Here is a 114,516-nt window from a genome sequence, read left to right on the forward strand (position 1 = left end):
CAGGCGGCATCGTCACGCTCGACGACAGCAACGGCCCGCTCAGTGCCGTCGGGCTGCAATTCGCCGGTGGCGGCTACACGCTGACCGGGGACAGTCTCGACCTGCACGGCTACAACAATGGCGGCGTCGTCATCACGACGCCGGAAATCCGGGTGCTCGACGACGAGACGGCGCGGATCAATGCCACGATCACCGGCACGGCCGGGCTGGAGAAGACCGGCGACGGCCTGCTGATCCTGGGCGGCACGAACAACTATAGCGGCGGCACGATCATTTCGGGCGGGACCTTGCAGGTCTCGGCCGACGCCAATCTCGGCGCGGGCAGCGGCAATCTCACCCTCGACAGCGGCGCGCTTCACACCACCGCGAACATGGTGACCGGTCGGACTGTCCTGCTGCGCGGCACCGGCGCCATCGAGACGAGTTCCGGCACGACATTGACGCTGACCGGCCCGGTGAGCGGCGTTGGCGGCCTGATCAAATGGGGCGACGGCACGCTTCTCCTCACCGGCAACAACAGCTGGGCCGGCGGGACGCTGATCACCGCCGGCACCGTGCAGGCCGGCGCCGGCACGGCCTTGCCCGTGATGACCGACTGGCTATTGACCGGCGGCAAGCTCGATCTCAACGGCCATGACCTGTCGATGCGCCTGATCGCCGGCATCGGCGGCGAGATCGCGCTCGGCAGCGCCGACCTGACCGTCCGCCAGGCGGATGACAGCCTCTATGCCGGATCCATCACGGGAACCGGCCGCCTGCTGAAGGAAGGCACCGGAGCGCTGCTCCTGACCGGCGCGAACTCCTATTCCGGCGGCACGGTGATCCGCGACGGCACGCTTGCCGTCATCGCCGACACCAATCTCGGCCATGCCGGTTCGACACTCGCCTTCGACGGCGGCGGCCGGCTGGCCACGGTCGCCGACATCGCCAGCAACCGCTCGGTGACGGTTTCCGGCACGGGCACGATCGAGACCGCCGCGGGCACCGGCTTTACCCTCGGAGGCTCGATCGGCGGCAACGGCGGCCTGGTCAAGGAAGGGCGGGGAACGCTGACCCTGACCGGCAACAGCTCCGGCTTCGCCGGGTCCACCACCGTGTCCGCAGGCACGCTCGTGGTCAACGGCGCGCTCGGCGGCGGCCTCGACGTTCTGGCTGGCGGGCGGCTGCAAGGCAGCGGCACCGTGGGCCCGACCATCATCCAGGCCGGCGGGGCGATCGCCCCGGGCGACTCGATCGGCACGCTCTCCGTCACCGGCGATATCCGCTTCGAGCGGGGCGCGACCTATGAGGTCGAGGTCAGCCCGGGCGGCGCATCGAGCGACCTGATCCATGCCAGCGGCAAGGCGCGCCTCTTCGGCGGCTCGGTTGTGCATGTCGGCGAAGACGGACTGTACCGGCCGAACCAGCGCTACACCATCCTCTCCGCCGATCAGGGCGTCGAGGGCCGCTTCGACGGGGTGAGCTCCCGCTATCTCTTCCTCGATCCGCGGCTCGACTATGACGCGAACACCGTCAGCCTGACCTTGCTGCGCAACGACCTGTCCTTCGTCGCGATCGCGCAGACGCGCAACCAGGCCCAGACGGCGCTCGGCCTGCAAAGCCTCGGCGATACGCATCCGCTCTGGCTGAGCTTCACGCAGCTGCGCGACGCGGCGGAAGCGCGGCGCGCCTATGACAGCCTATCCGGGGAGATTCACGCCACGGCCAAGACCGTCCTGATCGAGGGTAGCCAGGCCGCGCGGGGCGCCGTCTCGGACCGTATCCGCGCCGTCTTCGACGGTATCGGGGCCCCGCGCATCGCGACGCTGGCCTATGCCTCCGGCCAAGGCGCCGTCGCCGCGCCGGCTCCCGAGAGCTTTGCCCTGTGGGCCCGCGGCTTCGGCTCCTGGGGACAGGCACGCAGCGATGGCAATGCCGCCTCCGTCACGCGATCGAGCGGCGGGCTTTTCGCCGGCTTCGACGTTCCCTTGGCATCGGGAGCGCGGATCGGCGCGCTGGCCGGCTATTCGCGCTCGACATTCGAGGTCGCGGGCCGCGGATCGCAGGGCACGGCGGACAATTACCATGTCGGCCTCTACGGCGGTGCGGAACTCGGCGGCTTCCGCCTGAGCGGCGCAGTCACCTATGCCTGGCATGAACTGGTGACGCGGCGCACCGCTGCCTTTTCCGGCTTCGGCGAGGCGCTGCGTTCGGACTATGACGCCCGCAGCTTTCAGGCCTTCGGCGAGATCGCCCATCGCTTCGACCTCGGCCGGGTCGCCTTCGAGCCCTTCGCCAATCTCGCCTATATCAATCTCCGCAGCGGAGACTTCGCCGAGACGGGCGGCGTCGCCGTGCTCTCCGCCAGGGCACAGAGCACGGCGGTCACCTTCGCCACGCTCGGCCTGCGCGCCGAGACGCGCTTCGATCTCGGCAACACGGTCATGCGGCTGGGCGGCACGCTCGGCTGGCGGCATGCGACGGGCGACGTGACGCCCCTGTCGCAGCATGCCTTCTCCGGCGGCGCGCCCTTTTCGATCGCGGGCACGCCGATCGCGCGCAATGCGCTGACCCTCGGAGCCAGCCTGGCGGCGAACCTGACATCCAATGCGGAGATTTCGATGGCCTATGACGGCCAGCTCGCGCAGCGAGCGAGCGATCACGCCTTCAATGCCAGGCTTGCCGTCAGGTTCTGAGCCGCAGCTTCAGCGCCCGCCTCGCGGCACCGGGCCGGCTCGCCGGTCCTTGGCGGCGCCTATGCGGACGACCCTGGCCGCCATTCGACGACCAGCGGCTCGCGGAAGGCAAAGCGCACGAGGTGGCTTGCAACCACGTCCTGCAACTGAAGCAGCGCCTCGGCATCGGGCGCGTCGAGCGCGAGGCGCAACACCTCGCCTTCCGCGAGGAGCCGGCAATCGCCGATCGAGAACCGGACGATCCCCGCCTTCTCGTCGAAACTGGCCTCGACCTTGTGGCCGAAATGCTTGCAGAGCTGCTGGAGATAGCGCGAGGCGGAGGCGGTCGCGACCTCCGCATGGCTGTGCTGCCGGCTCGATGTCTCAGTCATGAGGTTCACCTCAGCGCAGGCTCGTCCAGTAGGTGCCGTCCAGCGGCACGGGCTGGAAGCGCTGCTGCATCGTCGCCAGCAGCGCCTTCGGGTCAAGATCGGCGAAGAGCTGCGGATGCAGCCATTGCGCGAAGGCCTGCACGGCGACCACGTTGAAGGGCGAGTTGTAGAAATGGTGCCAGACGGCATGGGCGCGTCCCTGCCGGACGGGGTCGAGCCCGGCAATGCCGGTGCGCGTCAGCGAGCGGGCGAGCAGTTCGCGCGCCCGCGCCGCATCGACCCCGGGGCCGAGCGCGAGCCAGGGCGCGTCGGCGGGCTGCAAGCCGCTGCCGATCGCCGTGCCGATATAGATTTCGGGCGGATTCGAGATCAGCCATTCCAGATTGACCACGCCGGCCTCGCCCGGAATGAGATCGTCGGCGATGTTGACACCGCCGGCCGCCGTGACGAAGCGCCCCATCATGCCGCGCGTCATGGTTTCGCAGCAGCCGGTGCCGAGCCCGACCCGGCTCTCGACGAAGACGCGCGCGGGCTTGGGCTTGGCCGCAGCGAGCCGGTCCGTGACGGTGGCCAGCGCCGCCCGCCAGGCCGCGATGAACTCGGCGGCCTCGGCCTCGCGGCCGAGCAGCGCGCCGAGCAGCTCCATGGATTTCGGCGTGTTGACCAGCGGATCGCTGCGGAAATCGATGAAGACGATGGCGACGCCGGCCGCCTCCAGCGCACGGATGACCTCACCGGAGCGGGTATCCGGGCCATGGCCGTACAGGCCGAAGACCGCGACCTGCGGCGCGGCCGAGATCGCCTGCTCGATGCTGAAGGTGTCGCGCGTATTGCGCCCGATCCGCTTGACCGCGTCGAGCGCCGGGAAGCGCTCGCGATAGCGCTGGTAGCTGATCGGATCGACCGCCTCGTAATCGCCCATCATGCCGACGAGCCGCGCGACGGGATCGGCCCGGTCGAGGATGGCGAGGGCCGGCAGATGGCGCCCCTCGCCGATGATGATGCGCTCGACCTTGTCGGGCACGGCGACCGTGCGGCCGGCGAGATCGACGAGCTCCCGCCCGCTCGCCAGCGACGGCAGCAGCAGGGCCAGCAGGGCCAGCAGGGCGAGGATGCCGGCCAGGCGCATCAGAAGCGGGCCGAGGCGCTGAGCACGACTGCCCGGCCGGGCTGGTAGAGTGGCGTCACCGTGCCGAATTCCTGGCCGTAGGTGGCCCGGTCGGCATAGGTCTGGTCGAGCAGGTTCTTGACCTCGGCGCGGAAGGTCAGGTTCGGCATCTGCAGCGGCTTGTACTCGGCGAAGAGGTTGACGACCTCGTAGCCCTTGAGCGGCAGGTTGCCCGGAGCGACCTTCTTGTAGTCGCGCACGATCTCGACATCGGCGCCGACGGTCACGCCCCATTGCTTGAAGGTATGGGCCGCCGTCAAGGTGAAGACGTCGCCGATCGGGGTGGCGAGATAGGTGCCGGTATCGGAATCCGCGCGCTGGCCGTCGATCCGGACATCGACGCTGGCATATTTGCCGCGGATATAGCCGTCCTCCCAGGCATAGCCGAGGCCGATCTCGTAGCCCTGCGACTCGATCTCACGCGCCAGCGTGGCGCTGGCGACGGCGAAGCGGGCGGCGCGGGCATTCTCGAGCTCGGTGCGGAAGACCGAGCCTTCCAGGGTGAAGCCGTTCCAGCGCCCGACGAGGCCGGCGATCACGTTGTCCGAATGGACCGGCCGGACGCCGCGGCCATAGCGCCAGGCGGTGTTCATGATGAAGTTCTCGGCCAGCTGCACGCCGCCCCAGACATGGGAATAGCCGGCGCGAACGGTCAGGTGCTCGGGGATGAGGTCGAACTCGGCCGAGATGTTGCGCGACAGGCCGGAATTGTCGAATTCCTCCCCGGTCGTGCCGGTGAACCATTGCCGGTCGCCACGCAGGCCGAAGGACAGGCGCATGCGCTCGAACGGCTTCAATCGCGCCTGCGCGTAGATGCCGAGATTGCTGGCCTTCTCGCTGGCGCGGAAGTTGCGGTCCTTGTAGAGCGCCTTGTCCTTGTAGAAGTCGACGCCGGCGACGACGTTGCCGAACTCGCCGAAGCCGAAGCGGTTCTCGAACTTGCCGTTGAAGCTGTCGGTGACGCCGGTGCCGGGATAGGTAACGGGCAGCGGATTGCTGCCCACAGGCCGCTCGAAGATCGGCGTGTCCACGTCGGTGCGGCTATAGGCGATGACGGCCTTGGGGTCCCACAGGCCGATCGGCGAGGTGCGGCTATAGGTGAAGACCGTGTTCTGCCGGTCGATCTCGTAGCGGCGGACGCGCGGCTCCCAGGCCGGGCGGCCGGTGATGAAGCCGATATTGCCGCGGAAGGGCCGGATCGCGTCGTCGCGGACGCGCTCATGGCTGATCTGGAAACGGTCGCCGGTGGGAGCTTCCCAGCCGAGCTTGAAGAGCCCGCTCAGCAGGTCCGTCTTGGTGCCGAGCACCTCGCGGCCGTCGCCGGCCTTGTAGTTGTCGCCCTTGCCGATCGTGCCATAGGCCAGAAAGTCGAAGCCCTCGTAGCGGCCATAGCCGGACAGGCTGTTGGTGAAGACCGAGCCGTTGGTGTTGAACTGCGTCTTGGCGAAGGCGCCGACGCCGTTGCCACTGAGAAAGTCGCGCGCGTCCTTGGTCTCGTAGGCGATGGCGCCGGCCAGTGCGCCGGGGCCGGCATCGGCCGGGGCCACGCCGGCATCGATCCGTGCCGCCTTGAGGAAGGAGGGATCGATCAGCGTCGTGCCGTTATGGTGGAAGACCTTGTTGTTCTGCCGGCTGCCGTCGATGGTGACGGCGAGATTGGTCTCCTCGACGCCGTTGACATAGACCTTCTGCGACATCGGCGTGGAGCCGCCGACCTTCACGCGCGGCTCGCCGCCGAAGACGTCGCGGATGTCGGTCGGGTTCCGTCGCTCGAGATCGCGCGGGCCGATCAGGATCTCGGCGACGCCGCCGCGCGCCAGCGGGTTGCCGGCGACGTCGATCGTGTCGAGCGCGATGGCGCCTTCCGGAACCGCTCCGCCGGCAGCGCCGGCAGATCCCGCGGCACTGACCGTCACGCTGGTCGCGCTGGTGAAGCGGAAATTGAGGCCGGTTCCGGCCAGCAGCCGGGACAGGGCCGCTTCCGACGAGAGGGCACCATTGACCGCGGCGGAGCGCTTGCCGGCGGTAGCGGAGGCCGGAGCGACGACCGCGACGCCGGTCTGGCGCGAAAAGGCGATCAATGCGGAGGAGACGGGCTGGGCGGGGATGTCGAGCGTCCGGGCGGATTGCGCCATCGCCGGCATGGTAACGATTCCCGCCGCCAGAGCGGTTCCGCACAGCGCCGCAGCCAGTCTCGCCTGGCGGACAAGCCGCGCTCCGACCCGAATACCCATTGTCGATCCCCAGAACATTGCGAGGGTCGAGACGATTCCGGCCCTCGCAAGGGTAAGACGCCGGCGGCGGCCGGACTCATTAGTGCACTGCGGAAAAATTTTCAGACGGGAAGAAGCAGCGTCAGCCAGGCGAAGGGACGGACCACGCGCAAACCCAGGCCGCCGGCGAGCATATCCAGCCCGCCTGACGGGTCGCTCGCATCGAGCACGGCCGTCACGCGGCGCTGGCCCGCTTCCCGTGACAGGATGCCGATGCGCCCGCCGCCATAGCGCTCGAGATCGGCGACAGCCTCCGCCAGCCGGACATCGTGGAAGACCAGCCGGCCCCGGCGCCAGTCACCGATCTCGCCGGGATCGAGCGGCCCCGGCGGCGAGATGGTCTCGCCCTCGTAGCCGACGCCCTGCCCCTGGCCGACGACGACACCGGCCGCGCCGGGCACCTCGACCTTGACCCGGCTTTCATCGACCGCGACCGCGACCGCCGCGCCCAGCCCAAGCTTGACGTCGAAGGCCGTGCCGAGTGCCGTCACGGTGCCGCCCCGCGCCGCCACCGAGAACGGCCGGGCCGGATCTTTCGCGACGGTGAAGAAGGCCTGGCCGGAGACGAGCCTGATCATCCGGCGCGAGCCGGTCAGGTCGACATCGATCGCAGAAGCCGGTGCGAGCTCGACCTGCGAGCCGTCGGCGAGCGCGATGATACGGCGCTCGCCGGCCAACGTCCGAAAATCCGCGAACCGGCCGGATTGGGCGAAGATGCCCAGGATGCCCGCGGCCAGCACCAGCGATGCCGCGAGGGCGAAAGCAACCTGCCGCCAGCGCCTTGGCCTCGCCGGAACGGCCGCGTGAACGGGGCGCGCGGCCTCAGCCGCCTTCAGGGGCCTGAGATGGTCGAGATCGGACCAGAGCATTTCGAGCTCCGTCCAGGCCCGCGCATGATCGGGGCTCGCCGTCAGCCAGGCATCGAAACCCCGGCGCACGGCCGCATCGGCCTCGCCATCGCGGAGCCGCACGAACCACTGCAAGGCCTGCTCGTCCGGTGTTTCCTCAGCCTGATCTGCCATCGCCCTATCCCGAGCCGAATCCACCCTTGCGGCCGAGGGCCGCTCTGGCAACCGGACGAAGCCTTTCTCAATAGACGATCCGCGCCGCCGGATGCATTAGTCGGAATTGCGGAGCGCGGCGCGCAGGCTTCGCATGGCATTCGCGAGATGGACCATGACGGTGTTGCGGGCAATGCCGAGCCGCAGGCCGATCTCGACATAGCTCAGCCCCTCATACTTGTGCAGCAGCAGGACTTCGCGGCTTCGGGGCGGCAACTCCTCGATCGCCCGGCGCAAGCGCCTGTCGCGCTCGCCTGCAAGCAGCTGTCCTTCGAGGGAGGTCGTATCGTCGCTCACCGCCGGAGCCTCGGGCGGCAATGGCTCGAACAGGGCGGTATGGCGCTGCTGGCGGCGCCAGTGATCGACCGCCATCGTGTCGGCCGAGCGGCGCAGATAGGCGCCGGGATCGCGCAATTCGGCGGGCGGCGACCGGAGCAGGCGCAGGAAAATGTCCTGCACAGCGTCGGAAGCCTGCTGCGCATCGAGCCCGCGCCGGATCAGCCGTAGCTGCAGCTTGTGCTGCTCGGCGGCATAGATCGCAGCGATTCCGGCTGTCTTGTCGCTCATACCCGCGCGGCTCGTGGCTGGAGCCGCGCTTATGCTGGCAAGAGCAACAGAATAACAAGCAAAAATGCTGCAAGATCAATAGATTAGATCGATCCTAATTTAAGACTGAGAACCTTCGGGGCTTCATACACCACCGCGACTACTCGCCGTGATCGTGAGCGTCGGCATGGCCGCGGCGCCAATAGGCGGCGACGAGATGCCGGTCCTTCGGCAGCTTCCATGCGCTGCGCAGATGCTTGCGGATCGCCCGTGCCGCGGCCTGCTCGCAACCGACGAAGACGAAGGGATTGCCGCCTTCCGGCGGAGTGACGTCCATCACGGCTTGCGGCAGCAGGTCAGTGGTCCCGGCCGGCGCTTCGCCGCGATGGAGCCAGGTGACGTCGAGCGCGGCGTGCGAGGACAACTCCTGCTGCTCGGCGCGATCGGCGACCTCGATGACGATGCTGGCGCGGGCCGTGGCGGGCAATTCGGCAGCGATCCGGGCGATCGCCGGCAATGCGGTTTCGTCGCCGCAGAGCAGATACCAGTCGGCCGCAACGACATCGCCGCCGCCCGGCCCGAGCAGGCCGACCCGATCGCCGGGCATCGCATTGCGGGCCCAGGTCGATCCCGGCGATGAATCGTGCAGCACCACGTCGATGGCGAGTTCCTGGCGCCGATGATCGATGAAGCGGATCGTGTAGATGCGCCTGATCAGCTCGTCCGCGCCTGACGGCCAGATGACGCGATTGTCCGGCCCGACGCCCGGCCAGATCGGCTCGCGCCCCGACGGCGGAATCAGCACGCTGACATGCAGGCCGCCGCTCTCGAAATGGGCGGTGTCCTCGCAGGCCAGGATAACGCGCCGCATCGCCGGTGTGATGTCATAGGCACCGCGCACCACCGCCTCGCGAAAATACGGAATCCGCGGCTGCTCGGGCAAGCTGCCGCGCCAGCCGACTTGAAGGGCCTCGCCCTCGGCGAATTCATGCAAGTGCTCGGCGACCGAGGAGGTGACGACGAAGAGATAGGTCTCGTTCGGGCTCAACACGGCGATGTCGAGGGCACCATCGGCGGCGCAGAGCTCCACGGCACCGAAGCGGCCTTCGAGGCGGGCACCGCTGTCGCGACGCGTCACCGTGCCGTGCTCGACGAAATGCGCGCAAAGCCGCTCCAGCATCGCTCCGGAATCGCGCAACGCGACGCGCGCATCGGCGCGCAGTTCGGGCTCAGCCATGGCGGCTGCCTCCACGGTTCAAGAGCCAGATCAGGTAAGGCCCGCCGATCAGCGCGGCGAAGAGCCCGACCGGGACCTGGTAGGGAAAGACGACGAGCCGCGCGAGCCAATCGGCGAGGATCATCACGCCGCAGCCGATCAGCATGGCGGCGAGCAACTGGTCGCGGCTGCGGGCGAAGCCGGCGAGGCGGGCGAGATGCGGCGCGATCAATCCGATCAGGCTGAGCGGACCGACCAGAAGCGAAGCCACCGCCGTTGCCAGCGCGGCCATGGCGGCAAGGCAGACACGGCTGCGCTCGACCGCAAGCCCGAGGCTGCGGCTCGTCGCTTCGCCGAGCGGCAGCAGGTCGAGCCAGCGGATCGCGAGCAGGAGCGGCAGGATCAGGGCGATGCAGGCGATCAGGCCGGTCCAGGCCTCGAACGGACCGGCCCTATTGGTCGAGCCGGAGAGCCAGACCAGCAGCATATAGGCGCGCAGGTCGCCCTGGGCCATCGCCGTCGAGACCACGGCCATACAGAGCGCCCCCATGGCGATGCCGGCGAGCAGCAGGCGTTGCGGGCCGATGCCGGGGCGCGCGGCGAAGAGCAGCATGACGACGAGCACCGTAAGCGAGCCACCGGCGATACCGGCGAGAATCGCGAAGGGGCTGGCCGGCATCAATGTGAGTGCAAGCAGCAACCCGACGCCGCCGCCGGCGCTGACGCCGAGCACCTCGGGGCCAGCGAGCGGATTGGCGGTCAGGCGCTGCATCAGGCAGCCGGCCGCGCCGAGGAGCGCGCCGGCTGCGCCCGCAGCAGCAAGGCGAGGCCCACGAAACGGCAGCAGGTCCCAGAACAGCGTACCTGTCGCCCAGCCCCAGCCCTGGGGTCCACGTCCGAGCACGAGGCCAAGCGTTGCCACCATCGCAATCAGGACGGCGAGCGGAACGAGGGAGTGAAGCGATCGCGCCTGCCGATCCGATCGCCACGGGACATCACTGGCCTGTGGCGGCTGGGTGGGCGGGACCCGCCGCATCAGCCAGAGCAGGAGCGGCCCACCGAACAGGGCCGTCGCCGCGCCCGTCGGCGCGAGATCGTTGAAGCCCGAGCCGAGGAGCTGCACAGCGCTATCGGTGATCGAGAGCAGCAGGGCGCCGAGCGCCGGTGCCGCCAGCAGCACCTGGCGCGGGGTGCGGGCGCCGAGCTCACGCGCGAGCGCCGGAGCGGCAAGGCCGACGAAACCGAGCACCCCGACCTCGGCGGTGACGCTCGCCGCCAGCCAGATCGCGATGCCGAGCACGGCGAGCCGCGCCGCGTGCAAGGTCAGCCCCAAGCCGCGCGCGACATCCTCGTCGAGGCCGAGCAGGGCGAGCGGGCGCAGCAGCAGCGCCGCTGCGATGGCGCTCAGGGCCAGGCGCGGTGCCAGCGCGAGGACGGCGTCCCAGCTCTGCTGGTTCAGCGATCCGGCGCCCCAGATGAAGAGCGACAGCACATATTCGCCCTTGGCGAGAATGACCGTCGCGCTCGCGGCCGCCGCGACGAGCGAGACGACCATGCCGGACAGGACCACGGTCATCGGATCGAGCCCGCGCCGCCAGCTCAGGCCGAGCACGAGCGCGACCGCTGCAAGAGCGCCGGCCAGCGCCACGCCCTCACGCGAGAAGGCGATCAGCGCGGGCGCATAGGCCGAGGCGATGGTGAGCGCGAGCTGCGCGCCCGACGCGATGCCGAGCGTCGAGGCATCCGCGATCGGATTGCGCAGCACGCGCTGCAGCAGCATGCCCGCGAGCCCGAGCGCCGCGCCTGATATCAGCGCGGTCACAGCCCGCGGCATCAGGCTGTGCCAGAGCAGGATGCTGTCGAGCGTTCGCGCCAGCTCCGGCGAAGCCGGCAGCGACGGTCGCGTCGCAACCACCGCCGCGAGCAATACGGCTGCCGTCAGTGCAGCGAGAGCCCAGATGCCGGGTCGCCCGCCCAACTGGCGGCGCATGGGAGCGGCAGCCTCAGCCACGCGCCGCCTCCGCCGCGATCAGGGCCTCGGTCAGGAGCCGCGCGAAGCGCCGCGCCGCCGGCAGGCCGCCATAGGGATTGATCGAGCCGATCTTCAGGAGCCGGCCTTCGCGCAGATTGGGCAGCGCATTCCAGAAGGCGCTGCGCGCGAGGGTCTCCATGGCACCGGGCGGCACCGGCGGGATCAGGGCGATATGCGCTTCCGGCACGCGGGCCAGCGCTTCCAGCCCGATCGGCGCCATCGCGGAATAGCTGGTGTGGTCCGCCCAGGCATTGGCGAGGCCGAGCCGTTTCAGCACCTCGCCGAACATACTGTCGTCTCCGAAGACGCGGAAATGCCTGGCGTCGCCGAGATTGACGGGAATGACGGAGCGCGTCGCCAAGGGCTTCAGTCTGTCGCGCAAGCCGGCGAACTCAGCCTCGGTCTCGGCAATGTAGCGTTCGGCAACCGCAACGACGCCAAGGCGCTCGCCGATGGCCCGCGTCATCGCGACCGCCGGCTCATAGGGCGGACGGCCCGGCGCGTAGACCGAGAAGCTTTCGACCGGCGCGATCCGGCGCAGGCGCGGCTCGGAGCCGATATAGAAGCTCGATGACAGGATCAGGTCCGGCCGCGACAGCAGAAGCAGCTCGAAATTGACCGTGCCGCGCAGGCCGAGATCGGCGACAGTTTCGGGCACCGCAGGCTCGACGGCGATCTCGCGGAACTGGCGCAATTCCGGCGCGGCGACGGGCGGAAGGCCGAGCGCGAGCAGGGTCTCCAGCACCGACCAATCGACGGTCGCGACGCGCACCCCAGCCGCGCGGGCCGATCGGGATGCTCCCGCTGCCGCGATCAGCGCCAGCGCGGCGCGGCGCGTCGGATATGCCGAGAAACCGGTCATGCGTGCGGACCTACCACAACGGAAAGCCGCAGCGCAGGGCTGCGGCCTCCAATGCGTCGCCAGCGAGCCTCACCAGCGATAGTTCGCGGAGACGGTGACGGTGCGGGCATCGCCATAGCTGCAGCTCGAAAAGTCCTGGCAGCTCTTCACATAGGCCTTGTCGAAGAGGTTGGTGACGTTGACCGCCAGCCCCCAGTTGCCAAGCTTGTAGCGGATCGCGGCATCGACCAGCGTCGCGCCGGGTACTTTCAGGGTGTTGGCGTTGTCGGCCCAGGACTTGCCGACATAGCGGACGCCGGCGCCGAGGCTCAGCCCCTTAAACGCGCCTTCGGTGAAGGTGTAGTCGGCCCAGCCGGATGCGGTGATCTCCGGCACGATGAAGGGCGTCTTGCCGACCAGCGACGGGTCGGTGTGCTTGCTGATCTCCAGGTTGAACGCCGTCAGCGCGGCCAGCACCTTCAGGTTCTCGGTGAGATTGGCCTTTGCCTCGAACTCGACGCCGCTCGAGGTGACCTGGCCGAGCTGCTGCTGGGCGAAGGCGTTGAAGAAGGTCGGCGCGGGAACGAGGACATTGTCCTTGACGATATGGAAGACCGAGGCGGTGAAGAGCGCATCGGCGAAGGTCGGCTTGTACTTGACGCCGGCCTCAACCTGCCAGCCCTTCTCGGGCTTGAAGGGCAGGAAGACGCCGGGCGTCCCGGTCGAGGTGCCGTCGAAGACCGGATTGAAGAAACTCGCGACGCTGGCATAGGGCGTCATGCCGTTCGCGAACTCGTAAGCGAGGCCGGCGCGCCCGCTGAAGGCGCCTTCCCGATCGTCATAGCTCGGCGAGAAGGCGAGCGTGGCCGGGCTCACCGACTTCTTCTCGGCATAATCGTAGCGCCCGTTGAAGGTCGCCAGCCAGCCGCCGCCGAAGCGGATCTGGTCCTGCAGGTAGACGCCGACCTGGTGGTGCTTCAGCTTCTGGTCGAGATAGACGAAGCTCGCCCCCTGCGGCGCGCCATAGACCGGGTTGGTGACGCTGATCGTCGTCGCGCCGCCCGACGCCTGGACATGGTCGATCTCGAAATACTTGTAGTCGAGCCCGACCATCCAGGAATGCTGCAGCGGCCCGGTATCGAACTTGCCTTCGAGGCGGTTGTCGATGGTGAAGGTGTTGACCTTCGTGTTTTCCTGGAAGCCGATGCGATAGAGCCGGTAGTCCGGCGCCAGCGGCTGGAAGCGGTTGCCGAAGGGCGCGTCGGGCCCGGCATAGCCATAGCCGTAGGGGCCGAGCTGGGAGCCGCGCATCTGGCCGTAGCGGGCGTTCTGCGAGAAGGTCACGCCGCCGAAATCATGCTGGAACTCGTAGCCCAGCATGGTCGTGACGCGCTTCTGGCTGTCGATCGAGGGCTCGCCGAAGAAGGCGTCGCGCCGGATCTTGCCGAAGGGCGCGTTCACCACCGTGCCGACATAGGGCAGGAAGCCGCCGCCGGAATGGACCTGGTCGAGATAGCTATAGGCGCCATAAGCGGTGATGCGGGTGGCGCCGTTCGGCTGATAGGTGATCTGCGGCATGATCGTGCCGCGGAAATCCTTGGAATAGTCGGTGTACTGGTCGCCGCCCGAGAGCTTGCCGGTGAGGCGCGTGCTCCAGACGCCCTGCTTGTCGCTCATGCCGACATCGATGCCGAGATAGGCATTGCCGAAATTGTTGATGCCGGTCTCGACATAGCCGAAATTCCGGCCGTTCGGCCGCTTGCTGACGAGGCTGACGATGCCGCCGGGATTGGAGCCGCCATAGAGCACCGAGGCCGGGCCTTTGAGCACCTCGACCCGCTCCAGCATGAACGGGTCGATCTGGAAGCCGCCGAAGCCGTAGGAAAAAAGCTGCAAGCCGTCGAGATAGACGCCGGTCTGGGTCGCCTGGAAACCGCGCACGAAGAACCAGTCCGTGTCGGGATCGGAGCCGAAGGGCTGCGCCTGGACGCCGGCGGTGTAACGCAGCGCCTCGTCGACCTTGAGCGCCTTGCGATCGTCGAGTTCCTCGCGGCCGATGACCGAGACCGATTGCGGGATCGCGGTGATCGGCGTGTTGCTCTTCGAGCCGGTGGCCGAGCGCGTCGCGACATAGCCGGTGACGGGGCCCGCCGCCTTTTCGCCCTGGCCTTCGACGGTGATCGTATCGAGCTGGACGGTCGGGCCGGGCGCTGACTGCGCGAAGGCGACCGCCCCGTATAGCATCGCACCCAAAGAAACAGTCGAACGAAGAACAAAGTTCTTATTCATGTCTCGCTTATAGCACATGGCCAGACCAAGCCCCAATATTGTGTGCCTTATGAGAATTGCTCAAACTTAGAACCATTCAAAATATGGGCACTGCTTTGCATGGCGACGTATCACTGCTAAGTAATAGGGGATTGATCGTTCCTGTCATCCATTGAACGTTCCTGGGCAGGCAGGCCAATTGCGCTCTTTGCGTTGCATTTTGAACACGCGCATCGGCGCGATGATCCGGCCGCAGGAGGGTCAGGATGGGTTTCCAGCCAGGCATGCGATCCGTCCGCGAAGGCATCAGCGTGATCGGCTCGCTCAAATGCCGCAGCTGGAACGGCGTCATCGCGGATCTCTGGCAGGCCGAGTGCCAGGCCGGTGCCACCGGCGAGTACGTCTCGGATCATCCGCGGCTGTTCATCGTGCTCGACAAGGTCGGCGGCAGTTTCGAGACGCGGCTCGACCCGTCGGAGCCGGGCGTCTCGCCACGAGGCGGCGCCCATTCGATCAGCTTCATGCCTGCCGGCGTGCCGGTCTGGGGGCGCACGCAGCAGCGCATGCGCATCCGCCATCTTGACCTGCATTTCGATCCGGCCAGCGTCAGCGAGCGCCTCGGCGAAGCCCTGTCGCCCGAGTTGCTGCGGCAGCCGCGCATCATGTTCTCGAACGAGCGCATCCAGACGCTGGCGCGGCTGATAGCCGGCGAATGCGCCGAGCCCGATGCCCGGCACGACCTCTATGGTGACGGGCTCGTCATGGCCGTGCTGATCGACCTGTTCGGCGTCAGGCGCGAGGCGCCGCGCCGCCGGACGCCCTTGACCAGCCGACAGCTCAGGACTGTCACGGACTATATCGCCGAGCATGCGGCCGGCACGATCCGCCTGCAGGATCTCGCCGGGCTCGTCGGCCTGTCGCAATCCCATTTCAGCCACGCCTTCAAGGCCTCGACCGGACTGCCTCCGCATCAATGGCAGCTGAAGGCCCGCATCGAGCAGGGCCAGCGACTGCTCGCGGCCGGCGACCGGTCGCTGACCGAGGTCGCGGTCGAGGCCGGGTTCTCGGACCAGGCGCATTTCACCCGCGTCTTCCGGCGCATGGTCGGCGAGACGCCGGCTGCCTGGCGGCGCGGCACGCTGGAAAAAGCGCTGATGTTGGATTGAAGCGCGCAAGCGCCCAAAGCTTCCTGCAGAGCCTCGATGCCTGCGCCCATCTTTCGCCGTCGACGGCTGCGGTGTAGGGCAAGGCGACTTCCAGCAGCCGAATGTCTTCCCAAGGCGAACCGGACCATGGACAACATGCTTTCCACACCCGCCCGGGCCGATGGCCTGCTGGCTGAAAGGGCCTTGTCGATGGCCGCCGGTACCCCGCTTGGCGACGGCAACCTGTTCGATCTCGACAGCGTCTCCTTCGCCGTGCCCGGCCGCGTGCTGCTGGAGCCGCTGACACTCTCGCTCCCCACGCGACAGGTCATCGGCCTGATCGGCCATAACGGCTCGGGCAAGTCGACGCTGCTCAAGCTCCTCGCCCGCCAGCAGGCCCCGACGGCCGGAACGCTCCGTTTCGAGGGCACGACGCTCGATGAGTGGAGCAGCCGCGGCTTCGCCCGCAAGGTCGCCTACCTGCCGCAGCAGACGCCGGCCTCCTCCGGCATGCTGGTCAAGGAGCTCGTCGCGCTCGGCCGCTATCCCTGGCATGGCGCGCTCGGCCGCTTTGGCACCAAGGACCGCGAAAAGGTGGCCGAAGCCATGGCGCTGACCGGCGTCGAGGCCTTCGCCGACCGGCTGGTCGATACACTCTCGGGCGGCGAGCGCCAGCGCGTCTGGATCGCAATGTTGATCGCGCAGGACGCCGAATGCCTGCTGCTGGACGAGCCGACCTCGGCGCTCGACATTGCCCACCAGATCGAGGTGCTCTCGCTGGTGCACGATCTCTCGGCGAAAAAGGGGCTCGGTATCATCGTCGTGCTGCACGACGTGAATATGGCGGCACGGTTCTGCGACGAGATCATCGCGCTGCATTCCGGCAAGCTGATCGTCAGGGGAACGCCGGACGCGGTGATGACGCCGCAGCAGCTTGCCCGTATCTACGGCGTCGAGATGAGCGTCATCGCCCATCCGCAGACACAGCGGCCGATCGCCCTCCCTGCCTGAGAGCGATCCCGCGGAGACCGACATGGACCTGATCAAGCGGTTCGCCGCCTATTACCGGCCGCATCGCGGCCTCTTCCTGCTGGATTTCTGCAGCGCGGTCGCGGCCGGCCTGCTCGAACTCGCCTTCCCCGTCGCGGTGACGCTGTTCATCGACCGATTGCTGCCGACCGGCGAGCTCGGGATGATCGGGCTCGCGGCCGCCGGCCTCTTCGTCGCCTATCTGATTAGCGCGGGCCTGCAGGTCATCGTGACCTATTGGGGCCATATGCTCGGTATCGGCATCGAGACCGAGATGCGCGCAAAAGCCTTCGACCATCTCCAGAAGCTCTCCTTCGGCTTCTTCGACAACCAGAAGACCGGCCATCTCGTGGCGCGCCTGACCAAGGACCTCGAGGAGATCGGCGAGGTCGCCCATCACGGCCCGGAGGACCTGTTCATCGCGGTCATGACCCTGATCGGCGCCTTCATGCTGATGCTCTGGGTCCATCCGCAGCTTGCGATCATCACCGCGCTGGTCGTGCCGCTCACCGCCTTCGTCACCATCCGCTACGGCAGCCGCATGACCACCAACTGGCATGCGCTCTATGGCCGGGTCGGCGATTTCAATGCCCGGATCGAGGAGAATGTCGGCGGCATCCGCGTCGTCCAGGCCTTCGCCAACGAGGATCACGAGCGCCGGCTCTTCGCCGAGAGCAACCGGCATTACCGCGACACCAAGCTCGCCGCCTACAAGCTGATGGCCGCCTCGACCTCGCTGTCCTATCTGTCGATGCGCTTCGTGCAGGTCGTCGTGATGCTGGCCGGCGGCTGGTTCGTCGTGCGTGGCGAATTGTCGGCCGGCGGCTTCGTCGGCTTCCTGCTGCTGGTCGGTGTCTTCTTCCGGCCTGTCGACAAGATCAACGCCGTGATCGAGAGCTACCCGAAGGGCATCGCCGGCTTCCAGCGCTATCTCGCCTTCCTGGCGACGCGCCCCGATGTGGCCGACCGGCCCGGCGCCCGCGAGGTAGAGCGCCTGCGCGGCGACATCGCCTATCGCGACATGCATTTCGGCTACAGCGCGGGCCGGCCGATCTTCGACGGGCTGAACCTGGAGATCAGCGCGGGCGAGACGATCGCCTTCGTCGGCCCCTCCGGCGCCGGCAAGACGACGATCTGTTCGCTGCTGCCGCGCTTCTACGAGGTCACCGGCGGCGCGATCACCATCGACGGCATCGATATCCGCGACATGACGCTGAGATCACTGCGCTCCAATATCGGCATCGTGCAGCAGGACGTGTTCCTGTTCGCCGGCACGATCCGCGACAACATCGCCTATGGCCGCCTCGGCGCAACCGAAGACGAGATCGTCGAGGCGGCACGGCAGGCCAGGCTCGACGCCGTCATCGCCGCCCTGCCCGATGGGCTCGACACGGTGATCGGCGAGCGCGGTGTGAAGCTCTCCGGTGGTCAGAAGCAGCGCCTCGCCATCGCCCGCATCTTCCTGAAGAACCCACCGATCCTGATCCTCGACGAGGCGACCTCGGCGCTCGACACCGAGACCGAGAAGGCGATCCAGCTCTCGCTGGCGGAACTGTCGCGCGGGCGCACGACGCTCGTCATCGCGCACAGGCTCGCGACCATCGCCAATGCCGACCGGATCGTGGTCGTCGAGAATGGCGATGTCGTCGAGCAGGGCAGCCATGTCCAATTGCTGGCCCGGCAGGGCGGGCGCTATCGCAGCCTCCATGCGGCGCAGTCCGGCCTGACCGGGGCGGCTTCTGGCAACGCCGTCGCCTGAGCGGGCGACGGCAGCGGAATCGCTTCAAGGGGCTTGAGCGCGGAGGCGACAGGCTTTATCCAAGGTGCAGGCGGAACGAGACGCCTCCGGACCCGCGGAAAAGGTCTAACCTGCTCGCTTAACGACTGATTGTCCTGTCTGCCCTCCGTGCAGCCGATTGCGGGTTCTCGGCCTGATGCACAGGAGGATTCATGTCCAGACTTCCCGCATCCCCCGATCTCGACCATCTGCGCAAGCAGGCCAAGCGGCTCCTGCGCGCCTTCCGCGCCGGTGACGGCGAGGCGATAGCCCGCTTCCGGAGCAGCCTGCCGGCTGCGCAGGACCGCCCCACAGCCCTCGTCGCCGCCCAGCCCTATCGCTTGCACGACGCCCAGTCCGTGATCGCCCGCGAGCACGGCTTCCGCTCCTGGCTGGAGCTCAAGCGCCATGTCGACTGGTGCCGCAGCTCCGAGGCCGAACGGCGCACGCGCTGGCTCGAACTCGTGTTCTCGGAACGGGCGCGCGAGCGGGCGCTCTCGCGGCGCATGCTGGAGGCGGAACCGGGGCTCGCCCTCGGCGCCCCCTGGCTCGCCTGCCTGACCGGCGATACCGGCAGGCTGGAAGCCGCGCTCGACGCCGACGCCGATTTCGCCAACCGGCCGGTCGGGCCCTACACGATGCCGCCGCTCGCCCTCGTCGCTAATTCCCAGTTGATCTGGGAGCCGGCCTTCGCGCCCGGCCTGCTCGCAAGCGCGCGCCTGCTCATCAGCCGCGGCGCCGATGTCAACGGCCGCTGGACCGATCCGCGCTATCCGGGCGATCCGCTCTCGGTGCTCTATTGCGCCGCCGGGCGCACCCATCACCCCGGCATGACACAGCTCCTGCTCGAAGCCGGAGCCGACCCCGACGACAACGAGTCGCTCTATCATGCGATGGAGAGCCCCGATCCGACCTGCGCGCGCCTGCTGCTCGACGCCGGTGCGAAGGTCGCCGGGACGAACGCGATCGGGCGCGCGCTCGACTACGACCGGATCGACGTCTTGCAACTGCTGCTCACGCACGGCTCCGACAGCGAAAAAGAGCATTGGCTCCATCATGCGATCCGGCGCGGACGGTCGAAGGCGCATATCGCGGCGCTGATCGCGGCCGGCGTCGACGACGGAAACGCCGACCGGCGCGGCCGCAGCGCCCACAAGCTCGCCCGTCTTTTCGGGCGGGACGATATCGCCGAGCTGCTGGCGCAGGCCGGAGCCGAAGAGCCGCTGTCGACGGCGGAAGCTTTCGTCGCGGCCTGCAGCCGAGCGGATGAGGCCGCCGCGCGCGCCTTCCTGCTGGACGATCCCGGCCTGATCGCCGGATTGGACGAGAGCCTGCTGACGATCATGCCGCAGCTCGCCGCCATCGGCCGGACGGAAGCCGTGCGAACGATGCTCGCGCTCGGCTGGCCCCGCGAGGTCAAGACGGCCTGGCAGGCGACGGCGCTCAACCTCGCCATCTTCGCCGGCGACGCCGTCATGACACGCCTGCTGCTCGAACACGGGGCCGACTGGCAGACGCGCCATGGCTATGGCGACAATGCGCTGGGCACGCTGTCCTTCGCGTCGCAGGCTGACGATCTCGGCGAGCCCGCGCCGGGCGACCATGCCGGCTGCGCGCGGGCCCTGCTCGACCACGGCGTCCCGCTGGAGCGGTTCAAGCCTTACGGCTTCTCCGACGATGTTCAGGACCTGCTGGATGGGGAGGCGGCGGAAGACGAGGCATAGCCGCGACCTCCTGCCTGACCTAGAGTGGGGGCGCCCTGCAGCGGCCGGTCGCCGCGCATGCAGGGCGCCCCCTCGCCTGCGAGTGCTTCTCAAGCCGTGAGCTTGCTCCTACGGTCGCCGTCCGACACCGACGCGAACCCGGCTCAGGAAGGCTTCCATGGCGCGCCACAATTTCGTTCCGACCCGCTATTCGAACGTGCTCGCCACCTTGCCGCCGGTGCTGGAGATCGCCAGCGGCGACAGCGTCGTCACCACCACGCTCGATGCGGCCGGTTTCGGCGGCGATGGTGCGCAGCATGCCCCGCGCGGCAACCCGATGACCGGCCCGTTCTTCGTCACCGGCGCCGAGCCCGGCGACGCATTGCTGGTCACGATCGAGCGGATGACGCCGAACCGGAAGACCGGCTGGACCTACTCGCCCCTGGCGCCCGGCGTGCTCGATCCTTCGGTCCTGGCCGACCTGCCGAAGCGCGAACGCCATGAATGGGCAATCGATGCGCAGGCCGGCACAGTGAAGCTGCTGGAGCCTTCCGCTCGCATCAAGGACTGGAGCTTCCCGCTCGCGCCGATGATGGGCTGCTTCGGCGTCGCACCCGAGCGCGGCCAGGCGATCTCGACCGCGACCAGCGGCGCCAATGGCGGCAATATGGACTACCGGCTGTTCGGCCCGGGCGCGACCATCGCCTTCCCGGTCTTCGTCGACGGCGCATTGTTCTTCCTCGGCGACGGCCATGCCTGCCAGGGCGATGGCGAGATTGCCGGCACCGGCGTCGAGACCTCGTTCGAGGTCGAATTCACCGTGAAGCTCCTCAAGAAGCAGAGCCTGCGCTGGCCGCGCTGCGAGACCGAGACCGACCTGCTGGTGATCGCGAGCGGGCGTCCGCTCGACCAGCCCCTGCAATTCGCCACGACGGAACTGCTGCGCTGGGTCGGCGAAGACCTGGGTGTCGACCCGATCGAGGCGAGCCACCTGCTCGGGCAGGCGGTGCGCTACGACATCGCCAATGTCTTCAACCCCGCCTATTGCGTCGCCGCGCGGCTGGAGAAGACCGAGCTGACGCGCGCGATGTCATTCCGCACCCGCGGCTGAGCGCCGTTCATCCCCTTCGAAACGCCGACCAAGAAGACCGACCATGTCCACGGATAAAGCCGCCCTGAAAGCCGAGCTGCTTCAGGCGATTGATCAGCGCCGCGACGAGATCGTCGAGCTGCTGCGCCGCTTCCTACGCATCAGGAGCGTCAATCCGCCGGGCGATACGCGCGAGGCCGCGGCCTTCGTGCGCGAATTGCTCGATGCGGCGGGCGTATCGCATCGCACCGAGGCCTTCGTGCCGGAGATGCCGAACATCATCAGCCGCTGGGAGGCCGGCAAGCCCGGCCGCCACCTCATGCTCAACGGCCATATGGATATCTTCCCGGTCACCAACGAGAAGCTCTGGGACGCCGAGATCGTCGACGGCAGGATCATGGGCCGCGGCGCTTCCGACATGAAGACCGGGACGCTGGCCTCGATCCTCGCCTTCTGCCAGCTCTATCCGCATCGCGAGAAGCTTCATGGCGCGCTGTCGCTGACGGTGGTCTCGGACGAGCAGTCCGGCGGGCGCTACGGCACCAAGTTCCTGTTCGATGCGTTCGGCGAGGAGATGGAGGCCGATTGCTGCCTCAATGGCGAGCCGAGCGGCCTCGCCAACCTGCGCTTCACCGAGAAGGGCACCTTGCGCTTCTCGCTCTCGGCCAAGAGCATCGGCGGCCATGGCGGCTATGCCCACCGCGCGCGCAACCCGATCGCGGATGTGAGCCGGCTCGTGACCGCGATCTATGACCGCTACCATCTCAAGCTCGCGGAGCTGCCGCCCGAGATCGACGCGGTATTGACCTCGCCCGAGACGATCGCGGCGGCCGACCTCAACCTCGGCAAGGGCGCGGGCGATGTCGCAAGGCGCATCACTGTCAATGTCGGCATCCTGCAGGGCGGGCAGAAGGCGACGCAGATCCCGACGCATTGCATCGCCCATCTGGACATGCGCATCCCGATCGGCTCCGACCGCGACGCGATCCGCGCCGATCTCGAAGCGCTCGCCCGCGAGGCCGGTTGCGAGATGGTCGTCAACGAGGACCACAGCTACCCGGCGAGCCTGACCGATCCTTTCAGCGAGATGGCCAATATCCTGCGCGGCAATATCCGCGAGCTGCTCGGCCATGACGCACCGCCGGTGTCGAGCCTCGGTGGCACCGATACGCGCTACTGGCGCTGGCGTGGCGTTCCCGCGCTGATCTGCGGGCCATCGCCGATCAGCATGGGCACCGACGAGGAGCATGTCACCATCGACGAGGCGATCGCGGTGATGAAGCTGCATGTCGCCTGTGCGGTGGATTATCTCGGCTCGACCGGTCCGGCGGCCCAGTAAGGCTCAGGCCTCGGGGACCGGCGCCGCTTCGGCGAGCAGTCCCTCGCGCTTGAGATCAGGCCAGAGCGCGGCCGGAACCGGCCGCGCGACGAGGTCGAGATTGCGCGAGACCTCCTGTGGCGTCACCGCGCCGAGCACGATCGTCGCGACCGCCGGATGGGCGGCACAGAAGGCAAGCGCCGCTTGCGGTAAGGCGACGCCATGGCTGGCGCAAACCGCCTCGATCCGGGCGACGCGGGCCAGCACCTCGGGCGGGGCCGGTTTGTAGTTGTAGAAGGCACCGGGCTTGGCCCCAGTGGCGAGAATGCCGGAGTTGAAGACGCCGGCGAGCATGACCGCGATCTTCTTCTCCAGCGCGAGCGGCAGGAACTCCGTCAGCGCGCCCTGCTCCAGCAGCGAGTAGCGACCGGCCAGCATCATCACGTCGAAATCGCCCGCACGGGCGAAGCGGATGCACATCTCGGCTTCGTTGACGCCGACGCCGATCGCCTTGACCGCGCCGGATGCGCGCAGCTTTTCCAGCGCGCGATAGGCGCCGTCCATGGCCTCGGAGAAGCGCTGCTCCATCCGCTCGCCATGGGTCCAGACATCGACATCGTGGATCAGCAGGATGTCGATATGGTCGGTGCCGAGCCGGAGCAGCGACTGCTCGAACGAACGCATCGCTCCGTCATAGGAGTAGTCGATCACCGCCGGATGCGGCAGGCCGCCGGCATAGCCCGAGCCGTCACGCTTCGGCTCGCCGACCCGCATCCAGCGTCCGACCTTGGTGGAGATGATGACGCTGTCGCGTGGCACGCTGCGCAAGGCGGCGCCGATGCGATGCTCGGAGAGGCCGTGGCCATAGAGCGGCGAGGTATCGACAAGGTTGATGCCGGCCGCGAGCGCGGCGCGAACCGTGTCCTGCGCGGTCACCTCGTCGAGATGCCCATAGAGATCGCCGAGCGGCGCGCCGCCGAAGCCGATCAGGCTGGGGACAAGCCCCGCGAAGGGGCGGCCACGCGGAACGGGACCCGGGTTCACCCCGGATCGGGGGAGTTCAGCAGCGTTCGTCATCGCGCGTCCGCAAGGCAGGAGGGAGCGGCAGAGTTGCGGATCGCCCGAGGACGCGCAAGCCCGCCCTCGCCTCAGGCCCCGACCTTGGCGAGCACATCGGCCCGCAGGAAGCGCTCGATGAACAGCATGAACAGCACGGAGGGCACGAGCAGGATCAGCGCCGTGATCGAGGCGACCTGGTAGTTGCCGCCCATCGCCGCGTTGTAGAGCAGGAGCGGCAGTGTCGTGACCTGCGGCACGCCGACGAAGAAGGTGCCGGTGAACTCGTCGAGCGATTCCAGGAAGACGAAGATGCCGCTGGCGATGATGCCGGGCGCGGCCAAGGGCAGCGTCACCGTGAAGAAGGTCTTGAGCGGCGAGGCCCCGATATTGCGCGCCGCGAGCTCCAGGTCCTTGTCGACGGCGGCGAAGGCAGCCGCCGCGATCCAGACGGAGTAGACGAGGCCATGCGCGGCATGGACGAGGACGACGGCGAAGACCGTACCGTTGATGCCGATATTGTAGAAGACGCGGGCGACATTGATGTAGATCGCGACCGACGGGAAAGCCTGCGGCAGCAGGAAGAGCACCATGAAGAACGCGCGCGCCGGCAACTTGAGCCGCGCCAGTGCGTAGCCGGCGGGAATCGAGAGCGCGAGGGCGACGAGAACCGTCAGCACCGCGATCCAGACCGAGGTCGCGAGCGAGGCCATGGCGTCGCCGGTCGGGCGGAAGACCTGCTCCCAGTAGCGCGTGCCGTAGACGACCGGCAGCTTGTAGGGCGTGTACCAGCGCTCGGCGACGGACCAGAGCGCGAGGTTGACCAGCGGGCCGATCAGGAAGAAGGCGAAGGCCGCAAGCGCAAAGGCCGCAAGGACCATGCGCAGGCCGGAGGCGACCCGGATCATGGCGTGCCCTCCTTCGCCATGCCGCGCTTGAGGTAGATGATCGCCGCGCCGGCCGAGATCAGATAGGTGATGACGCCGAGCGCATTGGCCGTGGCGTAGTCGCCATAGGCGTTGATGCGGAAGGCCATGTCGACGGTCAGCATGGTCGGCTGCGAGCCCGCCACCATCATCGGCACCGAGAGCACCGAGAGCATCGTCACGAAGGAGAGGACGAGCGCGACGAGGAGCTGCGGCATAACCTGCGGCAGGGCAAGCTCGACGAGGACGCGCATCCGCGACGCCCCGAGATTGCGGCCGGCCTCAAGCGTGGCGCGATCGAGCGCGGCGAGCGCGCCGGCCAGCAGCAGCGCGACGAAGGGCGTCTGCTTCCAGACGAAGGTCGCGATGATGCCGCGCCAGTCGAGGAAGCTCACCGCCTGCAATGGCTCCATCAGGCCCATCGAGACGAAGGTGTTGTTCATCAGCCCGTTCTTGGCGAGGAAGGTGCGCATGCACTGCGCCGCGACGATGAAGGGGATGAAGAGCGGCCAGCGATAGAGCGCCTTCAGCGTGCCGACGATGTAGCGGTTCTCGCCGAGCGTCAGCGTGCCGGCGATGATGATGGCGGCGAGCCCGGTGAAGAAGCAGGAGGCGAGCACGATGACGACGGTGAAGACGACGTCGCCGGAATAGAGCTCCCAGGCCTTGCCGAAGGCCTGCAGCGAGAAGCCGCCCTGCGGGCCGGTGAAGGCCGAGATCAGCGAGAAGCAGAGCGGGTAGAGGAACAGTGCCGCGACGAGCGCGAGGCCGGGCGCGATCAGCAGCAATGCGAGGTTGCGTTGGGACAGGGACATTCTCGGTTCCGGCTAACCAATCACGACAGGCGGGGAAGGCCGTCATCCTCGGGCTTGACCCGAGGATCTCATGACCAGCTCGCACTGGTCGAAGAGATGGTCGGGTCAAGCCCGACCATGACGACCCTGGCCCAGGGCGAACCTCAGTTCGCGACCTTCTTCTCGTAGCCCTCAAGGATGTCGTTGAAGTAGGGCGCGATCGGGAAGGGCTTGCCGTTCTTGGCGAGCTCGGCCGGCGTGACGTCGGTGAAGAGCTTGTCCCAGGCGGCCTTGTCGAGCTTGCCTTCGAGATTCTTGGCGTCGATGCCCGGATACCAGTTGAACTTCTTGACGATGCCGTCGGCCTGCACCTGCGGCGAGGTCGCGAGCGCGATGAAGGCCTCGGCCAGCTTCTTCTGGGCCGATTTCTCCGGCACGGCGTAGTACATCGGCTGGCCGGGCATGCCGGGCGAGACGAGCTTCAGCTTCATGTTCGGCGGCAGCTTGCCGTCGGCCTGCCAGGAATAGAACATGTCGACCCAGACCGGGCCGATCGCGATCTCGCCGCGGTTCAGCATGTCGAGCGTGCCGGCATTGCCGGGGGTGATCACGGCGTTCTTGTTGAACTCCTTCAGGTCGGCGAAGGCCTTGTCCCAGCTGGTCTTGGTGGCCGCGTCATAGGGGCCCTTGATCAGCTTGTCGGCGTCGCCGCCGAAGGCATAGACCCAGCCGGCGACGAAGGAGACGCCGGACATGCCGCCCTTGATGCCGTTATAGCCGAACTGCTTGGGGTTCTTCTTGGCCCAGTCAGCCAGCTCGGCGAAGGTCGCCGGCGGCGCCTTGACCATGTCGGCATTGTAGGCGAGCGCGGTCTGCGACTGGAACATCGGGATGACGAAGCCGCCGACATCGGTGCCGAGCGCGTTCTTCGCGGCATCACCGGTGGCGAGCTTGGCCGTCTCGACATTGCCCGTGTACTTGTTCAGCAGGCCTTCCTTGACCATCTGGCCGGCGGCCTTCTGGTGGATGACGACCACGTCGAAATCGGTGGTGGCGGCGCCCTTCTGGGCGTCGAGCTTCTCGTAGATCTTCTGCGAGCCGGAATCGCCCGGCCCAGTGCCGACCGAGACGACCTTGACGCCCGGATTGGCCTTCTCGAACATCGGCCCGAGATAGTCCTTGACGTAGTCGACCATGTTCTGGTCGCCGGCAGAGGCGACGTTGAGGGTCTGCGCGGATAGCGGCGATGCCACGATCAGCGCGGCGAGCGAGCAGGCAAGCGTGAGGATGCGCATGTGTCTGACTCCTTGTCAGGCGGCGATCCCGGCCTCGGTCGCCGGGAAGATGTGAAGGCGCTGCAGCGGAATGCGCAGTCCAACCTTCGTTCCGAGTTCGTGACGGGCGACATCGTCGACCGTGATCTGGCGGCCGGCGGCCTCGACCTTGTAGCGGTAGATGCCACCGGGATAGGCGCGCGCGGCGATGGTGCCGGGGACGACGAGATCGCCGTCCGCGGTCGCCGCATCATGCGCGTCGAGGCTCGCGACGTCGTCGCGGAAATAGGCGAGCGCCTCGCCGGGCGGCAGGGCTGCCGTCGCAGCGCCTGCGAGCGTGGCACGGGCCGCGCCGGCCACGACAAGAGCCTGCCCCTCGCCCTTGGCGATATTCAGCGGCAGCACGTTCTCGGCACCCATGAAATTGGCGACGAAGGCGCTGGCCGGGCGGTCATAGACCTCCTCGGGCGTGCCGACCTGCGCGACGCGACCGGCCTGCATGATGACCAGCCGGTCGGCCATGGTCATGGCCTCTTCGCGGTCATGGGTGACATGGACGGCGGTGAGGCCGAGCCGCTGCTGGATGGCGCGGATCTCGTGGCGCATCACCATGCGGATCTTGGCGTCGAGATTGGAGAGCGGCTCGTCGAGCAGGAGAATGCCGGGATCGATGGCGAGCGCGCGGCCAAGCGCGACGCGCTGGCGCTGGCCGCCGGAGAGCGCCGTGACCTTGCGGTCCTCATAGCCGGCAAGCCCGAGGAAATTCAGCATCTCGCCGACCTTGGTGGCGATCTCGGCCTTCGACTTGCCGCGCAGCTTGAGGCCGTAGCCGATGTTCTGCAGCACGGTCATATGCGGCCAGAGCGCATAGGACTGGAAGACCATCGCCATGCCGCGCTTTTCCGGCGGCAGGCCGGCGACATCGCGACCGCCGACGACGATCGAACCGTCCTCGACCGGGACGAAACCGGAAAGCGAACGCAGCAGCGTGGTCTTGCCGCAGCCGGACGAGCCGAGAAGCGCGGTGAAGCTGCCGGGCGTGAAGTCCAGATCGATGCCATGCAGCACGCGCGTACCGCCATAGGCGACCTTGAGGCCGCGCACGCCGATGGCCGCGCCGCTACCCGCTCTCGCTTGCGTTTCCGGCTGCAAGGCGCCTACTCCCCCGGTTCTGCTCTTATCGCCTGACAATGGAATATTTCTTCCACAATCGGCTCAGTTGAAATAAACGTTACGCACGGGGCGCAGTCTATGCAAGAGCTTTGTGAAAGGCAGATGACAGTGCGGATTCATTCTCTCTGGCTGATGCCGGCGCCTTCCGACGAAGCGCTGCTGACCGACATCGTCGGCGATCTGTCGGGGCGTTTCGGCACGCCGCTCTTCGCCCCGCATCTGACATTGCAGGGCGACACCGAGACGACGCCCGCCGCGCTGGAGCGCGCGATCACGGCCGCTGCCGAAGAGGTCGAGGCCTTCGCGGAACCCGTCTCCGTCATCGAGGGGAGCGATGCCTATTTCCGCTCGTTCTATGCCCGCTTTGCCGTCTCGCCGGCCTTGGCGACGCTGAAGCAGGGGCTCGACCCCGAGGGCTTCGCCAGCTTCATGCCGCATGTCTCGCTGCTCTACGGGCCGGTCGAGGCTGCCGCGAAGGCTGCGGCGATCGCCGAGATCAATGCCCGCCTCGCCGGCCGCCCTATCCGCTTCGACCGGATCGGCATCGTGACGTCGGGCCAGGATGTGCCGATCGCGGACTGGCGCGTCGTCACGAGCGTCGCGCTGCGTTCGGCCTGAGCCTTCCGGCTATTCCCCGGTCAGCTCGCGATTGCGGCGGCTGACCTCGTCGCTATAGCGTTTGATCGCGTGCGCCTCGCTGAGGATGCCGACGATGCGGCGGCCGTCGCGGTCGGCGACCACGGGCAGAGCCTCGCTCTCGGCCTCCTCGAACAGCTTCAGCGTGTCGCGCACCGTCATGTCGGCGAGCAGCATCCGGTCCGGATTGCGCAGGAGATGGCGCACGGTACGCGGCGCGGGCTCGGCCGCCGCCTCTTCGCCCAGAGCCGGGTCCGGCTCGTAGAGCGCGCCCGGCGGCACCATGCCGGCATAGGCGTCGCCGGGGCCGATCGCGACGAGATAGCTGGTCGAGCCCGGCGGGTATTTCAGCCGCGCCTCGGCGATGGTGGCATCCGCCGCGATCTTCGGCACCTCCAGGCGCATCATGCTGCCGGCGGTGAGATCGCGCATCCAGCCGACATCATGGGCGCCGCGGATGCTCTCGCCGCGCAGGTGGAAGCGCCAGGTCGCGAAGGAGAAGCCGAAGAGGCGGCGTGTCACCAGCGAGGCCGCGCCGGCTGCGCCGACCACGGCCAGCGTCAGTTTGAGATCGCCGGTCATCTCGAGCGCGAGCAGGGTCATCGTCATCGGCCCGCCGACGATCGAGACCGCGAGCGAGCTCATGCCGACCAGCGCGAACAGCGTCTCGTGGCCAGCCAGATTGGGGAAGGCGAGCGTCAGCAGGCCGATGAAAAGGCGCCCGGTCAGCACGCCAAGCAGGAGCGAGGCGAAGAACAGGCCGCCGCGAAAGCCCGAGCCGATCGAGACCGAGGAGGCCAGCGCCTTGGCGACGAGCACCAGCGCGAACAGCCCCAGGCTGGCATCGATGCCGAGATAGAGATTGATCGCGCCATGGCCGGCCGAGAAGACCGAGGGGTTCCAGACCGCGAGCGCGCCGACGAGGAGGCCGCCGAAAGCCGGCCTGAGCCAGGTCGGAATCCGCGAGCGTCGGAAGCCCGCCTCGACAAAGGCGGCAGCGCGCATCACGACGATGCCGACGAGACCGCAGGTGGCGCCCAGCATCACCACCAGAGGCAGGTTCGCCATCGTGATCAGCCCGATCGGCGGAACCTCGACCGCAAGCAGCGAAGGCGCGAGCACGCTATGCGTCACCGTCGCCATGAAGGTCGCGGCCATCACAGGCACGAAGGCGGCGATCGAGTAGCTGCCGAGGATCAGTTCGAAAGCATAGAAGGCGCCGGTCAGCGGCGCATCGAAGGCCGCACCGATGGCGCCACCGGCGGCACATCCGACCATGAGGCGCATATCCGCCCGGCGCAGCCGCAGGCGGCGGCCGATATGCGAGGCGAGCCCGCTCGCGGCCTGCGTATAGCCGGCTTCAAGACCGACCGAAGCGCCTGCGCCGCTGGAGCCCATGGTCTGGAGCGCGACGAAGACGCTGTCGCGAAACGACATGCGCCCGCCATGCAAGGCATTGGCCTCGATCGGGTCGATCGGCTGCTTGCGGCGACGGAAAAACAGCCAGGAGGCGAAGCCGATGGCGAGGCCGCCGAGGACCGGCCCGGCGATCGCCCGCCAGGCCGGAATCGTGGTGGTGATCGAGAGCCGCTGGCTAGGCGCGAGACCGAAGATCAGCTCGTGCAGGAGCTGGGTGGTGAAGGACATCGCCAGCACGATCAGCCCGGCGAGCACGCCGACTAGGGCGGCCAGCACCACGATGCCGATCTCGCTGGAGCGGACAAACGCGCGCCAGCCTTGCGGGGCGTCGCCCTCTCCGGCCGGCATGTCCGAGGCTTTCACGGTGATCACGGCAAGGCCCATCAGGCTCGTTCGTCACGTCCGCCCGCGGTCGCATATCGAAGCGGCCGGAACAAGACGACCCGGCGATAGCCGCCCTGCTCTCGTCGCGGGGCAACTAGGAGATGGGGACTGTGAGCCCCGTCTTGACCCGGTCCATCGCGACGAAAGAGCGGAACTTGCGGATATTGGAGTTGGCGAAGAAGAGCCGCCGCGTCAGCGCCTCATAGGCCGCCATGCTCGGCACCAGCACGACCAGCATGAAATCGACCTCGCCGGTGACGTAATAGCATTGCTGAACCTCCGGCGCCGCCAGGAAGGCGCTCTTGGCGGCGTCGATATCGGGCGCGGTCTCGCTGACCAGCTCGATCTCGACGAAGAGGGTGATCGGATGACCGAGCGCGGCGGGATCGACCACCGCGACATTGGCCCGGATCACGCCATTCGCCTCCATCCGGCGGATGCGGCGCTGCACGGCCGGCGCCGACAGGTTGACGCGCTCGCCGATCACTCGCTGCGGCGTGGTGTTGTCCTGCTGGAGGATGGCGAGGATCGCCCGGTCGAAAGCATCGAGATCATGAGCGGTCGGCTCGGCCATGCCTCATCCCGTGAAAGAAACTTGCAAGGAGCAAAGCCAAATCCAGCGCCTTTTTCGCCTTCGATGCAATATCCATTCAGACAACTCAGCCAGACGAGGCCGCCATGTTCCTGCTCAACCATCATCCGGATTACCGCACCGCCCTGCACCCGGAGGATATCGAGACGCTTGGGCCGGCCGGAGCCGACGCGATCACAGCGCATCTGGCCGCGCGGCCAAACCATGTGCCGACGCCGCTGCATAGCCTGCCGACGCTGGCCGCCGCGCTCGGGATCGGCGCGCTCTTCATCAAGGACGAGGGCCGACGCCTTGGGCTCGGCAGCTTCAAGGCGCTCGGCGGGGCCTATGCGGTGATCCGGCTGGCGCTGGAAGCCGCTTCCGAGAAACTCGGGCGTCCGCTCGGCGATGCCGACATGAACGACCCCGCCGTCCGCGCGGCGGCGGCCGGCATGACCTTCGCCTGCGCGACCGACGGCAATCATGGGCGCTCGGTGGCACAGGGCGCGCAACTGCTCGGCGCCAAGGCGGTGATCTTCGTGCATGGCGGCGTCAGCGACGAGCGCGTCGCCGCCATCGCCCGCTTCGGCGCCGAGATGAAGCGGGTTGACGGCACCTATGACGATTCCGTCGTCGAGGCCGCCCGCGTCGCGACCGAGCGCGGCTGGACCATCGTCTCCGACACCTCCTGGGACGGCTATGAGCGCATCCCCGGCCTGGTGATGCAGGGCTATACGGCCATCGCCCGCGAAGGGCTGGCGCAGATGCCGGAGCCGCCGACACATGTCTTCGTGCAGGCCGGCGTCGGCGGCATCGCGGCTGCGCTCGCAGCCCAGATGCAGACCAGCTTCGGCGATGCACGGCCGTTCTTCACGGTGGTGGAGCCGTCGCGCGCGGCCTGCATCTTCGAGGCGGCGAAGCGTGGCAAGCCCGGCAAGATCCCCCATGGCGCGCCGACAGTGATGGCGATGCTCGAATGCTACGATCCCTCGCCGCTGGCACTGCGCGTGCTCTACCGCGCGGCGGATGCCTTCATGACCGCCGAGGATTCCGACGCCGTCGAGGCGATGAACCGCCTCGCCCGGCCGGCCGCGGGCGACCCGGCCATCCTTGCCGGCGAGAGCGGGGCGGCCGGGCTCGCCGGATTGCTCGCGGCCCTGCGCGACCCGCAGGCGCGCGCCGCGCTCAAGCTCGACGGCAACTCGCGCGTCTTCCTCGTCAACACCGAAGGCGCGACCGATCCGGCGCGTTATACCGAACTCGTCGGCCTGAAGCCGGAGGAGGTCGCGTGAGCGCGCAGCCCGGCGAACGCCTGACGCTCCATTCACAGAGTCATTCGCCCTATGCGCGCAAGACCATCGTCTTCGCGCATGAAGCGGGGATCGTGGACCGCCTCGACATCATCGATCAAGAGACGAGCCCGACCAACCGCAACCCGGACGTGTTCGCGGTCAATCCGCTCGGCAAGGTGCCGGTTCTGATCACGCCGGAAGCCGGCGCGATCTTCGATTCGCTGGTGATCTGCGACTATCTCGACGGGCGCCATGCCGGCCGCCGCTTTATCCCGACTGAGGGCAAAGCACGCTGGCAGGCCCTGCGCCTGCATGCGATCGCACAAGGGCTCTGCGATGCCGGCATCGCCTTGCGCTGGGAAACGCTGCGCCGGCCGGAGCATCTGCGCTACCCGCCGCTCCAGGAGGGGCAAGCGGCGAAGCTCGTCGAGAGCTTCGACGTGCTGGAGCGCAGCGAGGCCTTCGACGAACCCGTCCATATCGGCCATATCGGGCTGGCGACCGCGCTCGCCTGGCTGGAGTTCCGCAACCTGCCGGATTTCCGCTCCGGGCGGCCAAGGCTGGCGCACTGGTACGAAGCGTTTTCGGCGCGCGCCTCGATGCGGGCAACCGCCTATCACGGCGAGACGCAGGACCGCCCGGCGGCGCTGGCCATTGCCGGATGACCGGCTGACGTCGTAGCAGGGCCCGACAGCGCGACCCACTCCGGCCGCGCCGGAGGCCCTGCATGACGCTTCGTCCCGATACGCTGGCGATGACCGCCGTCCTCGCCATGCTGACGGCACTCGGGCCCCTTTCGACCGATTTCTACCTGCCCTCCCTACCCGAGATCGCGCGGGTGATGCAGACCGATGTCGCGGGTGCACAGGCGACACTCTCCTCCTTCCTGTTCGGGTTCGCGGCCGGGCAGATCTTCTGGGGGCCGCTCTCGGACCGGCTGGGGCGCAAGCCCGTCCTGCTCGCCGGGCTCGCCCTGTTCGGGCTTGCGACACTGGCCTGCGCCTTCGCGCCCTCGATCGAGGCCCTGACGCTGGCGCGGGCCTTCCAGGCGCTCGGCGCCTCCGGGCCGATCGTGCTCGGCCGCGCCATGGTGCGCGACCTCTATGACGGGGTGCGCGCCGGGCGCGAACTCGCGCGCATGGGCATGATCATGGGGCTGGTCCCGGCGATCGCGCCGGTAATCGGCGGCGTGCTTCAGGTCGCCTTCGGCTGGCGCTCGACCTTCCTCGCCTCACTCGCCTTCGGGCTGGCGCTCGCCATCGTCATCGTCACGGTGATGCCGGAAACGCTGCGGGCGCGCTCGCCGCAGCCGCTTTCCCTCGCCAGCATCTTCCGGGGTTTCGGTACCCTGCTGCATAACCGCGCCTTCCGCGTTTATGTCGCGCTGACGGCACTCGCCTATGCCGGGCTCTTCGCCTTCATCTCGGGCTCGTCCTTCGTGCTGATCGGCGTCTACGGGCTAACGCCGATCGCGTACGGGTTCTCCTTCGGCTTCGGCGTGCTCGGCTACATCTTGGGCACGATCATCGCGCAGCGTCTCGTCGGGCGGCGCGGCATGGACGGGGTCATCGCCATCGGCGTCGCCTGCCTGGCCGGCGGCGGACTTGCGATGCTGGTCGGCGTGCTCACCGGCTTCGGCGGCGCGGCCGGCGTCGTCGTGCCGATGGCGCTTTATGCCTGCGGCGTCGGGCTGACCATGCCGCAGGCCCAGGCGTCGGCGATGATGCCCTTCCCGGACCGGGCGGGCGCGGCCTCCTCCTTCAACGGGCTCTGCCAGATGTTGCTCTCGGCCTGCGTCGGGTTGCTCGTCGGACACCTGCTCAAGAACGCCGCGCTGCCCCTGCCGCTGGTGATGTCGGCGCTGGGCGTGACCGCGCTCGTCCTGTTCCGCGCGACGCGCGGTATCCGGTCGGCGAAGGTTTAGAGCCTCAGCCGCCGAAGAGCCGCTCGAAGAAGTTCTTCTCCTGCGGCCGCGGAGGCACCCAGGCGCGATCGCTGGTCGGCGGCGGCGCCTCTGGCTGACGGGCATCCGCCACCGGCGCGCCATCGCTGATCGTCTTCGGCGCGCCCTGCCAGAGGCCGCCCGGCAACGGCAAGGGCTGCGCTCCCGCATGGGCCGCCTTCATGTACTTGCCCCAGATTTCGCCGGGTAGGCCGGCGCCGGTGACGCGCTTCATCTTCGAATTGTCGTCGTTGCCGACCCAGACGGCCGTGACGAGCTTGGCGGTGAAGCCGACGAACCAGGCGTCGCCGTAATCCTGCGTCGTGCCGGACTTGCCGCCGACCTGCCAACCCGGGATGTTGAACTTGCTGCCGGTGCCGCCGTTCATGACGCCGTTGAACATGGTGTTGATCATGGCGAGGTTCTGCGGCTGGATGACCGGGCCGAGATTCGCGGCCTTGCGGGCATAGACGACCTTGCCATTGGTCTGGCGCACCTCGCGGATGACATAGGGCAGCACCGACTGGCCGCCATTGGCGAACGTCGCATAGGCGGCCGTCATCTCCAGCGGCGTCACCTCCGAGGTGCCGAGCGCCAGCGACAGGTTCGGCTGCAGGGCCGAGGTGATGCCGAGGCGCTGGGCGGTGCGGATGACCTCCTTGGGCGTCACCTCCTGGATCAGCCGGGCGGCCACCGTATTGAGCGAGTGCTGCATCGCGGTCGCCAGCGTCACCGGGCCGCGATAGTTGCGCGAATAGTTCTCCGGCTCCCAGCCCTTGATCGAGACCGGGGCGTCGTCGCGGATGGTGTCGGGCGTCATGCCCTTCTCGAGCGCGGTCAGATAGACGAAGGGCTTGAACGAGGAGCCCGGCTGGCGGCGCGCCGCCGTGGCGCGGTTGAACTGGCTCTTGGTGTAGTCGCGGCCACCAATCAGCGCCCGGATCGCGCCATCCGGCGCGAGCGAGACGACCGCGCCCTGCGACGCGTTCAGCTTGGCGCCCTGCGCGGAGAGCGCATCGACCAGCGTCGTCTCGGCCGCGGCCTGCAACTTCGAGTCGATCGAGGTCAGGACGGTGACATCGCCTTCGACCGCGCCGATGAAATCGTCGAGCACGTCCATGACATAGTCGGCGGCGTAGTTCACCGAGCCGGCACCGACGCGCTCGGGCACCTCGGCCGGCGTCGTCAGCGCGCTCTTGGCCGCGGCCTGCGTGATGAAGCCCTGATCAGCCATCGCGGCGACGACGAGCTGGGCACGCTTCTCGGCCAGATCGGGATTGCGGTTGGGCGCGAGCCGCGACGGGGCCTGGACGAGACCGGCCAGCATGGCGGCTTCGGCGATCGTCACCGAGCGCGCCGACTTGTTGAAATAGCGCTGCGCGGCCGCCTCGACGCCATAGGCGCCGGAGCCGAAATAGACGCGGTTGAGATAGAGCTCGAGGATCTGGTCCTTGGTGTAGGTGCGCTCCAGCCAGAGCGCCAGGATCGCCTCCTGGATCTTGCGGGCCGCCGTGCGCTCCTGCGTCAGGAAAAGGTTCTTGGCGAGCTGCTGGGTCAGCGTCGAGCCGCCCTGCGCTACGCCGCGCCCACGCAGGTTGGTGACGAGCGCGCGGGTGATGCCGATCGGATCGATGCCGAAATGCTCGTAGAAGCGCTTGTCCTCGATCGCGACGAAGGCGCGCGGCAGATAGGGCGGCACCTCGCCGATCGTGATGGTACGCCCGCCGGTCTCGCCGCGATTGGCGAGCAGCGAGCCGTCAGCCGCGAGGATCGCGATGTTCGGCGGTCGCTTCGGCACGGTGAGCTGGTCGATCGGCGGCAATTGCGAGGCGTGATAGGCGACGACCCCGCCGACGCCGATGAGGCACCAGAGGCCGAGCACCATCGACCAATAGAACAGGCCCCCCAGGAACGAGCGGCGGCCACGCCGGCCGCGGCGCTTGCCGCCCCCACCCCCACCGCCGCCACGCTTGTCGCGCTTCGGCGGATTGCGGAGCTGCCGGCTCGGCTCGGGCTGGGCCGGAGCGTTGCGGAAGCGGGTCGGGCGATCGTCTGGAGAAAGGCGCATGTCACCGTCCACGTGACGCTCGTCACGTTCATAACCAAAGGAGGGCTCGCGCCGCTCGCCTCGTGCAATCCGGTCGTTCATCCTGCCCCGTTTTCGGCCGCCAAGCCGCCTCGCGATGCGGTCAGGTCACACAGGATTCAAACATGGCGCTTTTAAGGGTTCGTAAAGCGTGCAATGCGGCACAGCGATCACAGCCGTCGCGCAAACGTGATCGAACTTGCAAACACGCAAACGCAAACGTCATCAACCGGGATATTGCGCAAAATCAGGGGGCTCGCCTAGAACCCGAAGCTGGAACACCCGAGCCTTCCGCAGCTATCCGCAACCAAGGACCACCGCATGCAGTTTCTGTCGCGCTTCCAGCCCTATGCTCTCGGCCTGCTTCGCATCTTCGCGGCGCTGAGCTTCATCTCGCACGGCACGCAGAAGCTGTTCGGCTTCCCGGCTGCTCCGTCCTGGGGTCTGCCCGCTGCGATGAGCCTGCCCTGGACCGCCGGCGTGCTGGAGATCGTCGGCGGCGCGCTCGTCCTCGTCGGCTTCTTCACCCGCCCGGCCGCCTTCGTCCTCTCCGGCCTGATGGCTGTGGCTTACTGGATGGCGCATGGCTCGAAGGGCTTCTACCCGCTGCTGAACGGCGGCGAGGCGGCGATGCTGTTCTGCTTCATCTTCCTTTACATCGCGACCGCCGGCCCGGGCGCCTTCGCGCTCGATTCCCGCAAGAACTGACCTTCGACGGCGCATAAAAGACAAAAGGCCCGCTTCCTCATCGGAAGCGGGCCTTTTTCATACCTGATCCGAGCGAATCAGACGGCCGCGGAGATCCAGCGCGAAAGATCGCTCTTGGGGGCAGCGCCGACCTTCTGGGAGGCGAGCTTGCCGTCCTTGAAGAGCATCAGCGTCGGGATCGAGCGGATGCCGAACTGGGCCGGGATCTGCTGATTCTCGTCGACGTTCATCTTGACGATCTTGACCTTGCCGTTGAGCTCGGTCGCGATTTCCTCGAGCGCCGGGCCGATCATGCGGCAGGGGCCGCACCATTCCGCCCAGAAATCCACCACGACCGGCTCGGACGACTTGAGGACGTCGGCCTCGAAGCTCGCGTCGGTTACCTTGCTCGTTGCCATGACTGGCCGCCTTTCGGTTTCAATGGGAGGCAATGCCACCCTTCGCCAGCGAAGCTATGAACGCCGGCCCCCCGGGTCAAGGCGCGTGCATTGCAAGGCTGAGGTGAAGCCGGCGCGTCACGACCCGCCCGAGACCAGGCTGGCGCCGACATTGATCGCCATCGCCAGGATCGAGGTGTTGAAGATGAAGGTCAGCACCGAATGCGCCAGCACGATGCCGCGCGCCTGACGGGTGGTGACGCCGATATCGGAGGTCTGCGAGGTGCAGCCGATCGTGTAGGAGAAATACAGGAAATCGACATAGTTGGGATCGGTCTTGCCGGGAAAGTCGAGACAGGGCTCGGCCTTGCCGCCGCGATAATAGATGCCGGCATAGTGCAGCGTGAAGAAGGCGTGCAGCAGCGTCCAGGAACACAGGATCGTGACGCCGCCGAGCGCGAGATGGATGCCGCGCTCGCCCGCCGGCAAGGCGTCGATCCCGGTGAGCTGGACCACGATGGCGGCGAGGCTCGCGCTCGCGGCGAGGCAGGAGATGACGAGGATGGCGACGGCGCCCTCATCCTGCTTCTCCGCCCGCGCCCGAATCTGGTCGACAGTCTCGGTGAACATCGTCGTCGCCAGCAGGCCGAGATAAAGGATCGCGCCGGCATCCCAGGCGACCAGCAGCCGCGTCGCCCAGCGCCAGTTGCTGGGCAGCAGCAGGGTCAGCACCGCCCCGGCGACGAGGGCGATCAGCAGGCGCGGGCGCAGGGACAGGGAATGCGGCACGAATCTCATGGCGTGGGCGCTTCCTCAACGGTGCCGGCGCCCTCATCGACCGCCAGCGCGGCGAGCGCCGCGTCGAGCCGGCCCGGCTCCAATTCGAAACAGGCCAGGCTCGCCGTGTAGATCGCCAAAGCCCGCACCTGCCGGCCGGGATAGATCTCCCGCATCAGCGCGGCATAGGCGGCGAGCTGGGCGATGGTCGTGACGGGGATCGCACCGATTGCCTGCGGTGGACGGGCCGTGGTCTTGAAATCGGCGACGACGACGCTCTCCGGCGTGACCGCCAGCCGGTCGATGCGCCCGGATACGGCGCGCAACTCGCCATCCGGCATACGGATCGAGCCGGCGACGGGAACCTCGGCGAGAGCGTCCGGAGCGAACAGCTCGGCCAAGGCAGGCGCTGCCAGCAATTGCAGGGCATCAGCGACGATGGTTGCGCGCCGCTCGGGCCGCAAGGCTCCGCCGCGCGCTTCCGCCAGAGCTTCCGCCGTCGTGAGGCGGCGTGCCTCGGGAACGCTCGGCAGGATTTGCAGAAGAAGATGCGCCAGCCGGCCTGCCGCCGCCGCTTCGGCGAGAAAGGGACCGTCACCAGGCCGCTCCTCGCCATCGGCGGCAGTCAATGCGCTCGACGGTTTCAGCGGCGGCAAGGGCTCGGCCTCGCGCGGGACGCGCTTGCCCAGCCAATGCGGCACGGAGACCGAAACGGCCTCCTTGTCCCTATGGTCGGTCTCCTGCTCGGCCAGTGTTGGCGCCGAGACCATGAAACGCAGCGTTGCCTCGTCGCCCTCGCCGAGCTGCTTCAGGCCGGCCTCCGACTGCATCAGCCCCTGCTCGATCATCGCGTACCAGCTTCCGTGCGGGGCCTCGCCCTTGGCTTGAGCGCCGCAGACGATCAGGCGATCCTCCGCGCGGGTCATCGCGACATAGAGCAGGCGATGATGCTCCTCGACTATCTGCGCGACCACCACGGCTTTCGCTGCGGCAGTGGCCTGAACATCCTCGGCGGAGGCCGGCGGCCAGAGCGGCACGAGATCGCCTGATGGCGTGGGCACGGCCAGGATTTTCGGCAGGCGCCGCGCGCCGGGTTCGACGCCGAGATCGGCGAGGATGACGATCTTCGCCTCCAGTCCCTTCGAGCCATGCACGGTCATGACGCGGACCTCGCCGGCACTGGCCGAGAGATCGCGCTTCACATCGGCGGCGCTGCCAGCGACATGCTGGAGGAAGCCGGAGAGCGAGGGACCATAGCGGCGCTCATGGTCGAGTGCGGCGTTGAGGAAGGCGTCGAGCGCATCGCCCGCCTCGGCACCGAGCCGGGCGAGCGCGAGATTGCGCCCACCACCGGGGCCGAGCAGATCGGCGAAGAAGCGGAACGGGCCCTGCCGTCCGGCCTGCTGCATCCAGCGAACCAACTTCGCCTCGGCAGCGGCATAGCGAGGCTCGCCCACCGCAGCCTCCTGCAAGGCAGCGCGCAGCGAGCCCTTGCGGTTCGGCGCGAGGCGCAGGAGATCGTCGTCGTCGAGATCGATCAGAGGCGTCTTGAGCGCGGTCGCGAGCGTCAGGTCGTCATCGGGCAGGAGCAGGGCGCGGCCGAGCACGACGAGATCCTCGACCGCCGGGTGTTCGGCCAGTGTCAGGCGATCGCGGCCGGCGACGGGGACATCGGCATCCTTCAGCGCCTTGACGATCGCCTCGAACAGCGCGCCGCGCTGGCGCAGCAGGATCATGACGTCGCCCGCCGCGAAGGGATGGCCGAGATCGTCACGGCGATCGCGATGCCAGCGCTGCAAGGTGCGGGCGATGCGCTCGGCGAGCTTCACCGTGCCGCTGCGCCGCTCCGGCGCGTCGACCGGCGTGGTCCAGGCATCGGGCGGTTCGCCCGTGTCATTGGCGGCAAGCGGCCAGATATCGACGGTGCCGGGTGCGTTGCGACGGACGGTGTCGTGGATTTCAGGCCGGGCCGCGCCGTCGAAGACGAGGCCGCGGGCATGGTCCGGCAGGGCGAAGACGGCATCAACCGCCTGCATGATGTCCGGCGCCGAGCGGAAGGAGGTGTTGAGGCTGATCGCCTCGAAATCCCGCTCCGCCGCCCGGATGCGTTGGCCGAGCGCGCGGCGCTCCTCGCCGAAGGCGGCGGGCGCCGCGCCCTGGAAGCCGTAGATCGACTGCTTCTCGTCGCCGACGACGAAGATGGTGCGCGGCTTCGCCCGGAGATCGCCGCCGCTGGTGAACTCTTCCGCCAGCTTGCGCAGGATCGCCCATTGCGCCTCGCCGGTGTCCTGCGCCTCGTCGAGCAGGATGTGATCGATGCCGGCATCCAGCTTGTAGAGCACCCAGGCGGCCTCGACCCGCTCCAGCAGCGAACGCGTGCGCGCGATCAGGTCGTCATAGTCGAGCAGCGAGCGCAGGCTCTTCTGTCGCTGATAGGAGGCAAGCATGCGCGTCACCAGCAGGGCGAGCGCGGCGCTGCGGTCACGGATCGCGACCGCGTTCAACTGCTCGGCGGCGGCGAGCAAGCAGGCGGCGAGCTCCTCCAGCGTCGTCAGCAAGGCGCCGTCGAACTCGGATTTGCCCTTGCCGCGGATATTGGCGTTGATCGTGCCCTCGGCCGTGATGAAGCCGCGCCGGCAGAAGCCGACGGGATCGCCGTCGTCCTGTCCGGCGAGCAAGGTGCGCAGGTTCGCCGCGAAGGTTTGCCGCGTGGGGCTGCCCGCATGCAGTGCCTCAATCAGGGCGTGCAATCCCGGCAGCGTCGCGAGATCGGCGCGGAAGCGCGCCCTGACCGCCTCAGCCGACAGGTCGGCCGCGATGCCGAGGAAGGCGGCGATGCCGGCGGTCACCGCGCCCGCATCGCGGGCCCGGCCGTTCTCGTCGCTGAACAGGGCGCGCTGGCGCAGCGCCTCCTGGAACATCGTCTCGAAACTGTCCTGCGCGGCCAGCCTCGCGAGCAGGTCGAGCGCCCGGGCCTCCGGTCCGTTCGGTTCGGCCGCGACGAGAGCGAGCAATTCGCGACGTGCGGCGCGCAGCATCTCAGCCTGGGCCAGATCGTCGGCAACCTCGAAACGCGGCGGCACATTGGCCTCGAAGGGCGCGGCCTGCAAAACGCGGGTGCAGAAGGCGTGGATGGTCTCGATGCGCAGGCCGCCCGGCGTCTCCAGCGCCTGTGCGAAGAGGCGGCGCGCCTTGGCGCGCTCGGCCGCGACCGGTGCGCGGCCGGTGAGGTTCGCCAACGCACGGCCAAGCGCCTCGTCGGAGAGCGTCGCCCAGGCACTCAGCGCCTTGAAGATGCGGTTCGCCATGTTGGCGGCCGCGGCCTTGGTATAGGTGATGCAGAGCATGCGGCCGGGCGCGACATCGTCGAGCAGCAGCCTGAGCACGCGATTGACCAGCACATGGGTCTTGCCCGAGCCGGCATTGGCCGAGACCCAGGCGGAGAGGCCGGGATCGGCGGCCTGCGCCTGGCGCTGGTTGGTCAGCGGCGGGACGATCCAGCCCGGCTTCATGGCTCGCCCCCCTCGTCCCCACCGGGCGCGGCCGACCATTCCTTGACGCGCGCCAGGTGATCATAGGGGCTGGCATAGCGGATATAGTCGGGCGCGCGGCGCGAGACGAAGGGTTCGCGGCCGGAGCGCAAGGCAGCGAGATATTCGAGCAGGCGTTCGAGATGGCGCGCGGCGACATCGGCCAAGGACTCGTCGCCGAACTTGAGCGGCGTGCTCGCTCCCCATCCCCTGGGATCGTGGTGGAGCTTGACATAGAGCACGTCATCGACCGGCAAGGGGCCGGATAGCCCCTTGAAGCCGGCCCGCGCCGCCAGATCGGCTTCGAGCGTCAATTGCGGGGCAAAGCCCTTTTCGACCTGCTTCTTGGAGGGCGGGGCGCCGGTCTTGAAATCGACGATACGCAGCGAAGGCGTGCGCGTCAGTTCGATACGGTCGGCCTTGCCGCTCAGGCGGAATTCGCTGCCGTCGGCAAGCGGGAAACTTGCAGCCGTGAAGAGCTCGACGCCAATGCGGCCGATATCGGCGCGCCGGTTTTCCTCCCAGCGGATGAAATGGCCGGCCGTCAGCAGGAAGCGCGGCCACCAGAAGGCCTTGACCTCCGGCACGTCGTCATAGGCGCGGAAGAGCCGGGCGCCGATGCCGATCAGTTGGCCCAGCGCATCGGCCGGCAAGCCTTCGGGATAGGTCGTGGTGAACTCCTCGACGATGCCGTGCAAGAGCTTGCCGCGATCCTGCGCGGTCGGGTCCGCCACGAGATCGTCGAGCGCATCGAGCTTCAGGATCTTGCGGGCATGGATCTGGTAGGGGTCGCGATAGAGCGTCTCGACCTCGGTGACACTGAGCGACAGCGGCTGGAGGTCGCGCGGAGGGTACGGTGCCGGGCGACCAATCGGCTTGGCGTCAGCGGGGGCGCTGAGCACGCCGGCCAAAGCCCGCAGCTTTGCCCCTTCCTCCACAGCCTTCGCCCAGACCGTTTGCGGCGCAACTGCCTGCAAGCGCTGCCAGAAGCGCGAGGCGATGGTCTCCGCCTCGCCGGCCTTGCGCGGGCGCGTCAGCGTGACCTCACGCGCCAACGCCGCCATGACGAAATCATGCGCGGTCTGGCCGGCGCGCCGCTCAGGCGGGGAGAGGCCGAGCTCGGCCCGCATCGGGCGGTTGATGAAGGAGTCGGTCGTGGTCTGCGGCGGCCAGACGGTTTCGTTCAGGCCGCCCAGCACGACATGGTCGGCCTCAAGCAGGCGCGCTTCGAGCAGGCCCCAGATCGCGACGCGCGGATAGCCCGGCGACGCGCGCTTGACCACAGTCTCCGCCAGCAGGCCGTCGAGGATGGCGACGAAATCCCGCGCCGTGCCATCCGGCGGCATCACCGCTTCGGCGCCGGCCAATTCGTCGAAGAGTCCGGCCAGCGCCTCGCCATCCGGCCCGACGAAGGCGAGCGGCGTGCCGGCCTCGCTCAGGCTGAAGGCGGTAACAGTCGCGCGCGCCGCCGTGACGACGGTGGCCAATGACGGCGTCTCGGCAGTGAAGGCCTCGCGCAACGCGGCACTCGCTGAGCCTAGCGCATGCAGCACCTTCGCGGCGGCGGCCTGATCGTCAGCGCTCAACCGCTTGCGCGGCCGCGGAACGTGCCCGCTCTCGCGGATCGCCTCCCAGTTCGCCAGCGCGGCTTCCAAGCCCGGCATGCCCCGGCCCACGGCCTCGCCGCGCCATGTCCCAATGTCGAGCGCAGCGGCTCCCAGCGCCAGCGCCTCTCGGCTCAACCCCAGACGGCAGAGCGGATGCGCGAGGAGCGGCACCAGCGCGATCGGCGCCATCTCGGCCAGCACCGCCTCCAGGATCAGGCGCAGCAGCGAGCCGGCCGGCCAGCGTCCGAGCGGCAGGCCGGCGGAATCGTCGACCTCGACTCCCCAGCGCTTGAGCTCGACGGCGACGCGCTCGGCAAGGCCGCGATCAGGCGTCACCAGGGCCGCATGGGCGCCGGGCCGCTCCAATGTCTCGCGAAGCGCAATGGCCACGACCAGCGCCTCCTCGCGCTCATCGGCAGCCTCGACGACGCGCAGGCCCTTGAGAGCCTCCAGCGCCATCGCGGCCGGGACACGCGCGCCGATATCGGACCAGAGTTCGGTGACCGAGGCGGGCAGCATCGCCTCGCGCAGCAGCGCGGCCCGCGCTCCAAGCGCAATATCGGGCTGCGACAGCTCGCGCACGTCGTCGCGGACGGCTTCGAGCGTGTCCATGAGATGGTGCAGGGCCGCTTGCGGATGCGAAGGGGCAGGCTCTCTCGCGATCGCATCCCAGGCACGTTGCTCCAGCCCGAGATCGATGCCGGGCAGGACGACGGCGCCGTTCGGCAGGCGGGCGATGGCCGCGAGCAGGCGCGCGGTTGCGGGCACCGTGCCTGTCGAGCCTGCGGCGATGATCGGCCCCGTCGCGCCGCCTGCGAGCAGCCTGTCACGTTCGGCGGCGAGCATGCGGTTGCGGAAGGTGGCGGGGTCGCAAGCCCCGCGCTCGGCCAGGATTCCGGGCCAGGCTTCGCCGAGAATGGCGAGGAAACCGGCATTGAGCTGCCAGACGCGGTCGAAGCGAGCGGCATCGAGCGAAGCCAATCGTTCGACCGGGACGCCCTCTGTCTGCATCTGGTCCAGCAGGGCCGCGAGGTCGCCGGCAAGCCCATAGGCTTCCGCCAGCGTCGCCGGCACCAGCGCGGGCTCGGACGGATCAAGCCGGAGGTGTTTGCGGTTGGCAGTGCGGCCCCAAGCATCGACCAGCCGCGTCAGCAGCATGCGGCGTTCGAGCGGCGCGATCGGGGCGACACGTTCCTCCGCCCAGGCGCCGGCGCCGATCAGCGCCGTCTCGGCCTCGTCGACATCGCCGAGCGGGATGATGCGCGGCAGGAGCAGCGGCTTGCCGCCGAGCTTTCCAGCGAGGATCGCGGCGAAGGCGCGGGCGGCGCGGCGCGTCGGCAGGTAGAGCGTCGTCCGCGCCATCGCGGCGGGATCGGCGGGGTCGTGGACCGGCCCCAAGCGCCCATCCAGCATCGCCTGCGCCAGCACCTCCAGGAAAGGTGCGCCGGCCGGAATGCTGAACAGGTTGAGCTCAGGCATCGACCGGCTGGGCGGCGGCAAAGGCGGCCTCGGCCGGCGCAATCGCTTCCGGCCGGTCGACATGCAGCCAGCGGCCTTCGAGGACATGGCCGGAAAGCCGCCCACGCGCGATGGCGCGGTCGAAGAGCAGGTTGAACGAGAAGGATGCCGGGGTATCCGCGAAGAACTCCGGCATCACGATCCCGATGCCGGCAAAGACGTAAGGCGCGGTCGCCGACGCGCCCCGGCGCGTCAGGCGGCCGGCCTCATCGCGGAAGAAATCACCGGGGCCGTTGAAGCCGACGCTGCTCTCGCGCTCCGCCAGCAGCAATAGCATGTCCATGGTTTCGCCGTTCCAGGCGGCGGCCATCGCGCCGAAATTGGAGACGCCGCGCTCGCTCCAGAGCGAATCCGAATTGACGCTGAAGAACGGCCCGTCGCCGAGCAGCGGCAGGGCCTTCTTGGCGCCGCCGCCGGTTTCGAGCAATTCGCCGCGCTCGTCCGAAATGGTGATGCGCGGGCGCGTCCGGCCGGCGAGATGCGCCTCGACCTGCCCGGCGAGGTGATGGACATTCACGACCGCCTCCTCGACGCCGGCCTCCGCCAGCCGGTCGAGCGCATGGTCGAGCATCGTCTTGCCGCCGATCTTCACCAGCGGCTTGGGCAGCGTGTCGGTGATCGGGCGCATGCGCTGCCCGAGGCCGGCCGCCAGCACGATCGCCCGGCGGATCGGCGGCGAAGCGGTTGTGGTCACGCGAATCTCCGTGTCGATTGGCTTGAGCTTAATCTGCCGCTTCGGTCTCGAACAGCTTCGGCATATGCGCCTGGTACCAGGCCTTCAGCTCTTCGAGGGCGGGGTGATCGAGATTGCGGCGCAGATAGCCCTCGATGCGCGGCAGATGCTTCAGGTAATCCGGCTTGCCGTCGCGCTTGTCGAGCCTCGCGAAGATGCCGGCGATCTTGGTGTTGCGCTGGGCGCCGAGGATCGCATAGGCGCGGGCGAAATCGGCAAGGTCGAAATCCGGCGTATCGGCCCGGCGCGCAGCCCCATAAGCCGCGAGCAGCCGCAGTTCCAGCGAGGCCGGGACATCGACGCGCGCATCCTGCCCGAGCGAGGCGAGGTCATAGGCAGGGTGGCCGAGCACCGCGTCCTGAAAATCGATCAGGCCGAGCTTGGCATGGCCTTCGCGGCCTTCCAGCCAGATCAGGTTCGGCGAATGATAGTCGCGCATCGTCCAGGTTGCCGGCTGAGCGAGGATCTCGTCGAAGAGCTTGCCCCAGATCCGCGCGAACTCGGCCTGCGTCACGGCGGGCAGCGTCACCCCGGCGATATGCGGCGCATACCATTCCAGGATCAATTCGGCTTCGATCGCCATGGCCTGGCGGTCGTATTCCGGGATGGCGTGATCGCGCCCCTCGGCCACCGGCAGGATCGCCGGCAAGGTGTGGCGGTGGAGATCGGCGAGCAGCCGGGCCGCCGCCTCATAGCGCTCGGCGATCGGCCGGCGCTCGGCGTCGATCACGCCCTCGTTGCCGAGATTCTCGATGACGAGCAGACCGGTCGTCAGGTCCTCGGCGAGGATCTCCGGCGCTGAATAGCCGAGCGAGCGCAGGCCGCGATCCATCGCGACGAAGGCCTCGACATTCTCGGCGAGATGCGCGAGCGCGCTATAGGGCTTGCCGAGGCGGATCGGCGGGCCGTCCGGGCGCGGCGGCGAGATCATCAGCACCGCGGTCTCGCCGGTCGGCCGGGTCAGGCGCTCATAGGCGCGCGTCGAGGCATCGCCGAGCATGAAGTCGCGGCGGGCCTCGCCCCAGCCGGCAGCGTCGACCAATCGGCGCGACGCGACCGCAATGGCCACGCGCTGCTTCCAGAGCACGCCGCCCGAGAGATCGGCGATGCGGCCGGTCTCGGGATTGTCGGGATCGACGTCGAGCACGATGTCGAGACGCCGGGCAGCCGGCAGGCGCGAACCGGCCCGGTCCGGCCACTCGACCAGCAGGATCAGGCGATCGATATCCTCGACCAGCCCGATATCGTCGAGTTCGTCGGGCGAGCGCACGCGGTAGAGATCGGCATGCAGCACCGTGCCCTGCGCCGTCTCGTAGCTCTGGACCAGCGTGAAGGTCGGGCTCGGTGCCTCCAGCGCGGGATCGCGGGCAAGCTCGCGCAGGATGGCGCGTGCCAGCAGCGACTTGCCGGAGCCGAGATGGCCGGAGAGCGCGACGATGTCGCCGGGCTTGAGGATCGCGGCGATATCGGCGGCGAGGCGCAGCGTCGCCGCCTCGTCCGCCAGCAGAAGCCGGTGCGTGCCGGCCTTGCGGGCTTCTTCCGTCATTCAGCGGCATCCGAGAGTGGCACGCCCTGTGCCGGGAAAACGGCCGTCACCCGCGTGCCGCGGCCGGGCGCGGAATCGAGTTCGACATGGCCGCCATGCAGTTCGACGATGGAGCGGACGATGGAGAGGCCCAGGCCGACGCCGCGATGGCTGGAGCCGAGCGAATGGCTCTCGAAGCGCTCGAACACCTTTTCCACGACCTCGGCCGGGATACCCCGGCCCTGATCGGCGACGGTGATCCGGATATCCCCGCCGGTGCGCGTGGCGCTCACCGTGACGGTCTGGCCGGCGGTGGAGAAGCCGATGGCGTTGGAAAGCAGATTGAACAGCACCTGCCGCAGGCGCTTGCCGTCGGCACGCAGCGGGCCGGTGCGCGGGTCGATCTCAACCTTGAGATCGAGCTTCGTGTCCGTCAGCCGATCGTTCAATCCAGCCGCGGCCTGAGCGATGGTGTCGGCGACATCGACATCCTGGATCTCCAGCGTCAGGGCGCCGTTATCGATCGTGGCGAGGTCGAGAATGTCGTTGATGATGGCGAGCAGCGCGCCCGACGACCGGACGATATGCGAGGTGTAGTCGCGCTGCTTCTCGTTGAGCGCGCCGACCGTCTCGGTGCCGAGCAATTGCGCGAAGCCGATGATGTTGGTGAGCGGCGAGCGCAATTCGTAGGAGACGTGATGGACGAAATCCTCGCGCAGCCGCGAGATCGTCTCAAGCGCGTCGTTCTTCTCGGTCAACGCCCGCTCGACATTCACGCTGGCCGTGACATCGGCGAAGGAGATCAGCGTCGCGCCGTCCGGCAGCGGGGCGGCGGCCATGTCCAGCACCGTGCCGTCGCGCCGTTCCATGCGGCTGCTGTAATCCTCGCGGGCATCGCGCACGCCTGTGACGACGCTGTGCAACTCGCTCCAGACCTCGTCCTGCGGGAAGAGCGGCTTGCAGAGCCGGATGACCTCGTCGATATGCGGGGCGCTCGCCGCGAGATCGCCGCCCTGGATACGCCAAGACTGGGCGAAGGCGGGGTTGGATAGCTTCAGCCGGCCGTCCGAACCGAACACGGCCACGCCCTCGCGCAGTGAGTCCAGGGTCTCCCGCTGCGTGCGAGAAAGGGCGTTGAAGCGCGATTCCAGCGTGAAGCGTTCGGTGACGTCGTCGTAGAGATAGGTGACGCCGCCCTGTGGATTGGGACTCGCGACGACATGGATGGTGCGCCCGTCCGGCAGATACCACCAGTCCTCGCTGGCCCGCGTCGCGGTATAGGCCGCCTGCGCCGCCGCCTTCCAGCTGCGATAGTCGCCAAGCTCGGGCAGGCGCCGCTCGGCGCGCAGCTTGTCGAGGATTTCGCCATCGGTCGGCTGACCGTCGAGGAAGCCTGCTTCCAGCGACCAGAGCGTGTCGAAGCCGGAATTGCGATAGACGAGACGCTGCGCGCCATCGAAGACAGCGACCGCCGTCTTGAGCCGGTCGAGCGTGCGGACATGGGCATCCATCTGGCGCTGCAGATCGGCGCGGATCGCCTCCAGCTCGCTCATGTCGATGGCGAAGCCGGCATAGCCGGTGGCGGTCGGCAATTCCATGATGTCGAGCGTGCGCCGCTGTCCGGAGACGACGGCCGGTGCCCGCAAGGCGAAGGTCGCGCCTTCGCGCCGCGCCCGCCCGGCGGCGTCGCGCTCGGTGCGATCGAGCAATTCGAGCCCGCTCTTCACGACGGTCGTCGCGTCAGCGGCCTCGACGGCGCGGGCATAGGCAGCGTTGACCCAGGTCAGGCGGCCATCGGCATTGCGCATCCAGGCCGGATGCGGCAGCCCGGCCAACAGGCTGGAAAGCGCCGCATGGCCGGCCGTGACGCGCTCGAGCTCGCCGCGCAAAGTCATGACCTGCGCCCGCTCGCCCGTGACCTCGCGGAAGCGGATCACCGCGCGCCCGGCAACGGGACGTCCCTCGACATCGATGAAGGGACCGGACTTGCTGCGCAGCGTGATATTGAACGCCTCGCCACGCTCCTTGAGCGCATCCGTCGCCAGTTCGAGGCGCTTGGCATCGGCCGGCGGCGCCCAGCTGCCATAAGCCAATGCGAGCGCCGTGCCGGGTGCGCCGAGGAAACCGCTATCGCCCTCGAAGATGGGCTCGGCATTGCGGCCCTTCCAGCTCACCACGACCTGCGGGTCGGCCGCGAGCAGGATCGACAGCCGCTCCTGATGGCTGCGTGCCGCCTCAAGATCGGCCGCCAGCTTGGCTTCGCGCTTCTGCCAGCGTGTCCGCTCGCGGACATAGATCAGCGATGTCGTCGTGGCGAAGACGGTCAAACCCGCCAGGATCAGCGACAGTCCGCCCGAGCTCACGGCATCGAAGGATACAGGGGCCAGCCATTCGCTGCGCGCCATGGTCGGAACGGTGGCCGAAGCGGCCGCCAGCCCGGGCAGCAACGCGCGCGGACGCCAGCCGCCATCTCGCCCCTGTCGCCTCGCCCGTGCCATTCCGCTTCCGTCGTCTCTCCGGCGGCAGGAGCCGCCTTGTCCATCGGGCTCGTCGGAATCGACCGAGGGAGCTGGCAGGGCTGCCATCTCCGGAGGGGCCGATCCACGCTCGCCACCACGCCAATCACATCAGAGCTGCGTTCCGGCCCGCGCATCGCGGCGGCCGAATCAGTCCCACTCTAATCATCGGTGGAGTCCGTCAGGAAGTGCTTAATGACCCGTAAATCGTCCGTTTTTCCGGACGGGCGCATAGTCGACCGAAGAACATCAAGTTCTAGAGGCAACAAAGAACGGTTGGCACAATTTGTAGTGGCTACAGAGGTGATTCCCGGAAGGCACAGCCATGAAAAAAGGCCCGGCGGATGCCGGGCCTTGCAATTGCAGCGTCTGAGCGCCTTGTCAGTAGCGGTAGTGATCCGGCTTGAACGGGCCGGCCTGCGGCACGCCGATGTACTTGGCCTGAGCGTCGTTGAGCTTGGTGAGCTTGGCGCCGACCTTGGCGAGGTGGAGCGCCGCGACCTTCTCGTCGAGATGCTTCGGCAGGGTGTAGACGTTGTTCTGGTAGTTCGCGTGGTGGTTCCAGAGCTCGATCTGGGCGAGCGTCTGGTTCGAGAACGAGCAGGACATCACGAAGGACGGGTGGCCCGTGGCGTTGCCAAGGTTCACCAGGCGGCCTTCCGAGAGCAGGATGATGCGCTTGCCATCGGGGAACTCGATCTCGTCGACCTGCGGCTTGACGTTGTCCCACTTGAAGTTCTTCAGGCCGGCGACCTGAATCTCCGAGTCGAAATGGCCGATATTGCAGACGATGGCGCGGTGCTTCATCGCGCGCATGTGGTCGACGGTGATGACGTCGAGATTGCCGGTCGCCGTGCAGAAGATGTCGCCGCGCGGGGCAGCGTCTTCCATGGTCACGACCTCGTAGCCTTCCATCGCCGCCTGCAGGGCGCAGATCGGGTCGATCTCGGTGACGAGCACGCGGCAGCCGGCCTGGCGCAGCGAGGCGGCCGAGCCCTTGCCGACGTCGCCATAGCCGGCGACGACCGCGACCTTGCCCGACATCATGACGTCGGTGCCGCGGCGGATGGCGTCGACCAGCGACTCGCGGCAACCATAGAGGTTGTCGAATTTCGACTTGGTGACGCTGTCGTTGACGTTGATCGCCGGGAACGGCAGGCGGCTGGCCTTGGCCAGTTCGTAGAGGCGGTGCACGCCGGTGGTGGTCTCCTCGGAGACGCCCTTGATGGCGGCGCGGGTCTTGGTGAACCAGCCCGGATTGGCCTTGAGCTGACGCTTGATCAGCGCGAAGAAGATCGTCTCTTCCTCATTGTCCGGCTTGCCCAAGAACTCGGCCTTGCCGGCTTCGGCCTCGGCGCCGAGGATGATCAGCATGGTCAGGTCGCCGCCGTCGTCGAGGATCATGTTCGGCGTGCCGCCGTCACCCCAGGTCGCGGTCTTCAGCACGTACTCCCAGTACTCCTCCAGCGTCTCGCCCTTGATGGCGAAGACGGGGGTGCCGGTCGCGGCGATCGCGGCAGCGGCATGGTCCTGGGTCGAGAAGATGTTGCAGGACGACCAGCGCACGTCGGCGCCGAGATCCTTCAGGGTCTCGATCAGCACGGCGGTCTGGATGGTCATGTGGAGGCAGCCGGCGATGCGGGCACCCTTAAGGGGGTTCTTGCCCTTATGCTCGGCGCGAACCGCCATCAGGCCCGGCATCTCGTCCTGGGCCATGTTGATTTCCTTGCGGCCGTAATCCGCAAGCGAGATGTCCTTGACGATGTAATCCGACACGGGTGGCTCCAATCGCTCAGCCTGAATGATGGCGCGCTCTCTAGCAGCGCGCAGAGCGAATGGCAATCAAAGATATAAAGATGTCTTTATATGATTGATAGACTCCGGATCGAAGGCGTCAAAGCCAGCCGCTTCCACGCAAGCGCCGCAATGATATCCGGCCGCGCAGAAGCTCGATGAAGAACCAACCGACTAGCAAAAGCGAAACAAGACCGGCAGCAACCTCAACCCAGCCGAGGATCGCCGGCATGGCTGCCTACTCGCCCTCGCCGAACTTGTCGGCGATCAGGGCCGCGAGGGCATCCAGCGCCGGCTTCGCCTCCGCTCCCTTGGCGACGATGGTGATGGTCGAGCCGATGCCTGCGCCGAGCGTCAGCACACCCATGATCGAGGTGGCGCCGACCGTCTCGCCACAGCGGCTCACGGTGATGTCGGCCTCATAGCGGGCAGCGCATTGCACGAATTTCGCGGTGGCGCGGGCGTGCAAGCCCTTCTTGTTGACGATCTGGAATTCGCCGTAGAGGGCCCCGGTGGGGATTTCGACGTCGGGGCAGTCGCAGTCTTCGTCCATCCTGCCCCTCTCGCGGCGCGGTTACTTGCCGGCCAGCACGCGGCTGGCGACCGTGATGTATTTCCGTCCCGCATCCTGCGCGCTGGTCACGGCTTCGTCGAGGGTCTTCTCCTCGCGCACGCTGGCGAGCTTGATCAGCATCGGCAGGTTGACGCCGGCGACGACGTCGATGCGGCCGGGCTCCATCACCGAGATCGCCAGGTTCGAGGGCGTACCGCCGAACATGTCGGTGAGGATGATGACGCCGCGGTCGGTCTCGACCTGCTCGACGGCCGCGATGATGTCGCGCCGACGGCTCTCCATGTCGTCATCGGGGGCGATGGCGATGGTGGCGAGGTTCTTTTGGGGGCCAACGACGTGTTCGAGCGCAGCGCGGAACTCCGTCGCCAGATGCCCATGCGTCACGAGGACCAGTCCGATCATTCAATCCAGCACCGGAGAGCGCCGTCAGCGCCCGGACAAGGTCGCGGTTTATGCGGCAGGAGCGAGATATGCGCAAGCCGTCAGCCGCCAAACTTGTCAAAATCGTGGTTAGCGCTCGGCCTCTGTGAATAAGTCCAAGGCGTTCAACGCAAGCCTCTCGTCGCCCGCGCGGCCCGTCATGCGCAGGCGCGGGAGATCAATGCCGGCTAGGCTGTCGACGAGGTCCTCAGGCTCGGGCATGCGCGCCGGCTCCTCGGCCGAGAGATCGACGATGAGCCGGATCACGACCGCTCCCGTATGCGGCTCGGGCGTGAGGCCGAGCCCGCGACGCTCGATGATCCCCTCCAGGGGAGCGACGGGACGTGCCACCAGCCGCCCACCCGTCGCCGCCAACTCCACCCGGTCGTCGGCGACGAGCCGGGCGAAACGGCCCGCCTGCGCGGCGAGCGTGATCAGCGCGAGCGCGAGCGTCGACTTGCCGCTGCCGGAGGCGCCGCGGATCAGGATGCCGGCCTCGCCGACAGCGATGACGGTCGCGTGGATGCGGGTTCGTTGGTGCGCGGGCATCGCGGCCGCCCCGGCATCAGGCCGCATGGGCATAGGCCGCCGGCAGGCAGACGATGAAGCGCGCACCGAGGCGCTGCGGCTCGCCGTCCGGGCCGATCGGCCCCAAGCGGTTCTCGGCCCGGATCGAGCCGCGATGCGCCTCGACGATCTGGCGGGAGATCGACAGGCCGAGGCCCGAATTCTGGCCGAAGCCCTCGTTGGGCCGGTCGGTGTAGAAGCGCTCGAAGATGCGTTCCAAAGCGTGCGGCTCGATGCCCGGGCCCTCATCCTCGACCGTGACGAGCACGTCGTTGGCGACGCGCGAGAGCATGACCTTCACCGGCTTGTCGGCCGGCGAGAAGGAGCGGGCATTGTCGATCAGGTTGACCAGGACCTGGCCGATGCGGGAATCGTGGCCGAGCACGAGGAAGGCGTCATCGCCGAGGCGCTGGCTGCGCCGGTCGCTGCTCAATTCGATCTTCGGCTGGCCCTCGCGCCGCGTCTCGTTCTGGATCGTCACGACGGCGCCAAGCACCTGCGCCACGTCGACCGGCGCGGAATCGTTGCGCGCGAGCTCGGCATCGAGCCGCGATGCGTCGGAAATATCCGAGATCAGCCGGTCGAGCCGGCGGACGTCGTGCTGGATCACCGCCATCAACCGGCCGCGGGCATCGTCGGTCTTGGCGCGCGGCAGGGTCTCGACGGCACTTCGCAGCGAGGTCAGCGGGTTCTTGAGCTCATGGGCGACATCAGCCGCGAAGCTCTCGATCGCCTCGATGCGGCTGTAGAGCGCCTTGGTCATGTCGCGCAGCGTGCCGGACAAATGGCCGATCTCGTCATGGCGGCTGCTGAAATCCGGAATCTGCTCGCGCGATTTCACACCGCGCCGGACGCGCTGGGCTGCTTCCGAGAGCTTGCGGATCGGCTCGGCGATGGTGCCGGCGAGCAGGATCGAGAGCACGATCATAACGCCGGCCGCGACCGCGAAGACCTGGAAGATCGCGAAGCGCTCGGAGGCGATCACCGCATCGATGTCGCCGCCTTGCGTGGAGAGCAGCAGCGCGCCCTTCACGGTGCGGAAGCGCTGCACGGGCACGGCGACCGAGACGATGGTCTGGCCGCGGGTGTTGACGCGCACCACGCTCGCCGGCGCGCCGTTCAGGGCGCGGGCGACCTCCGGATAGGACTTGCCGTTGGCGTTTTCGAAATCGTCATAGGTCGGGACGTCAGCCTTGCCCAGGCGGTTGCGCAGCATGTTCCAGGTGCGCTCAAGCAGCGGCGGCTCGTCGGGCTCGCCGACGCGCGGCAGGTCGAGGCGCAATACGTCGCCGCGCGAATAGAGGCTGCGCGAGTCGATGGTGAGCATGCCGTCCTTGTCGTAGACCCGCGCGCGGGTCTTGGTCGGCGTCACCAGCCGGCGCAGCAGCGGCGCGACCTTCTCGGGATTGATCGAGAAATCGAGCGGGTCCTCGGCGATGCCGGCGCTCTCGCCGGCCTGGAGCTGGAGCAGCTTGTCGGGATCGATGGTGATCGTGTCGATCTCGACCGTGGCCGAGGAGGCGATCGCACCGGCGATGATCTCGCCCTGGGTCAGAAGGCTCTGGACGCGCGCCTCGATCAGCCCCTCGCGGAACTGGTTGAGATAGAGAAAGCCGATCAGCAGCGCGACGAGGCCGCCAAGGTTGAGGACGAGGATGCGCCGGGTCAGGCTCGAGGCGGCGCGCAGCGAGATCGCGCGCGCCATGCGCCGCCAGCCGATCCCGATACGGCGACGCAGAACGGCGCGCCAGCCGGCAGGCGGCGCGGGCGTTCTAGCCTCATTATCGACGGTTGCCATGGCTGCGGCTTGCTTCCCGCTCGGGATGAAGGCGGCAGCGAATCCGCCGCGCGCCGGCTTCCTTGCCTCAGGTTTCCTTGAAGCGATAGCCCACGCCGTAGAGCGTCTCGATCATGTCGAAATCGGCATCGACCTGATTGAACTTCTTGCGCAGACGCTTGATGTGGCTGTCGATGGTGCGGTCGTCGACATAGACCTCGTCGTCATAGGCCGCGTCCATCAGGGCGTTGCGGCTCTTCACCACGCCCGGGCGCTGCGCCAGCGACTGCAGGATCAGGAATTCGGTGACGGTGAGCGTCACCGGCTCACCCTTCCAGGTGCAGGTATGACGCTCGGGATCCATACGCAGCAGGCCGCGCTCCAGAGCCTTGGCATCCTCGGTGCGGGGGGCGGCGGTCGCATCCTTGGCACCGGCGCGGCGCAGGATCGCCTTGACGCGCTCGACCAGCAGACGCTGCGAGAACGGCTTCCGGATGAAATCGTCGGCGCCCATCTTCAGGCCGAAGAGCTCGTCGATCTCCTCGTCCTTCGAGGTCAGGAAGATCACCGGCAGGTCGGATTTCTGCCGCAGGCGGCGCAACAACTCCATGCCGTCCATGCGCGGCATCTTGATGTCGAAGATCGCGAGGTCGGGCGGGTTCTGCTTCAGCCCGTCAAGGGCCGAGGCACCGTCCGTATAGGTCATGATGCGATAGCCCTCGGCCTCGAGGGCGATCGAAACCGATGTCAGGATGTTGCGGTCGTCATCGACCAGCGCAATCGTTGGCATAAGGCTTTCGTCTCTTGTTCTCGTTGCAATACAGGGTTCCCCTCCCGCGCGAGAGGGGCCAAAGCATGGCGGCAATCTAGCCGGGGCGTGGCGATTTGCCTATGACCCCGTATCACAAGCCGGAAATCGCAGTGAGGTTCCATGAGCAAGGCCGCCAAAGACGTGATTCAGCCGATGGACGAGGCGGTCCGCGCGGAGGCCAAGGCCCTGTTGCGAGAGGCCCGCTCCGCCGCGCTCGCCACGCTCGGTCCGGATGGCCACCCCTCGGCGAGCCTCGTTGGGCTCGCCACCGACATCGACGGCACTCCCATCATCCTGATCTCGGGGCTGGCCGCGCACACCGCCAACATCGCCGGTGACCCGCGCGCTTCGCTGCTGATCTCGCCCGGCGGCAAGGGCGACCCGCTCGCCCATGCCCGGATCACGCTGAAGGTCCGCGCCCGCAAGATCGAGCGCGAGAGCGAGGACGGCGCCCGCATCCGCCGGCGCTATCTCGCGCGCCAGCCGAAATCGGCGCTCTATGCCGACTTCCCCGATTTCAGCTTCTTCGCCCTCGATATCGAGGGCGCCAGCCTCAATGGCGGCTTCGCCCGCGCCTTCGCGCCGACGCCGGCCGACCTGTTGAGCGATCCCGCCCATGCCGCCGCCCTCGCCGAGGTGGAAGCCGGCGCCGTCGCCCATATGAACGAGGACCATGCCGATGCGATCGGCCTCTATGCGACGGGGCTGCTCGGAGCGAAGCCAGGTGACTGGCGTGCCATCGGGCTCGATCCCGACGGGCTCGACATGGCGCTCGGCAGTGCTGCGCTGCGCCTTCCCTTCCCGGCTTCGGTCGACGGCCCCGGCGGCCTCAGGCGCGCCCTGGCGGAGCTTGCGACGAAGGCTCGCGCCAAGACCGCGTGACACCGAAACATCCGCGTGAGACGGGCTGCGGCAGGCCCGCGCGGCCATTTACCACAGCCGAAAATTCAATCGATTTAGAAGCCTACCTAAGGTCATCGGGCCTTTTCAATGACTTGAGCGAAGGGCCGCATCGCCTTAAAGACCTTCGTGGCCTCCAGAGGCTGCTAGGGGCAATCGGACCCTGCAGCCTTTAGGCCTCGCCTTCGACGCCCGAGCCCTGCCACCGGCCCGTGCGCATTCGTGAAGACAACGGGCCGCCGACAGCTGGCCGGCCTCCGGAGGAATTCAGTGGACAATATCGGTCAGTTCAATGCCGCCCAAGGCGCCGAGGGCTTCGGCTTCCGCAAGCTGAAGGCCGTGCACTGGAACCTGGAAGCACCGCAGCTCTATGAGGAGTCGCTGGACCGGGGTGAATCCCAGCTCGCCCGTGGCGGCGCGCTCTGCGCCGATACCGGCACCCATACCGGCCGTTCGCCCAAGGACAAGTTCACGGTGCGCGACGCGCTGACCGAGAACACCGTCTGGTGGGAGAACAACCAGGCGATGAGCCCAGAGCATTTCGAAACGCTTCTGGCCGACTTCCTGGCCCATGCCGAGGGCAAGGAGCTGTTCGCGCAGGATCTCTATGGCGGTGCCGACCCCGTGCATCGCGTCAAGGCCCGCGTCTTCACCGAGATGGCCTGGCACTCGCTCTTCATCCGCAACCTGCTGATCCGCCCGCCGCGCGACGAGATCAACGCCTATGTGCCGGAGATGACGATCGTCGATCTGCCGAGCTTCAAGGCCGATCCCAAGCGCCATGGCTGCCGCAGCGAGACCGTCGTCGCCATCGACTTCACCCGCAAGATCGTGCTGATCGGCGGCTCGGCTTATGCCGGCGAGATGAAGAAATCGGTCTTCACCTATCTGAACTACGTGCTGCCGACCAAGGGCGTGGTGCCGATGCACTGCTCGGCCAATGTCGGCGCGAAGGACGATTCCGCGATCTTCTTCGGCCTCTCCGGCACCGGCAAGACCACGCTCTCGGCCGACCCCGAGCGCACGCTGATCGGCGATGACGAGCATGGCTGGTCGAAGGACGGCATCTTCAATTTCGAGGGTGGCTGCTACGCCAAGACGATCCGCCTCTCAGCCGAGGCCGAGCCGATGATCCATGCGGCCTCGCTGCGCTTCGGCACCGTGCTCGAGAACATCGTCATGGACCCGATCACCCGCGAGGTCGATTTCGACGACCAGTCGAAGACCGAGAACACCCGCTCGGCCTATCCGCTCGACTTCATCCCCAACGCCTCGCGTACCGGTCGCGCCGGCATCCCGAAGAACATCGTGATGCTGACCGCCGACGCCTTCGGCGTGATGCCGCCGATCGCCAAGCTGACCCCGGCCGAGGCGATGTATCACTTCCTCTCCGGCTACACCGCCAAGGTCGCCGGCACGGAGCGCGGCCTGACCGGCGTCGAGCCGGAATTCTCGACCTGCTTCGGCTCGCCCTTCCTGCCGCGTCACCCGTCGGAATACGCCAATCTGCTGCGTGATTTCATCGCCAAGCACCATGTCGATTGCTGGCTGGTGAACACCGGCTGGACCGGCGGCAAATACGGCACCGGCCGGCGCATGCCGATCCGCGTCACCCGCCGCCTGCTCACCTCGGCGCTCGACGGCTCGCTCAACCGCGCCGATTTCCGCCGGGATCCCTATTTCGGTTTCGCAGTGCCGACCTCGGTGCCCGGCGTCGAGCCCCACATCCTCTATCCCGTGAAGACCTGGGCCGATAAGGCCGCCTTCGCCGAGACGGCCAAGAACCTCGTCGAGATGTTCGCCAAGAACTTCGCCAAGTTCGAGGACCATGTCGATGACGCCGTGAAGGCGGCCGCGCCGACGAGCTCGCTCGCGGCCTGAGACCAAGCCTTCGGGATTGTGCTACGAGAGGCGGCCATGGGCCGCCTCTTTTTCGTTGTGCTGAAACTTCTCCTCACCCTCGTCATTATCGGTGCCGCGCTCTGGGGCGCTGGCTTCCTGCTGTTCCGCCTCTCGGGCGCGACCGCGGTCATCGCCGCGATCGGCTTCGGCATCGCGGCTCTGGCCGGGCTCGTCGGTATCTGGACGAGCGACGCGCGCCTGTCGCTGGGCTTCGCCATGGTCTTCGTTGGCCTGCTGGGATGGTGGAGCAGCTTCCAGCCCTCGCATGACCGGAACTGGATTCCGGAGCTGGCGAAGCTGCCGAGCATCGCGCGCGAGGGCGATGCGATCACCGTGTCCAATCTCCGGGATTTCCGCTGGCGCACGGAAGAGGATTTCGACCAGCGCTGGGAGACGCGGCGCTACAATCTCGCGGCCGTCACCGGCGCCGATGTCTTCCTGACCTATTGGTCGGGCGAGGCGATCGCGCATCTGCTGGTCAGCTTCACCTTCTCGGATTCGGTGCCGCTGACCTTCTCGATCGAGGTTCGGCGCGAGAAGGGCGAGGATTGGTCAGCGCTGGCCGGCTTCTTCCGCAGCTACGAGATGGCTTATGTCGCCGCCGACGAGCGCGACATCGTGGGCCTGCGCACCCATGCGCGGCGCGAGGATGCAAGGCTGTTCCGCCTTAGCGCCTCGGCCGCCCAGGCGCGCGATCTGCTGCTTGCGTATATGGTCGATATCAACGACCTCGCCGCCAAGCCGCGCTGGTACAACACGCTGACGACCAATTGCACGACGGTGGTCTACCACCTCGTCTCCAGCGTCGCGCCGGGCTGGAAATTCGCGCTGCCGCTCGATCCGCGGGTGCTGCTCTCCGGCTACCTGCCGGGCTATCTCCAGCAGATCGGCGCGATCCGGCAGGATATCCCGCTGGAGGAACTGGTCAGGGCCTCACGCATCGGCGACCACGCGCGCACGCTCTCGCTGGACGATCCGCAGTTCTCGGCGAAGATCAGGGAAGGCGTGCCGACCGGGCGGCCGTGAGAGCGTCATGAAGGGTGTCACCCCGCACGCGCTGCAGCATGAGAATGCTGCTGCGCAGATGCGGGATCGTCTGACGGAAGAGGCGCCCTTTTCTGCACGCGGTCCCGTGTCTGCGCAGCGGCACTGCGCGCCGCAGCGCGCACGGGATGACAGCTAGCGGAAGAACAGGACCGTCTGCACCACGAAGAGCGGGATCAGGATCGCGCCGGACCAGAGCATGTAGCCGAAGAAGCTCGGCATCTTCACCTTCCGGTCCTTGGCGATGGCGTAGACCATGAAGTTCGGGGCGTTGCCGATATAGCTGTTGGCGCCCATGAAGACTGCGCCGGCCGAGATCGCCGTCAGCGTCAGCGCGCCCGTCGTCATCAGCGCCTTGGGATCGCCGCCCGCCAGCTCGAAGAAGACGAGATAGGTCGGCGCGTTGTCGAGGAAGGAGGAGAGCGCGCCGGTCAGCCAGAAATAGGCCACCGTGTTGGCGCTGCCATCGGCATTGGTGACGAGCCCGACCAGCGGCGCGAAGGCGCCGGCCTTGCCGGCCTGCAACATCGCCAGAACCGGGATGATGCAGATGAAGATGCCGGCGAAGAGCTTGGCGACTTCCTTGATCGGCCCCCAGGAGAATTCGTTGCCGGCGCGGACCGGGCCGGGCGTCAGCTTGAGCGACAGGCCGGCGAGGACGAGCAGGATCACGTCGCGCAGCAGGTTCTGGCCCTCGACGGGAACGCCGTGGACGGTGAAGGCGACACCCGGCTTCCAGTTCGCCGACATCAGGATCGCGGCGATCACGCCGGCCAGCAGCAGGATGTTGACCTTGCCCCAGAGCTTGATGGCGCGATCCGGCGTCGGGTCCTTGAGCCTGGGAAAGCCCTCCTCCTTGCGGAAGAACCAGCTGTCGAGCGCGTAGAACAAGGCGAGTAGCACGATGACGGCGAAGACCGTCTCGGGCAACAGGTGCGTCGTGGTCCAGAAGAAATCGACGCCGCGCAGGAAGCCGAGGAAGAGCGGGGGGTCGCCGAGCGGGGTGAGCGATCCCCCGATATTCGAGACCAGGAAGATGAAGAAGACGACGACATGGACGTTGAAGCGCCGGTCGTCATTCGCCCGCAGCACCGGCCGGATCATGATGATCGAGGCACCGGTCGTGCCGACGAAGCTCGCCAGCACCGTGCCGATCGCCAATAGCACCGTGTTGGTCGCCGGCGTGCCGTGCAGGTTGCCTGAGATCAGGATGCCGCCCGCGATCGTGAAAAGCGCGAAGAGCAGGATGATGAAGGGGATATAGTCGAGCAGCGCGGTATGCAGCAGCGCGCCGAGCGCCGGATCGACGCCGCGCAGCAGGACGAGCGGGACCAGCGTGAGCGCGGCCCAGAAACCGGCGAACTTGCCGTAATGATGCTCCCAGAGATGCGGGAACAGCACGGGGCCGAGCGCGATCGAGAGCAGCATGCCGGCGAAAGGCAGGGCCCAGCCGGCGCCCATGCCGGCACCGCCGATATCGCCCGCCGCCAGTGCGGCAGTGGGTGTCAATGCCAGAGCGGCTGTAGCCGCTCCAATCAGCCTGCCGGTCACCCCTGTCACGGCGCGCCCTTACGGCTTGGGCGGCGTGCCGATGACCGGCGGCGCGTTGAGGTCGAACCCGCCCGGCAGGCCCGATCCGCCGAGGCCGGGGATCTGGATCGAGTCGAACTGCTTGTCGATCGCCTTCTGGTCGAGCTGAATCGCGGAGGCCTTGTAATGCATCACCATGCTCGGGAAGATCACGACGAGCGCGACCATGATGCACTGGATCACCACGAAGGGCACGGCGCCCCAGTAGATCTGGCCGGTGGTGACCGGCTCCATCATCCGGCCGGTGACCTTGTCCCGGTAGGCATTCTTCGGTGCGACCGAGCGCAGGAAGAACAGGGCGAAGCCGAAGGGCGGGTGCATGAACGAGGTCTGCATGTTCACGCCCAGGATGACGCCGAACCAGATCAGGTCGATGCCGAGCTTCTCCGCCGCCGGGCCGAGCAGCGGCACGATGATGAAGGCCAGCTCGAAGAAGTCGAGGAAGAAGGCGAGCAGGAAGACCATCACGTTGACGACGATCAGGAAGCCCGTCGCGCCGCCCGGCAGGCCGACCAGCAGATGCTCGACCCAGAGATGGCCGTTGACGCCGTAGAAGGTCAGTGAGAACACGCGCGCGCCGACCAGGATGAAGAGCACGAAGGCCGAGAGCTTGGCGGTCGATTCCGTCGCCTGGCGGAGCAGGTCGAAGGTCATGCGTTTCTTGCTGAGGGCGAGCAGGATCGCGCCTGCGGCGCCCATCGCGCCGCCTTCCGTCGGGGTGGCGACGCCGATGAAGATCGTGCCGAGCACCAGGAAGATCAGCGCCAGCGGCGGCACCATCACGAAGACGACCTGCTCGGTCATGCGCGAGAGCAGGCCGAGGCCGAGCAGCTTGTTGATCAGCGCGATGACGAAGGCGATCGCGACCATCAGCGACATCGTCAGGATGACGAAATCGGCGCCTGCCTTCAGCGTGGTGAAGAGCTTCATGTAGCCATAGGCCAGCGCCAGCGAGATCAGCGTCACGACCAGCAGCGAGAAGCGCCGCGTCTTGCCGTCGGCATCGCGCAGGGTCTGCGCCTCCGGCGGCAGGCCGGGCGCGCGGTTGGGATAGACCATGGTGACGAGGAAGACGTAGCCGGCATACATCGCCGAGAGCACGAGGCCGGGGATGAAGGCGCCCTCGTACATGTCGCCGACCGAGCGGCCGAGCTGGTCGGCGAGCACGATCAGGACGAGCGAGGGCGGGATGATCTGGGCGAGCGTGCCCGAGGCCGCGATGACGCCGGACGCAAGGCGCCGGTCATAGCCGTAGCGCAGCATGATAGGCAGCGAGATCAGGCCCATCGAGATCACCGAGGCCGCGACGACGCCGGTGGTGGCGGCGAGCAGCGCACCGACGAAGATCACCGCATAGGCGAGGCCGCCGCGGATCGGCCCGAAGAGCTGGCCGATCGTGTCGAGCAGGTCCTCGGCCATACCGGAGCGTTCGAGGATCAGGCCCATGAAGGTGAAGAATGGCACAGCCAGCAGCACGTCGTTGTTCATCGTGCCGTAGATGCGCTCCGGCAGCGCCTGAAGGAAGTTCTCCTGGAACAGGCCGAGCTCGATGCCGATCAGCGCGAAAAGCAGGCCGTTGGCGGCCAGCGCGAAGGCGACGGGATAGCCGAGCAGCAGGAAGACGACGAGGGCCGCGAACATCACCGGCGCCATGTTGACGCGCAGGAAGTCGCCGATGCCGCCGCCCGCCGCGAAGGCGTCGCCGGTATGGAGGCCGAAGAAGGCGAGGAGGGTCAGCGCGAGCAGCAGGCCGGCGACGCGCGGAAGGCGATGAGCGTGCATGGGACGGTTCCGGACGTCTTGCGGGCCACTCACGAGGCGAGGCCCTGTTCCTTGGCTTGGTCGAGCAGGCGCTGGGCTTCCGCCTCGGCCGCCGCGGCATGGCCGAGTGCGGCTTCCTGATCCTCAAGATCGCCGCGCATGATCGCAATCGTCTTGATGATCTCGGAGATGCCCTGGACCGTCAGCATCACGAAGCCGACGATGACGAGCCCCTTGGCCGGCCATTGCGGCAGGCCGCCGGCCGAAAGCGACTGCTCGTTGATGGCGTAGGAACGCCAGAAGAACGGCCAGGAATGATAGACGATCAACAGGCAGAACGGCATCAGGAAGAACACATGGCCGATGAGCTCGATCCACTGGCGGACGCGCTTCGGCAACATGCTGTTCACGATGTCGATGCGGATGTGCTCCTTCACCTGCATCGTCCAGGAGGCGCACATCAGGAAGACCGCGCCGAACAGCATCCATTGCAGTTCGAGCCAGGCATTCGACGAGACGTTGAAGACCTTGCGGATAATGGCGTTGACGGCCGCCACGATCACCGCGACGAGAATCAGCCAGGCGATCTTCTTACCGATCTGGCCGTTGACCGCGTCAATGACGCGGCTGATGCCGAGGAGACCCTTCACGCTTCCGCTCCCGTCCAGGCGCGCCATGAACCGGATATGCCGACCGGTCTCAGGTTTATGCACCACTTATGCGCTGGATCGGTATAGGAGGGATGCGCGCCACGCAAGACGGTGCCGGCCTTATCCATTGGACGAAAGGCGAAGGGTTACGGCTGCCTGTTTTTGCGGCAGAAAATTGCGGCGGCACGCATTGGCTCGCCGGTGCGGCGAAGAAACGTTATGTTCGCGTTCATCTTCGGAGAACATTATTCTCCGGCCCGCTTTCCACGCTCGATTCGAGGCGCCGATGTGCCGCTTCCTCGCCTATTCCGGCATTCCCGTCTTTCTTGAGGATTTCGTCGCCTCGCCCTGCCATTCGCTGATCCATCAGTCGCTCCATGCCGAGGAGGCCAAGACCGGCACGAACGGCGACGGCTTCGGCGTCGGCTGGTATGGCGAGCGGCCCGAGCCCGGCCAGTATCGCGAGGTGCGCCCCGCCTGGTCCGACGAGAACCTGCTCTCGATCGCGCGGCAGGTGCGCTCGCATCTGTTCTTCGCCCATGTCCGCGCCGCGACCGGCACCGCGACGACGCGCGCGAACTGCCACCCCTTCGTCCATGGCCGCTATCTCTTCATGCATAACGGCCAGATCGGCGGCTACGGCACGATCCGGCGGCGGCTGGAGGCGCTGATCCCGGATGCCCTCTATGGCGCCCGCGCCGGCACGACCGACTCGGAAGCGCTGTTCCTGCTCGCGCTGGCCCATCTGACGGAGGGCATGGCGCCGGGCGATGCGCTCGCCGCAGCCTTGTCGGACGCGCTCGGGCTGATGCAGCAGGCCGGCATTCGCGAGCCCCTGCGCTGCGCTGCGGCGCTCGCCGATGGTGACAGCATCCATGCGATCCGCTGGTCCTCGGACGCCAAGCCGCCGAGCCTCTATGTCTGCGAGCGGCCGGACAGCGTCGTCGTCGCCTCCGAGCCGGTCGATGCCGCGCGCGAATGCTGGCAGGCCCTGCCCTGCAACACGCTGGTCACGGTGCAGGGCGGCGCGGTGACGTTCTCGCCCTTCGAGATCGCGCTGAAACAGGCCGCCTGAGCCGGCCTCGGCGAATTCGCTTCATGTCGCGGCCGGGCAGGACTGCCATGCGCCGCGCGCCCTGACACGTCCCCGGTTGCGTTCCTACGTCGAGAGCCTAGCCTTGCCCTCCAGCGAGGCTCTCTCCGGGAAAGGCACGGGCGATGAAGAAGGGTTCCGATCTTCTGGTCGAGGCACTGGAGAACGAGGGCGTCGATCGCGTCTTCGGCGTTCCCGGCGAGGAAAATCTCGACGTCGTCGAATCACTGCGCAAGTCGAAGATCGAGCTGGTGCTGACGCGGCACGAGCAGGCTGCCGCCTTCATGGCCGCCACGCATGGGCGCCTCACCGGCCGCCCCGGCGTCTGCATCGCGACGCTGGGCCCCGGCGCGCTGAACTTCTCGACCGGCGCGGCCTATGCCCATCTCGGGGCGATGCCGATGATCCTGCTCACCGGGCAGAAGGCGATCATGACCGCCAAGCAGGCGCGCTTCCAGATCGTCGATGTCGTCGCCTCGATGCGCCCGCTGACCAAGATGACCCGCCAGATCGTCAGCCCCGCCAGCATCCCCTCCGTGGTGCGCGACGCCTTCCGCGTCGCGATGGAGGAGCGACCGGGCCCGGTTCATCTCGAACTGCCCGAGGACGTAGCGGCCGAGGAGGTCGAGGACACCCTGCTGATCCCCGTCCACGCGCTCGACCGGCCGATTGCGCCGGCAGCCTCGCTCGACCGCGCTGCCGCGATGATCCTCGCCGCCAAGCGTCCGCTGGTGATGATCGGCGCCGCCGGCAACCGGCCACGCCTGGTCGAGCCGCTTTCGGCGGCGGTGCGCCGCATCGGCCTGCCCTTCTTCAACACGCAGATGGGCAAGGGCGCCGTCACCGGCGGCTCCAACCTCTATCTCGGCACCGCCGCGCTCTCGGAGGGCGACTATGTCCATGAGGCTGTCGCGGCGGCCGACCTGATCATCGCGGTCGGCCACGACACCATCGAGAAGCCGCCCTTCCTGATGCGCAATGCCGGCGGGCCGAAGGTGATCCATCTCGGCTTCCAGTCGGCCAATGTCGAGCAGGTCTACCATCCCGATGCCGAGGTGATCGGCGATATCGGTGTCACCATGACGGGGCTCGCCGACCGGCTCGAAGGCAAGCTGCCAGAGCAGAAGCAGACGCTGGAGCTGCGCCAGAAGATCCTGGCCAAGATCAACGCCCGCGCCGAGGAAGATCGCTTCCCGGTGACGCCGCAGCGGCTCGTCCATGACGTGCGCGCGGTGATGCCGGAGGACGGCATGGTCTGCCTCGACAACGGCATGTACAAGATCTGGTTCGCGCGGAACTACCGCACCCATGTCGCCAACACGCTCTTGCTCGACAACGCGCTGGCGACGATGGGCGCAGGCCTGCCTTCGGCAATGATGGCGGCGATGCTCCATCCGGAGCGGCGCGTCATGGCCGTCTGCGGCGATGGCGGCTTCATGATGAACTCGCAGGAGATGGAGACGGCGGTCCGGCTCGGCCTCAACCTCGTCGTGCTCGTCCTCAATGACGGCGCCTATGGCATGATCCGCTGGAAGCAGGCCGTCGACAAATTCCCCGATTACGGCATGACCTTCGGCAATCCCGATTTCGTGCGCTATGCCGAGGCCTATGGCGCCAAGGGCTCGCGCGTGACCTCGGCCGAGGCACTGGTGCCGACGCTGGAAGCCGCCTTCAAGGGCGGTGGGGTCCATCTCGTCGATTGCCCGATCGACTATTCCGAGAACACCCGCGTCCTCGTCGAGGAACTCCGGAACAAGGTGCCGGACGTCGATCTGGCTTAACGGCCGCCATCACCGAAGCCCTCATCCTGAGGAGCCGCGCAAGCGGCGTCTCGAAGGATGCTCCAGATGTCTCCGAGCCTTCTGAAACATCCTTCGAGACGCCATTCCCGAGGGAATGGCTCCTCAGGATGAGGGCTCGGAAATGTCGATGTCCAAAGGAGACAAGATCATGCTCCAGGTTGTTAAGGCCTATGACCGCGCCCCGATCACCGAGATCGAGACCGATGACGCGGCTGCGCTCGAACGCAAGCTGCAGGCGGCGCAGGCCGTCTTCAAGGACCGCGACAACTGGCTGAAGCCGCATCAGCGCATCGCGATCCTGCGCAAGCTCGCGGGCCTCCTCGAAGCAAGGCGCGACCATTTCGCCATGCAGATCGCGCGCGAGGGCGGCAAGCCGCTGCCGGACGCGATCGTCGAGGCGAACCGGGCGGTCGATGGCGTCTACAATGCCGCCGAGGAGCTGCGGAACTTCGCCGGGCGCGAGATCCCGATGGGGCTCTCGGCGGCGGCTGCCGATCGCTGGGCCTTCACCACCAAGGAGCCGATCGGCATCGTCGCGGCGATCTCGGCCTTCAACCACCCGCTCAACCTGATCGTGCATCAGGTCGCGCCGGCGATCGCGGTCGGCTGCCCGGTGATCGTCAAGCCGGCCGGCACGACGCCGCTCTCCTGCATCGATTTCGTCAAGCTGGTGCACGAAGCCGGACTGCCGGAAGCCTGGTGCCAGGTCTTCGTGCCCTTGGAGACCGCGCTGGCGGAGAAGTTCGCGACCGATCCGCGCATCGCCTTCCTCAGCTTCATCGGCTCGGCCAAAGTCGGCTGGCATCTGCATTCGAAGCTCGCCCATGGCGCCCGCTCGGCGCTGGAACATGGCGGCGTCGCGCCGGCGATCGTCGACAGGAGCGCCGATCTCGACGGGATCATCGAGCCGATCGTGAAGGGCGGCTATTACCATGCCGGACAGGTCTGCGTGTCGACGCAGCGGATCTATGTCCATGACGCTGTTATCAACGACTTCACCGAGCGGCTCGTCGCCCGCGTCAAGAAGCTGCGCACCGGCGATCCCACGCTGGCCGACACCGAAGTCGGGCCGCTGATCATCCCGAAGGAGGCCGATCGCGTCGCCTCCTGGATCGACGAGGCCGTAAAAGGCGGCGCCCGGCTCGCCACCGGCGGCAAGCGCCTGTCGGAGACGACGCTGGAGCCGACCGTGCTGATCGACCCCGATCCGGAAGCGCGCATCTCCAGCGAAGAGGTGTTCGGCCCGGTCGTCGCGGTCTACCGCTACAGCAAGCTTGACGATGCGATCGCGCGGGCGAACTCCCTGCCCGTCGCCTTCCAGGCCAGCATCTTCGCGCAGGATATCGATGTCGCGATGCGGGCGGCGAACCGGCTCGACGCCTCTGCCGTGATGGTCAACGATCCCACGACCTTCCGCACCGACTGGATGCCCTTCGCCGGGCGGCGCGTCTCCGGCTACGGCACCGGCGGCATCCCCTACACGATGCGCGACATGACGCAGGAGAAGATGATCCTGCTGAAGCGCCGCTGAGGCCGGCACTCGACAGAGGCATGCCGATGCGCCATGGACGGCGCGTCGGCGCATGACGCCCATCGATATCGCATGAACGGACCACTGGAATGACCGCCTCCTCCGCGACCGCTCCCGCTTCCCAGGGCCGCATCGCCCTGCTCGGTGCGCCCATCGAGGTCGGCGCCTCGCGCCGCGGCGCGCTGATGGGCCCGGCCGGCCTGCGCACCGCCGGCCTCGCCCGCGTGCTGGAAGACCTCGGCTACAGCGTCAGCGACCACGGCGACATCCTGCCGCGCGACCTCGCCCCGGTCGATGGTCCCGCCCCCGCCAATGCCCGCTTCTACAACGAGATCGCCGCCTGGATGCGCGCGCTGAGCGCCCGCGCCTACGAGATCGCGCGCTCCGGCGACACGCCGATCTTCCTCGGCGGCGACCACAGCCTGTCGATGGGCTCGGTCAACGGCGTCGCCCGCCACTGGCAGGAGCAGGGCCGCAAGCTCTTCGTGCTCTGGCTTGACGCTCATGCCGATTTCAACATGCCGGCGATCTCGCCCTCCGGGAACATGCACGGCATGTCCTCGGCCTTCCTCTGCGGCGAGGCCGGGCTCGACGACCTGCTCGGCTCCGAGCCGCGCGCCTCGATCCCGTATGAACAGCTCAGCCTGTTCGGCATCCGCTCGATCGATCCGCTGGAGAAGGCGGCGGTGAAGGCGCGCGGCGTCGATATCGCCGACATGCGCGCCATCGACGAACATGGCGTCGGCGTCCTGATCCGGCAGGTCATCGAGAAGGTGCGCGCCGCCAATGGCGTGCTGCATGTCTCCTTCGACGTCGATTTCCTCGACCCGCCGCTGGCGCCGGGCGTCGGCACCACCGTGCCGGGCGGCGCGACCTATCGCGAGGCGCATCTGGTGATGGAGCTCCTGCACGATTCCGGGCTGGTCCGCTCGATGGATATCGTCGAGCTCAACCCGTTCCTCGACGATCGCGGCCAGACCGCCCGCCTCGCGGTCGAACTCGCCGGCAGCCTGTTCGGCCAGCAGATCACCGACCGGCAGACGCCGTCGAACGCGATCGGCGCGGCGTAAAGTATCCAGATTTTCCGCATTTTCTTCACGCGAACCGGTACCCACTTCGCTCGAAAATGCTTCTGGTCGCGCCTTCGCGAAAGCCGATCTTCATTCTTGCCTGATAGAGGCCGTTCCATCGGCTTGCCAGCCGGTGGAACGGGTTCAAGCATGAAGATCGCGCTCGTCGGCTCGGGTTTCGTCGCCGACTACTACATGACGACGCTGGCGAACCATCCGGCGCTCGCTCTCGCGGGCGTCTGGGATCGCGATGCCGCGCGGCTCGAAGCCTTCCGCGCCTTCCACGATGTCCCCGCCTATCCCGATCTCGATACCCTGCTTGCCGACCGAGACGTGCAGATCGTCGTCAACCTGACGACGCCGGAAAGCCACTACGAGATCACCAGCCGCGCGCTCGCCGCCGGCAAGCATGTCTATTGCGAGAAGCCGCTGGCGATGGAATTGGCGCAAGCCGAGGCACTGGTCGCACAGGCGCAAGGCTGCGGGCTGACCTTGGCCACTGCCCCCGCCAACGGGCTCAGCGACACGCATCGCCTCGTCGAGGATACCTTGCGCTCCGGGCGGATCGGTGCGCCAAGGCTGGTCTATGCCGCGATGGAGGACGGCCCGGTCTTCCGTGACAAATGGGCGAGCTGGCGCTCGCGCTCGGGCGCGCCCTGGCCGGGGCTGCACGAGTTCGAGATCGGCTGCACGCTCGAACATGCCGGCTACGCGCTGTCCTGGCTGGTAACACTGTTCGGACCGGTCGAGAGCCTGACCGCCTTCTCGGCCGTGACCTTCCCCGACAAGGGGCCGGGCACCGGGCACATCGCGATGGCCCCGGATTTCTCCGTGGGCTGCCTGACCTTCCGCTCCGGCGTCGTCGCAAGGCTGACCAACGGGCTCGTCGCGCCGCGTGACCGCTCACTGCAGGTCTTCGCCGAGAAGGGCTCGCTGACGGTGCGCGATCTCTGGGACAACCGCTCCGTCGTCCATGTCGAGGAGGTCGATGCGCCGCGGCCCCTGCTCGGGCGGCTCCTGACGCGGGCGGAAGCCAAGCTCGGGCGCGCGCTGCCCTGGAAGCCGGCCCCAGGGCGCAAGCTGGCCTATCCCGCCCAGCCGACGAGCAAGGCCTTGCCCGGCTATCCCTCGCAGATCGATTTCATCCGCGGCGTGGCGGATCAGGCCGAGGCGATCCGGCGCGGCGAGGCGCCGCGCTTCTCGGGCGCACTCGCCCTGCACATCACCGAGTTGGCGCTGGCTCTCAACAATGCCCGCGACCTGGCCCAGCCCTACCAGCCCCGCTCGCGCTTCTGATCGCAGCCGGAACCGGTGCTCTCAGCTCACCGTGCGAAACTGCTCGCGCTGCGCGAAGAGCGAGGCCGTCCCGCCAGTATGAAGGATGCAGGCCGGCTCGCCCGGCGGAATCGCGTCCTTCGCGACCAGATCGAGGAAACCGGCGCAGGTCTTCGCCGTGTAGACGTGCTCGACCAGGATGCCCTCGGTGCGGGCAAAGGCAACGATCGCCGCCTCCGATTCGGGCGTGGGTACGCCCCAGCCGCCGCCCAGATGGGCCATATGATAGTGGAGCGGCGCCGGATCGAGACCGCCGACCGGGATCCCCGTCCGCTCACGGATACCCTCGTAGATCCGGCGGATGCGGGCCTCCAGCTCGGCCTGCTCGTATTCGACGCTGACCAGATGGACCTGGAAGGGGTTACCGAGCATGGCGTTGCCGAAGATGAAGCCCGCTTCCGTCGGCCCCATCGAGCCCGCCAGGAAGACATGGCGCAGCGGTGTTGCTTCGCGCTGCGACTGCTCATGCAGTTCGAAAGCGGCCAGGACATAGCCGAGCGCACCGAGCACCGCGTCGCCGACGATATAGGGAACCCGCCCCTGCCGCTTCAGCTCCGCGGCGGCGGCCTTCATCACCGCCCCGCGCTCCTCCTCACCGACCGCACCGATGAAACGCGTTTCCGCGCCGAACAGCCGGTTCAGGAAGGAACGCTCGCGATTCGCCGGGCTGTCCTCGGCATTGTGGATAATCAGGCAATCCAGCCCCGCCATCGAGGCCGCGGCCGCGGTGAGGCGGCAGAGATTGGACGTCGCCCCGCCCGCGACGAGGACGATGTCCGCCCGCTCCCGAAGCGCAGCGCCCAGCCAGAATTCGAGGCTGCGCAGCTTGTTGCCGCCGAGCCCGATCTCCATCAGGTCGTCGCGCTTCATGAAGAGGCCGGGACGGCCGAGCTTGCGCTCGAAGCCGGAGAGGCGCTGCAGCGGCGTCGGCGCCTTGACGAGGTCGTAGCGCGGCTCGCGCAGGATGGTCTGCAGGTCCGACATCAGGCCAACCGCCCTCCAGATCGCGCCTGCGAGCGGCGCGGCATGGCCGCGTGCTCGCTCATCGCTTCAGGAAAGGCAAGCCCCCTCGATGCCGGCTTTACGCCGACCGCTTCTTCCGGTCGTCCTTGCGCTGATCCGGCTCGGCTGCCGCCTTGGACGACCGGGCGATCGTCGCAATCGCCAAGGGCGGCTTGCCCGACCTCTCCGAGATGATCTGGTCCTGCTCCTCGATGGCCGTCCGGGCGGGCTCATCTCCGTCCAGGCCGCCGAGCAACGACGTCAGAACGCGCCGGTTCGAGGTCCGCGATCCGTCTTCGTAGACGACATCGAACATGGTGAACTCGGTATCGAGGGCTTTGGATTTCGTGCGTTTGGCCATTCCTGCCTCCTTCTATGGAGCGTGCGACGCGGCGGCTTTCACGCCGCTATGCCGCGTTTGCCTGCGCGGCGGGCCGCCGGGTGATTCGCGGCCTCCGCGGAGCAAGACGGCAGCGTCAGCGGAATGACGCGAGTGCGAAGGAGCGCCTGCCGGGTTCCACCATATCGAGAGGGCCGATCCGAATCACGCGAGGCGCGACGAACAGCTATCCCGTCAGGCTTCAGATCGGCGGGAAACATGCGAGATGTCGGGAGAACGCCGAAGCGTGATCCGGAACACCAGGCTGTTCAGCGCTCTCGGAAGAAATTTGGTGGAGCCAGGCGGAATCGAACCGCCGACCTCTTGAATGCCATTCAAGCGCTCTCCCAACTGAGCTATGGCCCCACACGCGACGACCGACTTGGGGATCGATCATCAACCGGATTTGGTACCGCCTCGGCGGTTCCGTCCGGGCCGCCCTGGCGGCGACGAAGCGCTCTATAGGCGGCTCGGACGGAAGACACAAGCGCTTAATGTCGCCGTGTCGTCATCTTTTTTCGAGGCTGTGGATCAGTTGTCCTCGTCGGCTTCGATGTCGCCGTCGATCAGGTCGGAGACGTCGTCGTCGCCTTCCTCATCCTCTTCGAGGAAGGTGTCGTCCTCGTCATCGCCGCCGACGTCCTCGACCTCGATATCGTCCTCGCTGGTGACGACGGCTTCCTTCTCGGACGCCTCGGCATCGGCCTCGTCGAGCGAGACGAGTTCGACGGCGCCATCGGCGGCCTCGGTCTCGTCTTCCTCGTCGGCTTCCGGCTTCGGCACGGGGGCTGCCTTGGCCTGCGGCTCGAACATCGCCCGCGGATAAGCCTGGCCCGTATAGGGCGAGACGATCGGGTCCTTGTTCAGGTCATAAAATTTGCGGCCCGTGACCGGGCAAACGCGCTTCGTTCCGAGTTCCGGTTTCGCCACTGCGTCGGACCTTCAACTATCATGTTTTGAAAAGCAGGCGCGTCCGTTAGTCGGGGTAAGCCGCTCTGTCAAATGTTGATTTGCGCGAAGCGGCCCTGCGGACGCCCGGAACGTCGATTCGCCGCGCCGCAGCGCCGCGCCTTGGCGCAGCGCGCGCGGGCATGCTACGGCCCTTTCTGCATTCCTTACGGCCAGCCTGCAGAGACCACGCCCCGTGTCCCACGACCATGAACCCGTTCCCGTCACAGCCCGCGCCGGGGGGCCGCTGAAAGGCCGCGTCCGCGTGCCCGGCGACAAGTCGATCTCGCACCGGGCGATGATCTTCGGCCTGCTGGCGATCGGCGAGACCAAGGTCACCGGGCTGCTCGAAGGCGAAGACGTGATGCGCACCGCCGCGGCGGCGCGGGCTCTCGGCGCCATCGTCCACCATGACGGGCCCGGCGCCTGGCGCGTGCAGGGCGTCGGCGTCGGGGGCTTGCGCGAACCGGCCGATGTTCTGGATTTCGGCAATGCCGGCACCGGCTCGCGCCTGATGATGGGCGTCTGCGGTTCGCATCCGATCACCACGACCTTTGACGGCGATGCCTCGCTGCGCAAGCGGCCGATGCGGCGCATCCTCGACCCGCTCGAGCAAATGGGCACGGTCGTCGTCTCGCAGCAGGAGGGCGGCCGCGTGCCGCTGACCCTGCGCGGCCCGAAGGAGGCGATCCCGATCACCTATCGCCCGCCGGTCGCCTCGGCGCAGATCAAGTCGGCCGTGCTGCTGGCGGCGCTGGCCGCCCCCGGCGAGACCACCGTGATCGAGGCGGAAGCGACCCGCGACCATACCGAGAAGATGCTCGCGCATTTCGGCGCCGAAATCACGGTGACGCAAGAGGGCGCCCATGGCAGGCGCATCGTGTTGAAGGGCCAGCCGGAACTGAAGGCTGCGCCGATCGTCGTGCCGGCCGACCCGTCCTCGGCCGCCTTCCCGCTGGTGGCCGGGCTGATCGTGCCGGGGTCGGACATCCTGATCGAGAGCGTGATGACCAATCCACTGCGCTCGGGCCTGCTGACCACGCTGCGCGAGATGGGCGCCGACATCACCGTCGAGCGCGAAGCCAACGAGGGCGGCGAGACGGTCTGCGACCTGCGCGTGCGCGCCTCCAGCCTGAAGGGCGTGACGGTGCCGCCGGAGCGGGCGCCGGCGATGATCGACGAATATCCGGTGCTGGCGGTGGCCGCGTCCTTCGCCACGGGCACGACGCGGATGCGCGGCCTGCAGGAACTGCGCGTCAAGGAATCCGACCGTCTCGCCGCGGTCGAGGCCGGGCTGAAGGCTGCCGGCGTCACCTGCTGGATCGAGGGCGACGACCTCGTCGTCGAGGGTTCGGGTGGCGGACCGGTGCGCGGTGGCGGGCCGATCGCGACCCATCTCGACCACCGCATCGCGATGAGCTTCCTCGTCATGGGGCTGGCGACGCAGCAGCCGGTCGTGGTCGATGACGGGCTGATGATCGCGACGAGCTTCCCGAGCTTCGTTTCGTTGATGAACGGGCTCGGAGGCCAGATCGGATGAGCGCGGCTCAGGCCGCCCGCTTCGTCATCGCCGTCGACGGCCCTGCCGCCTCCGGCAAGGGCACGCTGGCGCGCCGGCTGGCGGCGCATTACGGCCTGCCCTATCTCGATACCGGCCTGCTCTACCGGATGGTGGCGCGCGCCATGCTCGACGCGGGCCACGATATCCACGACGCCGTGGCTGCCGAGGCGATCGTCGGCAGCTTCGACGAGACCGCCTTCTCGGAGGAACGGCTGCGCGGCCGCGAGATCGGCGAAGCCGCTTCCGTGGTTGCGGCCATGCCGGCCGTGCGCGCCGGACTGCTGACCCGGCAGCGGCGCTTCGCCGCGCAACCCGGCGGAGCCGTGCTCGACGGGCGCGATATCGGCACGGTGATCTGCCCGGAGGCGCCGGCCAAGCTCTTCGTCACCGCGACGCCGGAGGTGCGGGCCGCACGGCGCCACAAGGAGCTGGTCGGACGCGGCGAGACTGTGACCTTCGACGGCATCCTCGCCGATATCCGCCGGCGCGATGCCCGCGATTCCGGCCGCAGCGACGCGCCGCTCAAGGCGGCGGAGGATGCGATCGTGCTCGACACCTCGGCGCTCACTGTCGAGGAGGCGGCTGCCGCAGCGATCGGCATCGTCGAGGGCCGCCGCGCCGCCTGAGCCCGCCGCTCGCGAATTTGCTATCGAAACAGGCGCCCTTAGCCGGATTTTCCGGCTTGGCGCGCGTCCCGGCCGGGCGCACACTTCCCCTCGCAAATCGGCGACGGAGGTGGCGATGCGGCGTTGGCTGTACGGTCTCTCATGTCTGGCGGCGGCGGCGCTCTGGCAGCCCGCCCAGCCCAGAGCCCAGACGGCGCCGCCGCCCGAGGAGGTAGATGTCGCGCTCGTGCTCGCGGTCGACGTCTCCTACTCGATGGATCTGGACGAGCTCGCGCTGCAGCGCAACGGCTATATCGAGGCGTTCCGGTCGAAACAGCTGCACGACGCCATCAACAAGGGCGCGATCGGCAAGATCGCCGTGACCTATTTCGAATGGGCCGGCGGCAATTTCCAATACGTCGTCCGGCCCTGGAAGGTGATCGACGGCCCGGCCGCGGCGATGGCCTTCGCCGAGGAGCTGGGCGAGGCGCCGACGCGGCGCGGCCGGCGGACCTCGATCTCCGGCGCGATCGATCTCGGGGTGCAATTGCTGGAGCAATCGAATGTCAGCGCGATGCGTCGCGTGATCGACATCTCCGGCGACGGCGCCAACAATGACGGGCGCCCGGTCACCGTGGCGCGCGACGAGGCCGGCGCCAAGGGCATCGCCATCAACGGCTTGCCGGTGATGTTGAAGCAGGCCGGCTATTTCGACATCGACAATCTCGACACCTACTACACCGACTGCGTCATCACCGGCATCGGCGCCTTCGTCATCCCGATCCGCGAGAAGCATCAGTTCGTCGAGGCGACGAAGACGAAGCTGCTGCGCGAGATCGCCGAGGCCCCGGCCGATGCGACGGTCCACAAGGCGCAATCAGGCAATATCGCGACCTGCCTCGCCGGCGAGCGGCAATGGCGCGACCGGATGGGGAATTGAAGGACAACGCATCGTCGCCAAGGCTTGCCGTCATGCCCGGGCTTGACCCGGGCATCTCGTAAACCAGAGCCTTCTCGTCATGAGATTCCCGGGTCTGCGCTTCGCTCCGCCCGAGAATGACGCCCTTGGATTACGTCCCGCGTGGCTTGGCCCGCGTCGTCGGCAGCGCTGCGGCCGGGTCATCCGGCCAGAGGTGTCGGGGGTAGCGCCCTTTCATCTCGGATTTCACGGCAGCCCATGAGCCGCGCCAGAAGCCCGGCAGGTCGCGCGTGACCTGGATCGGCCGATGGGCCGGGGAGAGCAATTCCAGCACAAGCGGCACGCGCCCGCCGGCCAGGGCCGGATGCATCGCGAGGCCGTAGAGTTCCTGCACGCGCACCGAAATGGTCGGGCCGGCCTCGGCGGCGTAGTCGACCGCGAGCGAGGAGCCGGTCGGCGCGGTGAAATGAGTCGGCGCCTCCTGATCGAGCCGGCGCTTCATCTCCCAGGGCAGCAGGCTCGTCAGCGCCGAATCGAGATCGGACGCTTGAATCGCGGCGAGCGAGGCACGACCAAGGAGATGCGGCGCCAGCCAGAGTTCCGGGTCCAGCGCCAGACCTTCGTCGGAAAGGTCGGGCCAACCGGCCTCCGGCTCGGCCTTGCGCAGGAAGGCGGCGCGTTCCCTCAACTGGTTCTGCCCCTTGCTCCAGGGCAGGAGCCCGATGCCGAGCGCTGCGATGCCTTTGGCCAGTGCCTCGGAATTCTCGGGCGTATCCGCAACCGAAAGCGGTCGTTCCGACAGCGAGAGCGCGCCGTAGCGGCGCACGGCCCGGACACGGAGGGCCCGCGCCGTGCGGTCGAAGCTCGCCTCCTCGCGTTCGGCGATGGCGAAGGGGGCGAGGCCATGGGAGACGAGCGCCGCGATCTCCGCTTCGCTGACCGCGGCGGCCGCCATGATGCGGGCCTGCTGGGCCGAACCTGTCATCTCGGCGACGACGATATAGGGCTCGCGCGCCAGACGCTGCGACGGCTCCAGCGCACCCCCGCGCCCGTTGGCGAGAAGATATTGGCCGGAGCCCGGCGCGCGCGCCTTGGCGACCCGGTCGGGATAGGCGAAGGCCAGTAGGAGGCCGTGCGACAGGACTTCGCCGATCTCAAGCCGATCCTTGCCGATGCTGCGCTCGGCGGTTCGCGCCCAGCCTTCCGCGAGGCGGCGCATGTCGCCGGCCCGACCGCCGCGTTCGCGATTGAAGCGCTCCAGCCGCTCGGCGAGATCGATGGCATCGCCGCCGAGGCCGCGTTCGACCAGCACGGCGGCGAGATCGGCGGCAGTGTCCGCATGTCCGAAGCGGGCGGCCGCCACGACCATGCGAGCCAGGCGCGGTGGCAGCGGCAGCGCCTGCAGGGCGCGACCGTCCGGCGTGATCCGGCTATCGGCATCGAGCGCGCCGATATTGCTCAGGAGCGCGCGGGCTTCCTTCAGGGCGGGCGCGGGCGGCGCATCGAGGAAGGAAAGCGTCGTGGGATCACTGAGGCCCCAAGCGGCGCAGTCGAGCAGCAGCGGGCTCAGATCGGCCGAGAGAATTTCGGGGCGGGCGAAAGCTTCGAGCGCGCCGGTCGCGGCCTCCTCCCAGAGCCGGTAGCAGACACCGGGCTCGGTGCGGCCAGCACGACCCCGGCGCTGGTCGGCGGCGGCGCGGCTGACGCGGCGGGTTTCCAATCGTGTCACGCCGATATCGGGCTCGTAGATCGGCACGCGGGCGAGGCCGGAATCGATGACGACGCGCACGCCCTCGATCGTCAGCGAGGTCTCGGCGATGGCGGTGGCGAGCACGACCTTGCGCCTGCCCGCCGGCGCCGGCAGCACGGCGCGATCCTGCTCGCGCTGGTCGAGCGCGCCATAAAGCGGCGCGATCTCGACGGCGGGATCGCGCAACCTCTCGCGCAGACGCTCCTCGACGCGGCGGATTTCGCCCTGGCCGGGCAGGAAGACGAGCTGCGAGCCCGGCTGCTCGCCCAGCGCCAGCAGAACCGTCTCCGTGACCTGATCCTCGATGCGCTTCAGCGGATCGCGGCTGCGATAGCGCGTCTCGATGGGATAGGCGCGGCCCTCGCTCTCGATCACCCGAGCATCGCCCAACAGTTTCGCGACGCGGGCGCCATCCAGCGTCGCGGACATCACGAGGATGCGCAGGTCCTCGCGCAGGCCGCCTTGAGCATCCAGCGCAAGCGCGAGGCCGAAATCGGCATCGAGCGAACGTTCGTGGAATTCGTCGAAGAGCACGGCGGCAACGCCGTCCAGCGCGGGATCGTCGAGGATCATCCGGGCGAAGACACCTTCGGTGACGACCTCGATGCGCGTCTTCGGGCCGATCTTCGAACCGAGACGGACGCGCAGGCCCACGGTCTCGCCGACACGCTCGCCCAAGGTCTGCGCCATCCGGTTCGCCGCGCCGCGCGCCGCCAGGCGGCGCGGTTCGAGCACGATCAGCTTGCCGCCTTTCGTCCAGGACTCGTCGAGCAGGGCGAGCGGGACGCGCGTGGTCTTGCCGGCGCCGGGCGGGGCGACCAGCACGGCATTCGGCCGCGCCTGCAGGGCGGCGGCGAGATCACCGAGAACGGCGTCGATCGGAAGGGCGGTGTCGAAGGCGCGCATGCCCGGCCGATGTGGCGCAGGCGTAGCCTTCGCGCAAGCCACTCGCCAGCCGGCGCGTGTCATGCTAACCGCTGCGGCATGACTGAGACCGGCCAGACCCGCATCCAGAACCGTTTCCAGGCCTGCGCCCGCGAGGGCCGGGCGGCGCTCGTGACCTTCGTCACCGCCGGCGACCCGGATTTCGAGACCTCCAGCGCGATCCTCGCGGCCCTGCCCGGCGCGGGCGCCGACGTGATCGAGCTCGGCGTGCCCTTCACCGATCCGATGGCGGATGGCATTCCCGTCCAGCTCGCCGGGCAGCGCGCGCTCAAGGCTGGGCAGACCCTGCGCAAGACGCTCGCCATGGTCGAGAGCTTCCGCAAGGCCGGCCATGACACGCCAATCGTGCTGATGGGCTATTACAACCCGATCTGGGCCTATGGCGTCGAAGCCTTCCTGACCGATGCCCGTCGCGTCGGCATCGACGGGCTGATCGTCGTCGACCTGCCGCCGGAAGAGGACGAGGAACTCTGCCTGCCCGCTCTCAAGGCCGGCGTCTCCTTCATCCGGCTGGCGACGCCGACGACCGACGACAAGCGCCTGCCCAAGGTGCTGCAGAACACCTCCGGCTTCGTCTATTACGTCTCGGTCACCGGCGTGACCGGCGGCGCCATCGCCGATTACGGCGCGGTCGGCGATGCCGTCGCCCGGATCAAGCGCCATACCGACCTGCCCGTCGCTGTCGGCTTCGGCGTCAAGACCGCCGAGGATGCGGCCACCATCGCCAAGCGGGCGGACGGCGTCGTCGTCGGTTCGGCGCTGGTCGAGCGCGTCCGCCTTTCGCTCGACAGCGAGGGCAAGGCCACGGAAAAGACGGTTTCGGCTGTCACCTCGCTGGTCAGCGAGCTCGCCCAGGGTATCCGCTCCGTCGCCAAGGCGACCTGAGGCCCAAGTTTCGTTCATGGTCGCGTCGCTTGCCCACCGGCAGGCGCGACCCCATTTTCGGCGTGACGGCGCGCGAGCGCTGACAACCCCATCAGGGATTCATCCGATGAACTGGATTTCCGAAGTCGTCCGGCCGCGCATCAAGACGCTGTTCAAGCGCGAGAGCCCGGAGAACCTCTGGATCAAGTGCCCCGATTCCGGGCAGATGGTGTTCCACAAGGATGTCGAGGCCAATGCTCACGTCATCCCCGGCTCCGAGCACCATATGCGCGTCACCGCGCCGGAACGGCTGCGCCTGACCTTCGACGACGGCAAATGGCTCGATGTCGCGCTGCCGGAAGTCCCGGTCGACCCGCTGAAGTTCCGCGACGAGAAGCGCTATGTCGACCGGCTGAAGGATGCCCGCGCCAAGACCGGCATGCAGGACGCCTTCAAGATCGGCTATGGCCGGGTCAAGGGCCTGCCGATGACGCTGGCCGTGCAGGATTTCCACTTCATGGGCGGCTCGCTCGGCATGGCCGCCGGTGAGGCCTTCGTGAAGGGCGCCGAGACCGCGCTCGACAAGAAGACGCCCTATGTCGTCTTCGCGGCGTCGGGCGGCGCGCGCATGCAGGAAGGCATCCTATCGCTGATGCAGTTGCCCCGCACGACCGTCGCGGTCAGGCGCCTGCGCGCGGCCGGCCTGCCCTATTTCGTGGTGCTGACCAATCCGACCACCGGCGGCGTCACCGCCTCCTATGCCATGCTGGGTGACATCCATATCGCCGAGCCCGGCGCGTTGATCGGCTTCGCCGGCCCGCGCGTGATCGAGCAGACGATCCGCGAGAAGCTGCCGGACGGCTTCCAGCGCTCCGAGTACCTCAAGGATCACGGCATGGTCGACATGGTCGTGCATCGCCGCGACCTGCCGGAGACGCTCGCCCGGCTCGGCCGCCTGCTGACCAAGCAGCCGGCCGTGAAGGAAGAGGCAGCGTCCGCGCGTCCGGTGGCCGAAGCCGTCTGAGCGGTCCGAAAGAGTCCACGGCTGGGGGCCGTCACGCCATGGGGTCTTCCGACGCCTTGCTCGCGCGCTTCATGGCGCTGCATCCCAAGCTGATCGACCTCTCGCTCGGCCGCATCCTGACCCTGCTGGAGCGGCTCGGCGACCCCCAGAAGAAGCTGCCGCCGGTGATCCATGTCGCCGGCACCAACGGCAAGGGCTCGACCATCGCCTTCATGCGGGCGATCCTCGAAGCGGCCGGCCTCTCCGTCCATGTCTATATCTCGCCGCATCTGGTGCGCTTCCATGAGCGCATTCGGCTGGGCGCCCCCGGCGGCGGGCGCTTCGTCGCCGAGGACAAGCTGGTCGAGGCGCTGGAGCGCTGCGAGGCGATCAATGCCGGCGATCCCATCACCTTCTTCGAGATGACGACGGCCGCCGGCCTGCTGCTCTTCTCCGAGCATCCGGCCGATGTGCTGCTGCTCGAAGTCGGGCTCGGCGGGCGCTTCGACGCGACCAATGTCATCGCCCATCCCGCCTGCACGGTGGTGACGCCGGTCTCGCTTGACCATTCCGAATATCTCGGCGACACCGTCACCAAGATCGCCGGCGAGAAGGCCGGCATCTTCAAGCGCGGCGCCCCGGCCGTGATCGCGCCGCAGGAGCCGGAGCCGACCGCGGTGCTGGAAGCAGCGGCCGAGCGCGCCGGCGCCTCCAAGATCCTGATCGGCGCGCAGGATTTCAACGTCCACGAAGCCGGCGGGCGGCTGGTCTACGAGGATCAGGACGGGTTGCTCGACCTGCCGCTGCCGCGCCTCTCCGGCCGGCACCAGCACATCAATGCCGGCACGGCGATCGCCGCGCTGCGGGCCGCCGGCTACGGCGCCCTGCCGGCGCGCGCCTTCGAGGACGGGATGCGCCAGGCCGACTGGCCGGCGCGGCTGCAGCGCCTGTCGCGCGGTGCGCTGGCCGAGCTCGTGCCGGACCGTGCCGAGCTCTGGCTCGACGGCGGGCATAATCCCGATGGCGGGCGCGTTCTCGCGCAAGCCATGGCCGATCTCGCCGACCGCAACCCGGCGCCGCTGGTGATGATCGCCGGCCTGCTCTCGACCAAGGACGCGGCCGCCACGCTCGGCCATTTCAAGGGGTTGGCCCAGGTTCTCTACGCCGTGCCGATCCATAATTCGCTGGCCGCGCGCTCGGCCGAGGAGGTCGCGGAAGCCGCCCGCAGTGCCGGGCTCGTCGCCGAAGTCGCCAGCTCGGTCGAGCAGGCGCTACGGGCGATCGCGGCGCGCGACTGGCCGGCGCCGCCGCGCATCCTGATCTGCGGCTCGCTCTATCTTGCGGGCGAGGTGCTGTCGGATAACGGCACGCCGCCGACCTAAGTCTTTCCGCATTTCGATATGCCTTGGGGGAAGCCATGCCCGTTCCCGGACTGACCATCCTCGGCGCCACGCTGCTTTGCAGCCTGCTCGGCGGCTGCGTCACGACAGAGGGCAGCGCGTCCGGAGCGGCCGAGAGCCCGGAACGGGTGGCATCCGGCAAGCGGACCTTCCTGCAGAAGACCTTCATGACGATGGACGAGCGCTGCCGGCCGATCCCGCGCCCCAAGGGCGTGCTGACCGAGCCGCCCCGGCACGGCAAGGTCCGGCTGGCAACCCGCAAGGCCGCGGCGGAATACGGGCCGGGTCCGTTCCAGCATTGCAACGGCAAGATCGGGCCGTCGCTCGCCTTCGAATATACCTCGAAACGCGGCTATCGCGGCGCCGACAGCTTCCTCGTCCGCATCCGCTACGATGACGGCGAGATCCGCTACGAGCGTTTCGAGATCACGGTCGACTAGCTGGAGAAAGCGTCATGCAGCGCGGCTTCGGAGCCTCAGGCCCGCTCGTCCACTCGATCGGGCAGGGCAGCTGGTATAGCGAGCAGGGCGACCGGCGCGAGGCAATCGCCGCCTTCCGGCGCGGGCTCGATCTCGGGCTGAGCCATATCGACACGGCCGAGATGTATGGCGACGGCCGCGCCGAGGTGCTGATCGGCGAAGCCATCGCAGGCCGGCGCGACGAGGCCTTCCTGGTCTCGAAGGTGCTGCCGCACAACGCCTCGCGGCGCGGCGTGCAGGCCGCCTGCGAACGTTCGCTGAAACATCTCAGGACCGACCGGCTCGACTGCTACCTGCTGCATTGGCGCGGCCCGCATCCGCTGCCTGAGACCTTCGCTGCCTTCGAAGCGCTGAAGCAAGAAGGCAAGATCTTGTCCTGGGGTCTCAGCAATTTCGACGAGGACGATCTCGACGAGGCGCTCGCCGCCGCCGGCAAGGGTCGGATCGCCTGCAACCAGGTGCTCTACCATCTGCGCGAGCGCGCGATCGAGCATGCGGTGATCCCGTGGTGCGAAGAGAACGGCGTCGCCGTCGTCGCCTACAGCCCGTTCGGCCATGACGATTTTCCGGCCGCCGGCAGCGCGCCGGGCAAGGTCCTGGCCGAGATCGCCGCAAGCCATGGCGCGACGCCCCGACAGGTCGCGCTCGCCTTCCTGACGCGGCGCGAAAGCGTCTTCGCGATCCCCAAGGCCGGCCGGGTCGCCTATGTCGAGGACAATGCCGGTGCGTTGAACCTCGCGCTCTCCGAAGCCGAGATCGCCCGGATCGACGCCGCCTTCCCGCGTGGCCGCAAGCCCGCCTCGCTGCCGATGATCTGATCGGCTGGAAACCACGTTCCGCCTTCCGGCTTTACAAGCCGGGGGCGTCGGCGCTTTCCTAGAGTCAAGGGCGGCGGCCACCTGAGCTCGACAACGCCTCATCCAGCAGTAGCGTCTTTCGGAGTGAGTGTGATGCGTCGTGTTCTCGGCATCCTGGCCGCCCTCATCCTGTCGGCTTTCGCCGGCGCCGCCCATGCCGGCGTCGATGTCAGGGTCGATATCGTCGCCCAGCGCATGTCGGTGACCACCACCGACGGCGAGGTCTACGATTGGAAGATTTCATCCGGCCGCAAGGGCTTCCGCTCACCCAATGGCGTCTACCGCCCGACCCGGCTCGAAAAGAACTGGTACTCGCGCAAATATGGCGGCGCGATGCCCCATTCCGTATTCTTCCGCGGCGGCTACGCGATCCATGGCACGACGGCGGTGGGCGCGCTCGGCCGCCCGGCCTCGCATGGCTGCATCCGCCTGCACCCGGCCAATGCCGCCAAGCTCTTCGCGCTGGTGAAGAAGCACGGCTCCGGCCAGACCCGGATCGCGCTCAATGGCGCGGCGCCTGACAATCTCTCGCGCTTCGCCAAGGCCGCCTCGCCCTCGAAGGCCAAGCTCGCGAAGTCTCATTCATCCAAGCAGACGATCGCCAAGGCCAAGCAGCGTCATCAGGCGACGAGCGTCGCCCAGCAGCGGCGCGGCGGCGACTGGGAAGCGGCGCGCGGCCAGATCCTGCTGCGGCCCGCCCTACCGGCCGGCGCCTATGGCTACCAGCCCTATTACCCGAGCGGCTACGGCTGGCGCTAAAAACTAGATCGCCTCAGGCACGATCCTGAGCCAGCCTTCCAGCGTCTCGCCGGGCGCCAGACGCTGGAGCGGTGCGGCGGCGCGCGCCGGCGGCTCGCTCGGCGCGCCGATGGCGTGGCTCTGCGGCTCGACGCAGAGGAAGTCCGTGCCCGCCGGTGCCCAGACCACCGGGCAGTCGAGATTGCCGCTCGCGGTCAGGGTGATCGCGAGGCCGGTCGAGGGCGTCTCGATCCGGGCCGTGCCGTCCCAGCCGAGGAAGCTCCAGGCCGTCACGGTCTCGGCGCGGAAGGGATGCGCCTCGGCATAGGGCCCGCCATCCGCGAAGGCCTGCTGGCCCGTCGCACGGAAGGCCTCCCCGAAGACCAGCGCGCCGTCGCTGCGCATGACGAGGCGCGTGTCGGCGGCGCAGGGAAACCAGGGATGGTGTCCCATGCCGAACGGTAGTGCCGTCTGCGCCTCGTTGGTGATCGCCATCCGGATGGTCATACCGGCTTCGTCGAGTATGACCTCCTGCCGCGCCCGGTAGCGATAGGGGTCCTCCCCCTCCGTGCGGCGATGTTCGAGGACGGTATGACCGCGGTCATACCGCAGAACATCCCAGGCCGCCTGCCAGCCGAAGCCGTGGATGGCACCGCCGGGATCGTTCTGCGGCACGAGGAAACGCTGCTCGCCGTCGTCGACGACGCAATCGAAGGCGCGGTTGGCGAAGGGCAGCAATGCCCAGGTCCCGAAGAAATTCGGCGAGGCCGTGCCCGGCTGCCGCCCGGCAGGCGGATAGAGCACGTCGTGGCGGCGCCCGTCCGGCCCGCGCCAATTCAGGGAGGAGACGATGCCGCCCATCTCGGGATGGATGACGGCGTCGAGGCCTCCTGCTTGCAGTTCGAGCATCCGGCTTGTCCGATTCGTTCCCGCCATCGAGACCTGCAGGGTTGCCGAGAAGTCGAAGCTTGCACAAGGCTCCCAAGCGTCGGCTCTTGACCGGGCCGGGCGCGGCGGAGACAGTCGCGCCCCATTGCCGGAGCCTGCCATGCCGAAACCTCTGATCGCGCTCGACTGGGGCACGACCCGCGCGCGCGCCTTCCTGATCTCGGAGACGGGTGAGGTGCTGGAGCGGCGCATCGCCGATCGCGGCATCCAGTCGGTTCCGGCCGGCGGCTATACAGAGGCCTTCGCCGAACTGGCCGGCGATTTCCGGCAAGCCGCGCCCGATGCCGCGATCGTGCTCGCCGGCATGGTCGGCAGCCGCAATGGCTGGATCGAGGCACGCTATGTCGCCTGCCCGGCTTCATCAGCTGAGATCGCGGCGGCCGCGATCAAGGCCGAACTCGATGCCGCGACGTCGGCGACCATCCTGCCCGGCCTGAGCTGCGACGACGGCGCCTTCGACGTGATGCGCGGCGAGGAAACGCTGATCGTCGGGCTCGGCCTGAGCGACGGCATCGCCTGCCTGCCAGGCACCCATTCGAAATGGGCCGAGATCAAGCAGGGGCGCATCACCCGCTTCGCCAGCTTCATGACCGGTGAGATTTACGGGCTGCTGCGCAACGATTCGATCCTCGCCCGGCTGGCTGAGGCGCCGTCCGAGGCGGACATGGCTGAGGGTGCCGCGCGCGGCCGCGCCGCGGCCGGCCGGCCCGGCGGAGTGCTCAACACTGCCTTCGCGGCGCGTACCGAGGTCCTCGCCAGCCGGATGGCGGGCGGCGCGGTCGGCCCCTATCTCTCGGCGCTGCTGGTCGGTCAGGAGATCGCCGGCGCCGAGGCCTTGTTTGGCAAGGGCGAGACGATCCATCTCGTCGCGGACGGAGCGCTGGCCGAGAGCTATGGTGCCGGCTTGCGAGCGAGGGGGCACACCATCGAGCTGGTCTCGCCCGAGGCGGCCTTCGTCGCTGGCGTCAGGCGGCTCGCGGCGGATCTCCCGGCATGATCGTCGTCTTCGGCTCGATCAATATCGATCTCGTGACACCGGTCGAACGCCTGCCGGGGCCGGGCGAGACCGTGCTCGGACCGGGCTATGCCCTGCATCCCGGCGGCAAGGGCGCCAACCAGGCGCTCGCCGCCCGCCGCGCCGGCGCGGATGTCGTGCTCGTCGGCGCGACCGGGCGGGACAGATTCAGCGATGCCGCGCTGGCGCTGCTCACCACTGAGGGCGTCGATCTCGATCATGTCGCACAGGTCGACGAGCCGACGGGCGCCGCCTTCATCGCGACGGACCGGGAGGGCGCCAACCAGATCATCGTCGCAGCCGGCGCCAATGCTGCCGTCCGTCCGGATGCCTTGCGGCAGCTCGAGCTCGCGGCGGAGGATATCCTGCTCCTGCAACGCGAGGTTCCCGAGGAGGCCTGCCTGGAAGCCGCACGCGCGATGAAGCGGGCCGGCGGGCGTGTGATCCTCAACCTCGCCCCGGCCGAGGCGCCGTCAGACGCCCTGCTGGAGCAGCTCGACATGCTGATCGTCAATGAGCACGAGGCCACGGTTATGGCACAGGCGCTCGGGTGGCCGGAGCAGGACCCCGACCTGATCGCCCGCCGGCTGGATGGCGAGCGGCGCATCGCCACGATAGCGACGCTGGGCGCGGCCGGGGTGGTCGCCTGGACCAGCGGCACGCGCCATCGCCTGGCCGCCCCGCAGGTCGCGGTCGTCGATACGGTCGCGGCGGGCGACAGCTTCACCGGCGCCTTCGCCGCCGCGCTCGCAGCCGGCAAGGACACGCGTGCTGCGCTGCGCGACGGGCTTGCTGCCGGCTCGCTCGCCTGCACGCGACGCGGCGCCCAGCCGAGCATTCCCCGGGCCGCCGAGATAGCGGCGCTGGCCGTCACGCTCGCGGACGCAGCGGACCGGTAAGTCCGGGTTAAGCCTGCCCGCAATCGCCCTCGCTTCGCGCCCCGGTTGCACGCAAATGCGCGCAACCTCTTCACCTTTCGTCAGGGCTCGCTCCCGCATCGTGGCAGCACCGGCAGAAGGTCCGGAGGGCCCGTGACGACATCACCATTGACCTGGGCGTTGAGCGTAGCCGGCGCCGCGGCTGTCGGGGCGTTGTCCTATACACAGCTGGTCGCGCCGCGCGCGGCAAGCCAGGAGCCTGCCGTCGCGGCCGCCACGACGGAGCAGAGGGTTCCAGGGCCGCGCATCCCCTCGACGCTGGCTGTCGCGGCCGATTATCGCGGGCACTACATCGTGCACCCTTCCGTCGATAATTACCGCATCAAGATGATGGTCGATACCGGCGCCAGCATCGTGGCGCTGACCGCCGCAGATGCCCGCGCGCTCGGGATCAAGAGCGATGCCTCCACGCGCAAGATGATGCTCAGCACCGCCAACGGAATGGTCGTGGGCTTCCGGACGACCCTGCGGGAGATTCGGCTCGGCGATATCGTCGTGCGCAATGTCGACGCCGTCGTCCTGCCCGAGCGGGCACTCTCGATGAGCCTCCTCGGCAATTCCTTCCTCAGCAAGCTCCAGGGCTACGAGGTCCAGACCGGGCGCATGGTGCTGCGCGGCTGAAGCGACCCTGCTTGCCGGAGGACTGTTTCCTCCGCGGGCGCCCGGACGAGTTCCGCGTCATGCCAAGAGAAGCGCTTCGGCGGGGGGCCCAGCCGCCGAACCCGGGGGCTCGTCACAGCCGAGCCTCCCGCAAGACCGCTCAGAAGGTCGGGCAGGGGTTGGTTCCGGTCCTCACGACCTGTTCGATGTTCAATGTGCCACCGGCCAGGCCGTTACGCGGACGTGCATAGATCGGAGTGTCGCCGAGCGTGAGCACCCCGGTCAGGACGTAGCCGATGGCCGGCGTGTAACGATAATTCGCGCGCGACATGATGATGGAGGAGTTGGCGATCCGAACGCTGTCGGGAACCGTGACGGTGGAACCCCGGGCCAGCGCCGTGCCATTGCGCTGGTTGCTCCAGCAGACGCGCGCCACGCCGGAATCGTCGATCACGACATTGCTGATGGTCATGCTGGCATTGCCGGGAGCATAGGGCATCAAAATCGACTGCCCGGCATCGAAGATGCTCTCGACATCCGCAGGCGCGAGGGATTGAGCGCGCGCCGTGAGATCGGACAGGGCGAAGGTCAGTTGCGCGACCTTGCGGTTGACCATCACGAGCTGCGCCACCTCCACCATCCCGATATAGGCGACGAGCATCACCGGCAGCGTCATGGCGAACTCGACGAGCGCCACGCCTTCGCGATCGCGGCTGAACCTGCGCCAGAGCGGCAGGGTCGTCTTTCTCTGCATGTCCCTCATCCCTGCCCTCGACGCTAGAACGGCTCGGCCCGGAAGGCCGCGCTCGCGACGATGCCACGCCGGCCGGACCCGATATTGGCCAGGGACGTCGAGGCCCAGCTCGTCAGGAAGAGCTCGTAGTCCAGCACCGCGCGCACCACGACGATGTCGCTCTTCTGCGGCTGCACATAGGAGAAGCTGCTCGTGTTGAGATTGCCGCCCGCCAGGGGATTGGTCGCTGCGCTTCCCGAACTGGCATCGGCGAAGCTGCTGTAGACCCGGACATCGACAGCCAGCTTCGAGCAGTCGATCAGCCCCATCGGCGCAACCGCGCAGATGTTGTCGCGGAACTTCGCGGCGTTCGCGGCACCGGTCGAGGCCGTGTAGATGCTGCGCGACTGTCCGGTAACCAGAGAGCGCGAGACCTGCGAGACCGATTCTTCCAGGACCTGATTGGTCCAGAACATCAGGGCGGTCTCGAAAATCGCGAAGAGAAGCGCGAAGAACGGGACAGCGGCGAAGGCGAATTCCACCGCGGTCGCCCCATCCTGGGAGCGACGGAAGCGACGGAACAGCAAGCGGCCGGCACCGCGGCGCCTTGATCCGCCATCCGGCGAGGGTGCGTCTTGCAATCGTTCGAACATCCGTTTGCCCCGTCGAGCTTCGGCTCTGGCCAGAATCTCTACGGCAAAAGAATTTCAGATCGGTTAGGGGCGGCGTCGGCCAGCCGGAAGCGGCGTGAAGCTTTCGCTAACCATGGCCCACCGGCCTCAGCCATGCGTAGGCGCCTACGCGCGCGTACCTGATAGACGCCATAGACGCCGGCCGCTAGTTCCGCCCCGCCGTGGTCGCAAGCGCATTGCGGGCCGTCGCCTGTCCCGACGTGGTCGCGAAGAATTTGCTCTCGTCGCCCATCTGGACGGAAGGCTGGCAATCCGGATTGCAGGAGTAGCTCTCGCGATCCATGCCCCGCTGCACCGTCAGAACCTCATCGGACGCCTTGCCGACCCGCACCAGCGATTCCGCAAGAAGCACCCCGTTGGCATCGAGCGCGATCAGGTTGGTGACCCCGAAGCTCTTGCCGGTGACGATCATGACGCCGTTTCGCTGAACGGAGACATCCGCGATGGCGGGATTGCCGACCACGACCGTCTGCGCGTTCTCAGGCAGCCGCACGATCTTCGCGTGGTCGACCGTGACGATGACAGCGTCGGATTGCGCGCGCTGCGGCGCAGCTTCAGCGACACCGCAAGCAGCGATCGCGAAGGCTGCCGCTGCCGCCCAGCGGGTAAGCCAGCGCCGCCCTTCGGGAGCACGGATGATCAACATGGCGGCGCCTCAAGCTTTGCGACCTCGCCAGTGAAGCCCAAAATGATGAATCAAATCCTAAGCGCGCGGGGATCAGCGATTTCCCCGCGGCGGCCGCAGCTTGTCGCAACGGAACAGCGCTACCAACCATCGTTCACAGCCGAGCCTTCTGAAACTAAATCGACGTCGTCGGGTTCGTTAAACACCCTGTTTACCGACAATTTCTCACTACTAAAACTCTATTCATAGGTCATCTTTCAATTTGCATCTGTTAAATCGAGCGTTAACTACAGAAATAACGCCGCAAGAAAGCGGCCAATTCTTCAATCGGCTTAACCGATCAGAAAGAGGAGCGGGCTAATGTCACTCCTGTCGCTGACCGAAGCCACTCAGAGCACAGGCAGCCGTCAAACCGTGGTGTAAAGGAGTTTCAGCATGACCAACGTTTTCAAGCGCTTCGTCAAGGATGAGTCGGGCGCCACCGCCATCGAGTACGGCCTGATCGCCGCCCTGATCGCCGTCGCCGCGATCACCGCGATGACCACGATCGGCACCAAGCTCGTTTCGACCTTCACCGAGGTCTCCAACAAGCTGAAGTGAGATCACTTCGCTATGCCTTGGAAAGCCCCGGCCTGCCGGGGCTTTCTGCTTTCAACGCCCCCTCGCCGCAGCCGTAAGGCTTTGGTGATGGATCGGTGCCAGTATCAGCCGGGTTCCTGATCGGATCATGCCATGTCGCTGTCGTTGATCGTCCTGCTCGGGGTGTTTCCGTTCGCCATGGCCTATGCGGCCGCGAGCGACCTCGTTTCCATGACGATCTCGAACCGGCTCTGCCTCCTCTTGGTCGGATCCTTCGCGCTCTGCGCCGCCCTGCTCGGCCTGAGCCTGTCCGAAATCGGCTGGCATCTTGCGGCCGGCGGTCTCGTCCTCGTGATCGCGTTCGGCCTGTTCGCCGCGGGTTGGATCGGCGGCGGCGATGCCAAGCTTGCTGCTGCGACGGCGCTCTGGTTCGGCTTCGACCAGCTCATGCCTTATCTGATGATCTCCGGCCTCTTCGGCGGTCTCCTGACCATGCTCATTTTGATGCTGCGCTCGCGCCCGCTGCCGGCGCGCATGGAGAAGTGGTCCTGGCTGCGCCGTCTGCATGCCGCCAACGAAGGCGTGCCCTACGGTATCGCGCTCGCCTTCGCCGCGCTCCTCATCCTGCCGGAGACCGCGATCTGGCATGCCGGGATCGGAGTCTGACGGGCCACCAGCCGGAACGTCAGCGTCCTAAAAAAATATACGACCGATTAACCATAAGTTGACGTTTCCGAACGACGATCCGGAACGAGAGCCAATCACGCTTGGCCGAGGATCGTTCGTCCATGAGTCCCGCACGCATCATCATTCTCGTGGTCGCGCTCGTGGCAGGGCTAGGCGCAGCGCTGCTGGCACAGCGCCCTTCCAAGGAGCCTGACCCCGTCGCGAAGATCGAGGCCGCTCCGACGGTGCCGGTCCTGGTGGCCGCAACCGATATCCCCGTCGGCAACACGGTGACGGCCAATGACCTGCGCTGGCTCGACTGGCCCCTGGCCAGCGTGCCCAACGGCATCATCCGCAAGGACGAAGCGCCCGAGGCGGAGAAAGAGATCATCGGCCAGGTTGCGCGCTACGCCACCCTCGGCGCCGAGCCGATCCGCCGCGAAAAGCTGATCAAGACGGATGGAACCGGCTTCCTTTCAGCCGTTCTTCCCTCCGGCAAGCGCGCCGTCGCGATCAGCACCGACAGCCGCGGCGCCAACACCGCCGGCGGCTTCATCCTTCCGAACGACCGCGTCGACGTGGTCTCCACGATCCGCAGTGAAGCGTCAGGCAGCAGCGGCGAGAGCTATGCCAGCGAAGTGATCCTGCGCAACATCCGCGTGCTCGCCATCGGCCAGAACGTCCAGGAGCGCAATGGCGAGAAGGTCGTGGTCGGCGAGACCGCCACGCTTGAGGTCGATCCCGGACAGGTCGAGAGCCTGGCCCAGGCCCAGAAGACGGGCTCCCTCTCGCTGGCCCTGCGCAGCCTCAAGGATGCCGGCGAAACAACGCCGCCGACCCAGGCCGAAAACTCCATGACGCTCGTGCGCTACGGTGTCACCTCGAAGAGCGTGAAGCCATGATCAGATCCTCTCTCCGCATCGCGACCACCCTCGCGCTCGTCCTGGCCGCCGGCGGCGCCGGAGCCCAGACCACCGGAAGCGGCCCGGCCCCGGTTCTCAATGTCGGATCGAGCGAATATGCGATCTCGCGCCGGCTCGACCTCTCGATCGGCCGCTCGCTCATCGTCGAGCTGCCGCGCGACGCCAAGGAGGTTTTCGTCGCCAATCCGAAGGTCGCCAACGCGGTGGTCCGGACGGCGCGCAAGCTCTTCATCATCGGCATCGCCGACGGCTCGACCTCGATGTTCGTGATGGACGGCGACGGTCAGCAGATCACCGCGCTCGACATCAATGTCGGACGCGACCTCAACGTGCTCAAACAGACACTGCGCACGGCGCTGCCGAACTCGCAGATCGACATCAAGCCGGCGGGCGATTCGATCCTGCTCGTCGGAGTGGTGCCGAACGCCTCGGAAGCGACCCAGGCCGTCGACATCGCCAAGGCCTTCGTCGGCGGCGCCTCCTCCTGGCGCAGCGGCACGGTGATCAACTCACTGACGCTGCGCGACCGCGACCAGGTGATGGTGAAGGTCACGGTGTCGGAGATCTCGCGGAAGGCGATCAAGCAGCTCGGCATCAACTCGACCGGCGAATGGAAGCTCGGCAAGTTCTCGATAACGCCATCGATCGAGAATCCGTTCCCCCTCCAGCCGCAGCAGCTCTCCGCCACCGCGATCGGCGCCGGTCTCGGCAACACCCAGAACTTCACGCTGCGGGCGCTTGAGCGCGCCGGCATGGCGCGCGTCCTGGCCGAGCCCACGGTCACCGCCATCTCGGGCGAGAGCGCGAAATTCACAGCGGGCGGCGAGGTGCCGGTTCCGAAGGGCCAGAACTGCTCCTACGACGTCTTCAACCGCCGCACCTGCCAGGTCCAGATCGAGTACAAGCCGATCGGCGTCGCCCTCAACTTCACGCCGATCGTGATGTCCGACACCAAGATCAGCATGCGCATCGCCACCGAGGTCACCGAGCTCGATTTCGAGAACCAGCTGCGCATGGGCGGCGCCAACGAGGAGGCGCTCAACACGCCCGCCTTCCGCGTCCGCAAGTCCGATACCACGGTCGAACTGCCCTCGGGTGGCACGCTGGCCACGGCCGGCCTGATCCAGCGCGTCTCGAAGCAGTCGATCAACGGCCTGCCCGGGCTGATGAACCTGCCGATCATCGGCACGCTGTTCCGCTCGCGCGACTACCAGCGCGAGGAGACCGAGCTGATGATCATGGTCACGCCCTACATCGCCAAGCCGATGCAGCCGAACCAGATCCAGAGGCCGGATGACGGCTTCGTCGAGGCGCACGATTCCCAGGCGATCCTGCTCGGGCGGCTCAACAAGATTTACGGCAGCGGCGGCGGCCCGGTTCCCCAGGCCTACAAGGGTCGCGTCGGCTTCATCGCCGACTGAGCGCCCGATGACAACGATGATGGATGGCCCGACCATGACGGTTTCCTCCCGGATCGACTCGACAGGACCGCGCCTGATCGTTGCCGTGCTGGCACTCGGCGCCATCCTCGGCGGCTGCGCCAAGCGCACGGCCGAATCCGACACGCTCGCCTTCGGGCCGGACGACATCCGCGAGCGGCACCCGATCGTGCTCCGCGACGCGCCACGCTCGCTCGACGTCTTCGTCGGGCGCAGCGGCGGCACGCTCGACGCCCGGCAGGCGGAGGATGTCGCGAACTTCGCCCGCGAGTTCCGCCGTTCCGGCAAGGGCGGCCTCGTCGCGGAGGTCCCGACCGGAGCCCGCCGCGATCACGCCACCCAGGACACGCTGCACGGCATCCGGACGGCTCTGTCGCGCGGCGGCGTCTCGCCCGGCGTCCTCAGCGTGCGCAGCTACCCGATCCAGGACCCGGGGCTCGCCTCGCCGATCCGCCTGACGTTCGCCTCACTCCAGGCGAGCGTCCCGCATAACTGCGGGCAGTGGCCGACCGATCTTGGCAGCTCCGACTTCCGGTACTCGTCCTCGAACGCCCCCTACTGGAACCTCGGCTGTGCCTCGCAGGCGACACTGGCGGCGCAGGTCGCCGATCCGATCGACCTCGTCCGGTCGCGCGAGGAGGGCCGTCCCGACCTGGTCAAGCGTATGGGCGCCATCTCCAAGATCCGCGAGGGTCGCGATCCCTCGACCCAGTACCGGCAGGCGACTCCGCAGATCAACGCTACCGTCGGGGGCAGCAACTGATGCAGGCCGATCCCCACGAGAGCCAGACCAGCGAGCTGCCGAGCGACGAGACCATCGCGCCGCTGCCGCGCATCACGCTGCAGGCCTTCTGCGAAACCCCGGCCGTCGCCGCGACCATGCAGGCGGCCGTGGCCGACAGGCGCATGGACAAGGCCCATGCGCGCATCCAGATGGGCGGCCCCGCGGCCGCCGTCGAAGCCTTCCGCGCGGCGCCGACGCCGAACATCATCGTGCTCGAGGCGGTGGCCGACCCGGCGACGCTCGTGGCGCATCTCGAAGCCCTGTCCGAAAGCTGCGACCCCGGCACCAAGGTCGTCGTGATCGGCCATGTCAACGATGTCCAACTCTATCGCGACCTGATCCGCCGCGGCGTCAGCGAATATCTCATCGCGCCGCTGGAGCCTCTCGACGTCCTGCGCACGCTTTCGGAGCTCTATATCACCCCGGAAGCCCGCAACCTCGGCCGCGTGATCGCGGTCATGGGCGCCAAGGGCGGCGTCGGCGCCTCGACGGTCGCGCATAACGTCTCCTGGGCGATCGCGCGCAATCTCGACGCCTCGACCGTGATCGTCGACCTCGACATCGCCTTCGGCACGGCCGGCCTCAACTTCAACCAAGACCCGCCGCAAGGCATCGCGGAAGCGGTGTTCGCGCCGGAACGCCTCGATTCCAACCTGCTGGACAGGCTCCTGTCGCGCTGCAGCGACAATCTCGCGCTGCTCGCCGCCCCCGCGATCCTCGACCGGACGGTCGATCTCGACGAGGACGCGCTCGAACAGCTCCTCGAATTGCTGCGCGCCAGCGTGCCCTGCATCATCCTCGACGTGCCGCACCAGTGGAATGCCTGGGTGAAGCGGACGGTGCTCGGCGCCGACGAGATCGTCATCGTGGCCGAGCCGGAGCTCGCCTCGCTGCGCAACGCCAAGAACATGGTCGACCTGTCGCGCGCGACCCGGCCGAATGACGGGGTCGCGCGGCTCGTCCTCAACCGCGTCGGCGTGCCCAAGCGGCCCGAGATCAGCGCCGCCGAGTTCTCCAAGGCGCTCGGCATCGATGTGCTCAGCACGGTTCCCTTCGACGCCCAGCTCTTCGGAACGGCCGCCAATAACGGCCAGATGATCGCCGAGGTGCAGGCCGGCAGCAAGGCGACCGAAGCCTTTACCCAGATCGCCAGCGCCCTGACCGGGCGCGGCGAAGCCAAGCGGAGCCGGCGCAGCCTGCTCGAACCGTTCGTCGCGAAGCTGAAGCGCCGCAAGGCCTCGTGACCGGCGGAGACGAACGATGACGGGGATACGCCCGGACGCCAGGCGGGAGACCGGCCCGGAGCGGGCGGGAGAGTGTTGAGATGTTCGGCAAGCGATCCGCAGGCGCAGGTACCGCGCCCAACCTGAACGCAAGGATGCCCGCAGCCGCACCGGCCGCGCCGCGCAAGCCCGAAGCTGCGCCTGCCGCCGTGGAGGAGCGCAAGGTCGCGCAGGTCGCCGAGACAGCGCCACGCTCCGAAGACTACTACCAGATGAAGAGCATGATCTTCGGGGCGCTGATCGAGGCCATCGATCTGTCGCAGCTCGCGAAGCTCGACTCGGAATCGGCGCGCGAGGAAATCCGCGACATCATCAACGAGATCATCTCGCTGAAGAACGTCGTCCTCTCGATCGCCGAGCAGGAGGAACTGCTCGACGACATCTGCAACGACGTGCTCGGCTACGGGCCGCTCGAACCACTGCTGGCCCGCGACGACATCGCCGACATCATGGTCAACGGCGCCGGCCGGACCTTCATCGAAACCGCCGGCAAGATCCAACTCACCAACATCCGCTTCCGCGACAACGCGCAGCTGATGAACATCTGCCAGCGCATCGTCAGCCAGGTCGGCCGCCGCGTCGACGAGAGTTCGCCGATCTGCGACGCGCGCCTCGCCGACGGCTCGCGCGTCAACGTCATCGCCCCGCCGCTGGCGATCGACGGCCCGGCGCTGACCATCCGCAAGTTCAAGAAGGACAAGCTGACGCTCGACCAGCTCGTCAAGTTCGGGGCGATCTCGCCGCCGGGCGCCGAACTCCTGAAGATCATCGGCCGCGTCCGCTGCAACATCGTCATCTCGGGCGGCACCGGCTCGGGCAAGACGACGCTATTGAACTGCCTGACCAACTATATCGACCATGACGAGCGCGTCATCACCTGCGAGGACGCCGCCGAGCTCCAGCTTCAGCAGCCCCATGTGGTGCGCCTCGAAACCCGCCCGCCCAATCTCGAGGGCACGGGCGCGGTGACGATGCGCGACCTCGTCAAGAACTGCCTGCGCATGCGCCCCGAACGCATCATCGTCGGCGAGGTGCGCGGACCGGAAGCCTTCGACCTGCTCCAGGCGATGAACACCGGCCATGACGGCTCGATGGGAACGCTGCACGCCAACTCGCCGCGCGAATGCCTGAGCCGTGTCGAATCGATGATCACGATGGGCGGCTTCTCGCTGCCCTCGAAGACCCTGCGCGAGATGCTGTGCTCCTCGGTCGACGTCATCATCCAGGCCCAGCGCCTGCGCGACGGCTCGCGCCGGATCACCCACATCACGGAGGTGATGGGCATGGAAGGCGAGGTGATCACGACCCAGGACCTGATGCTCTACGACATCGTCGGCGAGGACGCTGCCGGCAAGCTGATCGGCCGCCACCGCTCCACCGGTGTCGGGCGTCCGCGCCTCTGGGAGCGCGCGCGCTATTTCGGCGAGGAGCAGCGCCTGGCGGCCGCCCTCGACCAGCTCGAGGAGGCGGGTGTCAGCAATGCCATCTGAGCGCAGGGTCTCACCGGGGTTCCAGTCATGAGCACGAGCACGCTCGCAATCGCGCTCCTGGCCATGCTCGCCGTCGGCGGCGCGGTCTACGCCCTGCTCTACCCGACGCTCAGCGGCGAGAAGCGCGCCGAGAAGCGCCGCAAGGAATTCGCCGGCCCGAGCGCGGTCCGCGGCATCGACCGGGAAGCGCAGGCGCGCAACAAGCGTGGCCAGATCGCACAGAGCCTCAAGGAGATCGAGAACCGCGAGAACGCGCGCAACAAGGTCTCGCTCGAGCAGCGCATCGCCCAGGCGGGCCTGTCCTGGACAGCCAAGAAATACTACGTGATCAGCGCGACAATCGCGATCGTCATGGGACTTGCGCTCTGGATCGTGAGCGGCAGCTGGATCCTGGCACTGGGCGGCCTCTTCATCGGCGGCTTCGGCATGCCTGCCTGGTTCCTGAAGCGTTGCAAGGACCGGCGGCTGAAGTCGTTCGGCGTCGAGTTCCCGAACGCGCTCGACGTGGTCGTGCGCGGCATCAAGGCGGGCCTGCCCGTCAATGATTGCCTTCGCATCATCGCCAGCGAGGCGCAGGAGCCGGTGAAGACCGAGTTCCGGCTGATGATCGAAGCGCAGGCGCTGGGCCTGCCGCTGGCGGAGGCCGCCACCAAGCTCTATGAGCGCATGCCCTGCGCCGAGGCCAATTTCTTCGGTATCGTCATCGCCATCCAGCAGAAGACCGGCGGCAATCTTTCCGAGACGCTCGGTAACCTCTCGCGGGTGCTGCGCGAACGGCGCAAGATGCGCGACAAGATCCGGGCCGTCTCGACGGAAGCCAAGACCTCCGCGGCGATCATCGGCGCCCTGCCCCCGACCGTGGGCGTGCTCGTCTGGGTCACCACGCCGAAATATATCGAGATCCTGTGGTTGACCCAGGCCGGCAAATTCGCGCTGGTCGCGAGCGCGATCTGGATGCTGATGGGCATCCTGGTCATGCGCAAGATGATCAATTTCGACATCTGAGGCGGCAATGATTTCCCAGATCGTCAACAGCGTCACCAATCCGCAGTTCATGCTGGCGCTGCTGGCCGCCATCGCGGCGGCGGCCACCGTGATCACGATCGCGATTCCGCTGACCGAGGGCAACAATCTCCAGAAGCGCATGAAGAACGTCGCGACGGAGCGCGACAAGATCCGTGCCCGCGAGCGCGAGCGGCTCAACCGGCAAAACGAGAAGGTCTCGCTGCGCCAGGAGCCCAAAGCCTACATGCGACGCGTCGTGGAGCGGTTCAAGCTGGGCGACTGGCTCGGCACCGAGACCGCCAAGAAGCAGCTCGCGATGGCCGGCCATCGCGGCCCGCAGGCGGAGATCGCCTTCCTGTTCTTCCGCCTCGCAGCCCCCGTCGGCCTGTTCCTGTTCGTGCTTTTCTACCTCTTCGTGATCAATGATTTCGGCCAGAGCTTCACGATCAAGATCGCCATCGGCATCGCAGGCGCCTATCTTGGCATCAAGGCACCCGAGATCTTTCTGTCGAACCAGATCACCAAGCGGCAGGCGTCGATGCGGCTGGCCTTTCCGGATGCGCTCGACCTCCTGCTGATCTGCGTCGAATCCGGCATGTCCATCGAAAATGCCTTCCGCAAGGTCGGGGGCGAGATCGGCAATCAGTCGGTGCCGCTGGCGGAGGAGTTCGCGCTGTGCACGGCCGAGCTCTCCTATCTCAGCGACCGCCGCATCGCCTATGAGAACCTTGCGATCCGCACCGGCCTCGAGAGCGTGAAGTCGGTCTCGACGGCGCTGATCCAGGCCGAGCGCTACGGCACGCCGCTCGGCACGGCACTTCGCACGCTCGCCCAGGAAAGCCGCGACCAGCGCATGTCGGCCGCCGAGATGAAGGCCGCCTCCCTGCCGCCGAAGCTCACCGTGCCGATGATCCTGTTCTTCCTGCCGGTGCTGTTCGTGATCATCCTGACGCCGGCCCTGGTACAGGTCTTCAAATGGGAGTGAGGCCCCCAATGGGCGGCCGCTCGATTTGAGAGCTGCAAAGGCGCAACCCATCGGATAAAGCAGAAAGGCCGGAGCCCCAAAGCTCCGGCCTTCTTTGATTGTGTCCGGTTTCCGGCGCGAAAGCGCGGATCGGCGGAGCGCCCCTCGTCTCAGGCCGGCGGCGCGGCGGCAGGCGCGCTGCCCGCTCCGTTCGCCAGTGGCGGCCTGGCCTGCGACGGCGCCCGGCCCTTGCCGCCCTTCAGCAATTCCCAGCTGTTCTGCTGGCTGACGCTGCGCTTGAGATAGGCGATCGTCGCCGCCGCCTCGGCGGGGCTCTGGTCGCGACGGGCCAGCGTCTCGGCCTCGCCGAAGCGGCCTTGCAGGCCAAGGACGAAGACGAGATTCTGGCGGACACGGGCATCCGCCCGGTCCGAGGCAGCAGCCTCGGCGAGCACGCGCTCGGCCTCGGGCAAGTTGCGCGACAGGGCGAGCGACAACCCGTAATTCGACATGATCGTCGGCTCGTTCGGGGCGAGCTTCAGCGCCGTCTGGTAGATCTGCTGGGCTCGGGCATGCTCACCCATCTGGTCGGCGACGGTGCCCTGGGCCGACAATATCCGCCAGTCCGGCCGCTCGGGCGAATGCGCCCGCGACAGGACCTCGTCCGCCTCGCGCAGCCGGCCATTATCGGCAAGCGAACGGCCATAGGCGCCAAGAAGCTCGCGGTCGTCCTGATGGATCAGGACCGCATTCTGCAGCACGGCCAGGGCCTGGGCATTCTGGTCGAGGCTGCGCAGGGCCCGCGCGTAGTAGAAGGCGGCGTCGCGGTCCTTGGGATTGGCGTCGTAGCGCTTCGCCCAGTTTTCGCGGTCGGCCTGCCAGTCCGACGAGGTCCGCGGCTGGCTCGCCTGGCTGCTGCGGCCGATCGAGCCGGTGATGTCGCCGGGGCCGCCGCGGCCCTGGCAGCCCGCGAGAACGAGCGCAGCCAGGCAAACGGCCAGACCGAGCGCGGGGCGGGAACCCCGCAGGGATTCGCGAGCGGAAGAATGGGGCCGGGCTGAAGACATGGGCCGGATCGCCTCCCGAAAACGGGTCGTCTGGATGGGTTCACTGGTCGATCCGGTGATAAAGCGTTAACCCTAATGCATTCTTAATCGCCTCCCTGACGCTCTTGCCCGAAACCGAAACATCGCTCCGTGCACAGCCTCCTGACCTCCTCCTCCGCCGCAGCCATTCCCGTTCACGTCGTCTCGGCCGGCACCTGGCCCGCGCTTCAGGACCGGCTATCCCCGGCCAATCGCAGTTTCGCCCTTGCGCAGGGTTTCGCGGCCCGCGCCGGCCAGCATTGCCTGCTGCCCGACGCGCAAGGGGCGCTGGCGGCGGTCCTGCTCGGCATCGACGCCGCCGCGCGCCGGCCTGATCCCTTCGCGGCCGGACGCCTCGCCGCGCTGCTGCCCGCCGGCGATTACGCCTTGTCGGGCGAGTTCGGCGATCCCGCGCTGGCGGCGCTGAGCTGGCTTCTGCAGGGCTATCGCTTCGATCGCTACCGCAAGCCGAGCCCGGCACGCGCCCGGCTGGTCATCCCTGGCGGCGTCGACGGCGAGGAGATCAGCCAGATCGCCGAATCCGCCATGCTGGCGCGCGACCTCGTCAACACGCCGGCCAATGAACTCGGGCCGGGCGAGATCGAAGCGGCGATCCGCGGGCTCGCCACCGAATGCGGCGCGACCGTCACCAGCATCGTCGGCGACGACCTGATCGCCCGCAACTTCCCGATGATCCATGCGGTCGGCCGCGCCTCGACGCGCGCACCGCGGCTGATCGACCTCGTCTGGGGCGACCCCGCCCATCCCAGGGTCACGCTGGTCGGCAAGGGCGTCGCCTTCGACACGGGCGGGCTCAATCTCAAGCCCGACGCCTCGATGCTCCTGATGAAGAAGGACATGGGCGGGGCGGCTGCCGCGATCGCCGCAGCGCGGATGATCATGCTGGCGAAGCTGCCGGTGCGTTTGCGCCTGCTGGTTCCGGCCGTCGAGAATTCCGTTTCGGGCAACGCCTTCCGCCCCGGCGACGTGCTGGCGAGCCGCAAGGGCCTCTCGGTCGAGATCGGCAATACCGATGCGGAAGGCCGCCTGATCCTCGCCGATGCGCTGACGCTGGCGGACGAAGAGGCGCCGGAGCTGCTCGTCGATTTCGCGACGCTGACCGGCGCCGCCCGGACCGCTCTCGGGCCGGAGCTGCCGCCCTTCTACACGCATGACGAAAACCTCGCCGCGGAGATCGCCCGGCTCGGCATGGCGGTGAACGACCCGGTCTGGCGGCTGCCGCTCTGGCCGCCCTATGATGGCCTGCTCGATTCCAAGATCGCCGACGTCAACCACGTCTCCGGCGGCGGCATGGCCGGCTCAGTCACGGCGGCGCTGTTCCTCAACCGCTTCGTCGAGAAGACGAAGGCTTACGCGCATTTCGACATCTACGCCTGGAACCCCTCCGCCAAGCCGGGACGACCCGAAGGCGGCGAATGCCAGGGAGCGCGGCTGATCCACGCCCTCGTCAAGCAGCTCTACCCGCGCGGTTAAGGCTGTTCGGCGAAGCCGATTGCGCGCCGCCGCCACCGCGATAATGATACGGGTCCGTAACGATCGGGATCCGTGCCTTTATGCCCCTGGAGATCAAGCCTTCGCAGGCGCTCAAGCTGTGGCGGCAGGTGCATCTCGATCTGGTGCGGGACCACGACGCCGATCTCTCGGCGCGCCAGACCGCGATCCTGCTGACCGTCTATCTCGAACTGCCGCCGCATACGGTGCGGGGCCTCGCCAGGCAGCTCGGCGTGACCAAGCCGGTGATCACGCGGGCGCTCGACACGCTCGGCAAGCTCGGCCTGCTGACCCGCAAGCGCGACGAGGCCGATCGCCGCAATGTCGTGATCCAGCGCACCGTCGCGGGGGCGCTGGCCGTCGAGCGGTTGGCCGATCTCGTGACCGAGCATGCCAAGGAAATCGGGGGAAGCTGACACCTTTGCTCCTCGTCATGCCCGGGCTTGAGCCCTGAGCATCTCGGAAACCAGTTCCTTCTCGTCCTGAGATTCTCGGGTCTCTGCTGCGCTCCGCCCGAGAATGACGTGGTTCCCTGAGGAGGGGCAGCGCTCTAGATTGCCGCCATGACCGCGATTCTCGACCGCCGCATCCATGCCTTCCGCCCCGACCTCGCTGCGCGCACGCTGGCAGGCCAAGTCGAGGCCGCCCGCTTCGCCGACCCGCAGCCGATGCGCATCGTCGCGGCTTCCGCTCCCGTGCGGCGCGAGCCACGCCCGGACGCCGCGCTCGATACCGAAGCGCTCGCCGGCGAGCTGGTGCAGGTCTATGAGCGCGAGGAAGGCTGGGCCTGGGCGCAGCTCGCTCGCGACGGCTATGTCGGCTACATCCCCGACGATGCCTTGCGGCCGGATGGGCCCGCACCGACGCACCGCGTCACGGGTTTGCGGACCTTCGTCTATCCCGGTCCCTCGATCAAACTGCCGCCGCTGACCGCGCTCTCGCTCGGTGCCAACGTCGCCGTCGTCGAGAGCAAGGGCGATTTCGCGGTTCTAAGCGATGGCGGCCATGTCTTCGCCGCCCATCTTGCGCCAATCGACCGGCATGAGACGGATTTCGTCGGGGTTGCCGAGCGCTTCCTCGGCGTGCCCTATCTCTGGGGCGGCAAGACCAGCCTCGGGCTCGACTGCTCGGGGCTGACGCAGCTTAGCTTGGCGGCAGCCGGCATCGCCGCGCCGCGCGATTCCGACATGATGGAAGCGACGCTTGGCCAGCCGGTCGCGTTGCGCGAGGACCTGTCAGGACTGCAGCGCGGCGATCTCGTCTTCTGGAAGGGGCATGTCGGCATCCTGACCGACCCCGGCACGCTGCTCCATGCCAGTGGGCATGTGATGAGCGTCTATCGCGAGCCCCTGCGCGAGGCGCGCGACCGCATCCGCGCCAAGAGCTTCGGCGAGATCACCAGCATCAAGCGGCTGGGCTAGCCTAGCCAATCCCTTTCAGGCGATAGAGCGCTTCCAGCGCCTCGCGCGGGGTCATCTCGTCCGGGTCGATCCCGGCCAGAGCCTCGCGCAGTCCGTCCGACTCGCCCTCGGCGACGACCGGCGCCGGCCGGCGCTGTGGCACGGCGAACAGCGGGAGATCGTCGACCAGCGAGGCGACCGGCTTCTCGCGCTCGGTCTTCTCAAGTTCGCCGAGGATGGCACGGGCACGCTCGACCACCGCCGGGGGGAGGCCTGCGAGCTTGGCGACCTGGATACCGTAGGAGCGGTCGGCCGCGCCCGGCACGACCTCGTGCAGGAAGACAACCTCGCCCTTCCATTCGGTGACGCGCACGGTCGCGTTGGCGACGCGGTCGAGCCGGTCTCCGAGCGCCGTCAGCTCGTGATAGTGGGTCGCGAACAGGCTGCGGCAGCGGTTGATCTCGTGGAGATGCTCGATCGCGGCCCAGGCGATGGAGAGGCCGTCGAAAGTCGCGGTGCCACGGCCGATCTCGTCGAGGATGACGAGCGCGCGCGGGCCGGCCTGGTTCAGGATCGCCGCCGTCTCGACCATCTCGACCATGAAGGTCGAACGGCCGCGCGCGAGATCGTCTGCCGCACCGACGCGCGAGAACAGCCGGTCGATGATGCCGATATGCGCCGAGGTCGCCGGCACGAAGGAGCCCATCTGGGCGAGCACGGCGATCAACGCGTTCTGGCGCAGGAAGGTCGATTTACCGGCCATGTTCGGACCGGTGATCAGGCAGATGCGCCCGCCCTTGGCCTCCGTGCCCGGTGGAGACAGTTCGGTATCGTTGGCGACGAAGGGTTTTCCATCGCGCTTCAGCGCCGCCTCGACCACGGGGTGACGGCCGCGCTCGATGGTGAAGGCGACGCCGTCATCGACCTGCGGGCGGCTCCAGCCTTCGCGGGTCGCGAGATCGGCCAGGGCTGCGGCAACGTCGAGCTCGGCCAATGCCAGAGCGGCGGCCTTGATCGGCTCGGCCTGGGCCAGCACGGCCTCACTGAGCGCGGCGAAGATCGCGAGTTCGAGCTTCAGCGCCCGGTCGGCGGCGGAGGCAATCTTGGCTTCGAGCTCACCGAGCTCGACCGAGGAGAAGCGCATCGCATCGGACATGGTCTGGCGATGCACAAAGGTCGCGCGCCAGGGATCACGCAGGAATTCCTCGCCGGCTGCCTGGGGCACCTCGACGAAATAGCCGAGCATCGCGTTGTGCTTGATGCGCAACGTGCGGCAGCCGGTCTCGGCCGCATAGCGCGCCTGCAGCTGGGCGATGACCTTGCGCGAGTCGATCTGGAGCAGGCGCAATTCGTCGAGCGCCGGATCGAACCCCTCGCGCACGAAGCGGCCGTCGCGGCGGTTGAGCGGCAATTCATCGGCCAGCGTCGCGTTGAGGCGCACCGGCAGATCGGGATCGCTCTCGCCGAGAGCCCGCATGGCGCGCGCCAGCTCGACCGGCAATTCGCCGCGCCGGACCAGCAAGGCCGCGATCGCGCGGGCGGCATCGAGCCCGGCGCCGAGCGCCGCGAGGTCGCGCGGGCCGCCACGATCGAGCGAGAGACGCGCCAAGGCACGGGCGACGTCCGGCACCTTCTCCAGGGCCAGGCGCAGGTCCTCGCGCAGGCCGGCATCGATGACGAGCAATTCGACCGCGTCGTGGCGCGCGGCGATGGCGGCGGGATCGGTCAGCGGGCCGGCGAGACGCTCGGCCAGCAGGCGCGCGCCGCCCGGCGTCACCGTGCGGTCGATCGTGGCAAGTAGGCTACCCTGCCGCTCGCCGCCGAGGGTACGGGTCAGCTCCAGATTGGCGCGGGTCGCGGCGTCGATCAGCATCGTCGCCGAGCCGGCATCGCGCACCGGCGCCGAGAGCGGCGGACGGGCACCGAGCTGGGTGCGCTCGACATAGGCGAGCGCGGCGCCGGCCGCAGCGATCTCGGCGCGGGTGAAGGCGCCGAAGGCATCGAGCGTGGCGACGCCGAAGAATTCCTTCAGGCGCCGCTCGGCCGAGGCCGCGTCGAGCCCGTCACGGGCCAACGGCGTCACGGGAATCGTGATCTCGCGCCAGAATTCCTTGAGCTCGGGATCGTCATGGATCGCATCCGGGCAGACGATCTCGCGGGGCTCCAGCCGGGAGAACTCGATTCCGAGCCGCTCCTGCGGCGTCTCCATCACCGTGAAGCGGCCAGTCGAGATGTCGATCGCGGCAAGCCCGTAGAGCGAGGCTGCCTCGCCGGTCTTGCGGCGCGCGACGGCGACGAGGAGGCTGGCGCGGCCGGGTTCGAGCAGGCGCTCCTCGGTGATGGTGCCGGGCGTGACGAGGCGCACGACGTCGCGCTTCACCACCGACTTGTTGCCGCGCTTCTTGGCCTCGGCCGGATCTTCGGTCTGCTCGCAGACGGCGACGCGATGGCCGGCGGCGATCAGGCGCTGGAGATAATCGTCGGCACGCTCGACCGGCACGCCGCACATCGGGATGTCGTCGCCCTGGTGCTTGCCGCGCTTGGTCAGAACGATGCCGAGCGTGCGCGAGGCGATCTCGGCATCTCGGAAGAACAACTCGTAGAAATCGCCCATCCGGTAGAACAGCAGGCAGTCCGGATTTGCGGCCTTGATCTCGACGTACTGCGCCATCATCGGCGTGACGCGCTCAGGCGCGGCGGCAGCCGGAGGCGCGGGGCGGGCGGATTCGGAGGAGGAGCTCTGGCGCATTGCGCCGGCACGCTAGCAAAATGTCCGGCCAAGGCCATCCGTTAGGACGGCTTTCAACAATTCAAAGCACTGTTCAGCAGCCGATTCGGGCCAGGATCTCCACATTGCTGCTGATCAACCTCGCCGAGAGCCTGTTCTTCCTGCTGCTGGCGGGATTGCTGCTGACCGTCGCAACCCCCCGGATCGGTAACCGGGCCTGGCTGCGCCAGCTGATCGTCGGTATCCTGTTCGCGGCCGGCGCCCTAGTCAGCATGGGCAATCCCTTCGAGATCATGCCCGGCCTCGTCGTCGATTCCCGCAACAGCTTCGCGATCCTCGCCGGGCCCGTCGGAGGCCCCATCGCCTCCGTGCTGACCGCCGCGCCGCTGGTCGTGATGCGCTATCTCAGCGGCGGCGTCGGCATGGTGACCGGCATCACCGGCATCCTCGCGCGCGCCGTGATCGGCATCGCCTATGCGCTGTGGCTGGCGCGGCGCCGGCGTCCGTTCGGCCTCGGCGACCTCGCCGCGCTCAGCGCCATCGACGCGGCCATCCTTTTGGCCTCAGCCGGTTTCATCCCCGGCGCGGCCGGTGAACGCTTCCTGCGCGAGGCGGTGCCGGTGATGATCCTGGTCGGGACGATCGGCATCTTCCTGACCGGCATCATCGTGATCAACGACACCGAAAGGCGGGAGACGGCCTATCGGCTGCGCACGCTGATCGATCGCGCGCCGGGCACGCTCTACCAGCGGCTCGTGCAGCCGAACGGCACGATGACCTACCAGTTCGCCTCCTTCGCCATCGACAAGCTGCTGGGGATCACCAAGGAAGAGGTCGAGCGCGATCCCGAGGCCTGGCTCGGCAAGCTCCTGCCGGAAGACCGGGAGCGTTTCGAGCGGCAGCGGCGCGACCAGCAGGAAACCGAGACGCTCTGGCGCTTCGAGGGACGCTATCACGGCGCCGATGGCGGCATCGTCTGGCTTCGCAGCGAATCGACCAAGCGGCGCCTGCGCGACGGAACACTGGTCTGGGACGGCATCCTGCTCGACATCACCGCCGAGAAGACGCTGGAAACCCGCCGCGCCGAGATCGAGACATTGCGCAAGACGACGCTCGACGCACTCGCGAGCGATCTCGAACGCACCGTCGGCAAGGCGCTCGGCGATGTCGGCGCCTCGCTGCACGGCATGCATACCGCGGCCGGCCAGATGGTCGAGAACGCCAACAAGACGACGTTGCGCGCCGAAAGCGTAACACAGGAGGCCGGCAGCGCCTCACGCCGCATCAGCAGCGTCGCCGTCGCCGCCGAGGAGATCGAGGCCTCGATCCGCGAACTCACCCGCCAGACCAGCCATGCCGACGACACGGTGCGCGCCGCCGCCAGCTATATCCGCAGCACGCGCAGCGACGTCGCCGGGCTGACGGAGGCGGCCGACAAGGTCCGCGCCGTGCTCGACTTCATCGAGGAGATCGCGGCCCGCACCAACCTGCTCGCCCTCAACGCGACAATCGAGGCGGCCCGCGCCGGAGCGGCCGGCCGCGGCTTCGCCGTGGTGGCGGGCGAGGTCAAGACGCTGGCCGAGCAGACCCAGAAGGCGACCCGCGACATCGCGGAGACGCTCGCCGACATCCGCGGCGCCGCCGCGACCGCCTTCGAGGCCGTGGCCCATATCGAGGGCACGATGACGACGATCGAGCAGACCTCGGGCGCGATCGCCGATGTCGTCAGCCGCCAGGCCGGCATCGCCTCGACCATCGCCGCCGACGCGCAGGCGGTGGCGCTGAGCGCTGATGCCGTCACCGTCAATGTCGGGGCCGTCGGCGCCGAGGCGCGCGTCACCGGCGATGCCGCGATCCAGGTCGCGGACGCCGCCCGCAAGGTTGACGAGCAGGCCGAGGCACTCGACCGCTATGTCGCGGATTTCGTGCGCAGCGTGCGCAGCGCCTCGCGGGCCTGACCGCCCGCGACACCTCTCCGCTCCGTCAAGAGTTCTGTGAAGCACTCGCCGCTTGTGATCTCAGGCGCCGCCGCCTTATGGTCGGTACCCCTCGAGGAAACGCACAAGAAAAGACGCTTCGATGAACGACCGTCCGACGACCAAGAGAGCCCGCCCGACCTTCACCGACCAGGAGGCCCTGCTGTTCCATTCGCAGGGACGGCCCGGCAAGCTGGAGATCGTCCCGACAAAGCCGATGGCGACGCAGCGCGACCTCTCGCTCGCCTATTCGCCCGGCGTCGCCGTGCCGGTGCTGGCGATCGCGGAGGACCCGTCGCGCGCCTATGACTACACGACGCGCTCGAACCTCGTCGCCGTGATCACCAACGGCACCGCCATCCTCGGCCTCGGCAATCTCGGCGCGCTCGCCTCGAAGCCGGTGATGGAAGGCAAGTCGGTCCTGTTCAAGCGCTTCGCCGATGTCGACTCGATCGATCTCGAAGTCGATACCGAGGACCCGGACAAGTTCATCGAGGCCGTGCGCTATCTCGGCCCGTCCTTCGGCGGCATCAATCTCGAGGACATCAAGGCGCCGGAATGCTTCATCATCGAGCAGCGTCTGCGCGAATTGATGGACATCCCCGTCTTCCATGACGACCAGCATGGCACCGCGATCATCGCCGCCGCCGGCCTGGTCAACGCACTCGACCTGACCGGGCGCGACATCAAGTCGACCAAGCTCGTCATCAACGGCGCGGGCGCGGCGGCCATCGCCTGCATCGAGCTTCTGAAGGCGATGGGCTTCAAGCCCGACAACGTCATCCTCTGCGACACCAAGGGCGTGATCTACCAGGGCCGCACCGAGGGCATGAACCAGTGGAAATCGGCCCATGCGGCGGTCACCGACCGGCGCACGCTGGCCCAGGCGCTGGACGGGGCCGACGCCTTCTTCGGCCTGTCGCAGAAGGGCGCGGTGACGCCGGAGATGGTCGCCTCGATGGCGCCGAACCCGATCATCTTCGCGATGGCCAATCCCGATCCGGAAATCACGCCGGAAGAGGTCCATGCCGTCCGCGACGACGCGATCATGGCGACCGGCCGTTCGGACTATCCGAACCAGGTCAACAACGTGCTGGGCTTCCCCTTCATCTTCCGCGGCGCGCTCGACGTGCGCGCCACCACGATCAACATGGAGATGAAGATCGCCGCGGCCGAGTCGCTGGCGATGCTGGCGCGCGAGGACGTGCCGGACGAGGTCGCCGCCGCCTATCAGGGTTCGCGGCCGCGCTACGGCAAGGACTACATCATCCCGGTGCCGTTCGACCCGCGCCTGATCCATGTCGTGCCGATGGCGGTCGCCAAGGCCGCGATGGATACCGGCGTCGCCGGCAAGCCGATCGTCGACACGGCCGCCTACAAGGCGCAGCTCTCGGCCCGGCGCGACCCGATCGCGGGGACGCTCAACCGCATCTTCGAGCGCGTCCGGCGCTATCCCAAGCGCGTCGTCTTCGCCGAGGGCGAGGAGGAGCAGGTCATCCGCGCCGCCGCCTCCTTCGTGGCGCAGGGGCTCGGCCAGGCCATCCTCGTCGGCCGCGAGGACCGCATCTCGGAGGCCGCGACCTTCCTCGGCGTCGATCTCGAAGCCAAGGGCATCTCGATCCAGAACGCCCGCCTCTCCCACCGCAACAGCGCCTATGCGCAGTATCTCTACGAGCGGCTGCAAAGGCAGGGCTATCTGTTCCGCGACTGCCAGCGCCTGATCAACCAGGACCGCAACCATTTCGCCGCGGCGATGGTGGCGCTCGGCGATGCCGACGCGATGGTGACCGGCGTCACCCGCAACTATTCGATCGCGCTGGAAGAGGTCCGCCGCGTCATCGACGAGAAGCCGGGACATCGCGTGATCGGCGTCTCGATCGTGATCTCGCGCGACCGCACGGTGCTGGTGGCGGACACCGCGATCACCGAGATGCCGACGGCGCGGCAGCTCTCGGAGATCGCGATCGAGGCCGCTGGCGTCGGCCGCAGGCTCGGCTACGAACCCAAGGTGGCCATGCTGGCCTTTTCGACCTTCGGCCACCCGGCCGGCGAGCGTTCCGAAAAGGTGCGCGAGGCGGTGGCGCTACTCGACGCCCAGCGGGTCGATTTCGAGTATGACGGCGAGATGGCGGCCGATGTCGCGCTCAACCGCGAGGTGATGAGCCAGTATCCGTTCTGCCGCCTCTCCGGGCCGGCGAACGTGCTGATCATGCCGGCCTTCCACTCGGCCTCGATCTCGACCAAGCTGCTGCAGGAACTCGGCGGCGCGACCGTGATCGGCCCGCTGATCGTCGGCCTCGACAAGCCGATCCAGATCGTGCCGCTCGGCGCGAAGGATTCCGATATCGTCAACATGGCTGCGCTCGCCGCCTTCAATATCGGCGGCTAGCCGCCGGCCGCGCCTGAGCCGGGCGGATCGTCCGGCTCAGGACGCGTTCTTCTTCCGCGTTGCGGCCGCCTTCTTCGCCGAAGCCGAGCGCTCCGCCGTCGGGCGCGCGGCCGCAGCCTCGCCTCCCAACTTGCCGCCGCGCCTTGCCGAGGCGTTCGTGTCCGGCTTGTTCCGGCCGGAGCCGGACTTGTTGCCGCCGCCGCTATCCTTGTTGACGGTCGCCCAGGCGCGCGCTTGCGCCTCCTCATGCGGAACGCCCCGCTCCTCGTAGCTCTCCTCGATATGCTCGGCCTTGCGCTTCTGCTTGTCGGTATAGGCGGATTTGTCTCCACGCGGCATGGCGAACCTCCCTGCACGGACCTGAGCGGGGAACGCGAAGCGCTTCAGCGCTGTTCCGGAGCGGGCCGCGCGGCCGCTCCGTTCATGTCGAGTTCATTTTCGCCCGATCAGGTTCGAGCCAGAGGAGACCGGAAAACCGGCCCTGGGGGACTAATCGCAACCGTGCTGACGCCCGACGAGACGACAGGCGCGAAATCGGACGTGCCTGGAGATCGCCAGGTCGCGCTGCGATTCGCGCGTTTGACCCGTGATTTCTGGCGCGGCGAGACGGCGCGCTGCGCCTGGCTCTGGACGCTGCTGCTGGCGGCCGGCGTCATCCTCACCGTCTTCGCCAATGTCACGGTGAACCGCTGGAACGGCTGGTTCTTCGACGCGCTGGAGCGCAAGGACGGCCACAGCGCCCTCGTCGCCATGGCCGTATTCCCGGTGATCGTGCTGGTGGTCGCCGGGCTCGGCGTCCTCATCCTGAAATCGCGCGAGACCTTCCAGGTTCACTGGCGGCGCTGGCTCACCGCCAAGCTGGTCGATGGCTGGGTCGGCGATCGGCGCTTCTTTCGCCTGAGCCTCTCCGGCAAGGAGCCGGCCAACCCCGAATACCGGATCGCCGACGATGTCCGCTGGGCGACCGAGCCGATCGTCGATTTCGCGATGGGCCTGCTCTCCTCCGTCATCACCATCGTGATGTTCATCGAGATCCTCTGGGAGATCGGCGGCAGCCTGAGCCTGAGCTGGGGCGAGAGCGAGATCACCATTCCCGCCTATCTCGTGCTCGCCGCGATCCTCTATGCCGTGATCGTCACCCTGCTGGTGACGGCTGTCGGACGGCGGCTCGCCGGGCTCATCGCCCAGCGCACGGAGAGCGAGGCGGGCCTGCGCTTCGCGCTGATGCGCATCCGCGACCATGGCGAGGCGATCGCGCTTGCCCGCACCGAGGCCGGCGAGCGCCATGCCGTGGCGCAGAGCCATGGCGTGCTGGTGCTGCGCTGGCTTTCCGTGATCACGCAGCGGGCGCGCCTGACCTGGATCACCAATGGCAGCAGCGCGCTGGTGCCGGTCGTGCCGCTGCTGCTGGCGGCCCCGAAATATCTCGCCGGGGAGATGACGCTGGGCGGCGTCGTGCAGGTCGCCGCCGCCTTCGTCGCGGTGCAGAACGCCTGCAACTGGCTGTTCGACAATTTCATGCGCATCGCCGAATGGCTCGCCGCCGCGAGGCGCGTCAACGAGCTCGCCGACGCGCTGGAAGAGGTCGAGCAGGAGCCGCCGGCACAGGGCCTCACCGTCGAGGACGGCCCGCATGACAGCCTGCGGCTGGAGGCGGTGACGCTGCATGACGGCGCAGGCCACGCGCTCGCCGCCGGTATCGGCTTCGTGCTGCCTGCGGGAGCCGTACTCCATGTCACCGGCGATGCCGGCTTCGCCAAGAACGCGCTGATGCAGGCCATCGCCGGGCTCTGGCAGCAGGGCGACGGCGCGATCGTGCTGCCGCGTGGGGCGCGCGTCGCGATCGTGCCGCAGCACCTGCAATTGCCGGGAATCGGTTTGCGCCATCTCCTCCAGGGCGACCGGCCGCGCCCGGCGCCGGAAGTCGCCGCGACCTTGCGCCGCTACGGGCTGTCGACCCTGACCTCGCGGCTCGATGGCGAGGACGACTGGAACAAGAGCCTGACCCGGGCCGAGCGGCAGCGGCTCGCGCTCGCGCGGACCGAGCTGGCCGATCCCGCAATCGTCCTGCTCGACGAGGCGACCAGCGCGCTGGAGACCGACGCGGCGCTGGAGATCCTGACCGAGCTGCGCGCCGCCCTGCCCCGCGCAATCATCATCGCCTTTGGGCAAAGCGCGGGGCTGGCGGAAAGCGCCAGCCATCGGATCGTGCTGCGCCGGATCAGGGGCGTCGCCGAAATCGTCGAGCGCGAGGGCTTCGCCGAGCCCCGCATCGCCGCGACCAGCGAAGCCCGCTGAGCGGCTTCGCCACCAGAAAACGACCTTCAGAGAGGAGAAACACCGTGAAGATGAATATCTGGGATGCGTTCTGGGGCCTCGAGATCGAGCAATGCCCCTGCGACGTGCATTTCGTCGAATGGCTGGAGCAGGAGAAGCTCAGCGGCAAGCGCATCTACCATTTCGGCACCGGCGGGCACCACTATGTCGGCCTGCGCTGCGCCGAGCCGCATCTCGACAACACGGTTCTCGGCATCACCGCCTCGCCGCAGGAATACGAATCCTTCATCAAGCTCGCGACCGACAACCCGAACGTCACCAAGACCTACAGCGCCTATTTCGGCGACATCTACACCAGCAATGCCCGCCTGCTGCCGCGCTTCGACATCGTGACGCTGTTCCACAGCGGCGAGTTCCGCGGCGAGGCCAACGACGCCTATGGCGCCTTGACCGACCGCGAGGTGATGGATCTCTTCACCGCGCAGACCGACAAGGGCGGCTATATCCTGTTCTACAGGGGCTCCTATGCCTATGACGTGGCAGAGCGCCTGATCCCGGACTGGATGAAGGCGATGCCGGTCGAGGAGGTCGAGGGCTTCAAGACGCTGCGCATCTTCCGCAAGACGGCCTGAGCCCCGCTCCAGCCTTGCCCGAAACCGGGCTCCCTCATGCGGCCCATTCGCCGCAGCGGCTTGTGAATTGCCGCCGAGGCGCTATCTGTCGGACGGGGCTCGCCCGAGCCCTGCCCGCCACCGCGCCGCCGCATCCCGCAGCGGCGCGCAACCCCGAGAGCGCATGTCGTTCGGCCCGCATGAGCCCGGAATGCTCCCGCGCAAGCGCAGCCGCTGGTGGTGGCTCGGCCCGCTGGCGAGCGTCGTCATCTTCGGTGCCTCGCTGGTCGTGCTCTGGCACATCATCAGCGGGATGGAGCCCGGCCAGCTCGCCGGCGCCTTCGAGAATGCGAGCCTGCGCCAGCTCGGCCTCGCCGTCGCCTTCACCGCGCTGAGCTACCTGCTGCTGACCGGCTACGACGCGCTGGCATTGCGCCGGCTCGGCCTTTCGATCCCCTATCGCACCACGGCGCTCGGCTCCTTCACCAGCTATTCCGTCTCGTTCACGCTCGGCTTCCCGATCGTGACCGGCGGCACCGTGCGCTACTGGATCTATTCGCCGAAGGGGGTCCGCGCCTCCGAGGTCGCGAGCCTGACCGTGATCGCCGGCATCACCTTCTGGCTCGGGCTCGGCGCCATCCTCTGCGCCAGCCTGTTCTATGCTTCTGAGGCGGTCGCGGTGCTGGCGCGGACCTCACCGCTCATCGTCCAGGTCGTCGGCGGGCTCGTCGGCATCGGCATCCTCGGCTATCTCGCCTGGATCGCGACGGACGAGCGCACGATCCGCGTGCGTGGCTGGAACCTGCATCTGCCCGGCCTCGGCACCACGCTCGGCCAGATGGCGCTCGGCGCCTGCGAGGTCTGCGCGGCGGCTGCCGTGCTCTTCGTGCTGCTGCCTGGCGGCTATGGCCTGGAATATCCGACCTTCCTGGCCGCCTATATCTTCGCCTGCCTGATCGGCATCGCGAGCCATGCGCCCGGCGGGCTCGGCGTGTTCGAGGCGACGATGCTGGTCGCGCTCAACCGCTTTCCCTACGAGCAGGTGCTGGGGGCGCTGCTGATCTTCCGGGTGGTCTACTACATCCTGCCCTTCATCCTGGCGCTGGTGCTGCTGGCGCTGAACGAGATGATCCGCCGCATCCGCCGCCACGAGACTTAAGGGCCGGCCCCTACTTCATCGCGACGACGATCAGCATGAAGGCCAGCATGAGCAGGAGCAGGCGGAAGCTCCAGTTGATCCGACGCAATTCATCGGCAGTGCTGTCCTCCCAATCCTCTTCGGCCTGATGGACAGCCTGAGGCACGGGCTCAGATTCCCGGTCAGCCGCGACGGCGACCTGAAGCGGCCGAGGCCGCCATTCGATAGTCTCGATGAAGCCGCGCGCGGGCTGGGTCGAGCGTCCGTCGGCATCGAGGCCTAGATACCAGTCGAGCGGCTCGCCATGCGGGCGCCCGCGATCCTCCTCGCGAATCCAGAGACTGGTGGTGGCACCGAGCGAAAGCTCCTGCGCCAGGCCGGAGAGCAGATCGGCTTTCAGCGCCTCGAACACCGCCGGAGCCAGGAAGGCCTCGGCGAATGGCTGCGCCTCGTCATTCTCGTCGCGATAGCCGAGCATCAGGAGGAGGCGCGGCTGGTCGCCAGCCTGCGCCAGCGGGCGCAAGGTCAAACCGACCGTGCCGGCATCGCCCTCGAAGCCCGCACGGCGCAAGCCGCCATCGACCACGGTCGCCTCGGCGAGGAAGCGCCGGCTCTCCTCTAGCCGGCCATCGCGGCTCTCGAAGCCGCCGACGAAGCGCAGGCCGGAGGCCGATAGCCGGAAACGCCGGGCAGCGCCCTGCACGTAGCGGGTCGACAGTCCCTCGATCGACAGCCGCCCGTCGCTGACGGAGACGCTGCGCGCCACGCGTGATTCGTCCATAACCTCGTCCTGTTTCGCGGCGACGATAGCAGCTTGGGCCGCGCGCGTCAGGCAAGCAGGCTCCTGACAGCCTGCCGCCGATGCCGCAGGATAAGGGCATCCTCGACCGATCAAGGAGGCAAAAGACGATGGCAGACGAACTCGTGCTCTATACAAACCCGATGTCGCGCGGTCGCATCGCGCGCTGGATGATGGAGGAGATCGGCCAACCCTATCGCGCCGAGATCATCGGCTTCGGCGACCCGATGAAGAGCGCCGCCTACAAGGCGATCAACCCGATGGGCAAGGTGCCGGCGCTGGTCCATGGCGACACGGTCGTCACCGAATGCGCCGCGATCTGCGCCTATATGGCCGATGCCTTCCCGCAAGCCGGGCTCGCGCCCGAGCCGGGCAGCCGGCTGCGCGGCCCGTATTACCGCTGGCTGTTCTTCGCGGCCGGACCGATCGAGGCTGCCGTCGCCAACAAGGCCTTCGGCCTGGAAGTGCCGCCTGACCGGGCGCGCTCCA

General features: G+C 67.8%; 96 protein-coding genes and 1 tRNA gene (2 of these 97 cut by a window edge). 50 read left to right on the top strand and 47 right to left on the bottom strand.

Features of this window, described 5'->3' with window-relative positions:
- A protein-coding gene (locus tag AC07NY_RS23365; RefSeq protein WP_494585802.1) for an autotransporter domain-containing protein crosses the window boundary here: on the top strand, positions 1-2,675 show its 3' end. The gene continues 3,148 nt to the left of window position 1, outside the view; the window shows 2,675 of its 5,823 coding nt (coding positions 3,149-5,823); its start codon lies off the left edge, out of view; its stop codon occupies positions 2,673-2,675.
- Positions 2,676-2,734: 59 nt separating this feature from the next.
- On the opposite strand, the gene AC07NY_RS23370 is transcribed toward AC07NY_RS23365, so the two are convergent.
- From AC07NY_RS23370 to AC07NY_RS23410, 9 genes are all read right to left on the bottom strand, one after another.
- Complete coding sequence (locus AC07NY_RS23370; protein WP_494585803.1) at positions 2,735-3,046, bottom strand: DUF2218 domain-containing protein; 312 nt, start codon at positions 3,044-3,046, stop codon at positions 2,735-2,737.
- Between the two features lie 10 nt (positions 3,047-3,056).
- The gene (locus AC07NY_RS23375) at positions 3,057-4,175 is read right to left on the bottom strand and encodes an ABC transporter substrate-binding protein (protein WP_494585804.1); all 1,119 of its coding nucleotides are present in this window, start codon (positions 4,173-4,175) and stop codon (positions 3,057-3,059) included.
- Positions 4,175-6,448, bottom strand: a complete 2,274-nt coding sequence (locus AC07NY_RS23380) for a TonB-dependent receptor (RefSeq protein ID WP_494585805.1) — start codon at positions 6,446-6,448, stop codon at positions 4,175-4,177. Before AC07NY_RS23380 ends, AC07NY_RS23375 begins: the two co-directional genes overlap by 1 nt.
- A gap of 101 nt (positions 6,449-6,549) precedes the next feature.
- Complete coding sequence (locus AC07NY_RS23385; protein ID WP_494585806.1) at positions 6,550-7,509, bottom strand: FecR family protein; 960 nt, start codon at positions 7,507-7,509, stop codon at positions 6,550-6,552.
- A 96-nt stretch (positions 7,510-7,605) separates the two neighbouring features.
- Positions 7,606-8,115 carry an RNA polymerase sigma factor gene (locus tag AC07NY_RS23390; RefSeq protein WP_494585807.1) on the bottom strand — a complete coding sequence of 170 codons (510 nt, stop codon included), beginning with the start codon at positions 8,113-8,115 and terminating at the stop codon, positions 7,606-7,608.
- 139 nt (positions 8,116-8,254) lie between these two features.
- The gene (locus AC07NY_RS23395) at positions 8,255-9,331 is read right to left on the bottom strand and encodes a DUF2218 domain-containing protein (protein ID WP_494585808.1); all 1,077 of its coding nucleotides are present in this window, start codon (positions 9,329-9,331) and stop codon (positions 8,255-8,257) included.
- Complete coding sequence (gene fhuB / locus AC07NY_RS23400; protein WP_494585896.1) at positions 9,324-11,300, bottom strand: Fe(3+)-hydroxamate ABC transporter permease FhuB; 1,977 nt, start codon at positions 11,298-11,300, stop codon at positions 9,324-9,326. The genes AC07NY_RS23395 and fhuB overlap by 8 nt, the downstream gene beginning before the upstream one ends.
- 13 nt (positions 11,301-11,313) lie before the next feature.
- Positions 11,314-12,204 carry an ABC transporter substrate-binding protein gene (locus AC07NY_RS23405; RefSeq protein ID WP_494585809.1) on the bottom strand — a complete coding sequence of 297 codons (891 nt, stop codon included), beginning with the start codon at positions 12,202-12,204 and terminating at the stop codon, positions 11,314-11,316.
- A 69-nt stretch (positions 12,205-12,273) separates the two neighbouring features.
- Positions 12,274-14,490, bottom strand: coding sequence for a TonB-dependent siderophore receptor (locus tag AC07NY_RS23410; RefSeq protein ID WP_494585810.1), 2,217 nt, complete (start codon positions 14,488-14,490; stop codon positions 12,274-12,276).
- A 227-nt stretch (positions 14,491-14,717) separates the two neighbouring features.
- On the opposite strand from AC07NY_RS23410, the gene AC07NY_RS23415 reads away from it, so the two are divergent.
- From AC07NY_RS23415 to AC07NY_RS23440, 6 genes are all read left to right on the top strand, one after another.
- Positions 14,718-15,617 carry a helix-turn-helix transcriptional regulator gene (locus tag AC07NY_RS23415; protein ID WP_492286793.1) on the top strand — a complete coding sequence of 300 codons (900 nt, stop codon included), beginning with the start codon at positions 14,718-14,720 and terminating at the stop codon, positions 15,615-15,617.
- A 189-nt stretch (positions 15,618-15,806) separates the two neighbouring features.
- On the top strand, positions 15,807-16,607 hold the full coding sequence (locus AC07NY_RS23420; protein ID WP_494585897.1) for an ATP-binding cassette domain-containing protein: 801 nt from the start codon (positions 15,807-15,809) through the stop codon (positions 16,605-16,607).
- A gap of 22 nt (positions 16,608-16,629) precedes the next feature.
- On the top strand, positions 16,630-18,384 hold the full coding sequence (locus AC07NY_RS23425) for an ABC transporter ATP-binding protein (RefSeq protein WP_494585811.1): 1,755 nt from the start codon (positions 16,630-16,632) through the stop codon (positions 18,382-18,384).
- Positions 18,385-18,575: 191 nt separating this feature from the next.
- A complete protein-coding gene (locus AC07NY_RS23430; protein ID WP_494585812.1) occupies positions 18,576-20,126 on the top strand; it encodes an ankyrin repeat domain-containing protein in 1,551 nt (516 codons plus the stop codon).
- 157 nt (positions 20,127-20,283) lie between these two features.
- Positions 20,284-21,216: an acetamidase/formamidase family protein gene (locus tag AC07NY_RS23435; RefSeq protein ID WP_494585813.1), complete on the top strand. Its 933-nt coding sequence runs from the start codon at positions 20,284-20,286 to the stop codon at positions 21,214-21,216.
- A 43-nt stretch (positions 21,217-21,259) separates the two neighbouring features.
- Entirely contained in the window at positions 21,260-22,534 is a 1,275-nt protein-coding gene (locus tag AC07NY_RS23440) for a M20/M25/M40 family metallo-hydrolase (protein WP_494585814.1), read from the top strand.
- A 3-nt stretch (positions 22,535-22,537) separates the two neighbouring features.
- On the opposite strand, the gene AC07NY_RS23445 is transcribed toward AC07NY_RS23440, so the two are convergent.
- The 5 genes from AC07NY_RS23445 to AC07NY_RS23465 all read right to left on the bottom strand — a co-directional run bounded on the left by AC07NY_RS23445 (position 22,538) and on the right by AC07NY_RS23465 (position 27,715).
- Positions 22,538-23,590: an aldo/keto reductase gene (locus AC07NY_RS23445; protein ID WP_494585815.1), complete on the bottom strand. Its 1,053-nt coding sequence runs from the start codon at positions 23,588-23,590 to the stop codon at positions 22,538-22,540.
- Between the two features lie 71 nt (positions 23,591-23,661).
- Positions 23,662-24,477 carry an ABC transporter permease gene (locus tag AC07NY_RS23450; protein WP_492286799.1) on the bottom strand — a complete coding sequence of 272 codons (816 nt, stop codon included), beginning with the start codon at positions 24,475-24,477 and terminating at the stop codon, positions 23,662-23,664.
- Positions 24,474-25,304 (bottom strand): ABC transporter permease, encoded by an 831-nt coding sequence (locus AC07NY_RS23455; RefSeq protein WP_494585898.1) that lies wholly within the window; start codon positions 25,302-25,304, stop codon positions 24,474-24,476. Before AC07NY_RS23455 ends, AC07NY_RS23450 begins: the two co-directional genes overlap by 4 nt.
- Before the next feature lie 149 nt (positions 25,305-25,453).
- Entirely contained in the window at positions 25,454-26,584 is a 1,131-nt protein-coding gene (locus tag AC07NY_RS23460) for an ABC transporter substrate-binding protein (protein ID WP_492286800.1), read from the bottom strand.
- A gap of 15 nt (positions 26,585-26,599) precedes the next feature.
- On the bottom strand, positions 26,600-27,715 hold the full coding sequence (locus AC07NY_RS23465) for an ABC transporter ATP-binding protein (protein WP_494585816.1): 1,116 nt from the start codon (positions 27,713-27,715) through the stop codon (positions 26,600-26,602).
- A gap of 123 nt (positions 27,716-27,838) precedes the next feature.
- On the opposite strand from AC07NY_RS23465, the gene AC07NY_RS23470 reads away from it, so the two are divergent.
- Positions 27,839-28,354 (top strand): haloacid dehalogenase, encoded by a 516-nt coding sequence (locus tag AC07NY_RS23470; RefSeq protein WP_494585817.1) that lies wholly within the window; start codon positions 27,839-27,841, stop codon positions 28,352-28,354.
- A 9-nt stretch (positions 28,355-28,363) separates the two neighbouring features.
- Here the strand turns inward: AC07NY_RS23470 and AC07NY_RS23475 are convergent, their stop codons facing one another.
- Together AC07NY_RS23475 and AC07NY_RS23480 are read right to left on the bottom strand one after the other, a co-directional pair.
- Positions 28,364-30,175, bottom strand: coding sequence for a chloride channel protein (locus tag AC07NY_RS23475; RefSeq protein ID WP_494585818.1), 1,812 nt, complete (start codon positions 30,173-30,175; stop codon positions 28,364-28,366).
- Between the two features lie 94 nt (positions 30,176-30,269).
- Complete coding sequence (locus AC07NY_RS23480; protein WP_494585819.1) at positions 30,270-30,749, bottom strand: Lrp/AsnC family transcriptional regulator; 480 nt, start codon at positions 30,747-30,749, stop codon at positions 30,270-30,272.
- Positions 30,750-30,853: 104 nt separating this feature from the next.
- Between AC07NY_RS23480 and AC07NY_RS23485 the strand changes: the two genes are divergently transcribed.
- The 3 genes from AC07NY_RS23485 (at position 30,854) to AC07NY_RS23495 (ending at position 33,962) form a co-directional block, all read left to right on the top strand.
- Positions 30,854-32,038: a diaminopropionate ammonia-lyase gene (locus tag AC07NY_RS23485; RefSeq protein ID WP_494585820.1), complete on the top strand. Its 1,185-nt coding sequence runs from the start codon at positions 30,854-30,856 to the stop codon at positions 32,036-32,038.
- Entirely contained in the window at positions 32,035-32,703 is a 669-nt protein-coding gene (locus AC07NY_RS23490) for a glutathione S-transferase family protein (protein WP_494585821.1), read from the top strand. The genes AC07NY_RS23485 and AC07NY_RS23490 overlap by 4 nt, the downstream gene beginning before the upstream one ends.
- 62 nt (positions 32,704-32,765) lie before the next feature.
- On the top strand, positions 32,766-33,962 hold the full coding sequence (locus tag AC07NY_RS23495; RefSeq protein ID WP_494585822.1) for a multidrug effflux MFS transporter: 1,197 nt from the start codon (positions 32,766-32,768) through the stop codon (positions 33,960-33,962).
- Between the two features lie 4 nt (positions 33,963-33,966).
- Here AC07NY_RS23495 and AC07NY_RS23500 read toward each other — a convergent pair whose 3' ends face one another.
- Complete coding sequence (locus AC07NY_RS23500; protein WP_494585823.1) at positions 33,967-36,129, bottom strand: transglycosylase domain-containing protein; 2,163 nt, start codon at positions 36,127-36,129, stop codon at positions 33,967-33,969.
- 258 nt (positions 36,130-36,387) lie between these two features.
- Between AC07NY_RS23500 and AC07NY_RS23505 the strand changes: the two genes are divergently transcribed.
- The gene (locus tag AC07NY_RS23505; protein ID WP_257734381.1) at positions 36,388-36,774 is read left to right on the top strand and encodes a DoxX family protein; all 387 of its coding nucleotides are present in this window, start codon (positions 36,388-36,390) and stop codon (positions 36,772-36,774) included.
- 77 nt (positions 36,775-36,851) lie between these two features.
- Here AC07NY_RS23505 and trxA read toward each other — a convergent pair whose 3' ends face one another.
- The 14 genes from trxA to AC07NY_RS23575 form a co-directional block, all read right to left on the bottom strand.
- Entirely contained in the window at positions 36,852-37,172 is a 321-nt protein-coding gene (trxA, locus tag AC07NY_RS23510; RefSeq protein WP_291656956.1) for a thioredoxin, read from the bottom strand.
- A gap of 117 nt (positions 37,173-37,289) precedes the next feature.
- The gene (locus tag AC07NY_RS23515; RefSeq protein WP_494585824.1) at positions 37,290-37,949 is read right to left on the bottom strand and encodes a DUF1345 domain-containing protein; all 660 of its coding nucleotides are present in this window, start codon (positions 37,947-37,949) and stop codon (positions 37,290-37,292) included.
- A complete protein-coding gene (gene addA, locus AC07NY_RS23520) occupies positions 37,946-41,440 on the bottom strand; it encodes a double-strand break repair helicase AddA (RefSeq protein ID WP_494585825.1) in 3,495 nt (1,164 codons plus the stop codon). Before addA ends, AC07NY_RS23515 begins: the two co-directional genes overlap by 4 nt.
- Entirely contained in the window at positions 41,437-44,544 is a 3,108-nt protein-coding gene (gene addB, locus AC07NY_RS23525) for a double-strand break repair protein AddB (RefSeq protein WP_494585826.1), read from the bottom strand. The genes addA and addB overlap by 4 nt, the downstream gene beginning before the upstream one ends.
- Positions 44,537-45,277, bottom strand: a complete 741-nt coding sequence (locus tag AC07NY_RS23530) for a nucleotidyltransferase family protein (RefSeq protein WP_494585827.1) — start codon at positions 45,275-45,277, stop codon at positions 44,537-44,539. Before AC07NY_RS23530 ends, addB begins: the two co-directional genes overlap by 8 nt.
- 28 nt (positions 45,278-45,305) lie before the next feature.
- On the bottom strand, positions 45,306-46,862 hold the full coding sequence (gene tsaE, locus AC07NY_RS23535) for a tRNA (adenosine(37)-N6)-threonylcarbamoyltransferase complex ATPase subunit type 1 TsaE (RefSeq protein ID WP_494585828.1): 1,557 nt from the start codon (positions 46,860-46,862) through the stop codon (positions 45,306-45,308).
- Complete coding sequence (locus AC07NY_RS23540; protein WP_494585829.1) at positions 46,859-49,339, bottom strand: ATP-binding protein; 2,481 nt, start codon at positions 49,337-49,339, stop codon at positions 46,859-46,861. Before AC07NY_RS23540 ends, tsaE begins: the two co-directional genes overlap by 4 nt.
- Before the next feature lie 399 nt (positions 49,340-49,738).
- A complete protein-coding gene (ahcY, locus tag AC07NY_RS23545) occupies positions 49,739-51,145 on the bottom strand; it encodes an adenosylhomocysteinase (RefSeq protein ID WP_494585830.1) in 1,407 nt (468 codons plus the stop codon).
- Positions 51,146-51,251: 106 nt separating this feature from the next.
- Complete coding sequence (locus AC07NY_RS23550; RefSeq protein WP_492286817.1) at positions 51,252-51,383, bottom strand: hypothetical protein; 132 nt, start codon at positions 51,381-51,383, stop codon at positions 51,252-51,254.
- A 6-nt stretch (positions 51,384-51,389) separates the two neighbouring features.
- Entirely contained in the window at positions 51,390-51,704 is a 315-nt protein-coding gene (locus AC07NY_RS23555; protein WP_492286818.1) for an HPr family phosphocarrier protein, read from the bottom strand.
- Positions 51,705-51,725: 21 nt separating this feature from the next.
- Complete coding sequence (locus tag AC07NY_RS23560; protein ID WP_061971766.1) at positions 51,726-52,127, bottom strand: PTS sugar transporter subunit IIA; 402 nt, start codon at positions 52,125-52,127, stop codon at positions 51,726-51,728.
- A gap of 108 nt (positions 52,128-52,235) precedes the next feature.
- Positions 52,236-52,721 (bottom strand): HPr kinase/phosphorylase, encoded by a 486-nt coding sequence (locus AC07NY_RS23565; protein ID WP_494585831.1) that lies wholly within the window; start codon positions 52,719-52,721, stop codon positions 52,236-52,238.
- Positions 52,711-54,510, bottom strand: a complete 1,800-nt coding sequence (locus tag AC07NY_RS23570) for a stimulus-sensing domain-containing protein (protein ID WP_492286821.1) — start codon at positions 54,508-54,510, stop codon at positions 52,711-52,713. The genes AC07NY_RS23565 and AC07NY_RS23570 overlap by 11 nt, the downstream gene beginning before the upstream one ends.
- 67 nt (positions 54,511-54,577) lie before the next feature.
- A complete protein-coding gene (locus tag AC07NY_RS23575; protein ID WP_492286822.1) occupies positions 54,578-55,279 on the bottom strand; it encodes a response regulator in 702 nt (233 codons plus the stop codon).
- Positions 55,280-55,420: 141 nt separating this feature from the next.
- Between AC07NY_RS23575 and AC07NY_RS23580 the strand changes: the two genes are divergently transcribed.
- From AC07NY_RS23580 to AC07NY_RS23590, 3 genes are all read left to right on the top strand, one after another.
- The gene (locus AC07NY_RS23580) at positions 55,421-56,182 is read left to right on the top strand and encodes a HugZ family pyridoxamine 5'-phosphate oxidase (RefSeq protein WP_494585832.1); all 762 of its coding nucleotides are present in this window, start codon (positions 55,421-55,423) and stop codon (positions 56,180-56,182) included.
- A gap of 288 nt (positions 56,183-56,470) precedes the next feature.
- Positions 56,471-58,081, top strand: coding sequence for a phosphoenolpyruvate carboxykinase (locus AC07NY_RS23585; RefSeq protein WP_492286824.1), 1,611 nt, complete (start codon positions 56,471-56,473; stop codon positions 58,079-58,081).
- A 36-nt stretch (positions 58,082-58,117) separates the two neighbouring features.
- Positions 58,118-59,128, top strand: coding sequence for an Lnb N-terminal periplasmic domain-containing protein (locus AC07NY_RS23590; protein ID WP_494585833.1), 1,011 nt, complete (start codon positions 58,118-58,120; stop codon positions 59,126-59,128).
- Positions 59,129-59,281: 153 nt separating this feature from the next.
- Here AC07NY_RS23590 and AC07NY_RS23595 read toward each other — a convergent pair whose 3' ends face one another.
- The 3 genes from AC07NY_RS23595 to AC07NY_RS23605 all read right to left on the bottom strand — a co-directional run bounded on the left by AC07NY_RS23595 (position 59,282) and on the right by AC07NY_RS23605 (position 63,147).
- Positions 59,282-60,685, bottom strand: coding sequence for a sodium:proton antiporter (locus tag AC07NY_RS23595; protein WP_494585899.1), 1,404 nt, complete (start codon positions 60,683-60,685; stop codon positions 59,282-59,284).
- A gap of 30 nt (positions 60,686-60,715) precedes the next feature.
- A complete protein-coding gene (locus AC07NY_RS23600; protein ID WP_494585900.1) occupies positions 60,716-62,413 on the bottom strand; it encodes a TRAP transporter large permease in 1,698 nt (565 codons plus the stop codon).
- 134 nt (positions 62,414-62,547) lie between these two features.
- Entirely contained in the window at positions 62,548-63,147 is a 600-nt protein-coding gene (locus AC07NY_RS23605) for a TRAP transporter small permease subunit (protein WP_492286826.1), read from the bottom strand.
- A gap of 286 nt (positions 63,148-63,433) precedes the next feature.
- Here AC07NY_RS23605 and AC07NY_RS23610 point away from each other — a divergent pair, with 286 nt between their 5' ends.
- The 5 genes from AC07NY_RS23610 to AC07NY_RS23630 all read left to right on the top strand — a co-directional run bounded on the left by AC07NY_RS23610 (position 63,434) and on the right by AC07NY_RS23630 (position 69,939).
- Positions 63,434-64,222, top strand: a complete 789-nt coding sequence (locus AC07NY_RS23610) for a class II glutamine amidotransferase (protein ID WP_494585834.1) — start codon at positions 63,434-63,436, stop codon at positions 64,220-64,222.
- 143 nt (positions 64,223-64,365) lie between these two features.
- Positions 64,366-66,021, top strand: coding sequence for an acetolactate synthase large subunit (locus AC07NY_RS23615; RefSeq protein ID WP_494585835.1), 1,656 nt, complete (start codon positions 64,366-64,368; stop codon positions 66,019-66,021).
- A gap of 169 nt (positions 66,022-66,190) precedes the next feature.
- Complete coding sequence (locus AC07NY_RS23620) at positions 66,191-67,573, top strand: aldehyde dehydrogenase family protein (protein WP_494585836.1); 1,383 nt, start codon at positions 66,191-66,193, stop codon at positions 67,571-67,573.
- Positions 67,574-67,662: 89 nt separating this feature from the next.
- Positions 67,663-68,643, top strand: a complete 981-nt coding sequence (rocF, locus tag AC07NY_RS23625) for an arginase (protein ID WP_492286830.1) — start codon at positions 67,663-67,665, stop codon at positions 68,641-68,643.
- A gap of 150 nt (positions 68,644-68,793) precedes the next feature.
- The gene (locus AC07NY_RS23630; RefSeq protein WP_494585837.1) at positions 68,794-69,939 is read left to right on the top strand and encodes a Gfo/Idh/MocA family protein; all 1,146 of its coding nucleotides are present in this window, start codon (positions 68,794-68,796) and stop codon (positions 69,937-69,939) included.
- Positions 69,940-69,960: 21 nt separating this feature from the next.
- Here the strand turns inward: AC07NY_RS23630 and AC07NY_RS23635 are convergent, their stop codons facing one another.
- From AC07NY_RS23635 to AC07NY_RS23650, 4 genes are all read right to left on the bottom strand, one after another.
- Complete coding sequence (locus tag AC07NY_RS23635) at positions 69,961-70,962, bottom strand: pyridoxal-phosphate dependent enzyme (protein ID WP_494585838.1); 1,002 nt, start codon at positions 70,960-70,962, stop codon at positions 69,961-69,963.
- A gap of 97 nt (positions 70,963-71,059) precedes the next feature.
- Positions 71,060-71,341: a hypothetical protein gene (locus AC07NY_RS23640; RefSeq protein WP_492286833.1), complete on the bottom strand. Its 282-nt coding sequence runs from the start codon at positions 71,339-71,341 to the stop codon at positions 71,060-71,062.
- 308 nt (positions 71,342-71,649) lie between these two features.
- A tRNA-Ala gene (locus tag AC07NY_RS23645) sits at positions 71,650-71,725 on the bottom strand.
- 165 nt (positions 71,726-71,890) lie between these two features.
- Positions 71,891-72,289 carry a TIGR02300 family protein gene (locus AC07NY_RS23650; protein WP_492286834.1) on the bottom strand — a complete coding sequence of 133 codons (399 nt, stop codon included), beginning with the start codon at positions 72,287-72,289 and terminating at the stop codon, positions 71,891-71,893.
- A 214-nt stretch (positions 72,290-72,503) separates the two neighbouring features.
- Here AC07NY_RS23650 and aroA point away from each other — a divergent pair, with 214 nt between their 5' ends.
- From aroA to AC07NY_RS23665, 3 genes are all read left to right on the top strand, one after another.
- Positions 72,504-73,847 (top strand): 3-phosphoshikimate 1-carboxyvinyltransferase, encoded by a 1,344-nt coding sequence (gene aroA, locus AC07NY_RS23655; protein ID WP_494585839.1) that lies wholly within the window; start codon positions 72,504-72,506, stop codon positions 73,845-73,847.
- Positions 73,844-74,494 (top strand): (d)CMP kinase, encoded by a 651-nt coding sequence (gene cmk, locus AC07NY_RS23660; protein WP_494585840.1) that lies wholly within the window; start codon positions 73,844-73,846, stop codon positions 74,492-74,494. Before aroA ends, cmk begins: the two co-directional genes overlap by 4 nt.
- Before the next feature lie 115 nt (positions 74,495-74,609).
- Positions 74,610-75,413, top strand: a complete 804-nt coding sequence (locus AC07NY_RS23665) for a DUF1194 domain-containing protein (protein ID WP_494585841.1) — start codon at positions 74,610-74,612, stop codon at positions 75,411-75,413.
- Between the two features lie 130 nt (positions 75,414-75,543).
- Here AC07NY_RS23665 and hrpB read toward each other — a convergent pair whose 3' ends face one another.
- Positions 75,544-78,048 carry an ATP-dependent helicase HrpB gene (gene hrpB, locus AC07NY_RS23670; RefSeq protein WP_494585842.1) on the bottom strand — a complete coding sequence of 835 codons (2,505 nt, stop codon included), beginning with the start codon at positions 78,046-78,048 and terminating at the stop codon, positions 75,544-75,546.
- Positions 78,049-78,126: 78 nt separating this feature from the next.
- Here hrpB and trpA point away from each other — a divergent pair, with 78 nt between their 5' ends.
- From trpA to AC07NY_RS23700, 6 genes are all read left to right on the top strand, one after another.
- Positions 78,127-78,972 carry a tryptophan synthase subunit alpha gene (trpA, locus tag AC07NY_RS23675; RefSeq protein ID WP_494585843.1) on the top strand — a complete coding sequence of 282 codons (846 nt, stop codon included), beginning with the start codon at positions 78,127-78,129 and terminating at the stop codon, positions 78,970-78,972.
- 106 nt (positions 78,973-79,078) lie between these two features.
- Entirely contained in the window at positions 79,079-79,975 is an 897-nt protein-coding gene (gene accD, locus AC07NY_RS23680; RefSeq protein ID WP_494585844.1) for an acetyl-CoA carboxylase, carboxyltransferase subunit beta, read from the top strand.
- 38 nt (positions 79,976-80,013) lie between these two features.
- A complete protein-coding gene (locus AC07NY_RS23685) occupies positions 80,014-81,336 on the top strand; it encodes a bifunctional folylpolyglutamate synthase/dihydrofolate synthase (protein ID WP_494585845.1) in 1,323 nt (440 codons plus the stop codon).
- Positions 81,337-81,371: 35 nt separating this feature from the next.
- Entirely contained in the window at positions 81,372-81,794 is a 423-nt protein-coding gene (locus tag AC07NY_RS23690) for a hypothetical protein (protein WP_494585846.1), read from the top strand.
- Positions 81,795-81,808: 14 nt separating this feature from the next.
- Positions 81,809-82,651, top strand: coding sequence for an aldo/keto reductase (locus tag AC07NY_RS23695; RefSeq protein WP_494585847.1), 843 nt, complete (start codon positions 81,809-81,811; stop codon positions 82,649-82,651).
- Between the two features lie 132 nt (positions 82,652-82,783).
- Positions 82,784-83,449, top strand: a complete 666-nt coding sequence (locus AC07NY_RS23700; protein ID WP_494585848.1) for a L,D-transpeptidase — start codon at positions 82,784-82,786, stop codon at positions 83,447-83,449.
- Between the two features lie 3 nt (positions 83,450-83,452).
- Here the strand turns inward: AC07NY_RS23700 and AC07NY_RS23705 are convergent, their stop codons facing one another.
- Positions 83,453-84,337 (bottom strand): aldose epimerase family protein, encoded by an 885-nt coding sequence (locus tag AC07NY_RS23705; RefSeq protein ID WP_494585849.1) that lies wholly within the window; start codon positions 84,335-84,337, stop codon positions 83,453-83,455.
- 139 nt (positions 84,338-84,476) lie between these two features.
- On the opposite strand from AC07NY_RS23705, the gene AC07NY_RS23710 reads away from it, so the two are divergent.
- The 3 genes from AC07NY_RS23710 to AC07NY_RS23720 all read left to right on the top strand — a co-directional run bounded on the left by AC07NY_RS23710 (position 84,477) and on the right by AC07NY_RS23720 (position 86,950).
- Positions 84,477-85,373 (top strand): 2-dehydro-3-deoxygalactonokinase, encoded by an 897-nt coding sequence (locus tag AC07NY_RS23710; protein WP_494585850.1) that lies wholly within the window; start codon positions 84,477-84,479, stop codon positions 85,371-85,373.
- Complete coding sequence (locus AC07NY_RS23715; protein ID WP_494585851.1) at positions 85,370-86,290, top strand: ribokinase; 921 nt, start codon at positions 85,370-85,372, stop codon at positions 86,288-86,290. The genes AC07NY_RS23710 and AC07NY_RS23715 overlap by 4 nt, the downstream gene beginning before the upstream one ends.
- 132 nt (positions 86,291-86,422) lie before the next feature.
- Complete coding sequence (locus AC07NY_RS23720; RefSeq protein WP_494585852.1) at positions 86,423-86,950, top strand: retropepsin-like aspartic protease family protein; 528 nt, start codon at positions 86,423-86,425, stop codon at positions 86,948-86,950.
- 139 nt (positions 86,951-87,089) lie between these two features.
- Here the strand turns inward: AC07NY_RS23720 and AC07NY_RS23725 are convergent, their stop codons facing one another.
- From AC07NY_RS23725 to AC07NY_RS23735, 3 genes are all read right to left on the bottom strand, one after another.
- Positions 87,090-87,683, bottom strand: a complete 594-nt coding sequence (locus AC07NY_RS23725; RefSeq protein ID WP_494585853.1) for a TadE/TadG family type IV pilus assembly protein — start codon at positions 87,681-87,683, stop codon at positions 87,090-87,092.
- A gap of 23 nt (positions 87,684-87,706) precedes the next feature.
- Positions 87,707-88,204, bottom strand: a complete 498-nt coding sequence (locus AC07NY_RS23730) for a TadE/TadG family type IV pilus assembly protein (protein WP_494585854.1) — start codon at positions 88,202-88,204, stop codon at positions 87,707-87,709.
- Between the two features lie 295 nt (positions 88,205-88,499).
- Positions 88,500-89,000: a pilus assembly protein N-terminal domain-containing protein gene (locus AC07NY_RS23735; protein WP_494585855.1), complete on the bottom strand. Its 501-nt coding sequence runs from the start codon at positions 88,998-89,000 to the stop codon at positions 88,500-88,502.
- Between the two features lie 414 nt (positions 89,001-89,414).
- Between AC07NY_RS23735 and AC07NY_RS23740 the strand changes: the two genes are divergently transcribed.
- The 9 genes from AC07NY_RS23740 to AC07NY_RS23780 all read left to right on the top strand — a co-directional run bounded on the left by AC07NY_RS23740 (position 89,415) and on the right by AC07NY_RS23780 (position 98,133).
- A complete protein-coding gene (locus tag AC07NY_RS23740) occupies positions 89,415-89,579 on the top strand; it encodes a Flp family type IVb pilin (protein WP_494585856.1) in 165 nt (54 codons plus the stop codon).
- 132 nt (positions 89,580-89,711) lie between these two features.
- Complete coding sequence (locus AC07NY_RS23745) at positions 89,712-90,224, top strand: A24 family peptidase (RefSeq protein ID WP_492286853.1); 513 nt, start codon at positions 89,712-89,714, stop codon at positions 90,222-90,224.
- Positions 90,225-90,346: 122 nt separating this feature from the next.
- On the top strand, positions 90,347-91,126 hold the full coding sequence (gene cpaB, locus AC07NY_RS23750) for a Flp pilus assembly protein CpaB (protein WP_492286854.1): 780 nt from the start codon (positions 90,347-90,349) through the stop codon (positions 91,124-91,126).
- The gene (locus AC07NY_RS23755) at positions 91,123-92,568 is read left to right on the top strand and encodes a type II and III secretion system protein family protein (RefSeq protein WP_494585857.1); all 1,446 of its coding nucleotides are present in this window, start codon (positions 91,123-91,125) and stop codon (positions 92,566-92,568) included. The genes cpaB and AC07NY_RS23755 overlap by 4 nt, the downstream gene beginning before the upstream one ends.
- Before the next feature lie 34 nt (positions 92,569-92,602).
- Complete coding sequence (locus AC07NY_RS23760; protein ID WP_494585858.1) at positions 92,603-93,349, top strand: CpaD family pilus assembly protein; 747 nt, start codon at positions 92,603-92,605, stop codon at positions 93,347-93,349.
- Positions 93,349-94,614 (top strand): CpaE/TadZ family protein, encoded by a 1,266-nt coding sequence (locus AC07NY_RS23765; RefSeq protein ID WP_494585859.1) that lies wholly within the window; start codon positions 93,349-93,351, stop codon positions 94,612-94,614. The genes AC07NY_RS23760 and AC07NY_RS23765 overlap by 1 nt, the downstream gene beginning before the upstream one ends.
- 80 nt (positions 94,615-94,694) lie before the next feature.
- Complete coding sequence (locus AC07NY_RS23770; RefSeq protein ID WP_492286858.1) at positions 94,695-96,143, top strand: TadA family conjugal transfer-associated ATPase; 1,449 nt, start codon at positions 94,695-94,697, stop codon at positions 96,141-96,143.
- Positions 96,144-96,170: 27 nt separating this feature from the next.
- Complete coding sequence (locus AC07NY_RS23775) at positions 96,171-97,148, top strand: type II secretion system F family protein (protein WP_494585860.1); 978 nt, start codon at positions 96,171-96,173, stop codon at positions 97,146-97,148.
- Between the two features lie 7 nt (positions 97,149-97,155).
- Entirely contained in the window at positions 97,156-98,133 is a 978-nt protein-coding gene (locus AC07NY_RS23780) for a type II secretion system F family protein (RefSeq protein WP_494585861.1), read from the top strand.
- Positions 98,134-98,282: 149 nt separating this feature from the next.
- Here the strand turns inward: AC07NY_RS23780 and AC07NY_RS23785 are convergent, their stop codons facing one another.
- Positions 98,283-99,179 carry a tetratricopeptide repeat protein gene (locus AC07NY_RS23785; RefSeq protein ID WP_494585862.1) on the bottom strand — a complete coding sequence of 299 codons (897 nt, stop codon included), beginning with the start codon at positions 99,177-99,179 and terminating at the stop codon, positions 98,283-98,285.
- A gap of 129 nt (positions 99,180-99,308) precedes the next feature.
- Here AC07NY_RS23785 and AC07NY_RS23790 point away from each other — a divergent pair, with 129 nt between their 5' ends.
- From AC07NY_RS23790 to AC07NY_RS23800, 3 genes are all read left to right on the top strand, one after another.
- On the top strand, positions 99,309-100,691 hold the full coding sequence (locus AC07NY_RS23790) for a leucyl aminopeptidase family protein (protein WP_494585863.1): 1,383 nt from the start codon (positions 99,309-99,311) through the stop codon (positions 100,689-100,691).
- Between the two features lie 80 nt (positions 100,692-100,771).
- The gene (locus AC07NY_RS23795; protein WP_293808478.1) at positions 100,772-101,125 is read left to right on the top strand and encodes a MarR family winged helix-turn-helix transcriptional regulator; all 354 of its coding nucleotides are present in this window, start codon (positions 100,772-100,774) and stop codon (positions 101,123-101,125) included.
- A 147-nt stretch (positions 101,126-101,272) separates the two neighbouring features.
- Positions 101,273-102,130 carry a C40 family peptidase gene (locus tag AC07NY_RS23800; protein ID WP_494585864.1) on the top strand — a complete coding sequence of 286 codons (858 nt, stop codon included), beginning with the start codon at positions 101,273-101,275 and terminating at the stop codon, positions 102,128-102,130.
- A 1-nt stretch (position 102,131) separates the two neighbouring features.
- On the opposite strand, the gene mutS is transcribed toward AC07NY_RS23800, so the two are convergent.
- Entirely contained in the window at positions 102,132-104,858 is a 2,727-nt protein-coding gene (gene mutS / locus AC07NY_RS23805; protein WP_494585865.1) for a DNA mismatch repair protein MutS, read from the bottom strand.
- A gap of 104 nt (positions 104,859-104,962) precedes the next feature.
- On the opposite strand from mutS, the gene AC07NY_RS23810 reads away from it, so the two are divergent.
- Positions 104,963-106,795, top strand: coding sequence for a methyl-accepting chemotaxis protein (locus AC07NY_RS23810; protein ID WP_494585866.1), 1,833 nt, complete (start codon positions 104,963-104,965; stop codon positions 106,793-106,795).
- A gap of 121 nt (positions 106,796-106,916) precedes the next feature.
- Positions 106,917-109,202, top strand: a complete 2,286-nt coding sequence (locus AC07NY_RS23815) for an NADP-dependent malic enzyme (protein WP_494585867.1) — start codon at positions 106,917-106,919, stop codon at positions 109,200-109,202.
- A gap of 36 nt (positions 109,203-109,238) precedes the next feature.
- On the opposite strand, the gene AC07NY_RS23820 is transcribed toward AC07NY_RS23815, so the two are convergent.
- The gene (locus AC07NY_RS23820) at positions 109,239-109,541 is read right to left on the bottom strand and encodes a plasmid stabilization protein (protein WP_494585868.1); all 303 of its coding nucleotides are present in this window, start codon (positions 109,539-109,541) and stop codon (positions 109,239-109,241) included.
- Between the two features lie 162 nt (positions 109,542-109,703).
- Between AC07NY_RS23820 and AC07NY_RS23825 the strand changes: the two genes are divergently transcribed.
- The 3 genes from AC07NY_RS23825 to AC07NY_RS23835 all read left to right on the top strand — a co-directional run bounded on the left by AC07NY_RS23825 (position 109,704) and on the right by AC07NY_RS23835 (position 113,249).
- Positions 109,704-111,500, top strand: a complete 1,797-nt coding sequence (locus AC07NY_RS23825; protein WP_494585869.1) for an ABC transporter ATP-binding protein/permease — start codon at positions 109,704-109,706, stop codon at positions 111,498-111,500.
- Between the two features lie 44 nt (positions 111,501-111,544).
- Positions 111,545-112,111 carry a hypothetical protein gene (locus tag AC07NY_RS23830; RefSeq protein ID WP_492286869.1) on the top strand — a complete coding sequence of 189 codons (567 nt, stop codon included), beginning with the start codon at positions 111,545-111,547 and terminating at the stop codon, positions 112,109-112,111.
- Positions 112,112-112,301: 190 nt separating this feature from the next.
- On the top strand, positions 112,302-113,249 hold the full coding sequence (locus AC07NY_RS23835; protein ID WP_494585870.1) for a lysylphosphatidylglycerol synthase domain-containing protein: 948 nt from the start codon (positions 112,302-112,304) through the stop codon (positions 113,247-113,249).
- A 10-nt stretch (positions 113,250-113,259) separates the two neighbouring features.
- Here the strand turns inward: AC07NY_RS23835 and AC07NY_RS23840 are convergent, their stop codons facing one another.
- Complete coding sequence (locus tag AC07NY_RS23840) at positions 113,260-114,009, bottom strand: hypothetical protein (protein ID WP_494585871.1); 750 nt, start codon at positions 114,007-114,009, stop codon at positions 113,260-113,262.
- A 128-nt stretch (positions 114,010-114,137) separates the two neighbouring features.
- Here AC07NY_RS23840 and AC07NY_RS23845 point away from each other — a divergent pair, with 128 nt between their 5' ends.
- Positions 114,138-114,516 carry the 5' portion of a glutathione S-transferase family protein gene (locus AC07NY_RS23845; RefSeq protein ID WP_494585872.1) on the top strand. It continues 257 nt past the right edge of the window, so 379 of the gene's 636 nt are visible here — the first part of the coding sequence; its start codon is at positions 114,138-114,140; the stop codon falls past the right edge of the window.

It is taken from the genome of Allobosea sp. GW821-FHT09G06 (assembly GCF_059416005.1).

Bases quoted from the DNA above. Each gene is read 5' to 3' on its own strand.
- mutS (WP_494585865.1), bottom strand. From the start codon at position 104,858: ATGCGCCAGAGCTCCTCCTCCGAATCCGCCCGCCCCGCGCCTCCGGCT.
- AC07NY_RS23630 (WP_494585837.1), top strand. From the start codon at position 68,794: ATGAAGATCGCGCTCGTCGGCTCGGGTTTCGTCGCCGACTACTACATG.
- cpaB (WP_492286854.1), top strand. From the start codon at position 90,347: ATGAGTCCCGCACGCATCATCATTCTCGTGGTCGCGCTCGTGGCAGGG.
- AC07NY_RS23690 (WP_494585846.1), top strand. From the start codon at position 81,372: ATGCCCGTTCCCGGACTGACCATCCTCGGCGCCACGCTGCTTTGCAGC.
- tsaE (WP_494585828.1), bottom strand. From the start codon at position 46,862: ATGACGGAAGAAGCCCGCAAGGCCGGCACGCACCGGCTTCTGCTGGCG.
- addA (WP_494585825.1), bottom strand. From the start codon at position 41,440: ATGAAGCCGGGCTGGATCGTCCCGCCGCTGACCAACCAGCGCCAGGCG.
- AC07NY_RS23615 (WP_494585835.1), top strand. From the start codon at position 64,366: ATGAAGAAGGGTTCCGATCTTCTGGTCGAGGCACTGGAGAACGAGGGC.
- AC07NY_RS23815 (WP_494585867.1), top strand. From the start codon at position 106,917: ATGAACGACCGTCCGACGACCAAGAGAGCCCGCCCGACCTTCACCGAC.
- AC07NY_RS23565 (WP_494585831.1), bottom strand. From the start codon at position 52,721: ATGCGGCCTGATGCCGGGGCGGCCGCGATGCCCGCGCACCAACGAACC.
- AC07NY_RS23765 (WP_494585859.1), top strand. From the start codon at position 93,349: ATGCAGGCCGATCCCCACGAGAGCCAGACCAGCGAGCTGCCGAGCGAC.
- AC07NY_RS23440 (WP_494585814.1), top strand. From the start codon at position 21,260: ATGTCCACGGATAAAGCCGCCCTGAAAGCCGAGCTGCTTCAGGCGATT.
- AC07NY_RS23685 (WP_494585845.1), top strand. From the start codon at position 80,014: ATGGGGTCTTCCGACGCCTTGCTCGCGCGCTTCATGGCGCTGCATCCC.
- AC07NY_RS23500 (WP_494585823.1), bottom strand. From the start codon at position 36,129: ATGAACGACCGGATTGCACGAGGCGAGCGGCGCGAGCCCTCCTTTGGT.
- AC07NY_RS23745 (WP_492286853.1), top strand. From the start codon at position 89,712: ATGTCGCTGTCGTTGATCGTCCTGCTCGGGGTGTTTCCGTTCGCCATG.
- AC07NY_RS23460 (WP_492286800.1), bottom strand. From the start codon at position 26,584: ATGCGCATCCTCACGCTTGCCTGCTCGCTCGCCGCGCTGATCGTGGCA.
- AC07NY_RS23700 (WP_494585848.1), top strand. From the start codon at position 82,784: ATGCGTCGTGTTCTCGGCATCCTGGCCGCCCTCATCCTGTCGGCTTTC.
- cmk (WP_494585840.1), top strand. From the start codon at position 73,844: ATGAGCGCGGCTCAGGCCGCCCGCTTCGTCATCGCCGTCGACGGCCCT.
- addB (WP_494585826.1), bottom strand. From the start codon at position 44,544: ATGCCTGAGCTCAACCTGTTCAGCATTCCGGCCGGCGCACCTTTCCTG.
- AC07NY_RS23715 (WP_494585851.1), top strand. From the start codon at position 85,370: ATGATCGTCGTCTTCGGCTCGATCAATATCGATCTCGTGACACCGGTC.
- AC07NY_RS23575 (WP_492286822.1), bottom strand. From the start codon at position 55,279: ATGCCAACGATTGCGCTGGTCGATGACGACCGCAACATCCTGACATCG.
- AC07NY_RS23475 (WP_494585818.1), bottom strand. From the start codon at position 30,175: ATGGGCCTTGCCGTGATCACCGTGAAAGCCTCGGACATGCCGGCCGGA.
- AC07NY_RS23795 (WP_293808478.1), top strand. From the start codon at position 100,772: ATGCCCCTGGAGATCAAGCCTTCGCAGGCGCTCAAGCTGTGGCGGCAG.
- AC07NY_RS23800 (WP_494585864.1), top strand. From the start codon at position 101,273: ATGACCGCGATTCTCGACCGCCGCATCCATGCCTTCCGCCCCGACCTC.
- AC07NY_RS23665 (WP_494585841.1), top strand. From the start codon at position 74,610: ATGCGGCGTTGGCTGTACGGTCTCTCATGTCTGGCGGCGGCGGCGCTC.
- AC07NY_RS23405 (WP_494585809.1), bottom strand. From the start codon at position 12,204: ATGACCGGTTTCTCGGCATATCCGACGCGCCGCGCCGCGCTGGCGCTG.
- AC07NY_RS23560 (WP_061971766.1), bottom strand. From the start codon at position 52,127: ATGATCGGACTGGTCCTCGTGACGCATGGGCATCTGGCGACGGAGTTC.
- AC07NY_RS23785 (WP_494585862.1), bottom strand. From the start codon at position 99,179: ATGTCTTCAGCCCGGCCCCATTCTTCCGCTCGCGAATCCCTGCGGGGT.
- AC07NY_RS23775 (WP_494585860.1), top strand. From the start codon at position 96,171: ATGAGCACGAGCACGCTCGCAATCGCGCTCCTGGCCATGCTCGCCGTC.
- AC07NY_RS23735 (WP_494585855.1), bottom strand. From the start codon at position 89,000: ATGTTGATCATCCGTGCTCCCGAAGGGCGGCGCTGGCTTACCCGCTGG.
- AC07NY_RS23770 (WP_492286858.1), top strand. From the start codon at position 94,695: ATGTTCGGCAAGCGATCCGCAGGCGCAGGTACCGCGCCCAACCTGAAC.
- AC07NY_RS23610 (WP_494585834.1), top strand. From the start codon at position 63,434: ATGTGCCGCTTCCTCGCCTATTCCGGCATTCCCGTCTTTCTTGAGGAT.
- AC07NY_RS23430 (WP_494585812.1), top strand. From the start codon at position 18,576: ATGTCCAGACTTCCCGCATCCCCCGATCTCGACCATCTGCGCAAGCAG.
- AC07NY_RS23435 (WP_494585813.1), top strand. From the start codon at position 20,284: ATGGCGCGCCACAATTTCGTTCCGACCCGCTATTCGAACGTGCTCGCC.
- AC07NY_RS23445 (WP_494585815.1), bottom strand. From the start codon at position 23,590: ATGACGAACGCTGCTGAACTCCCCCGATCCGGGGTGAACCCGGGTCCC.
- AC07NY_RS23725 (WP_494585853.1), bottom strand. From the start codon at position 87,683: ATGCAGAGAAAGACGACCCTGCCGCTCTGGCGCAGGTTCAGCCGCGAT.
- AC07NY_RS23710 (WP_494585850.1), top strand. From the start codon at position 84,477: ATGCCGAAACCTCTGATCGCGCTCGACTGGGGCACGACCCGCGCGCGC.
- AC07NY_RS23740 (WP_494585856.1), top strand. From the start codon at position 89,415: ATGACCAACGTTTTCAAGCGCTTCGTCAAGGATGAGTCGGGCGCCACC.
- AC07NY_RS23415 (WP_492286793.1), top strand. From the start codon at position 14,718: ATGGGTTTCCAGCCAGGCATGCGATCCGTCCGCGAAGGCATCAGCGTG.
- AC07NY_RS23635 (WP_494585838.1), bottom strand. From the start codon at position 70,962: ATGTCGGACCTGCAGACCATCCTGCGCGAGCCGCGCTACGACCTCGTC.
- rocF (WP_492286830.1), top strand. From the start codon at position 67,663: ATGACCGCCTCCTCCGCGACCGCTCCCGCTTCCCAGGGCCGCATCGCC.
- AC07NY_RS23780 (WP_494585861.1), top strand. From the start codon at position 97,156: ATGATTTCCCAGATCGTCAACAGCGTCACCAATCCGCAGTTCATGCTG.
- AC07NY_RS23820 (WP_494585868.1), bottom strand. From the start codon at position 109,541: ATGCCGCGTGGAGACAAATCCGCCTATACCGACAAGCAGAAGCGCAAG.
- AC07NY_RS23380 (WP_494585805.1), bottom strand. From the start codon at position 6,448: ATGGGTATTCGGGTCGGAGCGCGGCTTGTCCGCCAGGCGAGACTGGCT.
- AC07NY_RS23410 (WP_494585810.1), bottom strand. From the start codon at position 14,490: ATGTGCTATAAGCGAGACATGAATAAGAACTTTGTTCTTCGTTCGACT.
- AC07NY_RS23450 (WP_492286799.1), bottom strand. From the start codon at position 24,477: ATGATCCGGGTCGCCTCCGGCCTGCGCATGGTCCTTGCGGCCTTTGCG.
- AC07NY_RS23515 (WP_494585824.1), bottom strand. From the start codon at position 37,949: ATGAGATTCGTGCCGCATTCCCTGTCCCTGCGCCCGCGCCTGCTGATC.
- AC07NY_RS23420 (WP_494585897.1), top strand. From the start codon at position 15,807: ATGGCCGCCGGTACCCCGCTTGGCGACGGCAACCTGTTCGATCTCGAC.
- AC07NY_RS23480 (WP_494585819.1), bottom strand. From the start codon at position 30,749: ATGGCCGAGCCGACCGCTCATGATCTCGATGCTTTCGACCGGGCGATC.
- trxA (WP_291656956.1), bottom strand. From the start codon at position 37,172: ATGGCAACGAGCAAGGTAACCGACGCGAGCTTCGAGGCCGACGTCCTC.
- AC07NY_RS23370 (WP_494585803.1), bottom strand. From the start codon at position 3,046: ATGACTGAGACATCGAGCCGGCAGCACAGCCATGCGGAGGTCGCGACC.
- AC07NY_RS23570 (WP_492286821.1), bottom strand. From the start codon at position 54,510: ATGGCAACCGTCGATAATGAGGCTAGAACGCCCGCGCCGCCTGCCGGC.
- AC07NY_RS23505 (WP_257734381.1), top strand. From the start codon at position 36,388: ATGCAGTTTCTGTCGCGCTTCCAGCCCTATGCTCTCGGCCTGCTTCGC.
- AC07NY_RS23485 (WP_494585820.1), top strand. From the start codon at position 30,854: ATGTTCCTGCTCAACCATCATCCGGATTACCGCACCGCCCTGCACCCG.
- AC07NY_RS23695 (WP_494585847.1), top strand. From the start codon at position 81,809: ATGCAGCGCGGCTTCGGAGCCTCAGGCCCGCTCGTCCACTCGATCGGG.
- AC07NY_RS23555 (WP_492286818.1), bottom strand. From the start codon at position 51,704: ATGGACGAAGACTGCGACTGCCCCGACGTCGAAATCCCCACCGGGGCC.
- hrpB (WP_494585842.1), bottom strand. From the start codon at position 78,048: ATGCGCGCCTTCGACACCGCCCTTCCGATCGACGCCGTTCTCGGTGAT.
- accD (WP_494585844.1), top strand. From the start codon at position 79,079: ATGAACTGGATTTCCGAAGTCGTCCGGCCGCGCATCAAGACGCTGTTC.
- AC07NY_RS23760 (WP_494585858.1), top strand. From the start codon at position 92,603: ATGACGGTTTCCTCCCGGATCGACTCGACAGGACCGCGCCTGATCGTT.
- AC07NY_RS23495 (WP_494585822.1), top strand. From the start codon at position 32,766: ATGACGCTTCGTCCCGATACGCTGGCGATGACCGCCGTCCTCGCCATG.
- AC07NY_RS23705 (WP_494585849.1), bottom strand. From the start codon at position 84,337: ATGCTCGAACTGCAAGCAGGAGGCCTCGACGCCGTCATCCATCCCGAG.
- AC07NY_RS23620 (WP_494585836.1), top strand. From the start codon at position 66,191: ATGCTCCAGGTTGTTAAGGCCTATGACCGCGCCCCGATCACCGAGATC.
- AC07NY_RS23375 (WP_494585804.1), bottom strand. From the start codon at position 4,175: ATGCGCCTGGCCGGCATCCTCGCCCTGCTGGCCCTGCTGGCCCTGCTG.
- AC07NY_RS23840 (WP_494585871.1), bottom strand. From the start codon at position 114,009: ATGGACGAATCACGCGTGGCGCGCAGCGTCTCCGTCAGCGACGGGCGG.
- AC07NY_RS23385 (WP_494585806.1), bottom strand. From the start codon at position 7,509: ATGGCAGATCAGGCTGAGGAAACACCGGACGAGCAGGCCTTGCAGTGG.
- AC07NY_RS23590 (WP_494585833.1), top strand. From the start codon at position 58,118: ATGGGCCGCCTCTTTTTCGTTGTGCTGAAACTTCTCCTCACCCTCGTC.
- AC07NY_RS23390 (WP_494585807.1), bottom strand. From the start codon at position 8,115: ATGAGCGACAAGACAGCCGGAATCGCTGCGATCTATGCCGCCGAGCAG.
- AC07NY_RS23395 (WP_494585808.1), bottom strand. From the start codon at position 9,331: ATGGCTGAGCCCGAACTGCGCGCCGATGCGCGCGTCGCGTTGCGCGAT.
- fhuB (WP_494585896.1), bottom strand. From the start codon at position 11,300: ATGCGCCGCCAGTTGGGCGGGCGACCCGGCATCTGGGCTCTCGCTGCA.
- AC07NY_RS23640 (WP_492286833.1), bottom strand. From the start codon at position 71,341: ATGGCCAAACGCACGAAATCCAAAGCCCTCGATACCGAGTTCACCATG.
- AC07NY_RS23755 (WP_494585857.1), top strand. From the start codon at position 91,123: ATGATCAGATCCTCTCTCCGCATCGCGACCACCCTCGCGCTCGTCCTG.
- AC07NY_RS23580 (WP_494585832.1), top strand. From the start codon at position 55,421: ATGAGCAAGGCCGCCAAAGACGTGATTCAGCCGATGGACGAGGCGGTC.
- AC07NY_RS23540 (WP_494585829.1), bottom strand. From the start codon at position 49,339: ATGGCACGGGCGAGGCGACAGGGGCGAGATGGCGGCTGGCGTCCGCGC.
- AC07NY_RS23425 (WP_494585811.1), top strand. From the start codon at position 16,630: ATGGACCTGATCAAGCGGTTCGCCGCCTATTACCGGCCGCATCGCGGC.
- AC07NY_RS23550 (WP_492286817.1), bottom strand. From the start codon at position 51,383: ATGCCGGCGATCCTCGGCTGGGTTGAGGTTGCTGCCGGTCTTGTTTCG.
- AC07NY_RS23470 (WP_494585817.1), top strand. From the start codon at position 27,839: ATGACAGTGCGGATTCATTCTCTCTGGCTGATGCCGGCGCCTTCCGAC.
- trpA (WP_494585843.1), top strand. From the start codon at position 78,127: ATGACTGAGACCGGCCAGACCCGCATCCAGAACCGTTTCCAGGCCTGC.
- AC07NY_RS23835 (WP_494585870.1), top strand. From the start codon at position 112,302: ATGCTCCCGCGCAAGCGCAGCCGCTGGTGGTGGCTCGGCCCGCTGGCG.